This window comes from Pseudomonas sp. NPDC079367, assembly GCF_044542195.1.
Classification (GTDB): Bacteria; Pseudomonadota; Gammaproteobacteria; order Pseudomonadales; family Pseudomonadaceae; genus Aquipseudomonas.
The window spans coordinates 1-112297 of record NZ_JBITTW010000005.1 but is presented as its reverse complement, the minus strand read 5'-3'; the positions used below and the strand labels follow the sequence as shown (position 1 = coordinate 112297).

The 112297-nt window shown below is 60.3% G+C and carries 105 protein-coding genes and 3 pseudogenes (1 of these 108 cut by a window edge); 47 read left to right on the top strand and 61 right to left on the bottom strand.

Going from position 1 to position 112297, the window contains the following annotated elements:
* Positions 1-587 carry the 5' portion of an ABC transporter ATP-binding protein gene (locus tag ACIGDJ_RS08795; protein ID WP_016770883.1) on the bottom strand. 97 nt of this gene lie to the left of the window's left edge, so the window shows 587 of its 684 coding nt (coding positions 1-587); the start codon lies at positions 585-587; its stop codon lies beyond the left edge, outside the window.
* A gap of 10 nt (positions 588-597) precedes the next feature.
* Between ACIGDJ_RS08795 and ACIGDJ_RS08790 the strand changes: the two genes are divergently transcribed.
* From ACIGDJ_RS08790 to ACIGDJ_RS08780, 3 genes are all read left to right on the top strand, one after another.
* Positions 598-1203, top strand: a complete 606-nt coding sequence (locus tag ACIGDJ_RS08790; protein WP_178081132.1) for an arylesterase — start codon at positions 598-600, stop codon at positions 1201-1203.
* A gap of 57 nt (positions 1204-1260) precedes the next feature.
* Positions 1261-1554 (top strand): hypothetical protein, encoded by a 294-nt coding sequence (locus ACIGDJ_RS08785; RefSeq protein ID WP_003226812.1) that lies wholly within the window; start codon positions 1261-1263, stop codon positions 1552-1554.
* Positions 1555-1659: 105 nt separating this feature from the next.
* Positions 1660-2628 carry a L,D-transpeptidase family protein gene (locus ACIGDJ_RS08780; protein ID WP_101155486.1) on the top strand — a complete coding sequence of 323 codons (969 nt, stop codon included), beginning with the start codon at positions 1660-1662 and terminating at the stop codon, positions 2626-2628.
* A gap of 130 nt (positions 2629-2758) precedes the next feature.
* On the opposite strand, the gene oprI is transcribed toward ACIGDJ_RS08780, so the two are convergent.
* The gene (gene oprI / locus ACIGDJ_RS08775) at positions 2759-3010 is read right to left on the bottom strand and encodes an outer membrane lipoprotei OprI (protein WP_003183784.1); all 252 of its coding nucleotides are present in this window, start codon (positions 3008-3010) and stop codon (positions 2759-2761) included.
* A gap of 639 nt (positions 3011-3649) precedes the next feature.
* On the opposite strand from oprI, the gene ACIGDJ_RS08770 reads away from it, so the two are divergent.
* Positions 3650-3931: a GNAT family N-acetyltransferase gene (locus ACIGDJ_RS08770; protein WP_016770879.1), complete on the top strand. Its 282-nt coding sequence runs from the start codon at positions 3650-3652 to the stop codon at positions 3929-3931.
* A 60-nt stretch (positions 3932-3991) separates the two neighbouring features.
* On the opposite strand, the gene ACIGDJ_RS08765 is transcribed toward ACIGDJ_RS08770, so the two are convergent.
* Together ACIGDJ_RS08765 and ACIGDJ_RS08760 are read right to left on the bottom strand one after the other, a co-directional pair.
* Entirely contained in the window at positions 3992-5068 is a 1077-nt protein-coding gene (locus ACIGDJ_RS08765; protein WP_397479184.1) for a 3-deoxy-7-phosphoheptulonate synthase, read from the bottom strand.
* A 129-nt stretch (positions 5069-5197) separates the two neighbouring features.
* Positions 5198-5641: a PilZ domain-containing protein gene (locus tag ACIGDJ_RS08760; RefSeq protein ID WP_101155490.1), complete on the bottom strand. Its 444-nt coding sequence runs from the start codon at positions 5639-5641 to the stop codon at positions 5198-5200.
* Here ACIGDJ_RS08760 and ACIGDJ_RS08755 point away from each other — a divergent pair.
* The 5 genes from ACIGDJ_RS08755 (at position 5640) to cysB (ending at position 9594) form a co-directional block, all read left to right on the top strand.
* Positions 5640-6026 (top strand): co-chaperone YbbN, encoded by a 387-nt coding sequence (locus ACIGDJ_RS08755; protein WP_101155492.1) that lies wholly within the window; start codon positions 5640-5642, stop codon positions 6024-6026. The genes ACIGDJ_RS08760 and ACIGDJ_RS08755 overlap by 2 nt on opposite strands.
* Positions 6023-6979: a putative 2-dehydropantoate 2-reductase gene (locus tag ACIGDJ_RS08750; protein ID WP_397479183.1), complete on the top strand. Its 957-nt coding sequence runs from the start codon at positions 6023-6025 to the stop codon at positions 6977-6979. The genes ACIGDJ_RS08755 and ACIGDJ_RS08750 overlap by 4 nt, the downstream gene beginning before the upstream one ends.
* A 20-nt stretch (positions 6980-6999) precedes the next feature.
* Complete coding sequence (locus tag ACIGDJ_RS08745) at positions 7000-7905, top strand: 5'-nucleotidase (protein WP_101155496.1); 906 nt, start codon at positions 7000-7002, stop codon at positions 7903-7905.
* 97 nt (positions 7906-8002) lie between these two features.
* Positions 8003-8506 carry a universal stress protein gene (locus ACIGDJ_RS08740; protein WP_016770874.1) on the top strand — a complete coding sequence of 168 codons (504 nt, stop codon included), beginning with the start codon at positions 8003-8005 and terminating at the stop codon, positions 8504-8506.
* Between the two features lie 113 nt (positions 8507-8619).
* Positions 8620-9594, top strand: coding sequence for an HTH-type transcriptional regulator CysB (gene cysB, locus ACIGDJ_RS08735; protein WP_016770873.1), 975 nt, complete (start codon positions 8620-8622; stop codon positions 9592-9594).
* Positions 9595-9603: 9 nt separating this feature from the next.
* On the opposite strand, the gene ACIGDJ_RS08730 is transcribed toward cysB, so the two are convergent.
* Positions 9604-10086, bottom strand: a complete 483-nt coding sequence (locus ACIGDJ_RS08730) for a GreA/GreB family elongation factor (RefSeq protein ID WP_101155500.1) — start codon at positions 10084-10086, stop codon at positions 9604-9606.
* Positions 10087-10088: 2 nt separating this feature from the next.
* Entirely contained in the window at positions 10089-10502 is a 414-nt protein-coding gene (locus ACIGDJ_RS08725) for a hypothetical protein (RefSeq protein ID WP_101155502.1), read from the bottom strand.
* Between the two features lie 125 nt (positions 10503-10627).
* Between ACIGDJ_RS08725 and earP the strand changes: the two genes are divergently transcribed.
* Both earP and ACIGDJ_RS08715 read left to right on the top strand, forming a co-directional pair.
* Positions 10628-11770 (top strand): elongation factor P maturation arginine rhamnosyltransferase EarP, encoded by a 1143-nt coding sequence (gene earP, locus ACIGDJ_RS08720; protein WP_101155504.1) that lies wholly within the window; start codon positions 10628-10630, stop codon positions 11768-11770.
* Positions 11771-11818: 48 nt separating this feature from the next.
* Positions 11819-12387 (top strand): annotated as a pseudogene (locus tag ACIGDJ_RS08715) (elongation factor P).
* Between the two features lie 81 nt (positions 12388-12468).
* On the opposite strand, the gene ACIGDJ_RS08710 reads toward ACIGDJ_RS08715, so the two are convergent.
* From ACIGDJ_RS08710 to ACIGDJ_RS08695, 4 genes are all read right to left on the bottom strand, one after another.
* On the bottom strand, positions 12469-13479 hold the full coding sequence (locus ACIGDJ_RS08710) for an alpha/beta hydrolase (RefSeq protein ID WP_397479181.1): 1011 nt from the start codon (positions 13477-13479) through the stop codon (positions 12469-12471).
* Between the two features lie 36 nt (positions 13480-13515).
* On the bottom strand, positions 13516-13935 hold the full coding sequence (locus tag ACIGDJ_RS08705; protein ID WP_007940002.1) for an organic hydroperoxide resistance protein: 420 nt from the start codon (positions 13933-13935) through the stop codon (positions 13516-13518).
* 327 nt (positions 13936-14262) lie between these two features.
* The gene (locus ACIGDJ_RS08700; protein ID WP_073472431.1) at positions 14263-14718 is read right to left on the bottom strand and encodes a MarR family winged helix-turn-helix transcriptional regulator; all 456 of its coding nucleotides are present in this window, start codon (positions 14716-14718) and stop codon (positions 14263-14265) included.
* 76 nt (positions 14719-14794) lie between these two features.
* A complete protein-coding gene (locus ACIGDJ_RS08695) occupies positions 14795-15751 on the bottom strand; it encodes a LysR substrate-binding domain-containing protein (protein ID WP_101155512.1) in 957 nt (318 codons plus the stop codon).
* A 112-nt stretch (positions 15752-15863) separates the two neighbouring features.
* Between ACIGDJ_RS08695 and ACIGDJ_RS08690 the strand changes: the two genes are divergently transcribed.
* The gene (locus ACIGDJ_RS08690; RefSeq protein ID WP_371918359.1) at positions 15864-16610 is read left to right on the top strand and encodes a sulfite exporter TauE/SafE family protein; all 747 of its coding nucleotides are present in this window, start codon (positions 15864-15866) and stop codon (positions 16608-16610) included.
* Here ACIGDJ_RS08690 and ACIGDJ_RS08685 read toward each other — a convergent pair.
* Positions 16600-17454 (bottom strand): LysR substrate-binding domain-containing protein, encoded by an 855-nt coding sequence (locus ACIGDJ_RS08685; RefSeq protein WP_178081135.1) that lies wholly within the window; start codon positions 17452-17454, stop codon positions 16600-16602. The two genes, ACIGDJ_RS08690 and ACIGDJ_RS08685, sit on opposite strands and share 11 nt — an antisense overlap.
* Positions 17455-17551: 97 nt before the next feature.
* On the opposite strand from ACIGDJ_RS08685, the gene ACIGDJ_RS08680 reads away from it, so the two are divergent.
* The gene (locus tag ACIGDJ_RS08680) at positions 17552-17773 is read left to right on the top strand and encodes a DUF1127 domain-containing protein (RefSeq protein WP_101155518.1); all 222 of its coding nucleotides are present in this window, start codon (positions 17552-17554) and stop codon (positions 17771-17773) included.
* Positions 17774-17837: 64 nt separating this feature from the next.
* Positions 17838-19073, top strand: coding sequence for a winged helix-turn-helix domain-containing protein (locus ACIGDJ_RS08675; RefSeq protein WP_101155520.1), 1236 nt, complete (start codon positions 17838-17840; stop codon positions 19071-19073).
* Between the two features lie 84 nt (positions 19074-19157).
* Here the strand turns inward: ACIGDJ_RS08675 and ACIGDJ_RS08670 are convergent, their stop codons facing one another.
* Positions 19158-20504 (bottom strand): class II 3-deoxy-7-phosphoheptulonate synthase, encoded by a 1347-nt coding sequence (locus ACIGDJ_RS08670; RefSeq protein WP_397479180.1) that lies wholly within the window; start codon positions 20502-20504, stop codon positions 19158-19160.
* Positions 20505-20656: 152 nt separating this feature from the next.
* Here ACIGDJ_RS08670 and ACIGDJ_RS08665 point away from each other — a divergent pair, with 152 nt between their 5' ends.
* Positions 20657-21412, top strand: a complete 756-nt coding sequence (locus ACIGDJ_RS08665) for a spermidine synthase (RefSeq protein ID WP_397479179.1) — start codon at positions 20657-20659, stop codon at positions 21410-21412.
* 114 nt (positions 21413-21526) lie between these two features.
* Here the strand turns inward: ACIGDJ_RS08665 and ACIGDJ_RS08660 are convergent, their stop codons facing one another.
* Complete coding sequence (locus ACIGDJ_RS08660; RefSeq protein WP_397479178.1) at positions 21527-22318, bottom strand: crotonase/enoyl-CoA hydratase family protein; 792 nt, start codon at positions 22316-22318, stop codon at positions 21527-21529.
* A gap of 419 nt (positions 22319-22737) precedes the next feature.
* Between ACIGDJ_RS08660 and ACIGDJ_RS08655 the strand changes: the two genes are divergently transcribed.
* Positions 22738-24411 carry a DEAD/DEAH box helicase gene (locus tag ACIGDJ_RS08655; protein WP_042607879.1) on the top strand — a complete coding sequence of 558 codons (1674 nt, stop codon included), beginning with the start codon at positions 22738-22740 and terminating at the stop codon, positions 24409-24411.
* Between the two features lie 115 nt (positions 24412-24526).
* Here the strand turns inward: ACIGDJ_RS08655 and ACIGDJ_RS08650 are convergent, their stop codons facing one another.
* Positions 24527-25294: a DODA-type extradiol aromatic ring-opening family dioxygenase gene (locus ACIGDJ_RS08650; protein ID WP_397479289.1), complete on the bottom strand. Its 768-nt coding sequence runs from the start codon at positions 25292-25294 to the stop codon at positions 24527-24529.
* Positions 25295-25398: 104 nt separating this feature from the next.
* On the opposite strand from ACIGDJ_RS08650, the gene ACIGDJ_RS08645 reads away from it, so the two are divergent.
* The gene (locus tag ACIGDJ_RS08645) at positions 25399-26055 is read left to right on the top strand and encodes a thiopurine S-methyltransferase (protein ID WP_397479288.1); all 657 of its coding nucleotides are present in this window, start codon (positions 25399-25401) and stop codon (positions 26053-26055) included.
* 192 nt (positions 26056-26247) lie between these two features.
* Here the strand turns inward: ACIGDJ_RS08645 and htpX are convergent, their stop codons facing one another.
* Entirely contained in the window at positions 26248-27135 is an 888-nt protein-coding gene (htpX, locus tag ACIGDJ_RS08640) for a protease HtpX (RefSeq protein WP_007908619.1), read from the bottom strand.
* A gap of 304 nt (positions 27136-27439) precedes the next feature.
* Entirely contained in the window at positions 27440-28651 is a 1212-nt protein-coding gene (locus ACIGDJ_RS08635; RefSeq protein ID WP_312999921.1) for a pyridoxal phosphate-dependent aminotransferase, read from the bottom strand.
* Positions 28652-28875: 224 nt separating this feature from the next.
* On the opposite strand from ACIGDJ_RS08635, the gene msrB reads away from it, so the two are divergent.
* The 3 genes from msrB (at position 28876) to ACIGDJ_RS08620 (ending at position 30316) form a co-directional block, all read left to right on the top strand.
* The gene (gene msrB, locus ACIGDJ_RS08630) at positions 28876-29271 is read left to right on the top strand and encodes a peptide-methionine (R)-S-oxide reductase MsrB (RefSeq protein ID WP_101155662.1); all 396 of its coding nucleotides are present in this window, start codon (positions 28876-28878) and stop codon (positions 29269-29271) included.
* A gap of 104 nt (positions 29272-29375) precedes the next feature.
* Positions 29376-29861, top strand: a complete 486-nt coding sequence (locus tag ACIGDJ_RS08625) for a glutathione peroxidase (RefSeq protein WP_312999923.1) — start codon at positions 29376-29378, stop codon at positions 29859-29861.
* Positions 29858-30316, top strand: a complete 459-nt coding sequence (locus ACIGDJ_RS08620) for a MarR family winged helix-turn-helix transcriptional regulator (protein ID WP_397479287.1) — start codon at positions 29858-29860, stop codon at positions 30314-30316. The genes ACIGDJ_RS08625 and ACIGDJ_RS08620 overlap by 4 nt, the downstream gene beginning before the upstream one ends.
* On the opposite strand, the gene ACIGDJ_RS08615 is transcribed toward ACIGDJ_RS08620, so the two are convergent.
* Positions 30300-32621: a response regulator gene (locus tag ACIGDJ_RS08615; RefSeq protein ID WP_101155538.1), complete on the bottom strand. Its 2322-nt coding sequence runs from the start codon at positions 32619-32621 to the stop codon at positions 30300-30302. The genes ACIGDJ_RS08620 and ACIGDJ_RS08615 overlap by 17 nt on opposite strands.
* Before the next feature lie 165 nt (positions 32622-32786).
* On the opposite strand from ACIGDJ_RS08615, the gene ACIGDJ_RS08610 reads away from it, so the two are divergent.
* Positions 32787-33677, top strand: coding sequence for an ATP-binding protein (locus tag ACIGDJ_RS08610; RefSeq protein WP_101155540.1), 891 nt, complete (start codon positions 32787-32789; stop codon positions 33675-33677).
* Positions 33674-34156, top strand: a complete 483-nt coding sequence (locus tag ACIGDJ_RS08605) for a GAF domain-containing protein (RefSeq protein ID WP_101155542.1) — start codon at positions 33674-33676, stop codon at positions 34154-34156. Before ACIGDJ_RS08610 ends, ACIGDJ_RS08605 begins: the two co-directional genes overlap by 4 nt.
* On the opposite strand, the gene ACIGDJ_RS08600 is transcribed toward ACIGDJ_RS08605, so the two are convergent.
* The 8 genes from ACIGDJ_RS08600 to ACIGDJ_RS08565 form a co-directional block, all read right to left on the bottom strand.
* Positions 34157-37099, bottom strand: coding sequence for an HD domain-containing phosphohydrolase (locus ACIGDJ_RS08600; protein ID WP_397479286.1), 2943 nt, complete (start codon positions 37097-37099; stop codon positions 34157-34159).
* Between the two features lie 48 nt (positions 37100-37147).
* Entirely contained in the window at positions 37148-40783 is a 3636-nt protein-coding gene (locus ACIGDJ_RS08595) for a transporter substrate-binding domain-containing protein (protein ID WP_397479285.1), read from the bottom strand.
* Positions 40784-40791: 8 nt separating this feature from the next.
* Positions 40792-41418 carry a response regulator transcription factor gene (locus ACIGDJ_RS08590; RefSeq protein ID WP_101155548.1) on the bottom strand — a complete coding sequence of 209 codons (627 nt, stop codon included), beginning with the start codon at positions 41416-41418 and terminating at the stop codon, positions 40792-40794.
* 381 nt (positions 41419-41799) lie between these two features.
* Positions 41800-43128 carry a deoxyguanosinetriphosphate triphosphohydrolase gene (locus ACIGDJ_RS08585; protein WP_101155550.1) on the bottom strand — a complete coding sequence of 443 codons (1329 nt, stop codon included), beginning with the start codon at positions 43126-43128 and terminating at the stop codon, positions 41800-41802.
* A gap of 69 nt (positions 43129-43197) precedes the next feature.
* Positions 43198-44361: an EAL domain-containing protein gene (locus tag ACIGDJ_RS08580; protein WP_397479284.1), complete on the bottom strand. Its 1164-nt coding sequence runs from the start codon at positions 44359-44361 to the stop codon at positions 43198-43200.
* 120 nt (positions 44362-44481) lie between these two features.
* Positions 44482-44820: a hypothetical protein gene (locus ACIGDJ_RS08575; RefSeq protein WP_101155554.1), complete on the bottom strand. Its 339-nt coding sequence runs from the start codon at positions 44818-44820 to the stop codon at positions 44482-44484.
* Positions 44817-45203: a phage holin family protein gene (locus ACIGDJ_RS08570; RefSeq protein WP_101155556.1), complete on the bottom strand. Its 387-nt coding sequence runs from the start codon at positions 45201-45203 to the stop codon at positions 44817-44819. The genes ACIGDJ_RS08575 and ACIGDJ_RS08570 overlap by 4 nt, the downstream gene beginning before the upstream one ends.
* Positions 45204-45205: 2 nt before the next feature.
* Positions 45206-45520: a YqjD family protein gene (locus ACIGDJ_RS08565; RefSeq protein ID WP_101155558.1), complete on the bottom strand. Its 315-nt coding sequence runs from the start codon at positions 45518-45520 to the stop codon at positions 45206-45208.
* A 304-nt stretch (positions 45521-45824) separates the two neighbouring features.
* Between ACIGDJ_RS08565 and ACIGDJ_RS08560 the strand changes: the two genes are divergently transcribed.
* Positions 45825-47033 carry an ammonium transporter gene (locus ACIGDJ_RS08560; protein WP_101155560.1) on the top strand — a complete coding sequence of 403 codons (1209 nt, stop codon included), beginning with the start codon at positions 45825-45827 and terminating at the stop codon, positions 47031-47033.
* Here the strand turns inward: ACIGDJ_RS08560 and ACIGDJ_RS08555 are convergent.
* Positions 47030-48742 carry a monovalent cation:proton antiporter-2 (CPA2) family protein gene (locus tag ACIGDJ_RS08555; RefSeq protein ID WP_101155562.1) on the bottom strand — a complete coding sequence of 571 codons (1713 nt, stop codon included), beginning with the start codon at positions 48740-48742 and terminating at the stop codon, positions 47030-47032. The genes ACIGDJ_RS08560 and ACIGDJ_RS08555 overlap by 4 nt on opposite strands.
* 198 nt (positions 48743-48940) lie before the next feature.
* Here ACIGDJ_RS08555 and ACIGDJ_RS08550 point away from each other — a divergent pair, with 198 nt between their 5' ends.
* The 3 genes from ACIGDJ_RS08550 (at position 48941) to ACIGDJ_RS08540 (ending at position 50570) form a co-directional block, all read left to right on the top strand.
* Positions 48941-49177, top strand: a complete 237-nt coding sequence (locus ACIGDJ_RS08550) for a glutaredoxin family protein (RefSeq protein WP_101155664.1) — start codon at positions 48941-48943, stop codon at positions 49175-49177.
* Positions 49178-49291: 114 nt separating this feature from the next.
* A complete protein-coding gene (locus ACIGDJ_RS08545) occupies positions 49292-49609 on the top strand; it encodes a hypothetical protein (protein ID WP_016770837.1) in 318 nt (105 codons plus the stop codon).
* A 70-nt stretch (positions 49610-49679) separates the two neighbouring features.
* On the top strand, positions 49680-50570 hold the full coding sequence (locus tag ACIGDJ_RS08540) for a pseudouridine synthase (protein WP_397479283.1): 891 nt from the start codon (positions 49680-49682) through the stop codon (positions 50568-50570).
* 82 nt (positions 50571-50652) lie between these two features.
* Here the strand turns inward: ACIGDJ_RS08540 and ACIGDJ_RS08535 are convergent, their stop codons facing one another.
* Together ACIGDJ_RS08535 and mobA are read right to left on the bottom strand one after the other, a co-directional pair.
* Entirely contained in the window at positions 50653-50874 is a 222-nt protein-coding gene (locus ACIGDJ_RS08535; protein ID WP_016770600.1) for a YgdI/YgdR family lipoprotein, read from the bottom strand.
* 78 nt (positions 50875-50952) lie between these two features.
* Positions 50953-51555: a molybdenum cofactor guanylyltransferase MobA gene (gene mobA, locus ACIGDJ_RS08530; RefSeq protein WP_101155565.1), complete on the bottom strand. Its 603-nt coding sequence runs from the start codon at positions 51553-51555 to the stop codon at positions 50953-50955.
* Between the two features lie 80 nt (positions 51556-51635).
* Between mobA and moaB the strand changes: the two genes are divergently transcribed.
* Together moaB and glp are read left to right on the top strand one after the other, a co-directional pair.
* On the top strand, positions 51636-52175 hold the full coding sequence (gene moaB / locus ACIGDJ_RS08525; protein ID WP_016770598.1) for a molybdenum cofactor biosynthesis protein B: 540 nt from the start codon (positions 51636-51638) through the stop codon (positions 52173-52175).
* Positions 52159-53385: a gephyrin-like molybdotransferase Glp gene (glp, locus tag ACIGDJ_RS08520; protein WP_312999960.1), complete on the top strand. Its 1227-nt coding sequence runs from the start codon at positions 52159-52161 to the stop codon at positions 53383-53385. Before moaB ends, glp begins: the two co-directional genes overlap by 17 nt.
* A 58-nt stretch (positions 53386-53443) precedes the next feature.
* On the opposite strand, the gene ACIGDJ_RS08515 is transcribed toward glp, so the two are convergent.
* Positions 53444-53752, bottom strand: coding sequence for a hypothetical protein (locus ACIGDJ_RS08515; RefSeq protein ID WP_397479282.1), 309 nt, complete (start codon positions 53750-53752; stop codon positions 53444-53446).
* A gap of 314 nt (positions 53753-54066) precedes the next feature.
* Between ACIGDJ_RS08515 and yegS the strand changes: the two genes are divergently transcribed.
* On the top strand, positions 54067-54984 hold the full coding sequence (yegS, locus tag ACIGDJ_RS08510; protein WP_397479281.1) for a lipid kinase YegS: 918 nt from the start codon (positions 54067-54069) through the stop codon (positions 54982-54984).
* On the opposite strand, the gene ACIGDJ_RS08505 is transcribed toward yegS, so the two are convergent.
* The 3 genes from ACIGDJ_RS08505 to ACIGDJ_RS08495 all read right to left on the bottom strand — a co-directional run bounded on the left by ACIGDJ_RS08505 (position 54968) and on the right by ACIGDJ_RS08495 (position 57448).
* The gene (locus ACIGDJ_RS08505; RefSeq protein ID WP_101155572.1) at positions 54968-55627 is read right to left on the bottom strand and encodes a response regulator transcription factor; all 660 of its coding nucleotides are present in this window, start codon (positions 55625-55627) and stop codon (positions 54968-54970) included. The genes yegS and ACIGDJ_RS08505 overlap by 17 nt on opposite strands.
* Positions 55624-56517, bottom strand: coding sequence for a sensor histidine kinase (locus ACIGDJ_RS08500; protein ID WP_101155574.1), 894 nt, complete (start codon positions 56515-56517; stop codon positions 55624-55626). Before ACIGDJ_RS08500 ends, ACIGDJ_RS08505 begins: the two co-directional genes overlap by 4 nt.
* Before the next feature lie 460 nt (positions 56518-56977).
* Entirely contained in the window at positions 56978-57448 is a 471-nt protein-coding gene (locus ACIGDJ_RS08495) for a hypothetical protein (protein WP_101155576.1), read from the bottom strand.
* A gap of 454 nt (positions 57449-57902) precedes the next feature.
* Here ACIGDJ_RS08495 and ACIGDJ_RS08490 point away from each other — a divergent pair, with 454 nt between their 5' ends.
* Together ACIGDJ_RS08490 and ACIGDJ_RS08485 are read left to right on the top strand one after the other, a co-directional pair.
* Positions 57903-58838 (top strand): chemotaxis protein CheV, encoded by a 936-nt coding sequence (locus ACIGDJ_RS08490; RefSeq protein ID WP_101155578.1) that lies wholly within the window; start codon positions 57903-57905, stop codon positions 58836-58838.
* Between the two features lie 78 nt (positions 58839-58916).
* Positions 58917-59723, top strand: coding sequence for an MOSC domain-containing protein (locus ACIGDJ_RS08485; protein WP_101155580.1), 807 nt, complete (start codon positions 58917-58919; stop codon positions 59721-59723).
* 72 nt (positions 59724-59795) lie between these two features.
* Here ACIGDJ_RS08485 and ACIGDJ_RS08480 read toward each other — a convergent pair whose 3' ends face one another.
* The 9 genes and pseudogenes from ACIGDJ_RS08480 to ACIGDJ_RS08440 form a co-directional block, all read right to left on the bottom strand.
* Positions 59796-60080, bottom strand: coding sequence for a pyrimidine/purine nucleoside phosphorylase (locus tag ACIGDJ_RS08480; protein WP_039759849.1), 285 nt, complete (start codon positions 60078-60080; stop codon positions 59796-59798).
* A 71-nt stretch (positions 60081-60151) separates the two neighbouring features.
* Complete coding sequence (locus ACIGDJ_RS08475) at positions 60152-60694, bottom strand: exonuclease domain-containing protein (RefSeq protein ID WP_101155582.1); 543 nt, start codon at positions 60692-60694, stop codon at positions 60152-60154.
* A 70-nt stretch (positions 60695-60764) separates the two neighbouring features.
* A pseudogene (locus tag ACIGDJ_RS08470) lies at positions 60765-61115 on the bottom strand (acetyl-CoA carboxylase biotin carboxyl carrier protein subunit); the annotation flags it as partial.
* 107 nt (positions 61116-61222) lie between these two features.
* A pseudogene (locus tag ACIGDJ_RS08465) lies at positions 61223-62726 on the bottom strand (acetyl/propionyl/methylcrotonyl-CoA carboxylase subunit alpha); the annotation flags it as partial.
* 201 nt (positions 62727-62927) lie between these two features.
* Positions 62928-63725 (bottom strand): enoyl-CoA hydratase/isomerase family protein, encoded by a 798-nt coding sequence (locus tag ACIGDJ_RS08460; RefSeq protein ID WP_101155586.1) that lies wholly within the window; start codon positions 63723-63725, stop codon positions 62928-62930.
* Positions 63722-64879: a citronellyl-CoA dehydrogenase gene (gene atuD, locus ACIGDJ_RS08455; RefSeq protein WP_101155589.1), complete on the bottom strand. Its 1158-nt coding sequence runs from the start codon at positions 64877-64879 to the stop codon at positions 63722-63724. The genes ACIGDJ_RS08460 and atuD overlap by 4 nt, the downstream gene beginning before the upstream one ends.
* Positions 64880-64909: 30 nt before the next feature.
* Positions 64910-66526, bottom strand: a complete 1617-nt coding sequence (locus ACIGDJ_RS08450; RefSeq protein ID WP_101155591.1) for an acyl-CoA carboxylase subunit beta — start codon at positions 66524-66526, stop codon at positions 64910-64912.
* 3 nt (positions 66527-66529) lie between these two features.
* Entirely contained in the window at positions 66530-67399 is an 870-nt protein-coding gene (locus ACIGDJ_RS08445) for an SDR family oxidoreductase (protein WP_397479280.1), read from the bottom strand.
* A gap of 12 nt (positions 67400-67411) precedes the next feature.
* Positions 67412-69196, bottom strand: coding sequence for an acyclic terpene utilization AtuA family protein (locus ACIGDJ_RS08440; RefSeq protein WP_397479279.1), 1785 nt, complete (start codon positions 69194-69196; stop codon positions 67412-67414).
* A gap of 184 nt (positions 69197-69380) precedes the next feature.
* Here ACIGDJ_RS08440 and ACIGDJ_RS08435 point away from each other — a divergent pair, with 184 nt between their 5' ends.
* The 3 genes from ACIGDJ_RS08435 to ACIGDJ_RS08425 all read left to right on the top strand — a co-directional run bounded on the left by ACIGDJ_RS08435 (position 69381) and on the right by ACIGDJ_RS08425 (position 71993).
* Positions 69381-70004, top strand: coding sequence for a TetR/AcrR family transcriptional regulator (locus ACIGDJ_RS08435; RefSeq protein ID WP_101155597.1), 624 nt, complete (start codon positions 69381-69383; stop codon positions 70002-70004).
* 92 nt (positions 70005-70096) lie between these two features.
* Positions 70097-70894 (top strand): substrate-binding periplasmic protein, encoded by a 798-nt coding sequence (locus tag ACIGDJ_RS08430; RefSeq protein WP_397479278.1) that lies wholly within the window; start codon positions 70097-70099, stop codon positions 70892-70894.
* An 85-nt stretch (positions 70895-70979) separates the two neighbouring features.
* On the top strand, positions 70980-71993 hold the full coding sequence (locus ACIGDJ_RS08425; protein ID WP_101155601.1) for a GNAT family N-acetyltransferase: 1014 nt from the start codon (positions 70980-70982) through the stop codon (positions 71991-71993).
* 130 nt (positions 71994-72123) lie between these two features.
* Here the strand turns inward: ACIGDJ_RS08425 and ACIGDJ_RS08420 are convergent, their stop codons facing one another.
* Positions 72124-72678 carry an RNA polymerase factor sigma-70 gene (locus tag ACIGDJ_RS08420; protein WP_101155603.1) on the bottom strand — a complete coding sequence of 185 codons (555 nt, stop codon included), beginning with the start codon at positions 72676-72678 and terminating at the stop codon, positions 72124-72126.
* A gap of 369 nt (positions 72679-73047) precedes the next feature.
* On the opposite strand from ACIGDJ_RS08420, the gene ACIGDJ_RS08415 reads away from it, so the two are divergent.
* Both ACIGDJ_RS08415 and ACIGDJ_RS08410 read left to right on the top strand, forming a co-directional pair.
* Positions 73048-86046: a non-ribosomal peptide synthetase gene (locus tag ACIGDJ_RS08415; protein WP_397479277.1), complete on the top strand. Its 12999-nt coding sequence runs from the start codon at positions 73048-73050 to the stop codon at positions 86044-86046.
* Positions 86047-86184: 138 nt separating this feature from the next.
* A complete protein-coding gene (locus tag ACIGDJ_RS08410) occupies positions 86185-87000 on the top strand; it encodes an alpha/beta fold hydrolase (RefSeq protein ID WP_313000011.1) in 816 nt (271 codons plus the stop codon).
* Positions 87001-87135: 135 nt separating this feature from the next.
* On the opposite strand, the gene dsbG is transcribed toward ACIGDJ_RS08410, so the two are convergent.
* The 5 genes from dsbG to ACIGDJ_RS08385 form a co-directional block, all read right to left on the bottom strand.
* Positions 87136-87906: a thiol:disulfide interchange protein DsbG gene (gene dsbG, locus ACIGDJ_RS08405; RefSeq protein ID WP_101155609.1), complete on the bottom strand. Its 771-nt coding sequence runs from the start codon at positions 87904-87906 to the stop codon at positions 87136-87138.
* Entirely contained in the window at positions 87882-88763 is an 882-nt protein-coding gene (locus ACIGDJ_RS08400) for a TlpA disulfide reductase family protein (protein ID WP_101155610.1), read from the bottom strand. The genes dsbG and ACIGDJ_RS08400 overlap by 25 nt, the downstream gene beginning before the upstream one ends.
* Positions 88763-90496 carry a protein-disulfide reductase DsbD gene (gene dsbD / locus ACIGDJ_RS08395; RefSeq protein ID WP_397479276.1) on the bottom strand — a complete coding sequence of 578 codons (1734 nt, stop codon included), beginning with the start codon at positions 90494-90496 and terminating at the stop codon, positions 88763-88765. Before dsbD ends, ACIGDJ_RS08400 begins: the two co-directional genes overlap by 1 nt.
* 97 nt (positions 90497-90593) lie before the next feature.
* A complete protein-coding gene (locus ACIGDJ_RS08390; RefSeq protein ID WP_397479275.1) occupies positions 90594-91286 on the bottom strand; it encodes a hypothetical protein in 693 nt (230 codons plus the stop codon).
* Between the two features lie 13 nt (positions 91287-91299).
* Complete coding sequence (locus ACIGDJ_RS08385; protein ID WP_313000024.1) at positions 91300-91485, bottom strand: hypothetical protein; 186 nt, start codon at positions 91483-91485, stop codon at positions 91300-91302.
* 54 nt (positions 91486-91539) lie between these two features.
* Between ACIGDJ_RS08385 and ACIGDJ_RS08380 the strand changes: the two genes are divergently transcribed.
* The 5 genes from ACIGDJ_RS08380 (at position 91540) to ACIGDJ_RS08360 (ending at position 96094) form a co-directional block, all read left to right on the top strand.
* Complete coding sequence (locus tag ACIGDJ_RS08380) at positions 91540-92220, top strand: response regulator (RefSeq protein ID WP_101155615.1); 681 nt, start codon at positions 91540-91542, stop codon at positions 92218-92220.
* Positions 92220-93542: an ATP-binding protein gene (locus tag ACIGDJ_RS08375; RefSeq protein ID WP_397479274.1), complete on the top strand. Its 1323-nt coding sequence runs from the start codon at positions 92220-92222 to the stop codon at positions 93540-93542. The genes ACIGDJ_RS08380 and ACIGDJ_RS08375 overlap by 1 nt, the downstream gene beginning before the upstream one ends.
* A gap of 203 nt (positions 93543-93745) precedes the next feature.
* Complete coding sequence (locus ACIGDJ_RS08370; protein WP_101155619.1) at positions 93746-94267, top strand: GNAT family N-acetyltransferase; 522 nt, start codon at positions 93746-93748, stop codon at positions 94265-94267.
* A gap of 106 nt (positions 94268-94373) precedes the next feature.
* Entirely contained in the window at positions 94374-95786 is a 1413-nt protein-coding gene (locus tag ACIGDJ_RS08365; protein WP_313000030.1) for an aspartate aminotransferase family protein, read from the top strand.
* An 83-nt stretch (positions 95787-95869) separates the two neighbouring features.
* On the top strand, positions 95870-96094 hold the full coding sequence (locus ACIGDJ_RS08360) for an MbtH family protein (protein ID WP_041478467.1): 225 nt from the start codon (positions 95870-95872) through the stop codon (positions 96092-96094).
* 127 nt (positions 96095-96221) lie between these two features.
* On the opposite strand, the gene ACIGDJ_RS08355 is transcribed toward ACIGDJ_RS08360, so the two are convergent.
* The 10 genes from ACIGDJ_RS08355 to soxR all read right to left on the bottom strand — a co-directional run bounded on the left by ACIGDJ_RS08355 (position 96222) and on the right by soxR (position 103721).
* The gene (locus tag ACIGDJ_RS08355) at positions 96222-97127 is read right to left on the bottom strand and encodes a metal ABC transporter solute-binding protein, Zn/Mn family (RefSeq protein ID WP_313000034.1); all 906 of its coding nucleotides are present in this window, start codon (positions 97125-97127) and stop codon (positions 96222-96224) included.
* Entirely contained in the window at positions 97128-98027 is a 900-nt protein-coding gene (locus tag ACIGDJ_RS08350) for a metal ABC transporter permease (protein ID WP_007917717.1), read from the bottom strand.
* Complete coding sequence (locus tag ACIGDJ_RS08345; protein WP_101155625.1) at positions 98027-98878, bottom strand: metal ABC transporter ATP-binding protein; 852 nt, start codon at positions 98876-98878, stop codon at positions 98027-98029. Before ACIGDJ_RS08345 ends, ACIGDJ_RS08350 begins: the two co-directional genes overlap by 1 nt.
* On the bottom strand, positions 98875-99804 hold the full coding sequence (locus ACIGDJ_RS08340) for a metal ABC transporter substrate-binding protein (RefSeq protein ID WP_101155627.1): 930 nt from the start codon (positions 99802-99804) through the stop codon (positions 98875-98877). The genes ACIGDJ_RS08345 and ACIGDJ_RS08340 overlap by 4 nt, the downstream gene beginning before the upstream one ends.
* 35 nt (positions 99805-99839) lie before the next feature.
* A complete protein-coding gene (locus ACIGDJ_RS08335; protein WP_397479273.1) occupies positions 99840-100415 on the bottom strand; it encodes a DUF6162 family protein in 576 nt (191 codons plus the stop codon).
* A complete protein-coding gene (locus ACIGDJ_RS08330; RefSeq protein WP_101155631.1) occupies positions 100412-100750 on the bottom strand; it encodes a hypothetical protein in 339 nt (112 codons plus the stop codon). Before ACIGDJ_RS08330 ends, ACIGDJ_RS08335 begins: the two co-directional genes overlap by 4 nt.
* Positions 100747-101289 carry a hypothetical protein gene (locus ACIGDJ_RS08325; protein WP_041478472.1) on the bottom strand — a complete coding sequence of 181 codons (543 nt, stop codon included), beginning with the start codon at positions 101287-101289 and terminating at the stop codon, positions 100747-100749. The genes ACIGDJ_RS08330 and ACIGDJ_RS08325 overlap by 4 nt, the downstream gene beginning before the upstream one ends.
* Positions 101286-102485: a PepSY-associated TM helix domain-containing protein gene (locus ACIGDJ_RS08320; protein ID WP_397479272.1), complete on the bottom strand. Its 1200-nt coding sequence runs from the start codon at positions 102483-102485 to the stop codon at positions 101286-101288. The genes ACIGDJ_RS08325 and ACIGDJ_RS08320 overlap by 4 nt, the downstream gene beginning before the upstream one ends.
* 213 nt (positions 102486-102698) lie before the next feature.
* On the bottom strand, positions 102699-103157 hold the full coding sequence (locus ACIGDJ_RS08315; protein WP_397479271.1) for a VOC family protein: 459 nt from the start codon (positions 103155-103157) through the stop codon (positions 102699-102701).
* A gap of 111 nt (positions 103158-103268) precedes the next feature.
* Positions 103269-103721, bottom strand: a complete 453-nt coding sequence (gene soxR / locus ACIGDJ_RS08310) for a redox-sensitive transcriptional activator SoxR (protein WP_313000048.1) — start codon at positions 103719-103721, stop codon at positions 103269-103271.
* A gap of 93 nt (positions 103722-103814) precedes the next feature.
* Between soxR and ACIGDJ_RS08305 the strand changes: the two genes are divergently transcribed.
* The 5 genes from ACIGDJ_RS08305 to ACIGDJ_RS08285 all read left to right on the top strand — a co-directional run bounded on the left by ACIGDJ_RS08305 (position 103815) and on the right by ACIGDJ_RS08285 (position 108511).
* A complete protein-coding gene (locus ACIGDJ_RS08305) occupies positions 103815-104168 on the top strand; it encodes an antibiotic biosynthesis monooxygenase (RefSeq protein ID WP_101155639.1) in 354 nt (117 codons plus the stop codon).
* 111 nt (positions 104169-104279) lie between these two features.
* Positions 104280-104549: a hypothetical protein gene (locus ACIGDJ_RS08300; protein WP_101155641.1), complete on the top strand. Its 270-nt coding sequence runs from the start codon at positions 104280-104282 to the stop codon at positions 104547-104549.
* 101 nt (positions 104550-104650) lie between these two features.
* Positions 104651-105265: a LysE family translocator gene (locus ACIGDJ_RS08295; RefSeq protein WP_101155643.1), complete on the top strand. Its 615-nt coding sequence runs from the start codon at positions 104651-104653 to the stop codon at positions 105263-105265.
* Between the two features lie 205 nt (positions 105266-105470).
* On the top strand, positions 105471-106637 hold the full coding sequence (locus tag ACIGDJ_RS08290; RefSeq protein WP_101155645.1) for a cysteine desulfurase family protein: 1167 nt from the start codon (positions 105471-105473) through the stop codon (positions 106635-106637).
* Positions 106638-106702: 65 nt separating this feature from the next.
* Positions 106703-108511 (top strand): aminopeptidase P family protein, encoded by a 1809-nt coding sequence (locus ACIGDJ_RS08285; RefSeq protein ID WP_313000055.1) that lies wholly within the window; start codon positions 106703-106705, stop codon positions 108509-108511.
* 44 nt (positions 108512-108555) lie between these two features.
* Here the strand turns inward: ACIGDJ_RS08285 and ACIGDJ_RS08280 are convergent, their stop codons facing one another.
* A complete protein-coding gene (locus tag ACIGDJ_RS08280; RefSeq protein WP_101155649.1) occupies positions 108556-109152 on the bottom strand; it encodes a 2-hydroxychromene-2-carboxylate isomerase in 597 nt (198 codons plus the stop codon).
* A gap of 40 nt (positions 109153-109192) precedes the next feature.
* The gene (locus ACIGDJ_RS08275; RefSeq protein WP_101155651.1) at positions 109193-109921 is read right to left on the bottom strand and encodes an SDR family oxidoreductase; all 729 of its coding nucleotides are present in this window, start codon (positions 109919-109921) and stop codon (positions 109193-109195) included.
* A gap of 91 nt (positions 109922-110012) precedes the next feature.
* Between ACIGDJ_RS08275 and ACIGDJ_RS08270 the strand changes: the two genes are divergently transcribed.
* Complete coding sequence (locus ACIGDJ_RS08270; RefSeq protein WP_397479270.1) at positions 110013-110582, top strand: TetR/AcrR family transcriptional regulator; 570 nt, start codon at positions 110013-110015, stop codon at positions 110580-110582.
* Here ACIGDJ_RS08270 and ACIGDJ_RS08265 read toward each other — a convergent pair whose 3' ends face one another.
* Both ACIGDJ_RS08265 and rhtA read right to left on the bottom strand, forming a co-directional pair.
* Positions 110583-110864 carry a hypothetical protein gene (locus tag ACIGDJ_RS08265; RefSeq protein ID WP_041478482.1) on the bottom strand — a complete coding sequence of 94 codons (282 nt, stop codon included), beginning with the start codon at positions 110862-110864 and terminating at the stop codon, positions 110583-110585.
* A gap of 168 nt (positions 110865-111032) precedes the next feature.
* Entirely contained in the window at positions 111033-111920 is an 888-nt protein-coding gene (rhtA, locus tag ACIGDJ_RS08260; RefSeq protein ID WP_101155655.1) for a threonine/homoserine exporter RhtA, read from the bottom strand.
* Positions 111921-112297 lie beyond the last annotated feature (377 nt).

The window sequence follows — 112297 nt, the reverse complement described above, 5'->3', positions numbered from 1 at the left end:
GTGGTGCCGCGTTCCTTGTTCAACTCGAACAGCAAGTCGCTGATGCGCTCGCCGGTGTGGCTGTCGAGGTTACCGGTCGGCTCGTCGGCGAACAGCACGTCCGGTTCGGCGGCGAAGGCGCGGGCGATGGCTACACGCTGCTGTTCACCGCCAGAGAGCTGGCGCGGCGAGTGGGTCAGGCGCTGGCCGAGGCCGACGCGCTGGAGCAATTGCGTGGCGCGCTCGCGGGCATCTTTGCGGCCATCGAGCTCGAGCGGCAGCATGACGTTTTCCAGCGCATTGAGGCTGTCGAGCAACTGGAACGACTGGAAGACAAAACCGACGTGCTCGGCGCGGATTCGTGCGCGCTGGTCTTCGTCGAGATTGCTCAGGCCTTGGCCGGCGAGGGTGACTTCGCCGCTGCTCGGCAGGTCGAGGCCGGCGAGCAGGCCGAGGAGGGTGGATTTGCCGGAACCGGACGCGCCGACGATGGCCAGGCTGTCGCCCTTGTTCAGTTCCAGGCTGAGTTCGTGCAGGATAGTCAGTTCACCTTCCGCGCTAGGGACCACTTTGCTGAGGTTCTTCGCGGTGAGAATGCTTGCGCCCATGGAGAATCCGATGCGTGTATGGTTTTTGAGTGCTGGCCTGGCCTTGATGTGCATGGCCCAGAACGCAGCGGCGGGTACTGTCCTGATCGTTGGCGATAGTATCAGCGCCGGTTTCGGCCTGGATACCCGTCTGGGGTGGGTGTCGCTGCTCGAGCAGCGGCTCAAACAAGAGGGTTTCGACGACAAAGTGGTCAACGCCTCGATCAGTGGTGACACCAGCGCTGGAGGCCAGGCGCGCCTGCCTGCGCTGCTTGCAGAGCACAAGCCTGCGCTGGTGATCCTCGAACTGGGTGGCAACGATGGCCTGCGCGGGATGCCGCCAACGCAATTGCAACAAAATCTTGCTTCGATGATCGACAGCTCGCGGCAGAACGGCGCCAAGGTGCTGCTGCTCGGCATGCAGTTGCCGCCCAATTATGGCAAGCGTTACACCGATTCGTTCGCCGAGGTTTACGGCAAGCTCGCCGAAGAGAAAAACATCCCGCTGGTGCCGTTTTTTCTCGAAGGTGTCGGCGGCCATCCGGACCTGATGCAGGCCGACGGTCTGCACCCGGCCGCCGGGGCTCAGGGCAAGTTGCTGGAAAATGTCTGGCCGACGCTGAAACCGCTGTTATGAGGCTTTTCTAGTGACAGGCTTTCGGCTAATGTGGCGCCCCCTAATTTGGAGCCCCCGATGCCGCGTCCTGCCTGGTCCCTGTTTGCCTACCAACTGATCGAGCCTGACGAGCAGCTGGACCTCTTCGCCTGCCAGGAAGTGCGGGTGCATCTGGTGACGCGTCAGCTGGAACTGGGTGGCTCGGCCGATCGCACCCTGTGTGGCAGCTTGTTGCCGGCGCAACCGCGCTGGTCGAGCGTGGATCGCCGGGTGTTTCAGGACCAGCGCCTGTGCTCGCTGTGCCGCGCGATACTTGAATCGCAGAAACGCGGTACGTCGCCGATCTGGCCCGAGCTGCGATTCGAACTTTAAGATCAAAAGGCGCGACACGGTCTATCGGCGTCTCTCCCGAATCCCCAAGCCGCGGTGTACAATCGCGCCCTTATACCCTTGATGATCATGCGAAGGATTTTCCGGATGTTGCCGCGCTTTCCTGCCGTCACCCGCTGCCTGACACTTGCCGCCCTGTGTGTGGCCGGTCCCGTTGCTGCATTGGAGCTTCCTCTGCCACCACCCGGCGAAGACATCGTCGGCCAGGTGCAGGTGATCAAAGCCAAGTACGAAGACACCTTCGCTGACTTGGGCACCACCTACGATCTGGGCTATTCGGAAATGGTCGCGGCCAACCCGGGCATCGATGCCTGGCTGCCGGGCGCCGGCACCGAGATCGTCCTGCCAACGCGTTTCATCCTGCCACCGGGGCCGCGTGAAGGCATCGTCATCAACCTCGCCGAATACCGCCTCTATTACTACCCCAAAGGCCGCGACGTTGTTTACACCTTCCCGCTGGGTATCGGCCGCGAAGGCTGGGGCTCGCCGATCGCGCACACCTCGATCATCGCCAAGACACCGAACCCTACCTGGACACCTCCGGCCTCGATCAAGGCCGAACACGCCGCTGACGGTGATCCGCTGCCGAATGTAGTACCGGCCGGTCCTGACAACCCGCTGGGGCCGTTCAAGTTCACCCTCGGCACGCCGGGCTACCTGATCCACGGTTCGAACAAGAAGTTCGGCATCGGCATGCGCACCAGCCACGGCTGCTTCCGCATGTTCAACAACAACGTGCTGGAAATGGCCGGCATGGTCCCGGTGGGCACCTCGGTGCGCATCATCAACGACCCGTACAAGTTCGGGCGCAGTGGCGGCAAGGTCTATCTTGAAGCGCACACGCCGCTCGATGACAAGGGCAATCCGTCGGTGGTCGACAAGCACACGGCGGTGATCAACGCGATGCTCAAGCGTGAAGACATCACCAGCAACCTGCGCATGAACTGGGATGTGGTGCGTGATGTGGTCGCGGCCGAAGACGGTCTGCCGGTAGAGATCGCCGTGCCGAATACCTCGGCGCCGATGGTCAGCAGTGCACCGATCGATCTGCAGTAACAAGCGTTGAATGAAAAACCCGCCGAGGCGTGCAGCGCCGGCGGGTTTTTTATTGCCTGGAGACAAATGCCGGGCACAAAAAAGCCGATCCGGAAAACCGGATCGGCTCGATAACAATCCCGAGGGATTATTACTTGCGGCTAGCTTTTTCCAGCATGCGCAGAGCACGCTCGTTAGCTTCGTCAGCAGTCTGTTGTGCTTTTTGAGCAGCAGCCAGAGCTTCATCAGCTTTACGGTAAGCTTCGTCTGCACGAGCCTGGGAGCGAGCAGCTGCGTCTTCAGTAGCGGTCAGACGTGCTTCGGTTTCTTTCGATGCGCTGCTGCAACCGGTAGCCAGAACTGCGGCCAGAGCCAGAGCAGAGAATTTCAGAACGTTGTTCATCGTGTTCCCCTTCAAGGACTTTCAAATTAAGTGGCTGTCTCCTCACGATTGAGGAAATAGCCGGCGTACATACTACCCATTACTTGTAGTAAGTAAACTGACGTAGCGCAAGAAGCAAAAAAAATTGTAGGCGTTGATTCTTTTTCGAGCAACTTTTAACTGCGCTGTATAAAAAATATCCAGCTGCAAGCCCCGGCGTGAGCGACTCAAACGGAAAAAGTTCCCACGCTTGGCTGCTGTTTTTGCGACTTTAGGTAAAGTCTTTCTAAATGAATTCGTCCACACTTTTGTTCAGGTTCTGCGAAGCGCTTCGCGTATCTTTGTTGATGCTCAGGTGACTTTAAAAAAGGTTGCACGTCTTAAGTCTCAACATTCCGGCAATGTTCAGGCAAACGGCACGCGAAGAGCGTCTTGCGGCCCAACCTGCGAGCATCGAAGTCCTTGTGCACAAACCGTCCGATGACGAGCGTACCTTGAGCATTTGCGCCAATGGTGCCTACTATTCAGCAGGTGTCAGGTTGCGCGAGATCGGTGTGGCTCTTCTCGGTGTCCATCAGGCACGGGGTGGCGTAGATGTTCCTTCGCCGGGAAAACATCGGTAAGGTAGGGGTCACAATTCAAGACCCGCGAGGAGTAGTGATGAGCGAGGCGTTGTCCATCCACCATGACCAGGCTGGTCATCAATTCGAGACCACTGTGGACGGTCATCGTGCTTACCTGACCTACATGGATCTGGGCAAGCAGACCCTGGATATCTATCGCACCTTCGTGCCCAACGCCCTGCGTGGCCGTGGCATTGCCGCAGCGTTGACTGAACGCGCGCTGCAATACGCCGAAGAAATGGGCTATACGGTGATTCCGTCCTGCTCGTACGTTGAGCGCTATATGGAACGCCATCAGCGCCGCGCCGCCAAAATCTGAACCGTACACACAAAAACGCCGGACACTGTCCGGCGTTTTTTTATGCCTGCAGAACGCAGCTTACGTGCGTTGACGTTTCGGCAACACGTCCTTGAGCTTGGCGTGCATGCTGCGCAAGGTGTTTTCGGTAGCGGACCAATCGATGCAGGCATCGGTGATCGACACGCCATATTGCAGGTCGGCGAGGTCTTTTGGAATCGCCTGGCAGCCCCAGTTCAAGTGGCTTTCAACCATCAGGCCGATGATTGAATGGTTGCCTTCGAGGATCTGGTTGGCGACGTTCTCCATGACCAGCGGTTGCAGGGCCGGGTCCTTGTTGGAGTTGGCGTGGCTGCAGTCGACCATGATGTTCGGCTTGATCTTCGCCTTGTTCAGCGCCTGCTCGCAGAGGGCGACGCTGACCGAATCATAGTTCGGCTTGCCGTTACCGCCGCGCAGCACCACGTGACCGTAGGCATTACCTTTGGTGGTGACGATCGACACGCCACCCTCCTGGTTGATACCGAGGAAGCGGTGCGGGCTCGACACTGACTGCAGGGCGTTGATCGCCACGGTCAGGCCGCCATCCGTGCCGTTCTTGAAGCCGACGGCCGAAGACAGGCCGGAAGCCATTTCGCGGTGAGTCTGCGATTCGGTGGTGCGCGCGCCGATGGCCGACCAGCTGATCAGATCCTGCAGATACTGCGGGGAGATCGGGTCAAGGGCTTCGGTGGCGGTTGGCAGGCCTTTTTCAGCCAGATCCAGCAGCAACTGACGACCGATATGCAGGCCGTCCTGAATCTTGAACGAGTCGTCCAGGTACGGATCGTTGATCAGGCCTTTCCAGCCGACGGTGGTACGCGGCTTCTCGAAGTACACGCGCATGACCAGATACAAGGTATCGGAGACTTCCTCAGCCAGCACCTTGAGACGATCGGCATATTCGTGGGCAGCCTTGATGTCGTGGATCGAACACGGGCCGATCACGACGAACAGACGGTGGTCGGTGCCATCGAGAATATTGCGAATGACTTCGCGGCCCTTGGTGACGGTGCGCAGGGCGGCGTCGCTCAGGGGGATATCACGCTTGAGCTGATCGGGAGTGATCAGGGTCTCGTTAGAGGCGACGTTTAGGTCGTTGATCGGTAAATCAGCCATCGTTTACTCGTCAGGTCACGGGTGCCGGCCGCCAGCGATCCCCGCGCGGCGGAGCACAGCAGATTTAGCGCGTCGGGGGAGCCGAACCTTAGCGCGTCAGACGCGGCTCGACAATGGGCAAACCGTGCTTTAGTCCAGCGCTGGCTGCGCAAAAGCGTTGCGCAGGTTGTCATGGGAGAACTCTTCGGCGTGATCCTCGACCCATTGCAGGGCCAGCGCCTGAATATCCTGCAGGTCATCGTGGCTGTCCTGCATGCGCCAATAGCGTTCGATCTGGCACACCTGCTCACCCATTCGCGCGCTGAACAGGGTCTGTTCGTCAGTGAAAGCGATGCCCACCAGATAGCCCTTTTTACGCCGCAGACACCAGGCAACATAGCCCGGACAACAGAAGTCGGCATTCAACGTCGGCATGCGCACTTGCAGCGCAGTACCGTGGCGCCAGGCGCGGTGGTAATTGCAAGCGATGCCGCCGAGGCTGATAGTGTGCAACTGTTGTCTGGAAATGCATTCAGGCTTGAGCAACGTCAATTCAACCGGCACTTCGTCCGGATGAGGAATGAAACGTCCCATGAGCACAGACTCCCTGTGTCGGCCATCTGACATTGTTTCTCCCAGTATAGTGGTCGAATCCGAGCTGACCGACTTCGACGCCGACCAGCGGTTGCTGGCGATGCGCGGGGTTTCCCTGGTGATTTTCACCAGCGTCGGCTGCGCCAGTTGTCGTTATGCCCGCGAGGTCTTGCCGGGCATGCCGCTGGCGCTCGACCGGCTGTGCTGGATCGACGCCGGCGACAATGGCGGCCTTGTCGAGCGTTATCAGGTGTTTCATTTGCCGGCGCTGTTTGTGGTGCGCGACGGCGAGTTCTTTGGCGCGGTGCACGCTCGTCTGACAGTTGATGAACTTGATCAGGCAGTGGCACAGGCGCTGGGTCGAATTGCAGAGGAGTTGCCATGAGCGAGACAGTTAGCAAACCGGTGGTGGGGATTATCGGTACCGGTGCAATCGGTGGGTTTTACGGGGTGATGCTGACGCGCGCCGGTTTCGATGTGCACTTCTTGTTGCGCAGCGAATTCTCGGCGGTGGCTGAACGAGGCTTGCAGATCAACAGTGCGGTGCACGGCTCGATGACACTTAATCCGGCCAATGCCTATTGCGCCGCCGAAGACATGCCGCGCTGTGACTGGCTGCTGGTCGGCACGAAGTCCACCAGCAACGCCGATCTGGCGCCGGCGATCATGCAGGCCGCCCAACCCGACGCAAAAGTGCTGTTGCTGCAGAACGGTCTGGATGTCGAAGACAGCTTGCGGCCGCTGTTGCCCGATTCGCTGCATCTGCTCGGCGGTCTGTGCCTGATCTGCGTGCACCGCGAAGGTCCGGGGCAGATTACCCATCAGGCACTTGGTGCGGTGAACGTCGGTTATCACAGCGGTCCGGCTATCGATGAAGTGGCGCGCATGGCGATTGTCGAGGAGGGCGCCGGGCTGTTTCGCGCCGCCGGCGTCGATTCTCAGGCAATGAGCAATCTGCATCAGGCGCGCTGGCAGAAACTGGTGTGGAATATCCCTTATAACGGACTTTCAGTGCTGCTCGGCGCAGGTACTGAAGCGCTGATGAAAGATGTCGACAGCCGCTTGTCGATTCAAGCGTTGATGGCCGAAGTGGTGCAGGGCGCCAAGGCGTGCGGCTACGAGATCCCGCCCGGCTATGCCGAGTACCTGTTCACCATGACGGAAAAAATGCCCGATTACTGGCCGAGCATGTACCACGACTTTTCACACAAGCGCCCGCTGGAGCTGGAGGCGATCTACGCCCGCCCACTGGCGGCGGCAAAAGCGGCAGGCTGCGAATTGCCGCGTATCGAGGCGTTGTATCGCCATTTGGGCTTTATCGACCGACGCAATATTTGAGTCGCAGGCTTGGGGGCAGCATGGCCAATAACATCGATGACAAACTGGTGCTGGCGATTTCCTCGCGCGCCTTGTTCGACCTGAGCGAAAGCCACAAGGTCTACCTGTCGAGCGGCGTCGAAGCCTATCGGCAGTATCAGATCGAGCACGAGGACGAAATTCTCGCGCCGGGCGATGCGTTCCCGCTGGTGGAAAAACTCCTGAGTCTTAACAGTCGTCTCGGCCGCGCGCGGGTCGAGGTGATTCTGGTTTCGCGTAACAGTGCTGACACCGGGCTGCGCGTGTTCAACTCGATTCATCATTATGGTCTGGCGATTTCTCGTGCGGCGTTCGTCGGTGGGCGCAGTCCGTATCCTTATCTGAAAGCGTTTGGCTGCGACCTGTTTCTCTCGACCCACGCCGAAGACGTGCGCGCGGCGCTGGACGCCGGGTTCGCTGCTGCAACGATTCTCTCCGGTGGCGCCAGTCGCGCAGCCAGCGACGAATTGCGCATTGCCTTCGACGGTGACGCAGTGATTTTTTCCGACGAGTCGGAGCGCGTCTATCAGTCTGGAGGGCTGGAAGCGTTCCAGGCCAAGGAACGCGAATCGGCACGCGAGCCGTTGCGCGGCGGGCCGTTCAAGGGCTTTCTGGCAGCGCTCAATCTGTTGCAGCGCGAGTTTCCCGAGGATGATTGCCCGATCCGCACGGCGCTGGTGACCGCGCGTTCGGCGCCGGCCCATGAGCGGGTGATTCGTACGTTGCGGGAATGGGATATTCGTCTCGATGAGTCGCTGTTTCTCGGTGGCCTGACCAAATCGGCGTTCCTCGAAGCGTTCGCCGCCGACGTGTTCTTCGATGACCAGACCGGCCATTGCGAGCTGGCTCGCGAAGTGGTCGCCACCGGCCACGTGCCCCATGGCATCAGCAACGAACCATTGATCTAGAGCCTTTTCATTCAGGACGTTGCGTCGCACGTCGTACTCGCCAAGGCACTGCTAAGCTGAATCAATCTCCGCCATCGTTGGCTCGCGAGGAGGCCCCATGATTCGCTCAATGCTGTATGCCACCGACCTCGGTCTGTACGCACCGTTCGTGATGCAGCATGCCCTGGCATTGGCGCGCACCTTCAATGCCGATCTGTATGTAGTGCACGCGGTGGAACCGATGGGCCTGTTCGCCGAGTCGGTGCTGCAGAGCTATCTCGATGAACAGGCATTGAACGAATTCCATAGTCAGGGTCTGAAAACAGTCATCGCCAATATCGAACAACGGGTGCTTGACAGCTTTCGCGAAGAACTGGGAGACGACGGCGAACAGGATCTGCAGCGCATTCGCGCAGTGCGCGTGCTGCAGGGCGATCCGTCGCAGGTGATTCTCGATCAGGTGCACAAGCTCTCGGTCGATCTGTTGATCGTCGGCAGTCACAGCCACGGTGTCGGCGCAGAAACGCCGTTGGGGCGCACGGCGGCGCGGGTGCTGCAACTGGCCAAAGTTCCGGTGTATCTGGTGCCACTGATGGAGCGCCGGCGGCGGGAAGATCGCTGAAGCAGGAATAATGGCGTTTTGATAAAAAAGTTCTAGATTTATTCTTCAAACCATTAATATAGTTATATACCGTCGCTGATGCCCGTGGCGTCTACCTGCTTTGAGGGATTGATATGAAGCTTCAACAATTGCGCTACATCTGGGAAGTGGCGCACCACGACCTCAACGTTTCCGCTACCGCCCAAAGCCTGTACACCTCGCAACCGGGCATCAGTAAGCAGATCCGCCTGCTGGAAGACGAACTGGGCGTCGAAGTCTTCGCCCGCAGCGGCAAGCACCTGACCCGCGTCACCCCGGCTGGCGAGCGCATCATCACCACCGCTGGCGAGATCCTGCGCAAGGTCGAAAGCATCAAGCAGATTGCCCAGGAATTCTCCAATGAGAAAAAAGGCACCCTGTCGATCGCCACTACGCACACCCAGGCCCGTTATGCGCTGCCACCGGTGATCAGCAATTTCATCAAGCAATACCCGGATGTGGCCCTGCACATGCATCAGGGCTCGCCGATGCAGATCGCCGAAATGGCCGCTGACGGCACCGTCGATTTCGCCATTGCCACTGAAGCGCTGGAGCTGTTCGGCGATCTGGTGATGATGCCGTGCTACCGCTGGAACCGCTGCGTGGTCGTACCCCACGGCCACCCGCTGACCAAGTTGCCGAAGCTGACCCTCGAAGCCCTGGCCGAATACCCGATTGTCACTTATGTGTTCGGTTTTACCGGGCGTTCCAAGCTCGACGAAGCCTTCAGCCATCGTGGCCTGACGCCGAAAGTGGTGTTCACCGCTGCTGACGCCGACGTGATCAAAACCTACGTGCGTCTGGGTCTGGGCGTAGGCATCGTGGCTAAGATGGCCGTCGATACCAAGCTCGATAACGATCTGGTGGTGCTGGATGCCAGCGAGCTGTTCGAGTCGAGCATCACCAAGATCGGTTTCCGTCGTGGCACTTTCCTGCGTGGCTTCATGTGCGACTTCATCGAGAAATTCGCCCCGCACCTGACCCGCGAAGTCATGGCCAAGGCTATTCAATGCCACAACAAGCAAGAGCTGGAAGAGCTGTTCGACGGCGTCGAACTGCCCGTTCACTAAGCACCCGCTTCAGAGCACCTCGGTGACAGCAAACTGTTGCCGGGTGCCCGCCACCAGAATCTCCACCTCATCACCCTCGAACTTGCCCAGCAGGCTTTTGCCCAGTGGCGAGCGGGGGGTGATGACGGTGATCGGCTGACCCACCAATTCGATTTTCAGGCCCGCCGCGTCCGGCGCCAGAAACAGCCATTGCTCACGGCCCTTTTCATCTTCCAGGCCGAGCAGGGCGCCGACTTCGATGCCGCGATTTTCATCGTAGGCACGCAACGTCAGGTTCTGGCACAGCGCCAGTGAATGACGGATCTCCTCAACCCGCTTCGCCTGACCCGCCGCCAGATACGACGCCTCCAGCCCCAGCGTGTCGTATTTGTTTTCGGCGATGTTTTCTTCGTGGGTCGCGGTTTCGTAAGCGGTTTGCGCGGCGCGCTCGGCGATGTCGAGGTCGATGCGCAGCTTGTCGAGAATCAATTGGTGGACGCTGTGTTTGTTCATGATCAATCGCAGAATTGCAAAACGTTGGCGCGGCTCTTTTCGGTCGGCGCGGTCTGGTCCTGTTGCAGCCAGAACTGGCATTTGGGGTTCGACGCATTGCGCGAGTTGGCGCGCGCCTGATCCAGTCGAGCCTGCTGTTCATTCTTGCGCAGGTTTTCTTCGTACTGCTGGAACATCGGCGTTGCTGGCGGCGCAATGTCCGGCTGTGGCTCGACGGCTGCTGGCGGCTTGGCCAATTGCTGCACCGCTTGCGCGACGGGCGCCAGTTGCTCGGGGAAGATGAAGCGCGAAAGCAGCCAGCAGGTCAGCGCAATGGCGAGGAAACCCAGCCACAGGCCGAGCGCAATGCTGCCGGTCAGCTGCAGCGCGCTAAGCTGAACAGGCAAGGGACGACGCGGATTCGGGCGGTAGGGCATGGCGGCCTCCTGGCGGATGGTTACGGGCAAGCGGCGATTGTCGCACGAAGATTAATCGCCGTCGGCTCTTCTGCACGAAGGCATTTATGCGGACAATCGAGGTTTTTTGCCAACGGGAGAAAGGCATGGCTGAAGCGAAACCCCGCTGGGATATTTTTTGTACCGTGGTCGATAACTTCGGCGACATCGGCGTGACCTGGCGTCTGGCCCGGCAACTGGTGGCCGAACATGCCTTGCCGGTGCGTCTGTGGGTGGATGACCTGCGCGCATTCGAGCGCATCTGCCCGCAGATCGACATCAATCTTGCACAGCAGTGGCAACAGGGTGTCGAGGTGCGTCAGTGGCCGAGCGAATGGCGGCACGCCGACGCTGCCGATGTCGTCATCGCCGCCTTCGCCTGTCAGTTGCCCGCTGACTACATGGACAGCATGGCCGCACGGCAGACACAGCCGCTGTGGCTCAACCTCGATTATCTCAGCGCCGAAGACTGGGTCACCGGCTGTCACGGCTTGCCGTCGGTGAAATACAAATCGGTGCAAAAATTCTTCTTTTTCCCAGGCTTCAAGCCGGGCACCGGTGGCCTGCTACGTGAGCGCGGACTGCTCGAACAGCGTCGGCAGTTTCAGCGGGATGGGTCGGCGCAGCGACATTTCCTGCAAGGCTTGGGCATCGATCCCGCGTCCGACGCGCAATTAATCTCCCTGTTTGCTTATGAAAATGCCGGGCTGGCCAGTTGGCTGGATGTGCTGGCGGCTGACCCGCAACGCACCCACCTGCTGGTGCCGGAAGGGCGGATTCTGGGCGATGTGGCGCGCTGGCTGGGTGCGGAATTTCTGCCGGTGGGCGCGATTCATGTGCGCGATTCACTGACCGTGCAAGTACTGCCGTTCGTCCGTCAGGACCAATATGATCAGCTGCTGTGGTGCTGCGATTTCAACGCAGTGCGTGGCGAGGACTCATTCGTGCGCGCGCAATGGGCCGGGCGGCCAATGCTCTGGCACATTTATCAGCAGGACGACGATATCCATCTGGACAAGCTCGATGCTTTTCTTGCGCTCTATACTCACGGCCTTTCGCCCGCTGCGGCGCAGGCGATGAACGGTCTGTGGCGAGCGTGGAGCGCCGGGCAACCAATCGGCGAGCACTGGCTGGCGGTGCGAAATCATTGGCCTGAGCTTGAGGAAAACGCGCAAGCATGGTGTCTGGAACAGGCCTTGCAGGCCGATCTTGCCACGGCGCTGGTACAGTTTTATGTAAATTGGATATGATACGCGGCCTAGATTTTTGTAAATCCCATCCAAATTCGGATATTCGCAATGAAAACTGGTAAAGAACTCAAACCCGGTACCGTGATCCGTATCGACAACGATCCTTGGCTGGTCAGACAGCTGAATTCACCAAGTCGCGCCGTAACAGCGCGATCATGAAGACCAAGCTGAAGAACCTGCTGACCGGTTACAAGACCGAAACCGTTTACGGTGCGGACGACAAACTGGACGACGTGATCCTGGATCGTAAAGAAGCCACCCTGTCGTTCATCAGCGGTGACACTTACACGTTCATGGACACCACTGACTACACCATGTACGAACTGAACGCTGACGACATCGAAGCCGTTCTGCCGTTCGTTGAAGAAGGCATGACCGACGTCTGCGAAGCCGTATTCTTCGAAGGCCGTCTGGTTTCCGTAGAGCTGCCGACCACCATCGTGCGTCAGGTTGACTACACCGAAGGCTCCGCTCGCGGTGACACTTCCGGCAAGGTAATGAAGCCTGCCAAACTGAAGAACGGTACCGAACTGTCGGTTGCCGACTTCATCGAAATCGGCGACATGATCGAGATCGATACCCGCGAAGGCGGTTCCTACAAAGGCCGTGCGAAATAAGCACTGCTTTTTGCGCAAAGAAAAAACCCGACCATTGAGTCGGGTTTTTTTATGCCTGTTGCAAACACCCGGATGGGGTATTTATTTCAGGTGTTCCTTGAGCTCTTGCGCAGCCTGCAACATCGCCGAACGCACCGCCGGAACCTGGCTGACCACATTAAGCAAACCGTAATCGTGGATCATGCCGTTGTAACGCACCGACGTCACCGGCACGCCGGCTTCGTCGAGTTTGCGTGCATAAGCTTCGCCTTCATCACGCAACACGTCGGCACTGGCAGTCTGTACCAGTGCAGGCGGCAGGCCTTTGAGTTGCGCGGTGGTGGCGCGCAGCGGCGAGGCGTAGATCTCGTTGCGCTGTTTGGCGTCGGTGGTGTAGTTGTCCCAGAACCACTTCATCATGTTGCGAGTGAGGAAGTGCCCTTCGGCGTACTGGTCGTACGAACCGGTGTCGAAGTTGGCATCGGTCACCGGCCACAGCAGCACCTGGAATTTGATTGCCGGGGTGCCTTTGTCCTTGGCCATCAGCGCAACCACTGCGGCCATGTTGCCGCCGACGCTGTTGCCGGCCACGGCCAGGCGCTTGCCGTCGACATTGATCTCTTTGCCGTGTTCCGCCACCCATTTGGTTGCGGCGTAGGCTTGGTTGATCGCCACCGGATAATGCGCTTCCGGCGAAGGGGTGTAATTGACAAACACCGCCGCCGCCCCCGAACCGACCACCAGATCGCGCACCAGACGTTCGTGAGTGGGGAAATCCCCCAGCACCCAGCCGCCGCCGTGGAAGAACATGAACACCGGCAGCTCACCCTTGACCCCGGCCGGCCGGACGATGGTCAGGCTCAGCGGTTGACCATCGACCTGCACGGTCTTCTCGCTGACATCGGCTTTTGGCAGCGTCAACTTGACCCCGGACTGCGCGCCGACCAGCACGGCGCGGGCATCCTTGGGCGACAGCTGCTCAATCGGCTTGCCGCTGCCTGAATTCAGCGCATCGAGGAATGCCTGGGTGTTGTGTTCGACATCACCGGCGAAAGCGCTGTGTACCGACAGGGCGAGAAGGGTACCGGTCAAGACTTTGCTGAAAGTGTTCATGTTCAATTTCCTTGTTCGGGCCGGGGGCTTGTGTGATTACACGGTGACGTGCAGACGGACATCGACGTTGCCACGGGTGGCGTTGGAGTACGGGCAGACCTGGTGAGCGGCGTCGACCAGCGACTGCGCGTCGGCTTGTTCCAGGCCCGGCAGGCTGATGTGCAAGTCGATGTCCAGACCGAAACCGCCAGGGATCTGACCGATGCCGACATGAGCGGTAATCGAAGCGTCGTCAGGAATCTTGCGCTTGGTCTGGCTGGCGACGAATTTCAGTGCGCCGATGAAGCAGGCCGAGTAACCGGCAGCGAACAGTTGCTCAGGGTTGGTCGCCGCACCGCCAGCACCGCCGAGTTCTTTCGGGGTGGCCAGTTTGACGTCGAGTACGTTGTCGCTGGAGATCGCACGACCGTCACGGCCGCCAGTGGAAGTTGCGATTGCGGTGTAGAGAGTTTGCATGGTGTGAGCCTCATCGGTGGTGTTGTAGTGCGCTAATTGTTTGCGCGCTAAGTAGGTGTGAAGAGAATTTATAGCGCTAATGTTTAGCGCGCAGGATAAATTTACAGAAAAAGTGGCGTTTGGCTCAAAGGCGAGGCATGAGAGAGGGTCGTAAGGCTTGATCTAGAGCGTTTGGCGGGGGGAGTACCGTGGCGAAAAATATTTGTTGGCGCTGGACTCAGTGTGGGAGCGGGCGTGCTCGCGAAGGCGTCCTGTCAGCCAACGCTCGCTCTGACTGATCAATCGCTTTCGCGCCCAAGCCCGCTCCAACAGGGAATGTGGCAGGGCTTAATTCAGGCTGTCTTGCAGATGCCCTCGCAGCGCTTGCAGCTCGGCCTGCAACTTCTGCAAACGTTCGAGGGTGAAGCCACTCGCCCCAAGAATGCACTGCGGCACGGTTTGCGCCTTGTCGCGCAGGGCTCGGCCCGCTGCAGTCAGTTCGACGATCACTACGCGTTCATCTTCGCGGCTGCGGGTACGGCTGAGCAGGCCTTCGGCCTCCAGGCGTTTGAGCAACGGCGTCAGCGATCCGGGATCGGTCAGCAGGCGTGCGCTGATTTCTCCGACGGTCAAGCCATCTTTCTCCCACAGCACCATCATCGCCAGATACTGCGGATAGGTCAGGCCCAGCGCCTGCAACAGCGGCTTGTAGACCTTGGTCATCATTAGCGAAGTCGAGTGCAGGGCGAAGCACGCCTGATTATCGAGCAGAAGGTCGTCGCAGTTGTCGCGTTCGCAAGTCATTGTCAAAGCCTTGATCGTTGATCGTTTTTTAATCTAGCGCTCGAATCTTTAATGCGCCAGATAAATATGCCCGACGTCAGTGCCGGGCGAATTGCCGCTGCAATGCCAGATCCCACGGCGGCACCGGGCTGAAACGGGTTTTCAGATATTCCAGCAACAAACGACTGCGCGAATGAATCTGCTGTTCCATGCGCAGCGCGTAAATACCGGTGGACTCCGGTGGCGGCAGGCCATTTTCGCAGAACAACGGCACCAGCTCCCCTCGCAGCAGGTATTCGCTGGCCAGCCAGGTCGGCAGGTGTGCGACGCCCAGACCCGCCGCCGCGCCACACGCAAGCGCTTCGGCATTGTTGGCGCTCAGGCGCACGCGGGATGGCCGGTGCAGTTGCATTTGCCCGTCCACTTCGAATTTCCAGGCAAAGGGCGGCGCAAGGCCTTCCCAGTCGAGCCCGTCGTGGTCACTCAACTGCGCCGGATGCTCGGGCACGCCGCGCTGCTTGAGGTAGTCAGGGCTGGCGCAGGCGACGCGTACCATGCTCGCCAATGGCGTGGCGACCAGGCGCGAGTCAGCCAACTGCCCCGTACGCAACACCAGATCGACTTTGCCCAGACTGGTGCCGGCCATGTCGCTGAAGCTGTCGATCAGATGCATCTGCACATCCAGTCCCGGGTACAGCAGGAGAAAATCGGCAATTACCGGCGCCAGATGCCGCCTCCCGAAGGCTGCAGGCGCATCGATGCGGATCAGTCCTTCCGGCGCGCTGCTTAATGAAACGGCTTCGGCACGTGCCAGTTGCAACTCGGCGATGATCCGCCGCGCCCGTTCGGCAAACGCCAGACCGGCCGACGTCGGCAGGACCGCGTGGGTACTGCGCACGAACAGCTGACTGCCGACGGCACTTTCCAGGCTGTCGATGCGCCGGGCCACGGCGGAAGGGGTCAGCGGATGGCGGCGTGACGCGGCTGAGAAACTGCCACTCTCCAGTACATCGAGAAACAGGCCGAGCTGATCGGTCAATTGATTGGGATTCATGAGAAAACACGCTTGTGCAGGATCGGCAAAGCCATTGTGCGTTGCTGTGCGTTTCCCCGCTAGGCGCGAGTGCGTAGCATTGGCCGCCTGTCGTTAGAGGATTACCGTTGTGATGGATTTTCTGTTGTACCTGTTGTTCGGCGCTGCCCTTGGCACCTTGGGCGGGATCTTTGGCATCGGCGGTGGCTTGATTGCGATTCCTTTGCTCGGCGTTTGGTTCGGCCTCGATCAGCAGATCGCCCAAGGCACGGCGCTGGTGATGGTGGTGCCCAACGTGATGCTGGCGCTGTGGCGTTATCACCAGCGCAATCGCATCGAGTTGCGCCATGCGCTGCCGCTGGCGGTGATGGGTTTTTGCTTCGCCTGGCTCGGCTCGATCTGGGCGGTGGGCATCGATGCGCAAACCATGCGCATCGGGTTTGTCGCCTTTCTGGTGGCGCTGTCGGCGTACAACCTGCTGAAAATGTTCGGCCCGCGGCCAGCACCGACCGCCCAAATGCGCCATTCGTGGCCATGGCTGGGCGTGCTCGGCGCGGCGTCAGGAACCATGGGCGGCTTGTTCGGCGTGGGGGGCGCAGTGGTCGCCACGCCGGTGCTGACCAGCCTGTTCGGCACTACCCAAGTGGTCGCTCAGGGCTTGTCCCTGGCGCTGGCCCTGCCGAGTACCGGCGTGACGCTGGTGACTTATGCGGTACACCACGAAGTCGACTGGATGATCGGCTTGCCGCTGGCGCTTGGCGGTCTGGCCAGCATCAGTTGGGGCGTGAAAGTTGCCCACGCGATGCCGGAAAAACTCCTGCGTGGGCTGTTCTGCGGCTTCCTCGTGCTGTGTGCGGTGATGCTCGCGTTTAAAGTTTGAAGCCCTCGACGATGTGCTCGGCCAGGCATTCAGTGATCGGCGACGGGTTGTTCAGGTTGCGGATCAGCATGATGCTGGCCTCGGGCAGCAACGGCAGGTCTTCGGCGGTGCCAAGAATGCGCATGTCCGGAGTGATCAGGCTCTCCAGTTGCGCGGTGATCGCCAGCCCCGCGCTGACCACGGCCATCAGCGCCGACAGGCTGCTGCTGTTGTAGGCGATGCGGTAATCGCGGCCCATCGCGTCCAGCGCATTGCACGCCCACAAGCGGCAGAAGCAGTCGCTGTTGAACATCGCCAGGGGCAACGGCGTCTGCTCGTGGGCACTGAAATTCTGCGCCTCGGCCCACACAAAGCGCTCCTTGCGCAGCAACTGGCCGATCTCGTTGCCCGGTTCACGGGTGACGATCGACAAGTCCAGATCGGTGCGCTGCAGCAACTGTTTGCTCGACTCGCAATGCACTTCGATCTGGATCAGCGGATAAAACTGCGCAAACCGCGACAGGATCCCCGGCAGAAAGCGCATCACATAATCATCCGGCGTGCCGATGCGCACGGTGCCGACCATGTGCGGCTCACGCAAGGTATTGAACACCTCACTGTGCAGTTTGAGAATGCGCCGCGCATAGCCGAGCAATACCTGGCCTTCAGCGGTCAGTCGCACCTGACGGCCATCGCGCTCGAACAACTGGCGCTGTAACACGTCTTCTTCCAGGCGTTTCATCTGCATGCTCACCGCCGACTGGGTGCGGTTGACCATCTCGCCGGCACGGGTGAAACCACCCTGATCGGCGATCGCCACGAAGGTACGCAGGACATCGGTATCGATACTGGGGTAGGCGGACAATTGATGAATCTCCGTGATGCATGCCATCAGAAACATTCGTTGGATTGATCTTAGCGCCGGGACGAGACTTGAGCCATCCACAAAAGGAGGCAAGACGATGAAAGGTCAAAGAGAGTATGTGAACGAAGAACAGCTGTCGGGCCACGGCCATATCGTGTCCGATCTGCTGCACAAATTCAGTCGTTGGTACGAACTGCACCGTGAACGGGAAATGCTCGCCGGTTTGAGCGATGAGGCGCTGAAGGACATCGGCATCAGCCGCGCCGATGTCGAACATGAAACCGTGCGGCCGTTCTGGGACGACCCGATGCATAAATGATGAGGCTATTGCTACACAAACCCCTTTCAGGTGAGGTAGGTTGCGAGCAGACATGGAGGAATAAATGCCCGCGACAGTGTCCTTTTCCCTCAAACAGGCGCGACGTCTGGCGCTGGCTGCCCAAGGGTTCAACGGGCGCCAGCCGCCAACCGTTACCGCCAACCATCTCAACCGGCTGATCGAACGGCTGGGCCTGCTGCAAATCGATTCCGTCAATGCCGTGGTGCGCTCGCACTACCTGCCGCTTTTTTCCCGTCTCGGTTCCTATTCTTTCGACTTGCTCGACCAGGCTGCCTGGAGTTCGGGGCGCCGGCGCACGTTGTTCGAATACTGGGGCCATGAAGCTTCGTTGTTGCCGCTGTCGATGTATCCGTTGCTGGGCTGGCGCATGCAGCGGGCCAGACGCGGCGAGGGCATCTATCAGCAATTGGCGAAGTTCGGTCGCGAACAGCGAGAGACGATTCGCCGCGTGCTGGCATCGGTCGAACAGCAGGGCGCCTTGGGCGCCGGCAGTCTGTCGACTCGCGAAGACAAGGCTGGGCCGTGGTGGGACTGGAGTGCGGAAAAGCTTGCGCTGGAATGGTTGTTCGCTGCCGGTGAAGTGACCGTGGCCGGGCGACGCGGGTTTGAGCGTTTGTACGATTTACCGGAGCGGGTGATACCCGCGGCGATCCTGCAGCAGCCGATGCCGGATGAGGCCGAGGCGCAACGCGGCCTGTTGCTGCATGCGGCGGGGGCATTGGGCGTCGGCACGGAAAAAGACCTGCGCGATTATTTCCGCTTGAGCCCGGCGGATGCGCGGCCGCGTCTGGCTGAACTGGTCGAGGCGGGGCAGTTGCAGATGTGCGAAGTCGGCGATTGGCGGCAGATCGCTTATTGCCTGCCGGAGCCCAAAGTGCCGCGCAGGGTTACTGCCAGTGCGCTGTTGTCGCCGTTCGACTCGTTGATCTGGGAACGCAGCCGCACCGAGCGGCTGTTCGATTTCCGCTATCGCCTGGAGATTTACACACCGCAGCCCAAGCGGGTTTACGGCTATTACGTGCTGCCGTTTTTGCACAACGAACGGATCGCCGCGCGAGTCGATCTGCGCGGCGAGCGAGCGGCGGGGCAGTTGGCGGTGCATGCGGTGCACGAGGAAGAAGCCGGGCTGGACGAGGAGGGCATGCTGGCGCTGGCCGCGAACCTGCAGCGGATGGCGCAGTGGCTCGGAATGGCCCGGGTGCAGTTGAATTGTCAGCGCGAGAGTGCGGCTCGGCTGAGGCTGGCATTGGCGCAAGTGGATGGCGCCGGCACCCTGTAGGCGCTGCCGAAGGCTGCGATCTTTTGATCTTGTTTTGAAGATCAAAAGATCGCCGCCTTCGGCAGCTCCTACACGGGGTGCGGTCTAGCGCCGGACCTGCTTCAACGTTTCGGCAATCAAAAACGCCAATTCCAGCGACTGGTCAGCATTCATCCGTGGGTCGCAGTGGGTGTGATAGCGATCGGATAAGCCATCCTCGGTAATCGGCCGTGCGCCGCCGATGCACTCGGTGACGTTCTGTCCGGTCATCTCGATGTGAATGCCGCCGGCATAGCTGCCTTCCGCTTCGTGCACTTGGAAGAACTGCTTCACTTCACCAAGGATCTGCGCAAAGTCGCGGGTCTTGTAGCCGCTGCTGGCCTTGATGGTGTTGCCGTGCATCGGATCGCAGCTCCAGAGAACTTGTTTGCCTTCACGCTGCACCGCGCGGATCAGCGCCGGCAAGTGATCGCCGACCTTGTTCGCACCCATCCGCGCAATCAGGTTCAAGCGGCCAGGATCGTTGTCCGGGTTGAGCACGTCGATCAGGCGAATCAGGTCATCGGGGTTCATGCTCGGGCCGACCTTGACGCCGATCGGGTTGTTCACCCCGCGCAAGAATTCGACATGCGCGCCGTCGAGCTGGCGGGTGCGGTCGCCGATCCACAGCATGTGCGCCGAGCAATCGTAGTAATCGTTGGTCAGGCTGTCGCGGCGCACGAAGGCTTCTTCGTAGTTCAGCAGCAACGCTTCGTGGGCGGTGAAGAAACTGGTTTCGCGCAGTTGCGGCGAGCTGTCCATGCCGCAGGCGCGCATGAACGCCAGGGTTTCATCGATACGATCAGCGAGGTGGCTGTACTTTTCGGCCAGCGCCGAGTTGGCGATGAAATCCAGATTCCATTTGTGCACCTGATGCAGGTCGGCAAAACCGCCCTGAGCAAAGGCGCGCAGCAGGTTCAGGGTCGCGGTGGACTGGTGATAAGACTGCAGCAAACGCTCCGGATCCGGCACGCGGCTCTTTTCATCGAAGCCGATGCCGTTGACGATGTCGCCGCGATAGGCAGGCAGCGTCACGCCGGCAATGGTTTCGTCATTGGCCGAACGCGGCTTGGCGAACTGGCCGGCCATGCGCCCGACCTTGATCACCGGGCAGCCGGCGGCAAAGGTCATGACGATCGCCATTTGCAGCAACACTTTGAAGGTGTCGCGGATCTTCGCGGCGGAAAATTCGGCGAAGCTTTCCGCGCAATCGCCGCCCTGCAACAGGAACGCGCGGCCCTGCGTGACTTCGGCAAACTGCCGGCGCAGCTCGCGCGCTTCGCCGGCGAACACCAGCGGCGGATAGCTGGCCAGGGTCTGCTCGACCTGGTGCAGGTGGGCAGCGTCGGGGTATTGCGGTTGTTGCTGGATCGGCAGGGCGCGCCAGCTGTCAGGGCTCCACGGTTGGCTCATCACGGTCTCGAAGTTTGATACGCAGGGGAGCGCCATGTTAGCAGCAATTAGTGCGTGACCTGTTCCCGCCCCATCGCCGACAATCGCCGCTTTGCCACGGCACCACAGCGGTGCCATCGCGTCACCGCGCCCGGTGACCATCAGGAGACAAAATGACTGAGGAGCGCGTCGAGCATCTGCTCGCCGAAGTACAGGATGAGTTCGGCGTGATTCGCGTGCTGGAAGTGGCCGATTACCGCTTTCTCGAGTTCGGCGATGCGATCGAGCAGAGCTGCGTGTTCACTGCCGACCCGAGCTGGCTGGAGTACGACTACACCCGCGCCATGTTGATTGGCGCGCTGTGCCACGAGCAGCCGGAGAGCGCGCTGTTTCTCGGTTTGGGTGCTGGCACGCTGACCCAGGCTTGTCTCAGGTTTCTGCCACTGGAAGACGTCGAGGCCATTGAATTGCGTCCGGATGTGCCGCGCCTGGCCATTGAATACCTGGGCCTGGACGATGACCCGCGGCTGTACATTCGGGTTGGTGATGCGCTGGAGTTGCTGCCGACGGCAGAGCCGGCGGATCTGATTTTCGTCGACCTCTATACTGATTTCGGTCCCGGTGTCGGGCATCTGGCCTGGAGCTTTCTCGGCGATTGTCAAAAGCGCCTGAATCCGGGCGGCTGGCTGGTGATCAACCAGTGGGCCACCGATGACGGCAAGCCGTTGGGCGCGGCGTTGTTGCGCGGGCTCTATCACCGGCATTACTGGGAGCTGCCGGTGAAGGAGGGCAATGTGATTCTGATTGTCCCGGCGGATCTCGATCAGGCGCTGGACATGCAGGCGCTGACGCGAAGGGCCGAAGCGCTGGCGCCGCAGTTGGGGTATTCGTTGCAGTCGTTGATCAACTGTATTCGGCCAGCAACCTGAGTGGCGATTCGTTCACTGTAGGAGCTGCCGAAGGCTGCGATCTTTTGATTCTGATCTTAAAAAAAACAAGATCAAAAGATCGCAGCCTTCGGCAGCTCCTACAGGGGGGCACTGTCAGATGCCTTTGAATATCCCAGGTCGCCGCTCCACCAACGATCGCACCCCCTCCCTGGCATCTTCAGTGGCGAGCAGTTTCTTTACCAACGCCGGTAACGCCTGAGCCGCCGCCATCTCCCCCTCATAGCGCGCCTGTCGCGCCGACAGCAATGTCGCCTGCACTCCGAGCGGCGCCTGCCGGGCAATCCGCTCTGCCAGCTCGATCGCCCTTGGCATCAAGTCTTCACTGGCCATCACTTCCTGCACCAGTCCCAGATGCAACGCATCGTGGGCATCGAACTCATCGCCGGTGAGCAACCAGCGCATCGCATTACCCCAACCGGCGATCTGTTGAAAGCGTAAAGTCGCCCCGCCAAATGGAAAGACCCCACGCTGCACTTCCATCTGCGCGAAGCGGGTATTGCTCGCACACAGGTTGATATCCGCCGCCAGCATCAGCTCGATGCCAATGGTCAGGCAGTAACCCTGAGCGGCGACAATCACCGGTTTGCTCACCCGTGGCCCGACGAATACGCCCCACGGATTGCAACCGCCGGTCGGAACCTGCCAGCCTTCGGCCAACGCCGCGCTGGCATTGACCAGATCGAGCCCGCTGGTGAAATGCTCGCCGTGGCCAAACACCACGGCCACCCGCGCCTCGTTGTCGGCCTCGAACTCGCCGTAGGCCAGGCTCAGGTCGTCGAGCAGGTCGAGATCGAAGGCGTTGCGCTTGGCCGCCCGATCAAGGCCGATCAGGTGCACGTGACCACGACGTTCTCGGCTGACGCGGCCGGCGCAGGGCTGATTCATGGCTAAATCCTCAAGCGGGAAGGGCGGGTGCGCGGCGCTTTGCCGCAGGTCGGTGAACCGTTTAAGCGTCATCGCCCGCAGGGCCGGGCCTTTGCAAAATAGACCGTTGCGCGATTATCCGCAAAACCCCGTTACACGGCGGTGACACACGGATAAGGGCCACAAAAAAAGCTCCCTTTTCGGGCGAAATCCGGTATAGTGCGCGCCGGCCTTTAACCGGGCCGCGTTTAGGTAGCGCATTTCCCGAAGTCAGCTTCGGCTGCACGTCCGCATTGCGGGCTCTTCCTTGACGATTCATCTTCATTCATTCGTTTTCGCAAATCCCCGCCGACAAAGCTGCCAGGGCGACTCTTGAGTCTCAACACGGCATGCGCAGCTTTGGAGCATGGGTCTTTGCGGATGCACTTAGTGGCAGACCCATGACCCAGGAAACCGGCGGATTCGCCGCTTTTAATCTCAACCCGAATATTCTTGCAGCCGTCGCAGCGACCGGCTACGAAGAGCCTTCGGCGATTCAGCAGCAATCGATCCCGATCATCATGGCCGGCCAGGACATGATTGGCCAGGCGCAAACCGGTACCGGTAAAACCGCCGCGTTCGCACTGCCTATTCTGCACCGCATCGATCCTGCCAAGCGCGAACCGCAAGCCCTGATCCTGGCGCCGACCCGAGAGTTGGCGCTGCAAGTAGCAACCGCTTTTGAAACCTACGCCAAGCAAATGCCAGGCGTTACCGTCGTGGCTGTTTACGGCGGCGCGCCGATGGGCCCGCAACTCAAGGCAATCCGTAATGGCGCACAGATCGTTGTCGCCACCCCGGGTCGTCTGTGCGACCACCTGCGCCGCGATGAGAAAGTCCTGTCGACCGTTAACCATCTGGTTCTCGACGAAGCTGACGAAATGTTGAAGCTGGGCTTCATGGATGACCTGGAAGTCATCTTCAAGGCTCTGCCAGCGACCCGTCAGACCGTATTGTTCTCGGCGACCCTGCCGCAGTCGATCCGCGCCATTGCCGAACGCCACCTGCGCGATCCGCAACACGTGAAGATCCAGACCAAGACCCAGACCGTCACCGCGATCGAACAGGCTCACCTGTTGGTTCACGCTGACCAGAAAACCTCGGCCGTGCTCAGCCTGCTGGAAGTCGAAGACTTCGACGCCCTGATCATGTTCGTACGCACCAAGCAAGCGACCCTGGACCTGGCCAGCGCCCTCGACGCCAAAGGCTACAAAGCCGCCGCGTTGAACGGTGACATCGCCCAGAACCAGCGTGAGCGTGTTATCGACTCGCTCAAGGATGGCCGTCTGGACATCGTTGTCGCGACCGACGTTGCTGCCCGTGGTCTTGACGTTCCGCGCATCACTCACGTGTTCAACGTTGACATGCCGTACGACCCAGAGTCCTACGTACACCGTATCGGCCGTACCGGCCGTGCCGGTCGCGAAGGTCGTGCACTGCTGCTGGTGACTCCACGTGAGCGCCGTATGCTGCAAGTGATCGAGCGCGTAACCGGTCAGAAAGTTGCCGAAGTACGCCTGCCAGACGCTCAAGCCGTTCTCGATGCACGCATCAAGAAACTGACCAACAGCTTGTCGCCGCTGGTCGCTGATGCCGAGTCGACTCACGGTGAGCTGCTCGACCGTCTGACCGCCGACATCGGTTGCACCCCGCGCGCCCTGGCTGCTGCGTTGCTGCGCAAGGCCACCAACGGTCAAGCGCTGAACCTGGCGGCGATCGAGAAGGAACGTCCACTGGTGCCGAACAACGCACCGCGTGGCGACCGTCCTGAGCGTTCCGGTGATCGTCCGGACCGCGGTGATCGCGAGCGTCGCGCGCCAATGCCTTTGGGCGAAGGTCGTGCTCGTTGCCGTACCGCGCTGGGTGCGCGTGACGGTATCGCTGCGAAAAACCTGCTGGGCGCCATCCTCAACGAAGGCGGTCTGGCCCGTGAAGCGATCGGTCGCATCCAGGTGCGTGACAGCTTCAGCCTCGTCGAACTGCCGGAAGAAGGTCTGGAAAAACTCCTGACTAAACTGAAGGACACCCGCGTGGCCGGTAAGCAGCTCAAACTGCGTCGCTACCGCGAAGATTGATCCGCCCTTGGGCTGATTGATCGCAGATAAAAAATCCCCGACTGGTTCGGGGATTTTTTTTGCCTGTTCATCGGGCTGCATAAACCCTATGGCAGCTGGCTTGCCAGCGATAACGTCAGCCGAAACGATAAATATCCATACCTAGCGCGCCCATCGTGAAACCCTGATGCGCCACGTTCAACTCACCGCCCGCACCCCGGGCAAAATACAACGGCAACAAATGCTCATCGCTCGGGTGGCTACGCACGGCATGCGGCGCCTGCTGGCGATAGTCATGCAGCGCCGTCTCATCGTCAGCGGCCAGCTTGTCGATCATCCAGTCACGAAACTCACGTGCCCACGGTTCAATGCTTTCCGGGCCGGCATGCCAGTCCAGCTCGCGCAGGTTGTGAGTGATGCTGCCGGAGCCAATCAACAGAACGGCTTGTTCACGCAGGCTCGCCAGCGCACGGCCAACCCGTGTCTGCAGCGCCGGCCCGCCGCGACTTGGCAGCGAGACTTGCACCACCGCAATATCCGCCTGCGGATACATCAGTGACAGTGGCACCCACACGCCATGATCGAACGGTCGTTGCGGATCGAGCCGCGCTGACAGGTCATTGGCGTTCAGCATTTGAGCCACTTCAGCGGCCAACGGCGGATTGCCCGGTGCCGGGTACTGAACCTCAAACAGCGCACGGGGGAATCCGCCGAAGTCGTGCCAGGTTTCCGGGCGCGGGTGGCTGCTAACCAGCAACTCGTGGCTTTCCCAATGCGCCGAGACGATGACGATGGCTTTGGGGCGCGGCAGTTCAGCGGCCAGTCGCGCCAGTGCCGGGCCGCTGGCGCCGGGTTCCAGCGCAAGCATCGGTGAGCCGTGGGAGATAAACAGGCTGGGCAACATGGACGGGCTCCTGAGCGATTATGATGAGCCATCTTCAGCCAGATCATCGATCTGAATCTAATATAAGTTCCTGCGGTTTTTCATCGGTTTTTCGGGAGTGATCCATGCAGCCTGAGTTTTGGTACAAGAAATGGGATTCGAACCAGATCGGCTTTCATCAGCCCGACGCCAATCCGTATTTGCAGCGTTACTGGCCAGAGCTGGCGATTGCAGCGTCTGCGCGGGTGTTGGTGCCGCTGTGTGGGAAAAGTCTGGACTTGTTGTGGCTGGCCGGGCAGGGGCATTCGGTGCTCGGGGTAGAGCTGTCAGTGAAAGCCGTCGAGGACTTTTTCAGTGAGCATCGGCTTGACCCGCGAATCAGCGAGAAGGGCGCTTTCAAGGTGTATCGCAGCGATACCGTCGAGTTGTGGTGCGGAGATTTCTTTGCGCTGACGGCGGAGGATGTTGCCGGTTGCACGGCGTTGTATGACCGCGCCGCGTTGATTGCCTTGCCGGACGCGATGCGCCAGCGATATGCGGCGCATCTGCAGCAGTTGCTGGGGCACGGAATGCAGGGGCTGCTGATCACTCTGGATTACGATCAGACGCAGATCCCGGGGCCGCCATTTGCAGTGGAGAATGATGAAGTACAGCGGTTGCTGGGCCAGGGTTGGCAGGTGGATAGGCTGGAAGAGCGGGATATTCTGGCTGAAAGCCCCAAGTTTGTGCAGGGCGGGGCTAAGTGGTTGGTGGAGCGGGTTTATCGGGTTTCTTCCCGATAGTTTTAAGTTAACTGTTCCGGCGTCTTCGGGAGCAAGGCCCTCCCACAGGGCTCATGTCGTTTCATGGATTATTTGTAAAACGCGATCGTTGTGGGAAGTGGCTTGCTCCCGAAGATGCCCGCCCAGCCGCCCTATCTTTAACAGACGAAAAAGCCCGCATCACTGCGGGCCTTTTCATGATCACCGGTTGAATCAACCGCGACGACGCAATGCGTCGATACGCTCTTCCAGTGGCGGGTGGCTCATGAACATGCGGGCGAAGCCCTGTTTGATGCCACCGTTGATGCCGAAGGCGTTCAGGGTGTCGGGCATGTGCACCGGCAGGCCCTGTTCGGCACGCAGACGTTGCAGAGCGCCAATCATCGCGCTGGTACCGGCCAGTCGGGCACCGGCCTCGTCGGCACGGAATTCGCGCTTGCGCGAGAACCACATGACGATTGCGCTGGCGAGGATGCCCAGCACCAGTTCGGCGAAGATGGTCGCCACGTAGTAGGCGATACCCTGGCCCTCTTCGTTCTTGAAGATCACCTTGTCGACGAAATTACCGATGATCCGGGCGAAGAACATCACAAAGGTGTTCACCACGCCCTGGATCAGCGCCAGGGTGACCATGTCACCGTTTGCCACGTGACCGATTTCGTGGGCCAGTACGGCTTTCACTTCATCGGGCGAGAAACGCTCGAGCAGGCCCTGGCTGACCGCGACCAGCGCGTCGTTCTTGTTCCAGCCGGTAGCGAAGGCATTCGCTTCGTAGGCCGGGAAGATCCCGACTTCAGGCATCTTGATCCCGGCTTCGCGGGACAGTTGCTCGACCGTTTGCAGCAGCCATTGCTCATGACGGGTGCGTGGCTGGCTGATGATTTGCGTGCCGGTGCTCATCTTCGCCATCCACTTGGAGATGAACAGCGAGAACAGCGAGCCGGCGAAACCAAAGACCGCACAGAAAACCAGCAGTTGACTGAGGTCGAGATCGACCCCGTTGGCCGCCATGAACCCGTTGAAGCCGAACAGGCTCAGGGTGATGCTGGCTATCAGCACGACCGCAAGGTTAGTGGCCAAAAACAGCAGGATGCGCATCATGGTTGTAGAACTCTCCTCAAGCTAAAGATTTAGCGTACTGCGGGGTATATAAGGTGCGGCACCGGGCTATTCAACCGAGTGACTATTTCAAACTGTGTCCTACAGCAGTTTCGTGAGTGAAAAGGAAAATTCCCACCCGAGATTCCGATATGGATGACACACCCTTTCATCCCGCCATCATTAGGTCAGACATGCCTTCAAGGCTCGCTGTGAAAGTGTAGAAGGGCTGCAAAGGTGCGAAACAAAGATGTGTTGCTGAATCAGACAGTGCGCAACAGACAATCCGCTGCGCACTGCGGGCCCACTACTGACGGTAGGACTTGAGGAAGTTGCCGATGCGGCCTATGGCCATTTCCAGGTCATCGACGCGGGGCAAGGTGACTACACGGAAGTGATCGGGCCACGGCCAGTTGAACGCCGTGCCTTGCACCACCAGCAGCTTCTCGGAGAGCAGCAGGTCGAGGACAAATTTTTCGTCGTTGTGGATCGGACAGACCTTCGGGTCGATCTTCGGGAACGCATACAGCGCGCCCATCGGTTTGACGCAACTGACGCCGGGAATATCGTTGAGCAACTCCCATGTGCGGTTGCGCTGTTCCAGCAGACGGCCCTGCGGCAGCACCAGATCGTTGATGCTCTGGTAGCCGCCGAGTGCGGTCTGGATTGCGTGCTGGCTCGGCACGTTGGCGCACAGACGCATGTTGGCCAGCATGTCGATGCCTTCGATGTAGCTCTGCGCGTTGTGTTTCGGCCCGGAGATGGCGATCCAGCCGGAGCGGAAACCGGCCACGCGATAGGATTTCGACAGACCGTTGAAAGTCAGGCAGAGCAGGTCTGGCGCCAGCGAAGCAGTGCAGACATGCACGGCGTCGTCGTACAGAATCTTGTCGTAGATCTCATCGGAGAACACCACAAGATTATGTGCACGGGCGATTTCCAGCATGCCCAGCAGTACTTCTTTCGAATAGACCGCACCGGTCGGGTTGTTCGGGTTGATGATCACCATCGCCTTGGTGTTCGGAGTGATCCTGGCCTTGATGTCGGCCAGGTCCGGGAACCAGTCGGCGCCCTCGTCACACAGGTAATGCACGGCGTTACCGCCGGCGAGGCTGACGGCAGCCGTCCACAGCGGGTAATCCGGGGCCGGCACCAGCACTTCGTCGCCGTTGTTGAGCAGCGCCTGCAGCGACATTACGATCAGTTCGGAAACGCCGTTGCCCAGGTAGATGTCTTCGATGCCGACACCTTCGACCTGCTTCTGCTGGTAGTACTGCATCACCGCCTTGCGCGCGCTGAACAGGCCTTTGGAGTCGCTGTAGCCTTGCGCGGTCGGTAGATTGCGGATCACGTCCTGAAGGATTTCGTCCGGCGCTTCGAAACCAAACGGCGCCGGGTTGCCGATGTTCAGCTTGAGGATGCGCTGGCCTTCCTCTTCCAGTCGTTTGGCGTGCTTGAGCACCGGGCCGCGAATGTCGTAGCAGACGTTGGCGAGCTTGTTCGATTTGCTGAACTGCATGGCGATGTGATCCCGAAAATGAACGATCCAGGCGGCAAATGGACAACCGTACTGGGATTGCTGCGTCTTCGCACAGGCGGAGGTCTGACGCTTTTGCGCTCAGAATCCGTTTGAATGCGCCCTGTCTGGCTGCCAGACTGGCGCGTGACGAGGCGCAATCATACGTGCCGCCCGATCCGTGGAAAAGGTACAGATCGGGCTTTTTCAGCCGCTGAGGTGTGATGATGGAAAAGTTGCAGAAAACCCTTGAAGAGTGGAAGGCCATGCTCGACCCCGAGCAGTACAACGTCTGCCGTCTGAGTGCCACCGAGCGCCCGTTCTCGGGCAAATACAACGACACCAAAACTGACGGTGTCTATCACTGTGTCTGCTGCAACGAGCCGCTGTTCGATTCCCAGACCAAATTCGACTCCGGCTGCGGCTGGCCGAGCTTCTACGCGCCGATCGGCGAAAGTGCGATGACTGAAATCCGCGACACCAGCCACGGCATGATCCGCACCGAAGTGAAATGCGCGCGCTGTGATGCGCACTTGGGCCACGTGTTCCCGGATGGTCCGCCACCGACCGGCCTGCGTTATTGCATCAACTCGGTGTGCCTGAATCTTGAGCCGCGCGAATAATCGAAACAGGCGACATCACGTCGCCTTTTTAATTGGTTATTAGATTGCGCACAATTCAATTGCTCGTTATGTTTGCGCTTTCCTCACCATTGCGGAGCCGTCTCATGAGTGACAACTTGCTGAATATCCCCTGTACAACCATCAAGGGTGAGCAAAAAACCTTGGCCGATTTCGCCGGTAAAGCCGTGCTGGTGGTCAATACTGCGAGCAAGTGTGGCTTCACTCCGCAATACAAGGGCCTCGAACAACTCTGGCAGACCTACAAGGACCAGGGGCTGGTGGTGCTGGGTTTTCCCTGCAACCAGTTCGGCAAACAGGAACCGGGTAATGAAGGCGCCATCAGCGAGTTCTGCGAACTGAATTTCGGCGTCAGCTTCCCGTTGTTCAGGAAGATCGACGTCAACGGCGCCGATGCTCATCCGCTGTTCGTGCAGTTGAAGAAGCGCGCCCCGGGCGTGCTCGGCTCGCAGGGCATCAAGTGGAATTTCACCAAATTCCTGATCGGCAAAGACGGCCAGTTGGTCAAGCGTTTCGCCCCGACGACCAAGCCGCAGGACCTGAGCGCCGAGATCGAAGCGCTGCTGAAATGAGCGTGCCGGTTGATTCGCTGAGGCTCGACAGCCAGTTGTGCTTCAAGTTGTACGCAGCCTCGCGGGCGGTGATTCGTGCCTACAAGCCGATGCTTGATCAGTTGGGCCTGACCTACCCGCAGTATCTGGCGATGCTGGTGCTGTGGGAGTGGCAGGACGCGGCACCCGAGCAGCCGACCGTGAAAGCCTTGGGCGAGCGCCTGGCGCTGGACTCAGGGACTTTGACGCCATTGCTCAAGCGTCTGGAGCAGATCAGTCTGGTCCAGCGCCAGCGCTCGGCACGCGATGAACGTGAGGTGCATTTGAGCCTGACAGCTGCCGGACAAGCGTTGCGCGAGCAGGTCGGGCCGTTGAAGGCGCGCCTGCTCTGCGACAGCGGCGTCGATCTCGACCGGCTCAATGATTTACGCGCCGGCCTCGATCACTTGCTCGGGCAGATCAAAGTGCTGTCGTAGTCGGCATCCACTGATCCAGCAACGCCGCGAGTTCTTCACGGCGAAACGGTTTGGCCAGGTAGTCGCTCATGCCGGCGGCGCGGCAACGTTCGCGCTCTTCGGACATGGCATTGGCGGTCAGCGCGACAATCGGCAGATTCGGCCAGCGCCCGCTCTGACGAATCTGTCGACTGGCTTCATAGCCATCCATCACCGGCATGTTGCAATCCATCAGCACCAGATCGAAATCGGCAAACTCCAGTTGGTCCAGCGCCTCGGCGCCATGACCCGCTACGACCACATCGCAGCCAAGCTTGCCCAGCATGCCTTTGGCGACCAGTTGGTTGACCGGATTGTCCTCGACCAGCAGCACTTTGCCCCGACGCGCGGACGGCGAGGCGTCCGCTTGCGCTTCGCTGAGGGTGGCGACGTCCGGTTGCAGAATACGCCGCAGGTGCTGGTACAGCGCATTGCGCGCCAACGGCCGGGCCTGTTGCTGCAGGGGCGCAAGGGCGGCGGCTTCTTCGCTGGGCAGAAAACTGCCGTAAGCCGTCACCAGCAGGATCGGCGCAGTAATATTTGGACGCAGACCGAACAGGCACTCGGGGCAATCAGTGATCAGTACGTCAGGATTGAGGCCCAGCAGCGAATCATCAATGGTGCGCTGCGTGTATTCGAGGCCCCAGACCGGTAAAAGGCTTTTCAGTAATTCAGCCAGACCACTGCTCGCAGCAGTGATCGCGAGAACCTTGCCGCGTAACGGTGCCGGCGCCAGGGCGCGGGTGTGAATGGGCAATGGTAGTTCGGCGCAGAACTGGCTGCCGAAACCACTTTCAGAGCTGATGGTCAGACGGCCCTGCATCGCTTCGCAAAGATTATAGGTCAACGCCAGCCCCAGCCCGGTGCCGCCGTACTGACGAGTGATGCCAGCACCGGCCTGAGTGAACGGCTGGAAGATTTTCACCTGGGCTTCCTGGGCGATACCGATGCCGGTGTCGCAGACGTCGATGCGCACGCCATTTTTGTGCGCCGACAGACGCACATCGACCCGACCGAAGCGGGTGAATTTCAGCGCATTGGACAGCAGGTTACTGACGATCTGCCGCACTCGGGTCGGGTCGCCCAGCACGAGTGCCGGGAAGTGCGGCTCGATCAGACAGGTCAACTCGACGCTCGGCGCGGCATTCTGCGACAGCAGGTTGGCGGTGTCCTCGATCAGCGAACCAAGGTCGAACGGGATGTTTTCCAGCTCCAGTTGCCCGGCGTCGAATTTCGACAGGTCGAGAATGTCGTTGAGCAACTCCACCAGCACCTTGCCCGAGTCGTGGGCGATCGACAGTTGTTGCTGCTGCTCGGCGTTCAACGGGCCATCCAGCGACAGCGCGATCATTCCCAGCAAACCGTTGAGCGGCGTGCGGATTTCATGGCTCATGTTGGCCAGGAAGGCCGAACGCGCCTCGGCCATGTCCAGTGCAGTGCGGCGCGCCGCTTCCAGTTCTTCGTTGGATTGACTCAGGCGGGTATTGATTGCCTTGAGTTCGGCGGTACGCGCCGAGACGATGTCTTCAAGCTGCGCAAGGTATTCGGTCAGGCGGTTTTCCGCTGTGCGCCGTTGCTGGATTTCGGTGGCGATATTCTCGAATTGCTGATTGGCAACTTTGACCAGTACGCCGATTTCATCGTTGCCGTGCCCGGCGGGACACTCGAGCGTGGTTGGCTCGGCGCTGCGTGGATCGCGGCCGCTGAGTTCACGGATGACTCGCACCAGTGGCTTGGTCAGCATCACGTAGAACAGCGCCAGCAGAATCCCGGTCAGCAGCAGGCTGCGAGCAAAACCGTTGAGCAGGGTGACTTCCGCGCGGCGCAAAAAGCGACTGCCAAAAGCATAGGTGTCGACTTCCAGTTTCAGCACGCCGAGGGATTCGTTGGGCAGGTGATCGAGGTACAGACGGTCTTCAAAATGACGCTTGGCGCCGAACAGGAAGTCGCTGATCAGCCGATAGTTGCTTTGCAACTCCGGGCGTTTGACGTTGGCCAGCACGGTATCGTTGTTGTCGATCAGTTGCGCCGCGATGATCGCGGGCGAGCGCAGCAGGCCCAGAGTGAGTTCCTGCGCCAGTTCGGCGTCGATGTTGTAGGCAATGCGCGAGGCCGGATTGTGGCTGATTTCGAGTAGCGCGAGGATTTCCCGGTTGATGGAAGCGTCTTCGCTGGCATAATCGATGCCGATCTGCAGCAGACTGAGCAGGGTGCCCAGAATGAACCCGACCAGCACGGTAAGCCTGGCTTGCTTGTAAGACAGCCGGTGGGTGAATTTGATATCCATGGGTTGTTGAACCACTTCCGTTTCCCTTCGCTGCTCAAGCATAGTCGATCATGTATGGATACCGAGGTTCCCGAATCGCCTTGTAACAAGGCTTGGTCGGGCAATTCTATCTGTGCAGGGTCGCTGGATCGTCATCATCACTGTGAAAGTGCCCGAGGAGAAGACGTGGATTCCCGATTGAATGCTTTTCTTGAACGCGCCGAGTCGGTTCTGGCGCGAATCGAACCACTGTTGCCGGCCCCGCGCCCCGTCATTGACTGGAATACTTGTCTGGCGGCGCGCTGGCAGCGTGACGGGCGCAGCGGCTACCTGTTGCCGCTGGAAGTCAGCCTTGACATGCGTCTGTCCGACCTGATCGGTGTCGACCGTCAGTTGGAACAGCTTGGACGCAATACCCGACAATTTCTCGATGGCATGCCGGCCAACCACGCCTTGCTCTGGGGCTCGCGCGGTACAGGCAAATCCTCGCTGGTGCGTGCGTTGCTCGCCGAGCATGCCGGCGCCGGCCTGCGCCTGATCGAGATAGAGCGCGATCACTTGGCTGACCTGCCACGCGTGGTCGAGCAAGTCGCCAAATTGCCGCAACGTTTCGTGTTGTTCTGCGATGACCTGTCGTTCGAATCCGGCGAAGGCGACTACCGCGTGCTGAAAAGCGTGCTCGACGGTTCGCTTGAGCAGGCCCCCGACAACGTCTTGCTGTACGCCACTTCCAACCGTCGCCACCTGGTGCCGGAAAAGGAAAGCGACAATGAAAACTGGAAGCGCGTTGACGGCGAGCTGCACCCGAGCGAAGCAGTGGAAGACAAGATCGCCTTGTCGGACCGTTTCGGTCTGTGGCTGTCGTTCTACCCGTTTACCCAGGAACATTTTCTCAACGTCGTCGAACACTGGATCGGCCAGTTGGCCGCCAAGGCCGGCCTGAGCTGGCAGCGCGACGAAGCACTGGACATCCTCGCCGTGCGCTGGGCCACCGGCCGCGGTAATCGCAACGGACGTTGCGCGTATCAATTCGCCCGCTACTGGGTGGGACTGAAATTGCTGGAGCACAAGGCATGATTGATTTGCAACACAGCGGCCAGGGCCTCGAAGGCTACGGCATGTTGGCCGCGCAACTGGAATCGCTGCTGGCGGACGAGCGCGATTTCATCGCTAATGCCGCGCAGTTTTCCGCGTTCCTGTTCAACCAGCTCGATGATTTGAACTGGGCCGGTTTCTATCTCAATCGCAACGAAGAACTGGTGCTCGGCCCGTTTCAAGGCCAGATCGCTTGCGTGCGCATTCCGTTCGGGCGTGGCGTATGTGGCGCCGCTGCTGCCAGTCTGCAGACCCAGCGCGTCGAGGATGTGCATGCCTTCCCCGGCCACATTGCCTGCGACAGCGCTTCGAACAGCGAACTGGTGGTGCCCCTGGTCAAGGACGGTCGCCTGATCGGCGTGCTCGATCTCGACAGCCCGAAACTGGCGCGTTTCGGTGCCGAAGATCAGACCGGCATCGAGCAATTGGCAGCGATTTTCCTTCGCCTGACCGACTGCTGATCAGCCGCCGAGGCCAGCCTTGTGCAACAGGCTGGCCGTATCCACGCTGTCGATTTGCGCGGGATCGAGAAACCGCGTCGCGTACTGCATGTACACCCCCTCGTTGATGAACAGGCCGAACAGGGGCGCATCAATGTGCGCTTCCCGGCACATGGTCGCCATGATGCCCAACGCCTCGCTCAACGATTTGGCTTTCTTGTAGGGGCGATCGGCGGCGGTCAGCGCTTCGAAAATATCGGCAATCGCCATCATCCTTGCCGGCAGGCTCATCTCCTCGCGTTTCAGTCGTTTCGGGTACCCGGTGCCGTCCATTTTTTCGTGATGTCCACCAGCGATCTCGGCAATGCTGTCGAGGTGGCCGGGGAAGGGCAGGTGGCTGAGCATCATGATCGTCTGCACCATGTGATGGTTGATGATGTAGCGCTCTTCGCGGGTCAGCGTGCCACGTGCAATCTTCAGGTTGTACAGCTCGCCGCGGTTGTACTTGTAGGCGGGCACATCGAGTTTGAAGCCCCAGGGATTGTCCTCCGGGATCAGCTCGTTCTGGTCGCGCTCGATCAGGTGCTCGGGTTTGTCGCTCAGCAGTCTTTCGCTGACTGGCAGAGTCGGCGCCGGTGTTTTTGCCTGGCGACGGTTTTCTTCCCACGACACACCGAGGCGATCGTCGAGTGTGCGCAGCCAGGTGCGCTTCGCGACTTGGTCAAGGCGTTGCAGATCGGTCTCGGCCATGGCCTCGCCACCGAGATTGCAACGGGCAACGAAGGCGAAGTCGTCGTCGAGCATCTGTAGCTCGCTATCACGCGCGCGGGCCAGCGCAGCCTCATCCGCACCGCTCGCCAGTGTCTGCCAGTAGCTGATCCACACGTCACGCTTGAGCACTTCGAAGCGGGTGCGGATCTCATGGATGCGGTCGTTGATGGTCTCGAGCTTGGTAGCTTTGTCGACCACATACTCGGGCGTCGTGATCTTGCCGCAGTCGTGCAGCCACGCGGCGATGTGCAGGGCCTCCCACTCATCTTCACTGGGTTGATAGGCGCTGAACGTCGGCTCTTCGCTGGCGGCAGCGGCCTGGGCGAGCATCAGCGTCAGCTCCGGTACCCGCTGACAATGACCGCCGGTATACGGACTCTTGGAGTCGATCGCACTGGCGAGCAATTGAATGAAGGCATCGAGCAGTTGCTTCTGCCGAGCCTGCAGACGCTGGCTTTCGATGCTGACTGCCGCCGCACCGGACACCGCCTGCAGAAAGGCGATACGGTCGGGCCGCACCTTTTCCAGATCGCTCGGCGCGCCGCTGTCATTGACCAGCAGAACCAGCAGGCCGATGGTTTCGTCATGCTGGTTGTGCAGGCGGATACCGATCAGGTGGATGCGCGGTGATTCCATGGCCAGCAGGATTTTCTGCAGGTCGCCCGCCTGATCGAAGCCCAGATGGCTGACTGTACTGTTGGCGCTGGCCAGTTGTTCAAACCACGCCGGCGCGGTTTCATGCAGCTCACGTCCCTGAATGTCGAACGCCTCCAGCGCCTGCGGCACGCCATCGATCACCAGCCCATAGGGCTCCATGCGCGCACCATCAGCTTCACGCAGATAGATCAGACCGGCCTGCGCCTGAGCGATCTGCACGGTTTCGAACAGCACGCGTTCGAGCAGCGGAGCAAAACGCGTTTCGGCGCACAGGCTGTCGGTGATGCGGAAGAAACTTCCCAGCGTCTCTTTCATCCGCGCCATTGACAGGCTCAATTGATCGACCTCCAGCACGGGAGAGCGTCGGGTCAGCGGGAAGTTGAAATCGAAACTGCGAATGGCGTCGGCTTCCTTGACCAGGCCAAGCAGCGGTTTGACCAGAATTCGCGAAATCACCCAGCCCAGGGGCAGGCACAGCAACAGGATGGCCAGGGTAATCAGCGCGCCCTGCCAACGCATGCGAAATGCATCCACCAGCAACTCGTCTTCAGGCACCAGCAGCGCCAGTTGCAAACCCTTAGGCCCGCCTTCCTCAATGCGGGTGCGTGCGACGATCCATTGCCGATCGTTGACCTGCAGACGCTTGCCGATATCTTTGGAGGTGAGCAATGCGTTCAGCTCTGGGCTGAGATCGGCCGCTCTGGCCAGCCGCGCGCTGCGGTCATCAACGATCAGGCGATTGCTGTCAAGGTAGGCCACGGCATTGCCGTCGGTGTCGTACAAGGCGATTTCCGTCGAAGGCGTTACCCGGTGCTTGCCCAGGGCGGTGGAGAGCGAAGCGAGGGTCAGATCGGCGCCAATCACGGCGTTCTCGCCGCTGCGTCGCGCCAGCGTGGTGCCGACATTGTGAGTGGAGAAAAACAGGTAAGGTTCGGTGGTGATCTGCCCGGCCTGTTGCAGAGCATCGCTGAACCATTTGCGGCCGCGCGGATCGTAGGGCTCCTCTGGATGATCGCGGCGGCTGAGCAGCGTCAGCGCCAGATCAAAGAACATCGACTGCGAGCGTACGGCACCCTGCGGGTCGTGTTCGATGCTCCAGACTTGATAGGCCGCCGCTTCCGGCGCCTGAACCTGTACTTTGAGGGCCGGGGTGCGCAGTGCCCGCACCATGAAAAAATCGCCATTGGCATAACCCAGATACAGCGAAGCCAACGCCGGGTTGTCGACCAATGACTGGCTGAACGGCTTGAGCAAGGGCAGGCGATGTTCAAGTTCGGCAGACTGGGCCGCCGGGGTGTCTGCCAGCAGGCTCAACAGGTGGCGGATCGGCTGATAGGTCGCCTGCAGGTCATCACGCACATCCTGTTCGATGCGATCGAACAGCGTCTCGCTGCTCGACAGGATGATTTGCGTGGTCTGGTGATAATTGAACAGGCCCAGCACCACGCCTGTGAGCAATAAGAGAAAGGTGAACATGACGCTGATGTGCACGTGCAGCGGCAACCGGCGTTGCTCGGGGCGCAGTGGGCTTTGCATTGCAGGCTCTCCAGAATGTTTAACTCACTGCTCAGCGCCCAAGCATAGTCAAGACTCGCTCACTGTGCCTTGATCGGTCAGCGCCAGTTGCTGCTGCAGGGCCTGCTCCAGTTCGAGCATTGCCTGGCTGGTTGCCGCCCAACGGCGGGCAATCTCCTGTGATGCGAGCACTTGCTGGCAAGCTTGCTCAAGGGCATCGCAACATTCGATCAACCGAGAAGCCTGCGCGATGCGTGCCGCGCCCTTGATCTTGTGCGCGACCACGGCCAATGCTTCGCGATCATCTTCGGGCGACAGAGTGATCAGTTCATCGCGGTCCAGGCGGCTGCTCCTGAGCAGTTCCACCAGCATGCGTCGGGTTTGCGCGGGATTGTTGCCGGTCAGCAGGCTCAGACTCTGCAGGTCGAACACTGCGGGAGAGGCCGGCGTGATGCCATCGATCCACTGCGCGAGCAAGGTCAGGCTTAACGGCTTGAACAGGCAGTCATTCATGCCGGCGAGTTTGCAGCGCCGGACTTCTTCGGGCTGGGCATTGGCGGTGAAACCCAGCACGGTGCACGGCGGGCGGCGGTTTTGCAGTTCAAGCTGGCGAATCCCGCGAGTCATTTCATAGCCGTTCATCATGGGCATGTTGCAGTCGACGATCACCAGATCGAAATGATCGGCCTTCCAACGCTCAAGGCCGCTGCAGCCGTCCTCGGCAACGCTGAACCGATGGCCGAGAAATTCGAGCTGCTGGCACATCAGCAGGCGGTTGGCGGGGTGGTCGTCGACAACGAGTATGTGTAACGGCGTTGTCGCGGGCTTGATCAACGGTTCGCTTTTGGGTGGATTCGCCTTTGCCGGCTGGCTGTCCAGTGGCAGCGAGACGCAGACCTGAGTACCGATGCCGGGCTGGCTGCTCAACTGCAGTTGTCCGCCCATCATTTCGCACAGGTTGCGACTGATGACCAGTCCCAGCCCGGCGCCATTTTTCGCCTGGCGGCTGCCGTTTTCCGCCTGCGAGAAAGGTTCGAACAGGCGCTGTTGATCTTCAGCGCTGATGCCTGCGCCACTGTCCTGCACGGTCAACTGCATCAACGCTCGTCCAGAGCCGTCTGCCGAGATCAGTTCGAGGGTGATCCTCACGTGGCCATATTCGGTGAACTTGATTGCATTGCTGACCAGATTCGACAGCACCTGCTTGAAACGCAGCGGATCCAGATGCACGTCCACGGCCGGGTTTGGCGGGTTGAAAACCACTTGCAAAGCGAGGTTTTTCTGCCGGGCAAGGCCGTCGAAGATGCGCGCAACGGACGTCACCGTATCCACCAGATTGATCCATTCCGGGCACAGGCTCAGGCGACCCGATTCGATGCGAGCGATGTCGAGAATATCGCCGATCAGGCCCAGCAGATCCTTGGCCGAATGATAGGCCGTGTCGATTGAGGCGCGATCCGGATGCCGCGGTTCAATGCGTCTGAGGGTCAGTTCGAGCATGCCGATCACGGCGTTCATCGGAGTACGGATTTCGTGGCTCATCGTCGCCAGAAAGGTGCTCTTGGCCCGGTTCGCCTCGTCGGCCTGCTCCTTCGCCGCGCGCAGTTCTTCAAACAACTGACGGCGCTCACTGATGTCGACCCAGCCGCCGATGATCCCCTGAACGGCGCCGCTGGAGTCGCGATAGGGAAGAATCCAGTGATAGATGGTCAATCGCCGGTTGCCGATGTGCAGGGGCCGATCGAGTACCAAGGGTGTGCCTTCGGCGATGACTCTCTGGTAATCGGCCTGGAAAGCCTGAGCTTCGAAGACATTGCTCAGCGTGCCCTGTATGACATCTTTGCCAATGATGTCCTCGCGCTTGGCGTTGAATGCTTCCAGATAACTGTCATTGCAACTTTGCAGCAGGCCCTGTCGATCCCGTACGTAGATCGGGTGCGGCGTGCCGTTGACGAGCGAACGCATGAATTCCAGTTGATCGTTCAGCGCGCGCTCGGCGGCCTGGCGCTGTTTGATCTGATGGCGCATGTAAGCGTTCCAGGTCAGTAACAGAATCAGGATCAGGCCGGCGGCGGCAATGACCTGATAGAACAGGCGCTGGTAGTTTTGCCAGATGTTTTGTGACGCCGTGGAATACCCGCGCCAGCGGCCGTTGATCACTCCGAGCTCCTCGGGAGCGATGCTCAGCAGTGCCTTGTTGATGATCGAGGCCAGCTCGGTGTTGTCACGTGCGGTCGCCAGCGAGAAGGCCGCCTGACTGGTGCCAATCGTGGTGGTGATTTGCAATGGCTGATCAAAGATGCGCGATGAAATGAAGTAGTTGGCGATCACCAGGGAATTGACGGCCCCGTCGACATGGTTACCGGCAAGCATCGACACGGCGCTGAAAGTATCGGGCGTTTCGATCAGTTCGATGCGCGGGAAATTCTCGTGCAAGTAAGCGACCAATGGATTGCCTTTGGCGATCGCCAGTCGCTTGCCTTTGAGTTGAGCCAGGTTGGTCGGCCCATCGGCGCTTTTGCGCGTCAGCAGCACATAGGAATTTTCCAGGTAGGGACGGCTGAAACTCAGGGTTTTCTCTCGTTCAGCGCTTGGCAGCAGCGCAGCGATCAGGTCGGCTTTGTGGTTGTCGATCTGCCTGATCATTTCCGCATCGTTGCGACTGCGCTGAATCTCGAAACGCAGGCCCGTACGCAAGCGGATCAGTTCGAGCAGATCGGCGCTGATGCCGCGAAAGCTTCCCGCGCTGTCGAAGAACGTCAGCGGCGCATAGGCCTCGTTGACCACCACGCTGACGATGGGATGGCGCTTGAGCCACGTCTGTTCGCGTTCGGTCAGTTGCAGTTTTTTATCAGTGAGCAACATGTCGCTGCCAGCGCTCCAGCGCTTGGCGATGTCGTCGCGCTGGCCGCTTGGCACCGCATTGAGCACGGCGTCGATGATGCCCAGCAATTGCGGATTGCTGTGCCGGACGGCAAAGCTGAAGCCTTGCGCTTCCTGTTTGCCGAAATTGGCCATGCGCACATTGTTCAGATAACCCTTGTTGATCATGTAGTGGGTGGAAAGGGTGTCGCCGAGAAATACATCGGCCTGATCGAAGGCGACGGCGTTGATGGCGTTCTGATAAGAGGGATAGCAGGTGATCAGTGCCTTGGGATACAGCGCTTTGATCTCAGGCAGCGGCAGGTAGTGATAAACCATGCTCAGGCGCAGGCCGGCCAGACCTTCGGTCAGAGAGCGGGTTTCATCCTCGCGAGTCACCAATACCGGCTGATCGACCGCGTAAGGACTGGAGAGGGCAAGATTGGCGTTCCCTGCTTCGTAGCCGTTGGCTGTGCCAAGCAGGTCGATCTGCCCATCGACCAAGGCGCGAATCGCTGCTTCGCGAGAGGGAAAGCGTTGTACCCTGATCGGCAAACCGCTGACCTTGCCGATGATGCCTGCGTAGTCGGCTGTCAGTCCTTCATATTCCTTGCCACTGGCGGTCATGTCGAAGGGCGGGTAGTCAGGTGCGGAAGTGCCCAATACCAATTCGCTGCGATCCTGCAGCCACTGCCGTTGCGATGGTTGCAGAGTCACTGCAATGTTTTCACTTGCCGACCGGCTGAGCAGGGCGTAATCCGACGGCGAGCCTGGCGCGGCATTGGCGCTCAGGCACAGAGCTGCGCTCAAGGCAATCAAGTAGTCCTTTAAACGGCTGGGCATGCGGAATCTCACACGAGTGCGTTGCGTTTGGCCATCTCGATAAGTTCTACAAGTGATCTGACCTTGAGCTTTTGCATCAGGCGCTTTTTGTAGGTGCTTACGGTCTTGTTACTGAGAAACATACCCTGGGCAATTTCCTTGTTGGTGCGGCCCTGAGCAAATAACTGCAATACCATCAGTTCGCGATCATTAACGGATTTGAACAGTTCAAGTTCTGCGTATCGGATGTCGTCATTGCGCACCGGATTGAGCGCCTGACTGGGAAAATAGTTGTAGCCGGATAATACCGCCTTGATTGCGCTGACCAGCTCGCTCAAGTCTTCCTGCTTGCAGACATACCCCGATGCACCGGACTGCATGCAGCGAATACCGAACAGCGTGGGGCACTGCGCGGTCAGAATCAGAATCTTGAAGTTTGAACCCATGGTGTTGAAGCGCGCCAGTACTTCGAGGCCGTCCAGCTTGGGGATGCTGACATCGAGAATGACCAGGTCAGGCATGCATTCACGCACCATCTGCATGGCATCGACACCGTTATCAGTCTCGCCGACGACCTTGTAGCCTTCATGTTCCAGGAGCATTCGCACGGCGAGGCGGATCACCGGATGATCGTCCACGATAAAAACGGAGTTCATAAATAGAGTCCCATGCAAGCATGAATAAAGCGCGCACCTTAGCTCAGATGAATGAGCACTCGCATGGACTGGTAGTGTCGCGACTACGTTATCGGATTAATCCTACGCGTAATAAGGAAATGGACTACGTTGAAATTAGGTTTGACGTAAGGAAGCACGGGTATGCAATAGACAGCAGACAGAAATTATTCGAAGACCAATCTTGAACACCGATTATTTGCTGGCGTTTAAATGATGTTTATTTCTGCTGGTTATTTTCTCGGATTGTAGAGTTCAGGGCAGTGTTATCTGAACAGTTAGAAGAGCGCGTTATAACGTTCGGGGCGAGGAAACCGCAGGATATCCGGCCGGCCTGACGACGGCCGGCTGAATTCGGGGAGCTCAATGACTCGAGCGCCCGGTCATTTCCAATGCCATGTCACTTGCGTAACTGTCGGTCATGCCGGCGATGAAATCGATCATGCGCAGAAACGAGCTGTGCAGCGAGCCCTGTGGATCCGGCGCGTTGTTGCCGAGCAGGTCGAGAATGCGCCGGCTCTTGAACGACGGGGTACGGCCGTTGTGCTGTTCCAGCGCGGCGCCGCAGAACGAATTGAGCAGGATCTCCAGCGTCGTGTAAGCGCCGATTTCATGCAGCGTCTTGCGTTTGTCCTGGAAAATTTTCTTGCGCGCGATGTCCTTGGCGTTCAACACGCAACGTTTCGCCGGCCCGTGCATGTGTTCGACCAGATCGCCGTGCAGGGTGCCGGCAAGGAGGGCATCCTGCTGTTCGACAAACGCCCGCGCTGCTGCGTTGGTCAGGTGCTCGATGGCTTTGCCGCGCAGGATCGCGAGCTTGCGCCGGCGGGAATCCTGCGGGCCGAGCTGGCGATAGGTTTCCGGCAAGTCGTCACCGACCAGACCGAGCAGCAGCGACTCGACTTCGGCGTAGTCGAGCAGCTCCATTTCCAGACCGTCTTCCAGATCGATCAGGGCGTAGCAGATGTCGTCGGCCGCCTCCATCAAATAGACCAGTGGATGGCGTGCCCAGCGCTGGTCTTCAAGCTGCGGCAGGCCGAGCTTGTGCGCAATCTGTTCGAGCAGCGGCAGTTCGCTCTGATAACAACCGAATTTATGTTTCTTGTAGCCGAGGGAGTCAGCATGGCGCGCAGTCCACGGGTACTTCAGATAGGTTCCCAGCGTCGCGTAGGTCAGGCGCGTGCCGCCATCGAACTGGTGATATTCCAGCTGCGTCAGCACTCGAAAACCTTGAGCATTGCCCTCGAAATTCAGAAAGTCACCGCGCTCGGCCTCGCTCATGCCGTCCAGCCAGCCGCGCCCGGCCGCTTGTTGAAACCAATGGCGGATGGCGTCTTCGCCGGAATGGCCAAACGGCGGGTTGCCGATGTCGTGAGCCAGGCAGGCCGATTGCACCACCATGCCCAGGTCGGCGGGGTCGCACCAGTCTGGCAGCGCGTTGCGCAAGGTTTCACCGACACGCATGCCCAGAGAGCGGCCGACGCAGCTGACTTCCAGCGAGTGGGTCAGGCGGGTGTGAATGTGATCGTTGCTGGTGACCGGGTGCACTTGGGTCTTGCGCCCGAGGCGGCGGAATGCGCCGGAGAAAATGATGCGGTCATGGTCTTTGTGAAACGGGCTGCGGCCGAGTTCTTGCGGGCTGTGCAGCGGCTTGCCGAGACGTTCGCGGTTGAGCAGGGTAGGCCAATCCAAGGCTGGTTCTCTCCGTCTGGTGACTGATCGCCCTAGCTTCCCGGTTCGGCCCCGTGCCTGCAAGCAGAACTACAGGCCCGCCGCATCGATATCGATCAACAACAGCCGTTCGCCGTTATCGAAGAACTGCCCGGCAGTCAGGCAATACTGGTTACTGGTGGCGTCGCGGTAGGTGCTCGACAGGGTCAGGCGGCGTTCTTCCCAGCCTTCAGCGAGCAGATGATAAAAGTAAGGTCGCCACGACCAGTTGTGCCCCAAGTAGCTATCATCGGCGAACCAGCCGTCCTGACGCCATTCCAGGTTGGGGGTCAGTTGCGTGCCATGGCGGTCGCACTGATAAAAACGCAGCAGCCACGGAAACAACTGCAAATGTGGCAATGCGCTGAGCGGTGCGCGGGCCTGCGCCCACTGCTGCAGGATCGCCATCAGCTCGCTGAGCTGCTGACGCATTTGCATCAGCCGTCCTCGCTCGCCGAGCTTCTGCATCACATAGCGCTGCCGCAACTGAGCGAAACGCTCGACGAAAGCATCCGTAGCGAAGAACTCTTCCTGCGCCCGGGCGAAGAGAAAACCTTGCACGTAGCGCGAGCCGCACTCCAGCGCGAAATTCAGCTGCGCTTCGGTTTCAACGCCTTCAGCGATGATCCAGCAGCCGGTTTTCTCGGCCATCTGCGCAAGCGCTTTGACCACATCGCTGCTCGGCCCGCCCAGAGCCGCTGCCTGGAACAGACGCATGTCGAGCTTGAGAATGTCCGGTTGCAGGGCCAGCACCCGATCCAGCTGTGAGTAGCCGGCGCCGAAATCGTCGATGGCGATTCTCGCTCCCGCGTCGCGGTAGCGCGTGACCACGTGCGCCAAGCGTTCGCTGTTACCGCCTAACTCAGTGATCTCGAACACAATCCGCTGCGGATCAACCTGGTGTCGCGCCAACTGCTTGAGACTGGGCAAGGCCTGGTCGACGCGCAGGCGGCTGATCCAGCGAGGTGACATGTTCAGACTGAGAAACCACTCCGCCGGAGCTTCATACAGGCGGCTAAGGGCATTATCGCGGATCTGCCGATCAAGCCGGCGCAAGGCGGTGGCCGAGGTGCGTGGATCGGCGAACAACGCCCCGACCGAGGTTAGTTGACCATCGCTCTGGCGCAAGCGGCCGAGTGCTTCAACGCCTGCAATACGTCCGGTGGCGGTATCGATGAAAGGCTGAAAGCAGGCGAGCGGTTGCCCGTCGATCACGGCAAATCCTTAATCTTGTTTTTCGGTTGGCCGCGTCCGCCGGATAGGCACGCGGGATTGAATCTCCCGATAAGGAGATTCATCCCGGCGCTATTGCAAGAATGTAGCCAGAGGGACGGTTCAGCGTTTACCCGAGCTGTGCATGACCACTCTGATCAGCGGCACAAGCGTCGTGCCCAGGCGCAACAGTCGAGTCAGACCGCCACCGCCGGTGCGTTTCGAGCCTTTGCCAGTAAGGAAACCCAGCAGCGTTACGGCCGCCACGCCCCACAATGGCGCATGCTTGAGGCCGAAACCGTCCTGGACGTTCTGCTTCATGCCGCGCATGCGCTGCAAGGGTTGCAAGACCTGCGCGGTTTCGTGGCGGATTTCCTGTCGGTGCATTTCCATGCGCAGGCGGATCAGTGCCTTGCGCATTTCCCGACGGGAGCTGTTGTGCGGAAGTTCAGGCAGGCTCATGGCAGCAGGCGCTCCCGGTCGTTGGCCAGCTCTTCAAGCGTGCCGTGGAAAGGCGAGGACTCATCGAAAATCGCCGCTTTGAGGCGCAGGCCGCAGAAGATCGACGCCAGCGTATAGAAAACGCAGAGGCCGATGATCGCTGCCAGGCGATAGGTGTCCCAGAAGATGATCATCACCAGCGTCGACAGACCTACCAGCAACAGCAGGGCAAACACCAGCGCCAGGCCGGCGAACAGCAGCAGGCTGACGGTGCGTGATTTCTGCTCCTGCAATTCGATGCCGAACAGCTCGACATGACTGTGCAGCAGGCCCAGAACGGCAGCGCCGAGGCGACGCGTGGAGGAGGCGGTGCCCTCAGTCGGGCCGGATTCTGCGATCGACATGATCAGCGCCGAGTTGCCAGCAGGCCAATCAGAAAGCCGACGCCGGCCGCGATGCCCACCGACTGCCATGGGTTGGCCGACACATAGTCTTCAGTAGCGGTGACGGCCGCCTGGCCGCGCTCGCGCAGTGTGTCTTCAGTCACTTTCAAGGTTTCCCGGGCGCGCAGCAGGCTGTCGTGAATCTGGGCACGCAGCTCATCTGCCTGATCGCCAGCGAGGGTCTTGGTGTGTTCGAGCAGGCGTTCTGTGTCGCTAACCAGAGTCTGGAAGTCGTTCATCAGGATTTCTTGAGCAGTCTTTGCCTTGATGCTGGCCATTGATGGATCTCCGTAGGTGGCTTTGAAGCGTTCGAGTATGAGCCTTGCGTGAAGGTTCAGTGCAAATGCCTGGTACAACTTTTGCTGTGTCGTGGTGCGTTGCTCGGTATACGTGCGCTGTTGCCGGGCGTCCCGGCAGAAAACTCTAATTCATTTACTCGCGATTCGTGACCGGACATCGAACTGTGCGCCAAATCAGTTCATCGACTCTGCCGTTGAATGACTGCCGGGTTCCTCATTTGGTGCAAGACAGGCCGGCATGAACTGCTTTGGTGCCCTTTTAGGCTTTCAGGTCTGCCTCCACATGGAAAATCTGCAAACTGCTGTAGACACGCTGGTTCACAGCTCCAACACGTTGTTCATTCTGATTGGCGCGGTGATGGTGCTGGCGATGCACGCCGGTTTCGCCTTTCTGGAAGTCGGCACGGTCCGACAGAAGAACCAGGTCAACGCACTGTCGAAAATCCTCAGCGATTTCGCTGTCTCGACCCTGGCGTATTTCTTTATAGGCTATTGGATCTCCTATGGCGTCACCTTCATGCAACCGGCTTCGGTGCTCGCTGCCGATCATGGTTATGGACTGGTGAAGTTTTTCTTCCTGCTGACCTTCGCTGCGGCGATCCCGGCAATCATTTCCGGCGGCATTGCCGAGCGTGCGCGTTTCGTCCCGCAATTGTGTGCGACGGCGCTGATCGTGGCGTTTATCTACCCGTTCTTCGAGGGCCTGGTCTGGAACGGCAACTTCGGTTTGCAAAGCTGGCTGGCGGAGCAGTTTGGCGCCACGTTCCATGACTTCGCCGGCTCGGTGGTGGTGCATGCCATGGGCGGATGGCTGGCACTGGCCGCAGTGTTGTTGCTCGGGCCGCGCAATGGTCGTTATCGCGATGGGCGTCTGGTCGCGTTCGCGCCGTCGAGCATTCCATTTCTGGCATTGGGCTCGTGGATCCTGATTGTCGGCTGGTTTGGCTTCAACGTGATGAGCGCGCAGACGCTGCAAGGTGTCAGTGGCCTGGTCGCGGTCAACTCGCTGATGGCCATGGTCGGCGGCACCGTCGCCGCGTTGATCGTCGGGCGCAATGACCCGGGCTTCCTGCACAATGGCCCGTTGGCCGGTCTGGTGGCGATTTGTGCAGGGTCCGATCTGATGCATCCGGTCGGCGCGCTGGTGACTGGCGCAATGGCTGGAGCCCTGTTTGTCTGGTGCTTTACCGCTGCCCAGGTCAAATGGCGCATCGACGATGTGCTGGGTGTCTGGCCGTTGCATGGCTTGTGTGGCGTGTGGGGCGCAATTGCCTGCGGCATCTTTGGCCAGACCGCTTTGGGTGGCCTGGGCGGGGTCAGCCTGATCAGCCAGATGATCGGCACTGCGCTCGGCGTCGTGGTGGCGCTGATCGGCGGCTTCGTCGTCTACGGCGCGATCAAGGTTCTGCATGGACTGCGCCTGAGTCAGGAACAAGAGTATTACGGCGCCGACCTGTCGCTGCACAAGATCGGCGCGGTGAGTCAGGACTAGATTTCCTCATCACTGGCTCCGGGGTAGAAACCATGGAGCAGGCGATAGCGATCAATGCGCACCTGATCGACTTTCTCCTGCACCTGATGCGCGGGCAGGCCAAGCATGATCAGCGCGTGTGAAGCGAGCATCAGGCTCGATTCAAGGAGCTCCGGCACCACCTCGGTGGCGCCGGCAGCTCTGAGCTCTGCCGATTGGCTGTCGTCACGCGTGCGCACCAGAATGGGCACCTGTTGATTGAGTCGGCGGGCTTCACGAAGAATACGCAACGCCACATCACTTTGATCCACGGCAATCACCAGCAGCCTGGCGCGCAACAGGCCAACGGCAGTCAGCAGATCGCCACGCGCCGAGTCGCCGTAATGCACGTCGCTTTCCGCGGACGCGGCTTCCTGTACCCGCACCGGGTCGTTGTCCAGCGCAACATAGGCTTGGCCCGCGTTGCCCATGAAGCGCCCGATGGACTGGCCGACGCGACCATAGCCGCAGATCACCACATGTTGGTCGAGATCGGCGTTGAGGGCGCTGATCTGCTCGATCTGCGCCTCCTCATTGGGCTTGCGGTGCAGCGCAGCGGCAATGCGCGGCGCCGCGCGAAGCAGCAGCGGCGTGAGCAGCATCGAACAGAACGTCGCCGCGAGCAGCAGTGCCCCCGGTTCGGCCGGCAGCAGGCTGTTCTGCTGCATCTGCGCCATCAAGGCAAAACAGAACTCGCCGCCCTGGGCCAGGGCCAGACCGCTGCGCCATGCGGTTTCACTGTCACTGCCGCGCCACTTCACCAGCAGCGCCACCACGATGCCTTTGATCAGCATCAGGCCGAGGGTCAAGGCGACGATCATCAGACTGTGACTGACAAACAATTGCAGGTCGATCAGCATGCCAATGCTGACGAAGAACACTCCGAGCAGGATGTCGCGGAACGGCCGGATGTCGGCTTCGATCTGGTGCCGGTAGTGGCTTTCACCGAGCAACATGCCGGCGAGGAAAGCGCCGAGTGCAGGCGACAGGCCCAACAAGTGCGTGAGCCAAGCGGTAAGCAACACGATCACCAGCGCCAGCAGGACGAACAGCTCCGCCGAGCGCGAGGCCGCCACTTCATGAAACAGCCGTGGCAGCAACCAGCGACTGGCGAGCAGCAGGCCGAAGAACAGCACCACGGTTTTGCCCAGGGTCAAAGGCAAGGCCCAATACCAGGCCTGCTCGCTGGTACCGGCGAACACTGGCACCAGCGTCAGCAGCAATACCGCCACCACGTCCTGAAACAGCAGCACGCCGACCGCGTTCTGGCCGTGGCTGCTGAACACTTCACCGAGACTGCCCAGCTCCTTGGTCACAATCGCCGTGGATGACAGTGATAAACCGGCACCGAGCAACAACGCCGGCATGAGCGGCATGCCCAGCCCCATCAACAGTGTGCCGAGCAACGCTGTGCTGATCAGTACTTGCTGACTGCCCAGGCGAAACACCACCTGACGCAACGCAATCATTTTCGACAGGGAAAACTCCAGGCCCAGCGAAAAAAGCAGAAATACCACGCCCAGTTCGGCGACATCGGGCAGGTGTTCGCTCTCGTTGACCCAATCGAATGCGTTCGGCCCGACCAGCAATCCCACGCACAGGTAACCCAGCACCGGCGGCAGTCGCAGGCGCCGGAACAGAGCAATCACCACCAGGGACGAGGCGAGGATGATCAACAGATTTGCAAACACGGGACACTCCGCTGTCAGGGCGTTGGCCTCTGAAGCGTAGAGGCAAAAAGTCCGCGAGGATGACGCAATTGCAATTTGCGCCGAATGATTTGCGTCAGGATTTTGCGTCGAAAGGGTGGCGGCCTTCGGGCGGCGGTGGGTCGACGAGGATTCGGGGGCGTCCTAGAATGGGCCCACTTGTTTTCCGGTAACGCCATCATGCCTCCTGAATGTCAGCTGTTCGGCACCCTCGGGTGTCATCTGTGTGAAGTCGCCGAAGCCGAGCTGATGCCCTTCGTCGAGCATGGTCTGCTGGTTGAACTGGTGGACATCGCCGAAGATCAATCGCGGTTCGAAAAGTACAGTTTGCGCATTCCGGTACTACGCCGGGTCGACACTGGCGCAGAGCTGGATTGGCCTTTCAGTGCAGACGAGATCGTGGCGTTTTTACGCTGACGCGAATCTGTCGCCGTTATTCCGCTGGTCGCAGCAACCCATCGTTGCGTTGGCACGCGCTGGCTTCTTCGGTTACTGTATGTCCATACAGCAATCGAGTCAGAGGGATGAACCGTGGTCAATGTCGAACAGTTGAAGAGCAGCGTTAACCGGATGTCGGTCGACGTGGTGCGCGAGGCCGTCCTCGAATTGCGCCTGGACGGGCTGGTCACGGAAGGCAAGACGCCGTTCAACAAACTGCATTTCAATACCTGCTTTGCCGAAATCGAAGCCTTGTTTCAGCGCGCCGGTTACCACAAGCAACTGGATGTGGTCGGTTATCAGGGCCTGTTGTACGCGTTGTACGATCCGGGGCGCTGGGAGGCGGTCGATGTCTTGCGCTGGCTGAAAGAGTTCACCGAAGCGGCGGCGCTGAAATCGATTCCGGCTTGATGAAACTGCGCTAGGTGGCTGTGCCTCGGTGTTGGATAATGCCGCCCTGCACTGAGGATTTCCGTTTCTTATGTCCACATCCGGTTTTAACGCTGCGCAAAATCAGGCCAGCACGCTCTACTTGCCGCCCGGTTCCTGGCTGACGGTATTCGATTGCTTGTGCGAGCACTTCAGGGCCATCGGCCGTGACCAGTGGCTCGACCGGATTGCTCGGGGCCGTGTACTGGATGCACAAGGCCAGCCGATTACGCTGGACTTGCCGTACAAGGAAGGTCTGCGCATTCATTACTTTCGTGAAGTACCGGACGAAAAACCGATCCCGGTGGTCGAGTCGATTCTCTACGCTGACGAACATCTGGTGGTGGCCGACAAACCTCACTTTCTACCCGTGACCCCGGCCGGTGAGTACGTCGAACAAACCCTGCTGCGGCGGCTGATTCGCCGGCTGGACAATCCGCATCTGGTACCACTGCACCGGATCGATAGGCACACCGCCGGACTGGTGATCTTTTCCGCCAATCCGCAAACCCGCTCGGCCTATCAGTCATTGTTTCCGACCCGGCAGATCGACAAGCGCTACGAAGCGATTGCCCCGGAGCTGCCTGAGCTGAATTTCCCGTTGGTGCACAAGAGCCGGCTGGTCGATGGCGAGCCGTTCTTCCGCATGCAGGAAGGGCCGGGCGCGAGCAATACCGAAACGGCGGTTGAGGTACGCGAGAAAAACGGCGACCTGTGGCGCTACGGCCTGTTTCCGGTGACCGGCAAGAAGCATCAGTTGCGTGTGCACATGACGGCGTTGGGCGCGAGTATCTGCAACGATCCGTTTTATCCGACTGTGTTGAAGGATGTCGTGGACGACTACGCCAATCCCTTGAAGCTGCTTGCGCAAGGCCTGCGGTTTGTTGACCCGGTGACGGGTGAGTTACGGGAGTTCGAAAGCCGGATCACCTTGCAATGGTGATAACCGTTGTACGTTTGCTGCGCGCATGAAAAAGCCCGCATGGCAATGCGGGCTTTTCTGTATCCGGTAACGACCCGGAGCCTTACAGCTCTTTGACGGTACGAACCTGATCCTTGTTGATGCGGGTCTCTTTGCCGTCCAGCTGCTGGAACTCGTAGAAGCCCGAATCATCATCGTATTTCGGGGTGTCGACGGCCTGGATTTCGCGACCGTCATTCAAGGTGATCACTGTCGGCGAGGAGCAACCGGCGAGGGTTGCCAAGCCCAGTGCGAGCATGAAAGTGGCGAGGGTCCGTTGAGTCATGAGTGTGTCTCCGAATGGGAAATCTTCTGGTTACTGAGCTTGAGACGTAAACAAGGCGTGAGAGTTCCTTGGATGGTGTCAGTCTGACACAGTGTTGTGCAGATGTAACAATTCCGGCGTATTGAGGTTGGCCAGTCGCGGATCGTTGTCAGGGCATTGCAATGCGACGGCGCCGAGACTGCGCATCACCCGACCCGGGCTGCGTTCACCGGCATGCCAGGCCGCTTCGAATGCCGGCAACAGCGCCACAGGTATCACGCACAGCAGCGGTTCCCAATGCTCGCCATGGCGCAGCATTAAAGGTTTTTCACGTTGCTGATCGGCAGTCATCAGCATGTCTTCCAGCAAGGCCTTGTCTATTCGCGGCACATCACACGGTAACACCAGCAAATGTCCATGGCGCGCCGCTTTCAGCCCTGCACGAATACCGGCCAGCGGGCCCGGAAAGTCTCCTTCGTCATCCATCACCAACTGATCGGCAAACGTGGCATAACGCTCGCGATTGCGGTTGCAGGAAATAATGAGATCGTCGGTCAGCAGCCGCACCTTGCGCTGTAAATGCGCGATCAAAGGCTCGCCCAGCCACTCGATAAGCCCCTTGTCCTGACCGCCCATGCGTTGGCCGCGCCCACCGGCCAGAAGCAGGACTGAGCACGGCGGCAATTGGCTGTTCGGGGACATGACGACTCTCCAGAGGGCGGCGGAAAAATGAGCCGCTGTGATATAACACCGGGCTGTTTCCCCTACAACTGGAAGAGCCTATGAAAGCCAAGGCTGATGTACCTTTCGTGCCGCTCAATATTGCGGTGCTGACTGTCAGCGACACTCGCACCCTGGAAACCGACACCTCCGGCCAGGTCTTCGTCGATCGCTTGATCGCGGCCGGCCACGCGCTGGCCGAGCGCGTTCTGCTCAAAGATGATCTGTATAAAATTCGCGCGCAAGTCGCCAACTGGATTGCAGACGATGTGGTTCAGGTCGTACTGATCACCGGCGGTACCGGCTTCACCGGGCGTGACAGCACGCCGGAAGCGGTGGCGTGTCTGCTCGACAAACAGGTCGACGGATTTGGCGAACTGTTCCGCCAGATTTCCGTGGCCGATATTGGCACTTCGACCGTGCAGTCCCGTGCCTTGGCAGGTCTGGCCAACGGTACGCTGGTGTGCTGCCTGCCGGGTTCGACCAATGCGGTGCGCACCGGATGGGATGGCATCCTCGCTGAGCAACTGGACGCCCGTCATCGTCCGTGCAACTTCGTCACCCATCTGAAGCAGGCGGCGCCTTGTGAATCCCGTGGGTAAGCCAGGCAAGACCGGCAGCTTGCTGCCCGTCGAAGCGGCGCTCGAGCGGTTGCTCGACATGGCCGATGCGTCACGCATTGTCGAGTGCGAGCACTTGCCGCTGGCTCAAGTCGAAGGGCGCGTGCTGGCTGAAGATCTGATCTCGACTCTGGATCTGCCGCCGTGGCCGAACAGTGCCATGGACGGCTACGCCCTGAACCTGGCGGATTGGCAGGGCGAGCCGCTGCCGGTCAGTCAAACAGTGTTCGCCGGACAGTCTCCGCAGCCGTTGGAGTCGGGCACTTGCGCTCGCATCTTCACCGGTGCACCGCTGCCGCCGGGCGCCGACTGTGTAGAGATGCAGGAAAACGTCGACGTTCAGCCCGACGGGCCAGTGCGCTTTCTCGAACCTTTGAAAGCCGGGCAGAACATTCGACCGCAAGGCCAGGAAACCACAATCGGTGAAATGGTTCTGCAGGCAGGCACCCGATTGGGACCGATTGAGCAGGGCCTGGCTGCTTCGCTTGGCTGCGCCGGCCTCAACGTCGTGCGCAAGCCGCGCGTGGCAGTATTGTCCACCGGAGACGAGCTGGTCGAACCCGGTCAGGCATTGGGGCCCGGGCAAATCTACAACAGCAACCGGGTGCTTTTGTGCAGCTGGCTGCAGCGTCTGGGTTGTGAAGTCATTGATGGCGGAATTCTTCCTGACGATCTGCCCACCACTCGGGCGCGCCTGGGCGAGCTGCAAGATGTCGATCTGATTCTCTCTACCGGCGGTGTCTCGGTGGGTGAAGCGGACTTCCTCGGCATTGCCCTGCGTGAAGAAGGCGAGTTGGCCCTGTGGAAGCTGGCCATCAAGCCGGGCAAGCCTTTGACGTTCGGCCATTTCCGCAACGTGCCGGTGATTGGTTTGCCCGGCAATCCCGCCTCGACGCTGGTGACGTTCGCATTGTTGGCGCGGCCCTATCTGTTACGCCGCTTGGGTGTGCAAAACGTCGAGCCGCTCAAGTTTGCAGTGCCTGCGGGCTTTGGCTGGCCGGTGGCCGGAAATCGTCGCGAATATTTACGCGGACGTCTGGAGCAAGGGCGAGCAATCATTTATCGCAACCAGAGCTCGGGTGTGCTGCTTAGCGCGGCTTGGGCGGATGGACTGGTGGAGGTTCGAGAGGGGCGCACGTTGAGCGAGGGTGATGAAGTAAGCTTCATTGCGCTCAGTGAGCTTCTCGGGTAACCGTCTTGCCCATGCACGCGTCGGCTGGCAAGCACGGCGCGTGCAACGATTAATTCGGTCAGTTGCTGATCAGTGTCACCAATTGATCGAATCGGCTGTTGGCAACCCATCCCAGCAGGGCCAGGATGACAGCGGTTGCACCCGCCGAATACGCCAGACGATGTTTGATCGTCCGCACGTCATTGATCATTTCGTCCATGTCGCGACGCATGTATTTGAAGTGGGTTTCCAGCTCGCTGACACGGGGTTCCATATCAGACTCTCCAGTGTTCTTGGCGCTGTTGCAAAAGTCAGGTTTCTTGCTCGCGCGACTTTCGGCGAGAGCGGCGACCGGGCTCACCGGTGCCTTGGTTTCATGGTTGTGCATGGAAGTATTCGCCTATCGTAACAACTGTACGTTTGCTGGTTTTTCCAATGCGCGATTCATGAAAATGAATCGAGGGGTATCCGTTCATTACCGGCACATCCTTGTGTTATTGGGTTGAAGGTTGATGCTGCCGGCACACGGTGACCCAAGGGACGGGCGTGGTCAATTAAGCCGATTCCTCTTGTTACGTAAGAAAAAATACCGCTGTGCAGGACGCTGGCTGTTGAAAGAGGAATAAATTGCCGACCCCGTGGCTTTTTCGAAGCGCGAAGTGGTCAAGATGTTTCAACCGATTCAATTCTTGGAGTGACGTTATGAGTGAACGCCGGGCACTGCTGATTTTGCATGGCAAACAGGCACTCAACGAGGATGTTCGCGCGGCTGTCGAGGCCAAGCGTGAGCAAGGCTGGGAGCTTGCTGTGCGTGTGACCTGGGAGGCCGGGGACGCCCAGCGTCTGGTAGCGGAAGCGTTGGCAGCGGGCTACAGCAAGATCATTGCCGGCGGCGGCGACGGTACCTTGCGTGATATCGCCGAAGCGCTGGCTCAGCATCCACAGAAAGCCAGTCTTGTCTTGCTACCGCTCGGCACTGCCAACGATTTTTCCCGCGCCGCCGGTATTTCTCTGGAGCCGGCGCAGGCTCTCGATTTGCTGGATGTCGAGCCTTCGGCTATCGATCTGGGCGAAGTTGGCGGGCAGATTTTCCTGAACATGGCGACGGGCGGATTCGGCAGTCAGGTCACCGCCAATACTTCGGAAGACCTGAAAAAGGTCTTGGGCGGCGCCGCTTATCTGTTTACCGGCCTGACTCGGTTCAGCGAGCTGCATGCCGCTTATGGCGAGTTGCAGGGGCCGGACTTTCATTGGCAGGGTGAGCTGCTGGCGCTGGGCATCGGTAACGGACGGCAGGCGGGTGGCGGCCATGTGTTGTGCCCTGAGGCCCGAGTCAACGACGGTTTGCTCGACATCAGCATTCTGCCGGCACCGCAGGAACTGGTCGGCACGCTGAAGAACCTGCTGAGCGAGGGTTTCGGTCTTGAAAACATGTTTGTGCGAGCGCGGTTGCCGTGGGTCGAGATCAAGGTTGCCGAAGGGCTGAGCATCAATCTCGACGGCGAGCCGCTGGAAGGCGACAGTCTGCGGTTCGTTGCTAAACCTGCAGCGTTGCAGGTGCATTTGCCAAAGGATTCGCCGTTATTGGGCCAGCAACCGTCAATCAGTCATCAAGGCTGATGATCTGTTCGCGGACGGCGAACAGCACCAGACCCGCCACGTCGTAGATTTGCAGGCGCTTCATGATCTGTGCACGGTGGGTTTCAACGGTCTTGACGCTCAAACCCAGACCATTGGCAATTTCGCGGGTCGATTTGCCGCGCACGATCAGTCGGAGAATTTCCAGCTGGCGTGCGGTCAGGTTGTGCGAATCGGCGATGTCTGGCTGGCTTTTCTGATTTCGGGTCAATGCCTGATTGATCACCGTATGAGCAATGGCGGGGCTCAGGTAGCGTTCGTTGTTGCGCAGGGCTTCGAGCGCGTGCTCGAGCTCGGTGGCCGTGGTGTCCTTGAGCAGATACCCGTGGGCACCCGACTCGAGTGCCTGCATGATCAGCGCCGGATCGGTGTGCATCGACAGGATCAGCACTTTGCTCTGCGGGCGCACACGCTTGAGGCGTTGCAGCGCTTCCAGACCTCCCGTCTCTTTCATCGAGATGTCCAGCAATACGATGTCTGGGCTCAAATGCTCGACCATCTCAAGCAATTGCGAACCATCACTGGCTTCGCCGATTACCGCATAACCGGGAATATCCAGTACCAGAGCGCGCACGCCGGCTCTGATCAGCGAGTGGTCATCCACCAGAAGTAAGTTACAAGTCAACGCATAACCTTATTTGTACTGGCCCGTTCGAGTGCCCGAGGCGCCCAAGGGAATAGTGCTTCGATTCGAGTGCCTTTGCCCGGCTCGCTGACGACATTCAACGTGCCGCCCAGTTGTTCGATACGCTCGGCCATTCCGGCCATGCCGCGTTGACCTTCCCTCGCCGGGTCGGCCGCCGGGGCGAAGCCAAGGCCGTCATCACTGATCAACAGCGTAAGACCTTGCGGCAATCGCTGTACCCGAATCAACAGGTTTTTCGCCTGCGCGTGTCGCAGGATGTTGGTTACGGCTTCCTGAGTAATGCGAAACGCCGCGACGGCCATTTCTTCGGGGATGCCGTTGAGCCGTTGCTGGCAGTCGAGACTCCAATTGACCGAGGTGTTGGCCAGCGTCTTGAGCAAATGTGCGCGCAGGCTGGCTTCAAGGCCCAGACTGGTCAATTGGCGCGGATTGAGAATGGCCGAGACGTCGCGCACTTTGGTCAGGGTTTCATCCAGCGTGTCGCAAAGCACCGTGCATTGTTCCTGGAGTTCTACCGGCAGACGGCGTTTGAGCCAGTCACTTTGCAGCTTGGCGGCGGTCAGCAACTGGCCGATATCGTCGTGCAATTCACGGCTGAGTCGATGGCGCTCGTTTTCCTGGACTTGCAGCAGACGGTCAGCCAGTTCCTGTGGCTGAAACTTGATCGACTTGCGCGACAAGCGATATTGGACCCAGACGCAGGCGGTAGCGGCGACGTCGATTGCCAGCAACCCCAGCGGTATGTGCGCGGAAAAAACATAGGCCAGCAAACTGCCAAGGGTCGCCAGAACACACAGCACAAGTGTGAAGCGCCGAGCGTTTTCCCGTGAGGGTGGCCATGTGATGAGTGACTTGAGGCTGGCGTACATAACGGATGGAGCCAATGGATGTTCACTGCGGGCAGACCGGCCAGCGAATGGCGGATCTCTGTTTGGAAAACTGTCAATTATGGTATTAATTCATGCCGCATTCGTTGAGCAATCAACGACTGCCAATAACATCGCTAATGAAACAATGAAGTCAGCTTGCCATTAAGCGGCAGGCAACTAACCGGCGGCATAATACCACTTAACATACCGTTGGTCGCGGTCGCTATATATGTCTGTTCGGTCAGGAAACAGCGGTTCGTGGACGCAAGTTCCATGTTGAAAAGTTGGAATTGTTGTATTCGGACGACTTCGATGTACCTCGAAGTGTCGCTGCGTGGGCACAGGGAAAACCCTGATAAAGGTGCCTGGAAATTAACCGGTGATCGGGCTGACTATTTGGCCCGGAGTGTCGCTGGTGGATACGCACTATTCAATTACGACAGTATCGCAGCCTCTTGCCTCACGCCTGGCGCGCCGTCAGAGAGGTAGGAAGCAAACGTTTGCTGATCATTTCAGGCTCCAGAGTGTCCTGACCCATCTGTGCCGCGAAGGCTTCGAGCAGGGCTGCCTGCTCGCTGCCATCAAGGCTCAGTTGTCCGGTTTTATGATCGACGAGTTCAAGCTGCCAGGCCATCAGGGTGAAACAGTCGCGCAAAGCATCGAGGGCCTGTTCGTGCAGGTCGACTCGATCCTGGGTCAAATTCAGCAGGCCATAGATGTGCAGGGAAAACTCGGAGATCGATTCCAGCGCCAAAGCTTCGGCCCGGGCGGCCAGCTTCAGCAGAGTGCCGAGCATACAGTCGATGGCATCCTTGTCATTGCTGATCAGTTGCAGATGGCTCAGGCACTCTTCGGACTTGGCGAGAAGCGTTTCGGCCTCAACCAGAAATTCGGGGAAGCGTTGCGCCCAGTCTTTACGGTCGATTGGCATGTTCATTTCCACCACGTCGGGTTGGGTGACGGATGGCCGAGTGTGGCGACGATCATGAATCGTCGGCAGATCGCGCCCGGCGGTGCAGGTGCACGGACCGAGGGATTCCAGAGGGTGAGTTGCCACTGAACTGCGATCGCACACAATAGCCTGACTCCGTTCATGCAATGAGAATGGCGTCACAGTAATGGCTATTGGAAATGGCGAATATCAGGTCGGGCCTGATTGATTCTAGGGGAATCCCTTAGGCGAAGGAACCTAACTGGCAAATCGAGGTCGTGCCGCAATGAATCTAGCAGATGAAATCAGGAATGCCAGTAAAGCATGATGTCAGTGTGACATCAATGGTCGTTTATGGCATTTTTAGCGGCGCGCTTTACAGCAATCAAGATTAGCTGAATGCAGCCGATAAACCCCCATAGTGAATTCATCAGAACAAGCCCAGGAGTCATTGATGGCCGGCATTCTCGACACGGTAGACCAACGCACGCAACTGGTGGGTGAGAATCGCCTGGAAATCCTCATGTTCCGTTTGGCCGGACGCCAGTTGTTCGCGATCAACGTGTTCAAGGTTCAGGAAGTGCTGCAACTGCCGAAGTTGACCCTGATGCCGCAGCGTCATCCATTTGTCTGCGGTGTGGTCAATCTGCGCGGCCAGACATTGCCGGTGATCGACCTGTCCCAGGCGATCGGCATGCGCCCACTGGTGCCGGGCCCGAACAGCACGATCATCGTCACCGAATACAACCGTTCGGTGCAGGCCTTTCTCGTCGGCGGGGTCGACCGCATCGTCAACATGAACTGGGAAGCCATTCTGCCGCCGCCGACCAGTGCCGGCCGTCAGCATTATCTGACCGCGATCAGCAAGGTCGACGATCAGTTGGTCGAGATCATCGACGTTGAAAAAGTCCTTGCCGAAATCGTCCCCTACAACGCCAAGGTCTCGCGCGAGAAGCTCGACGATCCGGTACTCGAACGCGCGCGTGGCCGCGAAGTGTTGCTGGTGGATGACTCCAACGTGGCGCTGTCGCAACTTCGCGATACCCTCGGCCAGCTCGGGGTGAAAATGCATATTGCCAGCGACGGTCTGAAAGCCTTGAACATGCTCAAGGCCTGGGCCGAAACCGGCGTCAACATGACTGACAAATTGCTGATGATCTTCACCGATGCGGAAATGCCGGAAATGGACGGTTATCGCCTGACCACGGAAATCCGCAACGACCCACGCCTGCGTGGCCTGTACGTTGTATTGCACACGTCGTTATCGGGGAGTTTCAACGACTCGATGGTGAAAAAGGTCGGTTGCGACAACTTCCTCTCCAAGTTCCAGCCGGACAAGCTGGTCGATGTGGTGCGCCAGCGGCTGATGCTCGACGCCGTGCCGGCCTGACAGACTGGTTTCTGTCCACACTTTGATTCCACGCCGCCGCTCGTATAGGGTGGCGTTTTTTCATCAAGGAAGCTGGCCATGCTGCGTCTGAGCGCGCTTTACCGTTACCCGCTGAAATCCGGCAAGGGCGAAATGCTGCAAAGCATCGAGCTGGACAAGCTGGGGCTGGCGGGCGACCGACGCTGGATGTTGGTGGACGAGGCCAGCGGGCGCTTTCTGACCCAGCGTGCCGAAGCGAAGATGAGTCAGTTGTCGGCGTTGTGGAACGCCAGCGGCGGTCTGAGCCTGAGCGCTCCCGAGCACGGGTCCATCGAGGTCGCGCTACCGGCTGCGGACGCAGAGCTGCGCGGCGTAACCATTTGGCGTGACACGCTTCGGGTGCCGGACGCCGGTGCTGAAGCGGCGCGTTTTGTCAGCGACTTCCTCGGCAAGCCGACACGCCTGGTGCAAATGCCACTGGATCGGGCACGCACCACGCAGTCGGGTTTCGGCAAGGACGATGATCAAGTGGCCTTCGCGGACGGTTATCCGCTGTTGCTGATCGGCGAAGCCTCGCGGCTGGCCCTCTCGCAGACAGTTGGGCGTGCGCTCGAGATGCTGCGCTTCCGCCCGAATCTGGTTATCGAAGGCAGCGCGCCTTACGCCGAGGACAACTGGAAACGTATTCGCATCGGCGACATCGAGTTTCGCGTGGTCAAGCCGTGCGCGCGTTGCATCATGACGACCGTCGACCCGCAAACCGGTGAGCGCAGTGCTGACCGTGAACCGTTCGCGACCTTGCAGAAACACCGCTCTACCGCCGATGGCGCGATGTTCGGGCAGAATCTGGTCAATGACGGTAACGGTCGCCTGGAAGTCGGCATGCCGGTGGAAATCCTCGAATAGGTTGTCGCTGAAATGAAAAATGCCCGTGTCTTTTGGACACGGGCATTTTTTTGCGCTTGGAAAGCGGCGGGATCAGCCGCGGTATTCGCACAGATACGCAGTATCGACGGCGACTTTCAGTTGGAACTTGCTATTGGCCGGCACGTTGAACTGGCTGCCGGCGGCGAAGGTTTCCCAGTCGCTGCTGTCTGGCAGTTTGACGCTCAGCGCGCCGGACACCACGTGCATGATCTCGCGCTGGCTGGTGCCGAATTCGTATTCGCCCGGGGCCATGACGCCAATGGTCGCCGGACCTTCAGCGGTGCCGAAGGCGATCGACTTCACGGTGCCGTCGAAGTACTCGTTGACTTTAAACATGGGCGGATTCCTCGAAAAGGGCTTAAAAGGGGGCGGCCAGTATGCACAAGGCTTTTCGTGTCGTCACGCGCCTATAGCGGCAGGACCAATGGCAACAACCGTGCGGTATTGCGCGCATCTTCCAGCGCTCGATGTTGCTGCCCGAAAAACTGCATGCCCGCCAGTTGCAACGCGCCGTTGAGCCCCAACGGTCGCTCCAGGCGCCGGGCCTTGGCGAAGCGCTGTTTGAGGTTCATGTGCGGGACTTTGCTCAGGCCACTGTCGATGTTCAGGCGCTGCCATTCCTGCAGCAATTGCTGGCGATCGTAACCGCCCCAGCTGGCCCAGCCCTCAAGACGTGTCTGATGCTGCGCCAGCCAGCGCTCGAAGGCCGGCCAGACTTCGCTCAGCGGTTGCGCCGAATCGATATTGGCCTGGGTGATGTGCGTCAGTTGCCTACAGAACGGCGTGAGCAAGGGACGGCGGGTCGGTTTTACGAAGCGCTGGAAGTGATCCTGCTCGCGCCCGGCGCGATCGACCAGCGTCGCCCCGATCTCGATAATTTCCATTTCGGTGACCGGCCAGCCACCCTCGTCTGTGGTGGCTTCCAGATCTATGACCAGCCAGTGGGGCATCGCAGGGTTCCTGATTTTCGCGTTCTGATTTATCAGAGCGTAGTCAAACCCCGCGTTTGTGTCCGGGCGACTACTCGACCTGCAACAGAACCTGACGATTTTTTACCTGATCGCCGACCTTCACTTGCACCCGTTTGAGCACGCCATCGATGCCGGCTTTGAGCGGGTGCTCCATTTTCATTGCCTCCAGCACCACCAGTAACTGACCCTTGCTGACGGTACTGCCTTCGCTGACCAGCACCTCGACAATCGCACCGTCCATCGGTGCTTTCAGGGTGCCGGAGGCGACGCTGGTCTGACTACCGATCTGCGCATGAGTTCGATCATCCAGGCGCAGGCTGCCAGGATGGGTGAACAGCCACAGCTGCCCATCGCGTAGATGGTAGGCATGGCGCTGGCGCAGACCGTCGATTTCCAGAGTCACCGACTGTGCAGTGTGCTCAATGATGCTCACCGTCAATGTGCGCTCACCCGACTGCACCACAATGTTGCCCGATCTGTGCGCCAGCACCGACAGCGTCCAGTCCTGCTCGTCATTGCCGAGTCGATAGTGCAACGGCGCGCTGGCGTTGTTGCGCCAGCCGTTCAGCGGCGGTCGGTGGTGCAGGGCGCTGGCCTGATAGAACAACACCACGGCAATCGCCAGTTGCTCGGTCGTCGGCACATACGTGTTAAGACAGGCGTGGCTGGAAAAATATTGCTGGATGAAAGCGGTGCTGAAATCGCCACTGATGAACTGCGGATGTTGCAGCAGGCCTTCGAGCAAGCGTTGATTGCACTGCACACCCAGCAGCACGGTGTCCTGCACCGCGCGCAATAACTTGCGCCGCGCCTCTTCGCGGGTGGCGCCGTGAGCGATCAGTTTGCCCAGCATCGGGTCGTAGAACGGGCTGACCGACTGACCTTCAAGCAGCCCGTGATCGATTCGCGCACCGTGCCCCAGCGCAGGTTGCCATGCCGCAATTGGGCCGGTCTGCGGAAGAAAGCCCGCAGCGGGATCTTCAGCGTAGAGGCGCACTTCCATGGCGTGACCGTCAAGGCGGATCTGCTCCTGCGTCAGCGGTAGCGGCTGGCCTTCGGCAACCAGCAGCTGCCATGCAACCAGGTCCAGGCCGGTGATCATTTCCGTCACCGGGTGTTCGACCTGCAGACGGGTGTTCATCTCAAGAAAGTAGAACTGCCCGCGCGCGTCGAGCAGAAATTCCACGGTGCCGGCGCCGACATAATCCACCGCGCGCCCGGCCTTGAGCGCCGCTTCGCCCATGGCCTGGCGCAGCTCGGCGGTCATCACCGGGCAGGGTGCTTCTTCGATGACTTTCTGATGGCGGCGCTGGATCGAGCAATCGCGTTCGCCGAGGTAGACCAGATTGCCCTGCTGGTCGCCGAACAGCTGTACTTCGACATGGCGTGGCTCGACCAACGCTTGCTCGAGAATCAACTCGTCACTGCCAAAACCGTTCAATGCTTCGGACCGGGCGGTGCGCAGTTGCGCGGGCAGATCACTGGCGTCGTGGACCAGACGCATGCCACGTCCGCCACCACCGGCGCTGGCCTTGATCATCAATGGATAACCGATGCGCTCGGCCTCGGCCAACAGGGTCGCGTCGTCCTGCGCTGCGCCCTGGTAACCGGCAACGCAGGGCACGCCGGCGTCGAGCATGGCGATTTTCGACAGGCGTTTGCTGCCCATCATTTCGATCGCTTCGACGCTGGGGCCGATGAAGATCAGCCCGGCTTCGGCGCAGGCACGGGCGAAATCGGCGTTTTCCGAGAGGAAGCCGTAGCCGGGGTGAATGGCGTCGGCACCGCTGCGGCGGGCGGCGTCGAGGATCGCTGCGATATTCAAGTAAGACTGCTGCACCGGCGCCGGGCCGATGTGCACGGCCTGATCGGCGAGTTGCACGTGCAGCGCATCGGCGTCGGCATCGCTGAATACTGCGACGGTGCGATAGCCCAGCGCCTGAGCGGTGCGCTGGATGCGGCATGCAATTTCACCGCGGTTGGCGATCAGGATTTTGTGAATGGCGGGCATGGTTGGTTTCCTGAAGTCTGGTGGCGTGTGTGATGGCCTCTTCGCGAGCAAGCCCGCTCCCACATTTGGAATGCATTTCAACCGGGCATTTGGGCGCTCCCGAGTCTTGGGCGGTGAATTTGATGGCCTCTTCGCGAGCAAGCCCGCTCCCACATTTGGAATGCATTTCAACCTGTGGGAGCGGGCTTGCTCGCGAAGCTTTTAGCTGACCCACCGAGGTTTGCGTTTCTGCATAAAAGCCATGGTGCCTTCAATCCCTTCCTTTCCAGTCACCGCCGCGCTGAACCACTGCGCCGCCTCATCAAGCAATTCATTCGAAGGCTGCCCGGCACTCGCCAGCAACAATTTTTTGGTCATCGCATTCGCTTCGGGTGCGCAGCGCAGCACCTGTTGCAAGACCTCATCCAGCCGTTCGGCCAGCGCCTGGGCATCCTGTTCGACGAAGTGCACCAGCCCCAATCGCTGCGCCTCAGTGCCATCGAAACGCGCGGCGGTCAGGGCCAGTCGGCGGGTTTCGGTCAGGCCGATCCGTTGCACCACAAACGGTGCGATTTGCGCCGGGATAAGGCCGAGGCTGGTTTCCGGCAAACCGAACTGCGCCTTGTGATCGGCCAAGGCGACATCGCTGACGCAGGCCAGGCCGAACCCGCCGCCGAGCACGGCGCCCTGCAATACGCAGATCAGCACTTGCGCAGTGTGCTGGGCTTGCTCCAGCAACGCGCCGAACGCCCGGTTCAACTCGTGATACGCGTCCGCGCCTTGAGCCCGGGCGTTGGCCATGTCCTTGATGTCGCCACCGGCGCAGAAATGTCCGCCGGCACCGCTGAGCACCAAGGCCCGCACAGTGCGGTCATCGCGAATCGCCGTCAGCACCGCGCGCAGTTCGGCGACCATTTGCAGGCTCATCGCGTTGCGGCTGTCGGGGCGGTTGAGGGTGATGTGCAGCACGCCGCCATGCAGTTCCAGCAACAGCGTCTGGCAATCGGGCAGGCTGCTCATTTCTTTTTCCCCGGCAGGATGCCCATCAGTTTGCAGATGATCCCCAGCATGATTTCGTCGGCACCGCCGCCAATCGATACCAGGCGCACATCGCGATAGGCGCGGGCCACCGGGTTGTCCCACATGAAGCCCATGCCGCCCCAATATTGCAGGCAGCTGTCGCTGACTTCACGGCCGAGGCGTCCGGCCTTGAGCTTGGCCATCGACGCCAGTCGCGTGACGTCCTGACCTTTGATGTACTGCTCGGTGGCCTGATAGACGAGCGCGCGCAGGCATTCGATTTCGGTCTGCAATTCGGCGAGGCGAAAGTGGATGACCTGGTTGTCGATCAGCGCGTTGCCGAAGGTCTTGCGCTCCTTGCAATACTCGATGGTGCTGTCGATGCAATATTCCAGACCCTTGATCATGTTCGCTGCGCCGAACAGACGTTCCTCCTGGAATTGCAGCATCTGCATCATGAACCCCGCGCCTTCATGACCGATGCGATTGCGCTGCGGCACCCGGACGTTATCAAAGAACACCTGCGCGGTTTCCGAGCTGCGCATGCCGAGCTTGTCCAGGTGCGAGCTGAGGCTGATTCCCGGGGTGTTCATCGGCACCATGATCAGCGACTTGTTGATGTGCGGCTTGTCGTCCGAGGTGTTGGCCAGCAGGCAGATGAAATCGGCGCTCGGCGAGTTGGTGATCCACATTTTGCTGCCGTTGATCACGTAGTCATCGCCGTCCTTGCGCGCTGTGGTTTTCAGCCCGGCGACATCGGAGCCGGCGCCGACTTCGGAGACGCCGATGCAGCCGACCTGTTCGCCAGAGATAGCCGGGCGCAGGAACTCTTCGCGCAATTGATCGGAGCCGAAGCGCGCCAGCGCCGGAGTGCACATGTCGGTCTGCACGCCGATCGACATCGGAATCCCGCCGCAATGAATGGTGCCGAACTCTTCGGCGGCGACGATCGAATAGCTGTAATCGAGGCCCATGCCACCGAATTTTTCCGGTTTGGAAATGCCCAGCAGGCCCAGCTCGCCCGCCTTGCGGAAAATGTCATGAATGGGAAAACGCCCGGCCTTTTCCCATTCTTCGACGTGCGGATTGATCTCGTGGGTGACGAATTGGCGGACGGTGCGGCGCAGGGCTTCGTGTTCCGGGGTGAAGATCATTGTTGTTGTTCTCCGTAGGATCCGTGGCGGTCAGAAGCGGCTGACGCCGAAGCTGTTGGGTTGCAGCGTGCGCATGTCGGCTTCGTGGCAGATATCCAGCAAGTAACCGAGCAGGGTGCGGGTGTCGCGCGGGTCGATCAGGCCGTCGTCCCAAAGGCTGGCGCTGCCGTACAGTGCGGTGGACTGGCTGTCGAGTTTCTGCGCGGTCATCTGCTCAAGCATGTCGAGCATTTTCGGGTCCGGCACCAGGCCGTCCTTGAGCTGTTTGGCTTCAGTGACGATGCGCAAGACCTTGCCGGCCTGTGCGCCGCCCATCACCGCCGTGCGGCTGTTGGGCCAGGCGAAGATGAAGCGCGGATCAAGCCCGCGCCCGCACATCGCGTAGTTGCCGGCGCCATAGGAACCGCCGACAACGATGGTCAGTTTAGGCACCCGTGCGTTGGCCACCGCTTGAATCAGTTTCGAGCCGTGCTTGATCACCCCTTGTTGTTCCGATTCGGTGCCAACCATGAAACCCGTGGTGTTATGAAAAAACAGCAGCGGCGTCTGGCTCTGGTCGCACAACTGGATGAACTGCGCCGCCTTGCTCGCACCTTGAGGAGTGATCGGGCCGTTGTTGCCGATGAAGCCGCAGGCGCGGCCCTGAATTTTCAATTGGCCGCAGAGGGTTTGCTGATCGAACTCGCCTTTGAATTCGAGAAAGTCCGACTCATCGGCAATCCGCGCGATGATTTCGCGCACGTCGTAGGGCTTCTTCGCATCGTGCGGAATCAGCCCCAGCAGTTCATCGATGGGGTAGAGCGGTTCTTTGAATTGCGGTTCCGGCAGCCATGGCAACTGCTCGTTCCATGGCAGCATGCGCATGATGTCGCGCACCTGGCGTATGCCGTCAGCGTCGTTTTCAGCCAGATATTCAGCGGTGCCGGCAACCTGCGCGTGCATTTCGGCGCCGCCGAGTTCTTCATCGGTAGCGACTTCGCCCGTCGCCGCTTTGAGCAATGGCGGGCCGGCGAGAAACAGCTTGGCCTTGCCGCGCACAACCACCATGTAATCCGACAACCCCGGTTGATAGGCGCCGCCCGCCGTGGCCGAGCCGTGCACCACGGTGATCTGCGGCAAACCCATTGCCGACATGCGCGCCTGATTGGCGAAACTGCGCGCGCCTTCGACAAAAATCTCCGCTGCGTAGTTGAGATTGGCGCCACCGCTTTCGGCGAGGGTGATCATCGGCAGTTTGTTTTCCCGAGCGATCTGTTGCAGGCGCAGGGATTTTTTCAGGCCGCTCGGCGAGATCGTGCCGCCCTTGATTGCGCTGTTGTTGGCGACCACCATCGCGCGGATGCCGCAAACGTAACCGATCCCGGCAATCAGCCCGCCACCGGCTGAGCTGCCGTCCTTGTCGTCGTGCAATTTATAGCCGGCGAGGCTGGCCAGTTCGAGGAACGGCGCGCCGGGATCGAGCAACAGGTTCAGGCGCTCGCGAGGCAACAGTTGCCCGCGTTGGCTGAATTTGTCTTTGGCTTCGGCGGCCTTGTCCAGCAGGTTCTGTTCGAGCTGTTGCACCTGCTCGATGGCGGCGAGCATGGCGGCGCGGTTGTGCGCGAACGCTTCACTGTGCGGATCGACTTGCGACTGAATCTGCGCCATGGCTTATTCCTTGTCCTTGAGTACGTCAGGCAAGTACGCCCGATGAAAGCCGTTGAACGATTCGCTATGGCTGGCCTTGTGCAGCGGCCAGGCCCGACTGCCAAGGCTGGCGGCGCCGTCGATTTTTACCGTGGTGCCGCTGATGAATGCCGCCGCCGGACTGAGCAGAAACACGATCGCTGCACTGACTTCCGATTCGGTGCCGATACGCTTGAGCGGCACATGCTCGCGCAAGGTCGGAATCACCGCTTTGAACGCGCCTTCATAAGTGTCCATGCCGCTGGAGGCGATCCAGCCTGGCGCCACGGCGTTGACCCGCACCCCGGCGTACCCCCACTCGAACGCGGCAGTCTTGGTGACGTTGTCCATGCCCGAACGCGCCGCGCCCGAGTGGCCCATGCCGGGCATGCCGCCCCACATGTCGGCGAGCATGTTGACGATGCTGCCGCCGTGTTTGCTCATCGACTGGTTGAACACTTCGCGAGCCATCAGGAAACCACCGACCAGATTGGTCCGCAGCACGGTTTCGAAACCTTTCTGATTGATCGAGGCCAAGGGCGACGGGTATTGGCCGCCGGCATTGTTGACCAGACCGTGGATCGGTCCGTGTTCGGCGATCAACTCCTTGACCAGTTGCTTGACCGCTTCTTCATCGCGGATATCGCAGGCCTTCCAGTGCGCGCAGCCGCCGTCCTCGGCGATCTCGGTGGCGACCTTTTCGAGCTTTTCCGGCTTGCGCCCGACCAGCAGCACATTGGCGCCAAGGGCCGCCAGTTCATGGGCGGTGCAGCGACCGATGCCGCTGCCGCCACCGGTGACAATCAGGTTCTGGCCGCTGAACAGATCGGCGTGAAAAATCGACGCGTAAGCCATGCACACCTTCCTCTAGTCGAGCTGTTCGGCGATGCTCTGCGGCACCGGGATCTGGATTTCCAATAGTTGCTGGGCGAAGGCTTTGCCCTGCGGGTCGATGCGCAGACTGGCGACGCCGCCACCGCCGAGGGCGTTTTCCAAGAGAAAATTGAGGCTGTGGGTGCCGGGCAAATACCAGCGTTCGACACGCCCGAGAAGCGGATCGAGGACGTGACGCATCCAGTCGACCACCACCGAGGTGGTCAGCGCCTCGGCAATCCACGGCAGGTAGTCGGGGTGACGCGGCATGACGCCGATGTTGCTGTGGTTGCCCTTGTCGCCGGAGCGCGCCACCGCCAGTTTCACCAACGGCACACTGGCATCGGCGTGGCCTGAAGGTTTCGGCGGTTGATGGGCGATCGGCAGATCTGCACTGTCGAGCGCCACTGGGTCGGGGAGGGCGCACGGATGACGTTCGCCTGCGATGTCGACTTGCAGGGCGCAGGCGCTTTTATCGACGAGGAACGAGAACAAGCGGATGACCGGGTACACGGTTGGACGTCCGCCGACGATGCCGGTCAAACCGGGCGCCATACCGGTCGCGGCCTGTGCGATCTCTTTGGAAAACAGCACCAGCGCGCGTTTGTCAGGATGGCGCACGGCGATTTTTATCACCACTTCACGGCTGTCGCGGCGTTGGCCGTGGGGGCCGTAGGTGGCTTCGCTGCCGAGCAATTCGACGTGGGTTTCGCTGTAGGGCGCCCAGCCGCGCAGGCTGAACATTTCGGCGGTCTTGTCGATGATTGCCTGACTGACCCGCCGCGCCTTGTCCACCGCGTCGATGCCGGCCATCAGGCAACTGGCGGTGCAGCGAAAACCGTCGGGGTAGGTGGCGCTGACCTTGTATTTGTCGCTGGGCGGCAGGCCTTTGGCACCGTGCACCTGCACGACGTTTTTGCCTTGTTGCTGAAGTTTGACCTGAGTGAAATCGCAGATCACGTCGGGTAACAGATAGGCCTGCGGATCGCCGATTTCGTAGAGCATCTGCTCGCCTACGGTCAGCGGGGTGACCAGGCCGCCGGAGTATTCGGGTTTGCTGACGAGGAACTGGCCATCGGCGCTGACCTCGACGATCGGAAAACCGATGTGCTCGTAATCCGGCACCTCGCGCCAGTCGGTGAAATTACCGCCAGTGCACTGCGCACCGCACTCGATGATGTGCCCGGCCAGCGCGGCCTGAGCGAGTTTGTCGTAGTCATGCCACGACCAGCCGAATTCGTGAACCAGCGCCGCACTGACCACGGCGCTGTCGACCACCCGACCGGTGATGACAATGTCGGCACCCAGGCGCAAGGCTTCGACAATCCCCGCCGCGCCGAGGTAGGCGTTGGTTGACACACACATACGCGGAAGCGGCGCGCCGCTGAACATTTCGCGTATATCGGTGGGGTTTTCGAGTTGGCCTTGCAGGTCATCGCCGAGCAACACGGCAATCTTCAGCTGGACCCCGGCCTGGTCGCAGGCTGCTTGCAGGGCCGCCGCGCAAGCCTGCGGATTGACCCCGCCGGCATTGCTGATCACGCGGATGTTCTGTTCGGCCAGATCGGGCAAGAGCGGCGCCAGCACTTCGATAAAGTCGCTGGCGAACCCGGCCTGCGGGTCTTTCAGACGTGCGCCGGCCATGAGCGACATGGTGATTTCGGCCAGGTAATCGAACACCAGATAGTCGAGGTTTCCCCCCTTCACCAGTTGGGCGGCAGCGGTAGAGGTATCGCCCCAGAAGGCACTGGCGCAGCCGATTCGCACGGTGGTTGGCATTTTTATCTCCGACTCAGGGACCTGCGACAGAAGTGTCTGGAGGCTACCAAGCAAGCGCTTGGTTTGTAAACAGGGGAAACATTCTTCTGCCCAAGCGCTTGCTTGGTGCCCGCGCGCGGCTTAAATTGCGCGCAACCCTGCGGTTACAGGGGGCAACACACTGATCGACTGTAGGAGAGAACGGGTGGACGAGCAAAAAGCCCTGCGGGTCATGCGCGAATTGGTCGAGCAAGGCCAGTTGACCGACCCGGACAGCGCCCGTGGCAAGCTGCTGCAAGTGGCAGCTCACCTGTTTCGCAACAAAGGCTACGAGCGCACTACCGTGCGCGATCTGGCCAGCGCTGTGGGCATTCAGTCGGGAAGTATTTTCCACCACTTCAAAAGCAAGGATGAAATTCTCCGCGCGGTGATGGAGGAAACCATCCGCTACAACACCGCATTGATGCGCGCGGCCCTGGCCGAGGCAAGCGAGGTGCGCGACAAGGTTCTGGCGCTGATTCGCTGCGAGTTGCAGTCGATCATGGGCGGCAGCGGCGAGGCAATGGCAGTGCTGGTTTACGAATGGCGCTCGTTGTCCGAAGACGGCCAGGCCAAAGTGCTCGCATTGCGTGACGTTTATGAAGACATCTGGCTGCAGGTGCTGGGCGAGGCCAAGGACGCCGGCTACATTCGCGGCGACGTTTTTATTACCCGACGTTTCCTGACCGGCGCACTGTCCTGGACTACCACTTGGTTCCGTGCTGGCGGCAGTTTGAGCCTGGAGCAACTCGCTGATGAAGCGCTGATTCTGGTTCTTGAAGCGCGTTGAACGGCTGTCTGTCCGGCCAGGAAACTGGCTAAGTCGGCGAAACCGCCTAGCTTGAATGCAATGATTGCTTTTTTTTCGGGGAGTGGGGTGTTTTGAAGTCTTCGCCAATTCGGACAGCCGCCGGGCTGATGCTCGCTGCGCTGGCTGCGTTATGGGTATTGCCCGCTCAGTCAGCGCAATGGGTCCGGGTCGGCGCCGCGCATTTCCCGCCCTATACGATTCGCCCGGAAAACGGCGCCGACACCGGCCTGTTGCCGCAATTGATCGAGGCCCTGAACCGCTCGCAGAGCGACTATCAGTTCGTCCTGGTGCCAACGTCGATCCCGCGTCGCTTCGGGGATTTCAAGCAGGGCCGGATCGACATGGCAATCTTCGAAAATCCTGAATGGGGCTGGAAGGACATTCCTCACCAGGATGTCGACATGGGCCTGGAAGACGCCGAAATTTTCGTCGCGCAACGCGAAGACGGCCGCCAGCAAAGCTATTTCTCCAGTCTTTCGGGCAAACGTCTGGCGCTGTTCAGCGGTTATCACTACGAATTCGCCAACTTCAACGCCGACCCGAAATACCTCGCGCACAACTTCAACGCCACGCTGACCTATTCCCACGACAGCAACCTGCTGATGGTGCTGCGCGGGCGCGCCGACATCGCCCTGGTGACGCGTTCCTATTTGTTCGATTATCTGCTGCGCAACGAAAAGATCCGCGATGCGCTTCTGGCCTCGCAGCGTACCGATCAGATCTATCACCACTACGCGATTCTGCGCCCAAGCGCTCCGATCACCGGCGAAGCTTTTGGCAATCTGTTGCAACGTCTGCGTGACAATGGCGAACTGCTGAAGATTTTCGAGCCATACAAAATTGCCGTAGTGCCGGTGCCTCATCACTGAAGCGCTGTTTTCGTCCCGCGCTTAAATTTCTCCTCCCGGCTCACGTCACTTCGTTGAACTGTCGACGATTACGTGAGCCCGACCCATGTCCAATCTGAATGACCTGACTGCCCTGGCTTTGCCCTCGGGCAGTCGATTGATCGCTGATGCTACCGAGAGCCGCTTGAGCCTGAGTCTGGACGGGCAGCCGTTGATTCGTCTGCGCCTGAACCGTGACGGCAAAGGCCCGATTCAGCTTGATGAGCGGTTTGCCCTGCCGCCCGGCCACGCCTTGTGGGCAGCCTGTTACTGGTTGTTTGCCCGTGACCCGGCGTGTCAGCAGCTGACCTGGCAACTCGATCAACCCCCCACCGAGGCGTTGCTCAGTGGTTTGCTGATCAACACCGACATTGCCGGTGAGTATCGCTGCGAGCGCACGCTGTTCTGGCAACTGCCACAACCGTGGCTTGGCTCTTCGCTGACCGGCAGCTATCCACAGCAAATGGTCATCAGCCAGGGCAAGCGCCATCCGCTGCGGCCGGTGAAGCCGCGCGGGGAAGTCTATCGGCGTTTCGATGCGCGGCTCGGCGCGTGGATTTCCTTGCGCACGCTGGAAATCGAGGAAGACCTGTCGCGCTTCAATCGCTGGCAGAACAGCCCGCGCGTGGCGAGCTTCTGGCAGGAGGAGGGTAGCCTCGAGCAGCATCGCGAATACCTCAACAAACTCGATGCCGATCCGCATACGCTGACCCTGATCGGTTGTTTTGACGATCAGCCGTTTGCCTATTTCGAAGCCTACTGGGCCAAGGAAGATCGCATCGCGCCGTTCTACGATGCCGGCGATTACGACCGAGGCATTCACATGCTGGTCGGCGAGGAAAGTCATCGCGGCCCGCACAAGGTGGCGAGTTGGTTATCGGCGCTGGTGCACTACCTGTTTCTCGACGATCCACGGACCCAGCGTGTGGTCGCTGAGCCACGTGCCGACAACGCGAAGATGATCGGGCATATGCACAACCAGTGCTTTCACTGCGAGAAGGAGTTCGATTTCCCGCACAAGCGCGCGGCGCTGATGATGCTGGGGCGGGAGCGGTTTTTTGATCGGTGCAAACTGGCCTGAGTTGACAGGCTGGGATCCGTTGCGGTCTCAAGTCCGCCTTCGCGAGCAAGCCCGCTCCCACAATGACCGGTCTACGCCGAACCAATGTGTGCGGGCTTGCTCGCGAATGGCTTGACGCGAAATCCGGATCCTAACGACGACCCGCGATCACCGCATCCCGCCGACTGCCCGAGACCTTGCGGCAGTGCACCAGCGCATCACGAATCATGAAGTTGACGAGGGTCGGCGATACGCCCAGTTCCTTGGCGATGTCCTTTTGCGGCACGCCGTGCAAGCGGTACATCTCGAAGGCGTAACGGGTGCGGCTGGGCAGCTCGGTCAGCGCATCGGCGATGTGTTCCAGGGTCGAGAAGTTGATGTGCGAAGTTTCCGGCGAAGCGCCCTGAATCACCACGTTCAAGCCTTCCTCTTCCGGGCCTGAGTATTTCTGTTCGAGCGCCTGCTTGCGGTAGTGATCGATGGCGAGGTTGCGCACGATCTGAAACAGGTAGCTCAGCTGAGCCTTGATCGACGACGTGATCGGCGGTGCCGATTGCAGTCTGAAAAACGCATCCTGAACCACATCTTCGGCACGGGAGCGGCAGCCGGTAATGCGGGCTGCAATCTTGACCAGAATCAGTCGATTGTCGACGAATGCCTGAAGTAGCGGTGAATCGCACCTGCTTGTGGATACTCGTTCCGTCATGGAAATCACCTTGCAGCCAGTAGGTTAGTGGGAGGGCCTGGGGAAGGGCGCCGTCCTACACATCGAGCGACAAATTATGTTGAATGATAATGATTGTCAAATGAGAAAGAGAAGTAGTGCCGCAGGTCGATGGGTTTTGCGAACTGCGACACGCCGCCGCACTCCGGCCTCGCTGAACGTCGAGCCTGCCGACTAATTATTTCAAGACGTCATCCGTTCTCATTGGTGAATGGTTCCGGGCGTAGAGCCCGGCCACAGCGCATTCCGATGCCTTGCGCGGTCGGCACAGACCGCGTCCTGCACGCCTTTGACCGGGCGTGTCGCAGTACCTCGATTCCACTTGCAAGCCGAATTCAGGCAGGAAACCTCATGACCGACGCGTTCGAACTCCCCAGCACCCTGGTCCATGCCCTCAAGCGTCGCGCGGCCCTGACGCCGGATCGACTGGCCTTGCGTTTTCTCGCCGAAAACGCCGATCAGGCTGTGGTGCTCAGCTATCGCGAACTGGACCAACGCGCGCGCACGATCGCCGCAGCGTTGCAGGCCGAGGCCGGTTTCGGTGAGCGCGCGGTGCTGCTGTTTCCCAGTGGCGCGGATTACGTCGCGGCGTTTTTCGGTTGCCTGTACGCCGGCATGATTGCGGTGCCGGCCTATCCACCGGAATCCGCGCGCCGTCACCATCAGGAGCGCTTGTTGTCGATCATCGCCGACGCCGAGCCCAAGCTGTTGCTGACCAGCGCAGACCTGCGCGATGCCTTGCAGCAAATCGAAAGCGCGCCGCCACTGTTGTGTGTCGACACCCTCGACAGCGCACTGGCCGAACACTGGGTCGAGCCGGCCCTGCCGCCCGAGCACATCGCCTTTTTGCAATACACCTCCGGCTCCACTGCGCTGCCCAAGGGCGTGCAGGTCAGCCATGGCAACCTGGTCGCCAATGAACGGCTGATCCGCCACGGTTTCGGCATCGACGTCAACCCGGACGACGTCATCGTCAGCTGGCTGCCGCTGTATCACGACATGGGTCTGATCGGCGGGCTGTTGCAGCCGATTTTCAGCGGCGTGCCGTGCATTCTGATGTCGCCGGCGTACTTCCTCGGCCGCCCTTTGCGCTGGCTGGAGGCAATCGCCGAGTACGGCGGCACCATCAGCGGCGGGCCGGATTTCGCCTATCGTTTGTGCAGCGAACGGGTCAGCGAATCAGCCCTCGAGCGCCTCGATCTGAGCCGTTGGCGGGTGGCCTATTCCGGCTCCGAACCGATCCGCCTCGATACCCTTGAACGCTTCGCCGAAAAATTCGCCGCTTGCGGGTTCAGTGAAAACAGCTTCATGGCCTCGTACGGTTTGGCCGAGGCGACCCTGTTTGTCGCTGGCACGCTGCGCGGCACCGGCATCCCGGCGCTGCGTGTGGACGATCAGGCGCTGGCGCAAAACCGCGCCGAGCCGGGCGACGGCAGCGCGATCATGAGCTGCGGCATTAGCCAGCCGGAACACGCGGTGCTGATCGTCGAGCCGAATACGCTGGCAGAACTGGCCGAAAACGCCGTCGGTGAAGTCTGGGCCGCCGGCCCGAGCATTGCCCACGGTTACTGGCGCAACCCCGAAGCCAGCGCCAAGACCTTCGTTCAGCATGCTGGCCGCACCTGGTTGCGCACCGGCGATCTGGGTTTTATTCGCGACGGCGAGTTGTTCGTCACCGGGCGCCTGAAAGACATGCTCATCGTTCGTGGTCACAACCTCTATCCGCAGGACATCGAGCAGACGATCGAGCGCGAAGTCGAAGTGGTGCGCAAGGGTCGTGTAGCGGCGTTCGCCGTCAATCACAGCGGTGAAGAGGGCATTGGCATCGCTGCGGAAATCAGCCGCAGCGTGCAGAAAATCCTCCCGCCGCAAGCGCTGATCAAAGCCATTCGCCAAGCTGTGGCCGAGGCGTATCAGGAGGCGCCAAGCGTGGTGGTGTTGCTCAATCCGGGCGCGTTGCCGAAAACCTCCAGCGGCAAACTGCAGCGCTCGGCGTGCCGTAATCGTCTGGCCGATGGCAGTCTCGACAGCTACGCGATGTTCCCTTCGATTACAGCCGAAACGAACAGCGCGACCAGCTGCCCTTCGGATCTCGAAACGGTGATCGGGACACTCTGGGCCGAGCAACTCAACGTCAAACAAATCAACGCCGACGATCACTTCTTCCTGCTCGGCGGCAACTCGATCGCCGCCACGCAAGTAGTTGCGCGGGTTCGCGAAGCACTCGGTGTCGAGCTGAGCCTGCGCCTGCTGTTCGAAGCGCCAACCCTGCGCGCCTTCGCCGCCGCTGTGGCGCAGCAACACGAGATTGGCGGCAGCGCCCAACAGGCAATCGGCACGTTATCGCGCAGCGAGCCGATGCCACAGTCGCTGGCACAAAACCGTTTGTGGATCACCTGGCAGCTCGACCCGCACAGCAGCGCCTATAACATTCCCGGTGGCCTGCGCCTGCGGGGCGAACTCGACGAAGACGCCTTGCGCAGCGCCTTCGAGCAACTGATCGAACGCCACGAATCCCTGCGTACACGTTTCTTCGAACGCGACGGCGTTGCATTGCAGCAAGTGCTCGCTGATGCCGAATTCAACCTGCAACTGATCGACATCAGCGACCTGCCAATGCCCGAGCGTGAAGCCCGCGCCGAGCAGATTCGCGAAGACCAGGCGCGCACTCGGTTCGATCTGGAAAAAGGCCCGTTGCTGTCCGTGACCCTGGTGCGCCTCGAGGATGAAGAGCATCAATTGCTGGTGACGATGCACCACATCATCGCCGACGGTTGGTCGCTGAATATTCTCCTCGACGAATTCTCGCGCCTCTACGCCGCAGCAAGCCAGGGTACGAAGGCGACACTGGCCGCGCTGCCCACGCAATACGCCGACTACGGCAACTGGCAGCGGCAATGGCTGGCGCAAGGCGAGGGCGAGCGGCAACTGGCGTACTGGAAAGCGCAACTGGGCGATGAGCATCCGACACTGGAACTGGCCACCGATCACCCGCGCTCGGCCAGACACAACCACAGCGCCGCACGCCACAGCGTGCGCTTGAGCGCGAAGCTCAGCGAGGCGATCCGCCAGACCGCACAGGCCCACGAAGCGACGTCGTTCATGCTCTTGCTTGCCGCGTTGCAAAGCCTGTTGCACCGCTACAGCGGTCAGCGCGACATTCGCATCGGCGTGCCCAACGCCAACCGTCCGCGCCTGGAAACCCAAGGCCTGATCGGTTTCTTCATCAACACCCAGGTGCTGCGTGCGCAAATCGATTCGCACCTGCCGTTTGCCGAGTTGCTGAGCCAGACGCGCCAGGCCGCACTCGGCGCCCAAGCCAATCAGGATCTGCCCTTCGAACAACTGCTCGAAGCTTTCCCGCAGGCCCGCGAGCAGGGCTTGTTCCAGATCATGTTCAACCATCAGCAGCGCGACCTTAATGCGCTCAAGCGCCTGCCGGGCTTGCTCGCCGAAGAACTGCCGTGGCACAGCCGCGAGGCCAAGTTCGATCTGCAATTGCACAGCGAAGAGGATCGCAACGGTCGTCTGAGCTTGGCGTTCGACTACGCCAGCGAACTGTTCGACGCCGCGACCATCGAGCGCCTGGCCGAGCATTTCCACAATCTGCTCAGCGAGGTCTGCGAACAGCCAAAGCAGGCCATCGGCGATCTGCGCTTGCTGACCGCCAGCGAGCAGAATCAGCAGAAGGACTGGAGCGTCGCTCCGTGCACCCCGGCGCAACAATGGCTGCCGGAACTGCTTGAGCAACAATTGCGCAAAAACCCGCAACGCACCGCGCTGGTGTGGGACGGCGGTAGTCTGGATTTTGCCGAGCTGCACGCGCAAGCCAACCGGCTCGCCCATTACCTGCGCGACAAAGGCGTGGGCCCGGACGTGTGCGTGGCAATCGCCGCCGAGCGTTCGCCGCAACTGCTGATCGGTCTGCTGGCGATCATCAAGGCTGGCGGCGCCTATGTGCCGCTCGATCCTGATTACCCGGCCGAGCGCCTCGCTTACATGCTCAGCGACAGCGGCGTCCAATTGCTCCTGACCCAGACTGAACTGCTCGAACGCTTGCCGGCCAGCGAAGGTGTCAGCGTGATCGCCATGGACGCGCTGCATCTGGACAAATGGCCCAGCCAGGCCCCGGGCCTGCATCTGCACGGCGACAACCTCGCCTACGTGATTTATACCTCGGGTTCCACCGGGCAACCGAAAGGCGTCGGCAACACCCACGCCGCGCTGGCCGAGCGCCTGCAATGGATGCAGAACACCTACGCCCTCAATGAGACCGACGTGCTGATGCAAAAAGCGCCGATCAGTTTCGACGTCTCGGTGTGGGAATGCTTCTGGCCGCTGATTACGGGCGCGCGTCTGCTGCTTGCTGGCCCCGGCGAGCACCGTGACCCGCATCGCATCGCGCAACTGGTTCAAGAACACGGCGTGACCACGCTGCACTTTGTCCCACCGCTGCTGGCGCTGTTCATCGACGAGCCGCTGAGTGCCGGATGCACCAGCCTGCGCCGAGTGTTTTCCGGCGGTGAAGCCTTGCCTGCCGAGCTGCGCAACCGCGTGCTGGCGCAATTGCCAGCGGTGCAATTGCACAACCGCTACGGCCCGACTGAAACCGCAATCAACGTGACCCATTGGCACTGCACAACTGCTGATGGCGAGCGCTCGCCGATTGGTCGGCCCCTGGGCAATGTGATCTGCCGCATCCTCAATGCCGATCTCAATCCAGTGCCGGCGGGCGTGGCGGGTGAGCTGTGCATCAGCGGCACCGGGCTGGCTCGCGGTTACCTTGGTCGTGCGGCGCTGACCGCTGAGCGCTTCGTCGTCGATCCGCTGGGTGAGCAGGGCGCCCGTTTGTACCGCACGGGTGACCGTGCGCGCTGGTCGTCCGATGGCGTGATCGAATACCTCGGCCGTCTCGATCAACAGGTCAAGCTGCGCGGCTTTCGCGTCGAGCCGGAAGAAATCCAGGCGCGCCTGCTCGCTCAGGATGGCGTCGCCCAAGCCGCAGTGTTAGTGCGCGAAACCGCTGCCGGTGCGCAACTGATCGGCTATTTCACCGCCACCGATGCTGATGAACAAGCCGACGAACAGGTCGCTCGCCTGAAAGCCGCCCTGGCCGCCGAGCTGCCGGAATATATGGTTCCGGCGCAACTGCTGCGCCTCGACGCGATGCCCCTGAGTCCCAGCGGCAAACTCGACCGCCGCGCCTTGCCCGAGCCGCAATGGCAAGTACGTGAACACATCGAACCGGTCAGCGCACTGCAACAACAGATCGCTGCGATCTGGCGCGAAGTCCTCGGCCTGAAGCAGGTTGGCCTGGGCGACGATTTCTTCGCCCTCGGCGGTCATTCGCTGCTGGCCACGCAAATCATTTCGCGCACGCGCCAGGCCTGTGACGTCGAGTTGCCCCTGCGCACCTTGTTCGAGCACAGCGAGCTTGGCGATTACGCCGAACAGATCCGCCTGATCCAGGCCAGCGGCCGCACCAATCAACAGCTGCCGATCGGCACAGTCGACCGCAGCCAGGCGGTGCCGCTGTCCTATTCGCAGCAGCGCATGTGGTTCCTCTGGCAGATGGAACCGGACAGTCCGGCGTACAACGTCGGCGGCATGGCGCGCTTGCGCGGCGTGCTGCATGTCGAACATTTCGAGGCCGCGTTGCAGGCGCTGATCCTGCGTCACGAAACCCTGCGCACGACATTCCCAAGTGTCGGCGGCGTCGCCCGCCAGCAGGTGCATGCCGAAACCGGCGTGCGCATGGGCTGGAAGGATTTCTCCAGCCTGCCGGCGCAACTGAGCGAGCAACAAGTGCAACAACTGGCTGACGCAGAAGCACACCAGCCGTTCGATCTGGAAACCGGCCCGCTGCTGCGCGCCTGTCTGGTCAAGACTGCCGAGCACGAGCATTACTTCGTCCTGACCCTGCACCATATCGTCACCGAAGGCTGGGCGATGGACATCTTTGCCCGTGAACTCAGTGCGCTGTACGAAGCGTTCGTCGATGAGCGCCAATCACCGCTCGAGCCGCTGCCGGTGCAATACCTCGACTACAGCGTCTGGCAGCGCCAGTGGCTGGAGTCCGGCGAGCGCCAGCGCCAGCTCGATTACTGGACCGCGCAACTCGGTCGTGAACATCCGCTGTTGGAGTTGCCCGGCGACCGTCCGCGTCCGCCGGTGCAGAGCCATCAGGGCGAGCTGTTCCGGTTCGATCTGAGCGACGAACTGGCCGCGCGGGTGCGGGCGTTCAATGCGCAGAACGGTCTGACGTTGTTCATGACCATGACCGCCGCGCTCGCTACGTTGCTTTACCGCTACAGCGGCCAGACCGACCTGCGCATCGGCGCACCGGTGGCCAACCGGATCCGCCCGGAAAGCGAAGGGCTGATCGGCGCATTCCTCAATACCCAGGTGCTGCGTTGCCAGCTTGACGGGCAGATGTCGGTCGGCGAGTTGTTCGAGCAGGTGCGCCATACGGTGATCGAAGGCCAGTCGCATCAGGATCTGCCGTTCGATCATTTGGTCGAAGCCTTGCAACCGCCGCGCAGCGCCGCGTACAACCCGCTGTTCCAGGTGATGTGCAACGTGCAGCGCTGGGAATTCCAGCAAAGCCGCATGCTCGCCGGCATGACCGTCGAGTACCTGGCCAACGATGCGCGGGCAACCAAGTTCGATCTCAACCTGGAAGTCACCGACCTCGACCATCGCCTCGGTTGCTGCCTGACCTACAGCACCGATCTGTTCGACGAACCGACCATCGAACGCATGGCCAGGCATTGGCGAAATCTGCTCGAAGCGTTGATCAGCGATCCGCAACAACGCCTCAGCGAATTGGTGCTTCTCGACAGATCTGAGCAACAGCACCTGCTCGACAGCCTTGGCGTCGAGCCGGGCGAGCATCGTCTCGACCAGTGCATCCATCACCTGTTCGCCGAACAGGCGCTGGCGCGCCAAGACGCGCCAGCGCTGACCTTCGCCGGGCAGACCTTGAGCTACGCCGAACTCGACGCTCGCGCCAATCGTCTGGCCTGGGCGCTGCGTGAGCGCGGGGTCGGCCCGCAAGTGCGGGTCGGTCTGGCGCTGGAGCGTTCGCTGGAAATGGTCATCGGCCTGCTGGCGATTCTCAAGGCTGGCGGCGCCTATGTGCCGCTGGATCCGGAGTACCCGCTCGACCGTTTGCATTACATGATCGAAGACAGCCGCATCGGTCTGCTGCTCAGCGATCGGGCGATGTTCGAAGCCCTCGGCGAGTTGCCTTCAAGCGTGGCGCGCTGGTGTCTGGAAGATGACAGCGCAGCGTTGGCCGACTACCCGGCGAGCGAGTTGCCGTTTATCAGCCTGCCGCAGCATCAGGCCTACCTGATCTACACCTCGGGCTCGACCGGCAAACCGAAAGGCGTGGTGGTTTCCCACGGCGAAATCGCCATGCACTGCCAAGCCGTGATCGAGCGTTTCGGCATGCGCCCGGACGACTGCGAACTGCACTTCTACTCGATCAACTTCGACGCTGCCACCGAGCGTCTGCTGGTGCCGTTGCTCAGCGGCGCGCAAGTGGTGCTGCGGGCACAAGGGCAGTGGGACGCGGAAGAAATCTGCGGCTTGATTCGTGCGCATCGCATCAACGTCCTCGGCTTCACGCCGAGCTATGGCAGCCAATTAGCGCAGTTCCTCGCTACACACAATGAAATCCTGCCGGTGCGCATGATCATCACCGGCGGCGAAGCGCTGACCGGCGAACATCTGCAGCGCATCCGCGCAGCGTTCCATCCGGCGCAGTTCTTCAACGCCTACGGCCCGACCGAAACCGTGGTCATGCCGTTGGCCAGTCTGGCGCCGCAGGTACTGGAAGAGGGCGCCGGCAGTGTGCCGATCGGCAGCGTGATCGGGGCGCGAGTCGCCTACATTCTCGACGCCGATCTGGCCTTGGTGCCACAAGGGGCGACCGGTGAGTTGTTCGTTGGCGGCGCCGGTCTGGCCCAGGCCTATCACGACCGCCCGGGCATTACCGCCGAGCGGTTTGTCGCTGACCCGTTTGCCGCTGACGGCGGACGTATGTACCGCACCGGTGACCTGGTGCGCCAGCGTGCCGATGGTCTGGTCGAGTATCTGGGGCGGATCGACCATCAAGTGAAAATCCGTGGCTTCCGCATCGAACTGGGCGAAATCGAAACGCGCCTGCTCGATCACCCTGCGATCCGCGAAGCGGTGGTGCTGGCGCTGGATGCGCCGAGTGGCAAGCAGTTGGTGGGTTACCTCGTTACAGAGGTCGCCGAACAGAGCGAAGCGCAACAAGCTGAACTGCGCGAAGCACTGAAGTCGCACCTCAAGGCGCAACTGCCGGACTACATGGTGCCGACCCACCTGATGCTGCTGGCAAGCATGCCGCTGACCGCCAACGGCAAACTTGACCGCCGCGCCTTGCCAGCGCCGGACCCGGAGCTCAATCGTCAGGACTATGTCGCGCCAGAGAACGAGCTGGAGCAGGCCCTGGCGCAGATCTGGTGTGAAGTGCTCAACGTTAAACAAGTCGGCCTCAACGACAACTTCTTCGAACTCGGCGGTGATTCGATTCTGTCGATTCAAGTGGTCAGCCGCGCGCGTCAGCAGGGCATTCACTTCAGCCCGCGCGATTTGTTCCAGCATCAGACGGTGCAGACGCTCGCCGCAGTGGCCAGCCGCACGCAGCAAGTGACTGCCGAGCAAGGTCTGGTGGATGGGGCATCGCGCCTGACGCCGATCCAGCATTGGTTCTTCGGTACGGACATTCCCCAGCGTCAGCACTGGAATCAGGCGCTGTTGCTGGAGCCGACCATGCGCCTTGAACCGCAAAGTCTGCAGCAAGCATTGCGGGCAGTGATCGAGCAGCACGACGCCTTGCGTCTGCGTTTCAGCGAAGTCGATAAAGCGTGGCAGGCAACGCACCAGGCGCTGACGGATGAAGAACTTCTCTGGCAGTTCAGCGTCGATTCGCTGGCCCCGTGCGAAGCCTTGTTCGCCGATGCACAACGCAGTCTGCATCTGCAGAACGGCCCACTGCTGCGCGCAGTGCTGGTCGACGTCGCCGGTGCACAGCAACGCCTGTTTATCGCCATCCACCACTTGGTGGTCGACGGTGTGTCGTGGCGCGTGTTGCTCGACGATCTGCAAACCGCCTATCGCCAACTCGACGCTGCGCAGCCGCTGAAACTGCCGACGAAAACCAGCGCCTTCAAGGACTGGGCCGCGCGTTTGCACGCTTATGCCGGCAGCGAATCGCTGCGTGAAGAATTGAGCTGGTGGCAGGCGCAACTGGCCGGGCCGAGCGCTGATCTGCCTTGCGAAAACCGGCAGGGCGGCAGGCAGCATCGGCATGCACAAACCGTCAGCGTGCGCCTCGACGCCGAGCGCACCCGCCAATTGCTGCAACAGGCGCCGAGTGCTTATCGCACCCACGTCAACGACCTGCTGCTGACCGCGCTGGCCCGTGTGTTGTGCCGCTGGAACGGACAGCCGTCGGCGTTGATTCAATTGGAAGGCCACGGCCGCGAAACCCTGTTCGACGAGATTGACCTGACCCGCACGGTTGGCTGGTTTACCAGCGCTTACCCGCTGCGCCTGACCCCGCACAACATCGAAGAGGCTGCCGGGCAGGGTGCTTCGATCAAGGCGATCAAGGAACAACTGCGCGCCGTGCCGCACAAAGGTCTCGGTTATGGCGTGCTGCGTTATCTGGCCGATGACGGCTGCCGCCAGTGCATGGCCGCGCTGCCACAGGCGCCGATCACCTTCAATTATCTCGGCCAGTTCGACCAGAGCTTCGGCAGCGATGCGCTGTTCCATCCTCTCGATGAAGCAGTCGGGGCCGCTCATGATCCGCAGGCGCCGTTGCCGAACGAGTTGAGCGTCGACGGTCAGGTGTATGGCGGGGAACTGCTACTGCGCTGGACTTTCAGTGCCGAGCGTTATGCGGTGCAGACGATCAATGATCTGGCCGATGCCTATCTCGGCGAGTTGTGCAGCCTGATCGAGCACTGCCTGCAGGACGGTGCCGGCGGCCTGACGCCGTCGGACTTCCCGCTGGCGAGACTGACTCAGGCACAACTCGATGCGCTGCCGGTGCCGGCCGCGCACATCGAAGATGTCTATCCGCTGACACCGATGCAGGAAGGCATGTTGCTGCACACCCTGCTCGAACCGGGCACCGGTCTGTACTACATGCAGGATCGTTATCGCATCAACAGCGAGCTCGATCCCGAGCGTTTCGCCCAGGCCTGGCAAGCGGTGGTCGCCCGTCATGAAGCGTTGCGCGCTTCGTTCTGCTGGAACGTTGGCGAAGACATGCTGCAAGTGATTCACACGCCGGGGCGTACGCCGATCGAGTACCTGGATTGGAGTGCCGTCGCCGAAACCGAGCAGGAACCGCAGCTGCAAGCGCTGCTGAAAAGCGAGCGCGAGGCCGGGTTCGATCTGCTCAATCAGGCGCCGTTCCACCTGCGCCTGATCAAGGTCGGCGCGGCGCGCTACTGGTTCATGATGAGTAACCACCACATCCTCATCGATGCCTGGTGCCGGTCGCTGCTGATGAACGATTTCTTCGAGATCTACACCGCCCTCGGCGAAGGTCGCGAAGCGCAGTTGAGCGTGCCGCCGCGTTATCGCGATTACATCGGCTGGCTGCAACGTCAGAGCCTGGCCGAGGCGCGACAGTGGTGGCGGCAGAATCTGCAAGGCTTCGAACGCACTACGCCGATCCCCAGCGACCGGCCGTTCCTGCGCGAACACGCTGGCGAAAGCGGCGGCATGATCGTCGGCGACCGCTACACCCGCCTCAATGCCGAGGACGGCGCCCGCCTGCGGGAACTGGCGCAGGCCCATCAACTGACCGTCAACACCTTCGCCCAGGCTGCGTGGGCTCTGGTGCTGCGGCGCCTGAGCGGCGACCGCGACGTGCTCTTCGGCGTCACAGTGGCCGGGCGTCCGGTGGAGATGCCGGAGATGCAGCGCACTGTCGGCCTGTTCATCAACAGTATTGCCCTGCGCGTGAAGATGCCTGCGGACGATCAGCGCAGCAGCGTGCGCCAATGGCTCAGCGCTTTGCTCGACAGCAACATGCAACTGCGCGAGTACGAATACCTGCCGCTGGTGAACATTCAGGAACAGAGCGAATTGCCCAAGGGCCAGCCGCTGTTCGACAGCCTCTTCGTGTTCGAAAACGCCCCGGTGGAAGTCTCGGTGCTCGACCGAGCGCAGAGTTTGAATGCCACTTCGGATTCCGGCCGCACCCATACCAACTTCCCGCTGACGGCGGTGTGCTACCCGGGCGATGACCTTGGCTTGCACCTGTCCTATGACCAGCGTTACTTCGACGAGGCGACGGTCGAGCGCATGCTCAGTGAGTTCAAGCGGCTGCTGCTGGCGCTGGTCGACGGCTTCCATGGCGACATGGCCGATTTGCCGCTGCTGGGCGACGAAGAACGCGACTTCCTGCTGCACGGTTGCAACCAGAGCGGCCACGACTGTCCGCTGGAGCAAAGCTACGTGGCGTTGTTCGAAGCGCAGGTCGCGGCGCATCCGCAGCGCATCGCCGCCAGTTGCCTCGATCAGCAATTGAGCTACGCCGAACTGAACCACAACGCCAACCGCCTCGGCCATGCCCTGGTCGCTGCCGGTGTGCGGATGGATCAACCGGTGGCGCTGCTGGCCGAGCGCAATCTCGACCTGCTCGGCATGATCATCGGCAGCTTCAAGGCCGGTGCCGGTTACCTGCCGCTGGACCCGGGGCTGCCGAGCCAGCGTCTGAGCCGCATTATCGAGCTCAGCCGCACGCCGTTGCTGGTGTGCAGCGCAGCTTGCCGCGAACAGGCGCAGACCTTGCTCGAGGCGTTTGGCTGTTCGAACCGTCCGCGCCTGCTGGTGTGGGAAGAGGTGCAGGCGTCGGCGACAGCGACGCATAATCCCGGCATTCACAGCGGCCCGGACAATCTCGCTTATGTGATCTACACGTCGGGTTCGACCGGTTTGCCAAAAGGCGTCATGGTCGAGCAGCGCGGCATGCTCAATAACCAATTGAGCAAACGCCCGTATCTCGACTTGAGCGAGGTCGATGTGATTGCACAGACCGCCTCGCAGAGCTTCGATATTTCCGTCTGGCAGTTCCTCGCCGCGCCGTTGTTCGGCGCGCGGGTCGATATCGTGCCGAATGCGATTGCCCACGATCCGCAAGGTTTGCTGGCGCATGTGCAGGCGCAGGGCATCACGGTGCTGGAAAGTGTGCCGTCGCTGATTCAGGGCATGCTCGCCGCCGAGCGACTGAGTCTCGACGGCTTGCGCTGGATGCTGCCGACCGGCGAAGCGATGCCGCCGGAGCTGGCCCATCAGTGGCTGCTGCGTTACCCGCAGATCGGCCTGGTCAATGCTTACGGCCCGGCGGAATGTTCCGATGACGTGGCGTTCTACCGCGTCGACCTGGCCTCGACGCGTGGCAGTTATTTGCCGATCGGCACGCCGACCGACAACAACTTGCTCTATCTGCTCGATGGCGCGCTGGATCTGGTGCCGCTGGGCGCGGTGGGTGAATTGTGCGTGGCTGGCATCGGTGTCGGTCGCGGCTACGTCAGCGATCCGCTGCGCACCGCGCCGGTGTTTGTGCCGAACCCGTTCGGCGCGCCGGGCGAGCGTTTGTATCGCACCGGTGACCTGGCGCGGCGCCGCACTGATGGTGTGCTGGAATACGTCGGCCGGGTCGATCATCAGGTGAAGATTCGCGGTTACCGCATCGAAATCGGTGAAATCGAAGCGCGTCTGCACGAACAACCGCAAGTACGTGACGCGGCGGTTGGCGTGCAAGAGGGCGTCAACGGCAAGCACCTGGTCGGTTATCTGGTCGCCGCCGATGCAGCGCTCAATCCGGCCGAACGCCTGGAGCAGATCAAGCAACGCCTGCGCGCCGAACTGCCGGAATACATGGTGCCGCTGCACTGGCTGTGGCTGGAGCAAATGCCGCTCAATGCCAACGGCAAACTCGACCGCAAAGCCTTGCCGGCGCTGGAGATCGGTCAGTTGCAGAGCGAGGACTATCTGGCCCCGCGCAACGAGCTGGAGCAGACCCTGGCTGATATCTGGGCCCAGGTGCTCAAGGTCGACAAGGTCGGCGTGCGCGACAACTTTTTCGAACTGGGCGGGCATTCGCTACTGGCAACGCAGATTGCATCGCGAGTGCAGAAAACCCTGCAACGCAATGTGCCGCTGCGCGCGATGTTCGAGTGCAGTACGGTGGCGGAACTGGCCGAGTACATTGATGGACTGGCGGCCAGCGATATGACTGAGGAGAAGGTGGATCGGTTGAATGATCTGATGGCGCAGCTGGAGGGGCTTTAGTTCTTCGGCGTTTGGGCCGGCGATGGCGTCCGAGAATTCAACACAAATCAACCGGTACGTGACTGTACATTTCCGGGCTTGACGATCAACAACCGGCAGCTCAGTCTGCCGGTTCTCTTTTTCTCCCGGAGGTGGTCGATGGCCTTTTTCACGGTTGACGGACAAGCGCTGCACTACATTGATCAAGGCACTGGCCCGGCCGTGTTGCTCGCAGGCAGTTATCTCTGGGATCAGGCGATGTGGGCGCCGCAGATCGCCGCGCTGACCCCGCACTATCGCGTCATCGCGCTGGATCTGTGGGGGCATGGCGAGTCCGGCAAGTTACCCGAAGGCACCACATCGCTGGATGACATCGCCCGTCAGGCGCAGGCCTTGCTTGATCATCTGGACATCGACCGCGTCACTCTGGTCGGGCTGTCGGTCGGCGGCATGTGGGGCGCGCGCCTGGCACTGTCCGCAGCGCAACGTTTGAACGGTCTGGTGCTGATGGACACCTACGTCGGCGTCGAGCCGGAACCGACCCGGCAGTATTACTTCTCGCTGTTCAAGCAGATCGAAGACACCGGCACCCTCTCTGAACAACTGCTCGACATCGTCGTGCCAATCTTCTTCCGCCCGGGCATCGACCCGCAGTCGCCGCTGTATCAGCAATTGCGCGCAAAACTGCAAGGCTATTCGCCCGAGCGTCTGCGCGAAAGCATCGTGCCGATGGGGCGCATCACTTTTGGTCGTGACGACTTGTTGCCACGCCTGGCCGAGCTGGACGCGGCTGCGACGCTGGTGCTCTGCGGCGATCAGGACAAACCACGGCCACCGTCGGAAGCCCGGGAAATGGCTGAATTGATTGGTTGCCCGTGTGTGCTGGTGCCAGATGCGGGGCATATCTCCAATCTGGAGAACCCCGAATTCGTCACTGAGGCGCTGCTAGCGTTTCTGGCCGAGCGAAACCGCTAGAACGGGTGAAGTTCATTCGCGAGCAAGTCTGCTCCCACAGGGTTTCACTTGTTCACATATTTCGTGCTCATCACAACACTTTGTGGGAGCGGGCTTGCCCGCGATGAGGCAGGGTCAGGCGATAAAGAATCGGCTTTATTTCGGCCCGAGAATCTTCACCAGCTTGTCCGGCGAAGGCGCGCCTTGCTGTTGTTGCAATTCGCCTTTGTCGTCCAGGTAGAAAATGGCCGGGGTGGCCTGCAGTTCCAGGTCTTCCATCAACTGCATGTTGGCCGCGAGTTTGGTTTGCACGGCGACCGGAATGTCTTTCAGAGCCTTGAGCGCGCTGCCCTTGCCGGCCTTTTCGTGATCCTCCAGCGCTTTGGCCGGATCTTTTGCCGCCAGCAGCGCGGCTGATTTGCCCGGGCTGTCTTCGCGGATGATGCCGACCATGATGTGGCGCAACTGCACCTTGCCGGCCTTGACCCATGGCCGCGCCTGTTCCCAGAACATGTTGCAATACGGGCAGTTCGGGTCGCTGAACAGGTACACCGTGCGCGGCGCATCCTTGTTGCCATCCTGAATCCAGTTGCTCGCCTCGAACTTGGCCCAGACTTCCTTGGACATCGGCGCATAGACCAGTTTCTGCAACGGCTCGCTACTCAGATCCTTGCCGTCGGCGTCGTACAGATTACCAACCACGACGTGCTTGCCGTCCGGAGTCAGGTAGAGCGCCATGCCGCGATTCTGGTATTGCGCAGCGTACCCGCGCAGGCCGTCGGGGGCGTCGAACTGGCCGACAATTTTTGCGCCTTTTGCTTCGATTTTTTTGATCGCCGCAGGCAGTTCTTCAGCAGCCTGCACTGACGGCAAGTGCAGCAGGGCAGTGCCCAGGGTCAGCGTCAGCAGGTGGCGGAGGCGGGGCATGGCAGTTTCCTTGCAGAGTTGGCCGGAGCAACGGCCTGATTCGGGCTAGAAGGTGAAGTGTCGAACGTTTCCAGCGCGCGCGCGAGGCTGGCATTCGACAGTTCACCGAGGTGACTGGTCAGCAAACGACCGTCCGGGCTATAGAACAGCGTAGTCGGTAACGCCATGGAACCCACGGCCTGACCGAGACGGCCGCTGCGGTCGAACAGCACGTTGTTCAGGCTCAGGCCCTGGGTTTCCAGGAACGTTGCCACGCTTTGCATGCTTTCGGCCTGATTGACGAACAAGAACGTCAGATCCGGACGCTGTTGTTGGGCGTTTTCCAGTACCGGCATTTCTCGCCGGCATGGCGGACACCAGGTCGCCCACAGGTTGATCACCAGCGGGCCGCCCTGATAGTCACGGAGCTTGATCCTTTCCCCGGCGGCGTTACGCAGGGAGATATCCGGCAGCCGCGTGCCTTGTTCATAAATATTCAGCGACAGCGTGGCGAGCAACCAGAACATCACGCCGCTGACCACACCGAAGCCCAACGGGCGACGCAGACCGGGGCGCCGCCAGCCGCGATACAACGCCGCCAGCAGCAGAACGATCACCCCGGGCCAGGCGAGAAAACCACCGTCGCGCAGATCGATGATCTGCCACGGGTCGTTGCGATAATGCGACCAGTACAGCGCGACAAACGCAATGCGCGCCGCGAGCATGCCCAGCAAGAAGAGGCTGAACAGCGCCGACTCGGGGTTATCGCCGCCGCGCTTGGCCACTCGCCAACCGACAAACGTCGCCAGCGCCAGAGCACTGATCAGCAGCAAGTGGTTAAGCGCGATGGCGAAGGTGCCGAGGGTGAGCGTCAGCATCAGTTGGCGTCTCGGGTAGTGGACCAGCGTTGCAGGAAGGTGTCGGCATCGACCTCGCCGGTGATGCGCTGGCTGCGGCGTTCTGCGCCGTCAGCGCCGATCCAGATGAACGTCGGCGGCCCCGGCACTTTATAACGACCGAGCAGCTCGCGACTGGCGGCGTTGTCGGCGGTCACATCCAGGCGCAGCAGGCGTACGTTGCTCAGCGCCTGCATGACCTTGGCCTCGCCGAACACCTTCTTTTCCATCACTTTGCACGACACACACCAGTCGGCGTAGTAATCGAGCAACACCCATTGGCCCTGAGCCCTGGCGGCGTCGAGTTCGCGTTGCAGCGTGGCTGGTTCATTGACCGTGGTGAAAGCGTCGTGACCACTTGGCGCTGCACCGGCAACACGGCCGGCGCTGTAAACCTGCAACGGCTGATACGGATCATCGCTGCCGCCAGCCGCACCGATCACTAGCAAGCTGCCCCACAAACCGAGCAAGAGGGACAGGGCGCCAAACATCTGCGCGACGCGGCCAAAACCTTCGGACTGTTTCCAGGCGCTGTAAGCCGCAATCAGCAGCAGCGCGCCACACAGGCCGAGCCACAACGACGGGGCCAGCACCGGACGCAGCATCAGCAATGCGGTTGCGAGAAAGAGGAAGCCGAATACACCTTTGAGCAGATTCATCCAGGCGCCGGGTTTCGGCAGGAAACGGTTGCCGACGGTGACCAGCAGTAACAGCGGCACACCGATGCCGATGCCCAGTGCAAACAGGATCAAACCGCCGTGCAAGGCGTTACCGCTTTGCGCGATGTACAACAGCGCACCGGCCAGTGGCGCGGTCATGCACGGCCCGACCAACAGACCGGACAATGCGCCCAGCACACCGGCGCCGATCAGGCTGCCGCCGCTGCGGCTGCGCGAAGCATGTTCAAGTCGATCACGCAGGGCCACCGGCAGTTGCAGCTCGAAGAAGCCGAACATCGGCAGTGCGAGCACCACGAAAATGGCGGCAAATGTGCCGAGTAACCACGGATTCTGCAACCACGCCTGCAGGTTCGCGCCGAGCAGCGCAGCAATCACGCCCATCGCCGCATACACCAGCGCCATGCAGATCACATAGCTGCTGGCCAAGGCAAAGCCGCGCCTTGGTGTGGCGCCACTGCCGACAATCATCCCGGCCAGAATCGGCAGCATCGGCAGCGAACATGGCGTGAATGCCAGCAGCAGGCCGAGTCCGAAAAACACCAACAGGCTCCAGCCCAGCGCCCGTTGTTGCAGGCTGCTGGCCAAGGCCTGGTCCGGCGCTTCAGCGCCTGTTGCTGCTGCGGCTTTGCCGCCCAGATCGATCACTCGGGTTTGCGGTGGATAGCACAGACCGGCATCGGCGCAGCCCTGATAACTGACTTTGATCTGCCCCTTTGCCGCCGCCGGGATTTTTACTTCCAGGCCTTGGCGGTAGACCGGCTGTTCGCCAAAGAACTCATCGCTGTGAGATTCGCCTTCAGGCAGTACCGGCTGCTGATCAGCGGCCAGCCCGTCGAACTTCAAGCGTTTCTGATACAGGTAGTAGCCGTCACTGATCTGCCAGAACAACTGGGTTTCTCCCGAGTCCAGACGCTCGGAGGTGAGTACGAATGCCTGGTCGACGGGTAAAAAGTCCGGCTTGGATTCGAACGGATTGTTTGCGGCCTGAGCCAGACCGGAAATGAGTAAAGCAAACAGAAGAAAAAAATGACGCATGGAGGAGCCTTGTCCCTGTGCAAGTGGGGTACAGGATGGGCGGCGGCGATTAACCGATAATTAACCCTATCCTACTAGCCCCACCAGGATCGGCCAATCAGTCGCGCAGCAGGCCGGGCCAATTATCCTCATTGATTGTTCTGGGGCCGGAAACCAGTCGGTCGGATTGAATGTTGTAGGTCAAATATTGATTGTTGGTGAGGAAGATGTACCAGTAGCTGTCCGCGAATGTCCGGTCATTCTGTGCTGCTGTGATGATTCGGTCTTCATAGGGTTTCAGCGCGCCCAGTTGATATTCGCCAAACCGGTTGCGGGTAAGGGTTCTGGCTCTGTAGTTGAACGATAGATAGTGTCCGTCATCAAGAATAAAGCGGAACAGGAAAGGGTGGCCGGTAAGTTGAAACCAAGTGCCGGCGATGATCCTGTCAAAATACGGAAGGATCGGTTTCCAGACAGAGTCGGTAACCTTGTAGAACGCAGCAACCTTATCGTTATCCTGGTCATATTTGCACACCATCGGGGTTGTGCCCTGATAGAAGAACAACCAGGCGATGTCCTCGTCACTTGCGGTATTCCAGCCGAACGAAGTGGTAGTCAAGCCGAAGCGCAGGTCTTTTGTATAGGGGTCGAAAGTGTCCCAACTACCTGCGGTGGAGGCTGGGTAATTGGCTGATACGCTATTGTTTCCCAGATCAAAGCGCGAATAAGTGTCGGTATTCTTGAAGAAGAAATAAATCCGATCGGGGCCGGAGCGCCAGTCTATGGCGACGAAGTTGTTCAGGTTGCTCACGTTTTAAGTCCATTTAAATGCGGATTGAAAGTTGCAGGCCGAAGCTAAATGAAGTCATCTTTTCGATAAAGTCCGCAATTGTTTCCGGATGGGTAACCCGAACCACAAGAGTTTTGGCCCTCTGCCTCGCATCCGCCACCGATACGCGATAATTCGCTATGTTCGCCTGCAGCTTTGCGAACTCGATATGTACCGCCATAATTGCGCCTTAATCCTCGGCTGTTTCACTCGCGTTTTTGTCCACGGAGCCCCCATGCACGTACTGGTTTGCGAAGACGATGAGCTGATCGCCAGTGGCATCGTCGCCGGGCTCACGGCGCAGGGCCTGACCGTCGAGCACGTCAACACGGCATCAAAGGCGCGGGCGATGCTCAAGGTCGCCGAGTTCGACGTGATGGTGCTCGATCTCGGTCTGCCTGACGAAGACGGCCTCAAGCTGCTGCAGCAACTGCGCAATCACGGTCTGGAAATTCCGGTGTTGATTCTCACTGCTCGCGATTCAGTGACTGATCGTGTCGACGGTTTGCAGGCTGGCGCAGACGACTACCTGCTCAAGCCTTTTGACCTGCGCGAACTGTTTGCTCGCCTGCAAACCTTGTTGCGTCGAGTCGCCGGACGCAGCGTCAATCTGATCGAACATGGCCCGCTCACCTACGACCCAAGCAGCCGGGAAACCCGACTGGCCGGGCAACCGGTGGACTTGTCGCGGCGTGAGCAGTCACTCTTGCAGGCGTTGCTGCACAATCGTGGCCGGGTGCTGTCCACCGAGCAGTTGAAGGACAGCGTCTACGGCTTTAACGATGAGTTGGAAAGCAACGCGCTGAACGTGCATATCCACCATCTGCGCAGCAAGCTCGGCAAGGGCATCGTCGAAACCGTGCGCGGTCTGGGCTATCGGCTCGGGCCCGCCGACGGCGCAGAGCAAGGCAAGTGATGAGTCTGCGCCTGCGGCTGAGCCTGACGCTCGGCGCCGCGTTCGCGCTGATCTGGGCGTTGGCGGCGGCCTGGATGCTCAGCGATTTGCGCAATCAGATGATGTTCTCTCTCGACCAGCGTCTGGTTGCCTCGGCGCGCATGGTCGCCGGGCTGCTCGAGCAATTGCCGACGCTGCCGAGCAAGGGCGAGGGCACGCACTTCAGTGCCGAACAGCTGAATATTCCCGGCGGTATGGCCTGTCAGGTCAGTTCGTTGCGCGGGGAAATCCTTGCCCGTAGCCACAACAATCCCGAACAAACGCTGGAAGCGGAAAAAATTGGCTTCCACGATCAGATGATCGACGGTGCGCCGTGGCGTAGTTTCACTCTGGCTCGCGGCGATGTGCGCATCACTACGGCAGATCGGCAGATCGAGCGTGAAGCCTTGAACATGTCGATTCTGCTCGCCGCTTCGGTACCAGTCGGCGTGGCCTTGCTCGGCTGTTTGTGCCTGCTGTGGCTGGGCATCGGTCAGGGCCTTGCACCACTGAATCGCCTGCGCGAAGCACTGATGCGGCGCAATGCCGATTCTCTTGAACCGTTGCAGTTGCAGGCATTTCCCAGCGAGTTGAAGCCGTTGCTGGAAACCCAGAACCAGTTGTTCCAGCGCATCGGCAAGACCATCGAGCGTGAACGTCGCCTGACCGGTGACGCCGCGCACGAATTGCGCAGTCCGCTGACGGCCATCAAGACCCACCTGCAAGTCGCACGCATGACCGATGGCAATGCCCGCGATCAGTCGCTGGCGCGCGCCGAGGAGGGCGCCGATCGCCTGCACCGCACCCTTGAACAGTTACTGTTGCTGGCGCGGGTCGAAGGCAGTCTGTCGTTCGATGACGGCTCGCAGTGCAGCGCCGAGCAGGTGGCCAGACTGGCGATTCAGGACGCCACGGGCGGTGAACGGCTGCGGATCAAACTGCATGTGCCGGATGACCTGCCTGCCGCTCCGGTGCAAATGCCTGCGGTGCTGGCAATTGCTGCGCTGCGCAACCTGCTCGATAACGCCTTGCGCCATACGCCTGAAGATTGTGCGGTCGAGGTCAATCTTGAAAGCATTGGCGCTCGCGTGCGTTTTGTCGTGCGCGATCATGGCCCGGGCATTGCGCCGGATGACATACAGCATCTGACTCAGCGGTTCTGGCGCAACGGTCAGAGCACCGGCTGCGGGCTGGGTCTGGCGATTGTCCAGGCGATTGTCCAGCGCTGTGATTGTGCCCTGCATTTCGACAGCCGCGCGGATGGCTTGCGGGTCGAACTGACCTTGCCGTTGCAACCTCTCTGACCGCACCGCCCTGCGCAGGAGCTGCCGAAGGCTGCGATCTTTTGATTTTGCTTCAAGATCAAGATCAAAAAATCGCAGCCTTCGGCAGCTCCTACAGGATTGCTGTTCCGGCACATCAAATGTAACTTCTCGGCGTTCGCTATCCGCCAGGGTCGGGGCTAAGGTCAACCCAGCTTTGACTCAATGGATTGAGGGAACTGCGCATGGAAGCACCCGTCTGCATACGTCCGGCCACACTGGCCGACGCCGGCATTATCAACCGCATCGTCGAACGCTCGATCCGCGTCGGATGTGCACTCGATCACCGCAATGATTCGTCGATCGTCAGCGACTGGGTCAATCAGTCCACCATCGATGTCATCAGTGGCCGGCTCGCCGCTCCACACATTTGTCTCTGCGTCGCTTTGCTTGAAGACAAACCTGTGGGTGTCGGCATGGCCGAGGCAAGTGGCGATATCTTGCTGTGTCACGTCCAGCCGGAGTCCTTCCGCCGAGGCGTCGGCCGGGCGCTGATGCAGAATCTTGAGGGCTGGTTGCGGATTCGCGGGGTGCAGCATGTGCACCTCAACAGCACCCGCACCGCTGCGGCGTTCTATCGGCATCTGGGGTATCAACAAGCAGCGCCACCCGTCACCTCCTGCGGCTTGCAGACCTTGCTGCTGCACAAGCCGTTGCCAGCCCCCACCGGACAACTCGATCAAGGGTGTAAATCCTTTCCTCGCTGAAGCGTTTCCAGAACAGGAAAACCTGCAAGTGCGCCCCGCGACCGGAACGCGCACCTGTCGGTGTGCTGTTCTGGTCATTATCCATAGCGAATTGAGGGGTCGAGAGATGTCAGTCGCCACCAGCCTTATCGAAGCGTCGTCGGCCCGGGTCGCCTCGGCGCCGGCGGAAACGTTATATGAATTCAACGAATCACCCCTGCTGACGCGTCAGAGCCGGCAGGAGTCCAATGCGCGCAGCTATCCGCGCCGTATCCCGCTGGCGCTCAAACGTGCCAAGGGCTTGTATGTCGAGGACGTTGAGGGGCGTACGTTCATCGATTGCCTGGCTGGGGCCGGCACGCTGGCGCTGGGGCATAACCATCCGGTCGTGATCGAAGCGATCCAGCAGGTTCTCGCGGACGAGTTGCCGCTGCACACCCTCGACCTGACCACGCCGGTCAAAGATCGATTCGTCCAGGACCTGTTCGGCCTGCTGCCGACGGAACTGGCGGCGCAGGCGAAAATTCAGTTTTGCGGCCCGACCGGTACCGACGCGGTGGAGGCAGCGCTGAAACTGGTGCGCACTGCCACTGGCCGCAGCACCGTGCTGTCCTTTTCCGGTGGCTATCACGGCATGAGCCAAGGTGCGTTGAGCCTGATGGGCAGCCTGGGGCCGAAAAAACCGCTGGGTGCCTTGCTCAGCAGTGGCGTGCAGTTCATGCCGTTTCCCTACGATTACCGTTGCCCGTTTGGCCTCGGTGGCGCGGCTGGAGTCAAAGCCAACCTGAGTTATCTGGAAAACCTGCTCAACGACCCCGAGGCGGGCGTGCAATTGCCGGCGGCGGTAATTGTCGAGGCGGTGCAGGGCGAGGGCGGGGTGATACCGGCGGATGTCGAGTGGTTGCGCGGCTTGCGCCGGATCACCGAAAAGGCTGGTGTAGCGCTGATCGTCGATGAGATTCAAAGCGGATTCGCCCGTACCGGAAAGATGTTTGCCTTTGAACATGCGGGCATCGTTCCGGATGTGGTGGTGCTCTCCAAGGCCATCGGCGGCAGTCTGCCGCTGGCGGTGGTGGTTTACCGCGACTGGCTCGACACCTGGCAACCGGGCGCCCATGCCGGCACGTTCCGTGGCAATCAAATGGCCATGGCCGCCGGTTCAGCGGTGATGCGCTATCTCGTGGAGCACAAGGTTTGCGAGCACGCCGCCGCCATGGGTGATCGACTCAGTGAACATCTGCAAATCCTGCAACGCGACTTCCCGCAACTGGGCGATATCCGTGGGCGCGGCTTGATGCTTGGCGTCGAACTGGTTGACCCGAATGGTGCGCCTGATGCGCTTGGTCATCCGCCGGCCTTTGGGCGTCTGGCGCCACTGGTGCAGCGTGAATGCCTCAAGCGTGGCCTGATTCTGGAGCTGGGCGGCCGCCATGGCGCCGTTGTGCGCTTCCTGCCGCCGCTGGTGATTACCGCAGCGGAAATCGACCGGGTGGCCGAGATCTTCGGTCGCGCATTGGCCGCTGCCACCGCCGCGCTGTAAATTTCTTCACGCGGCGAACGTTCTTTCTACATACCCCGGCTGCATCCGTTGTGCAGCCGACCTTACAACGATGGAGAACCAGCATGACGTCAGTATTCGACCGCGAGGACATCCTCTTTCAGGTCGTGGTCAACCACGAAGAGCAATACTCGATCTGGCCCGATTACAAAGCCGTACCAGAAGGCTGGCGCACCGTGGGCAAGAGCGGCTTGAAGAAGGAATGCCTGGCCTACATCGAAGAAGTCTGGACCGACATGCGCCCGTTGAGCCTGCGCCAGAAGATGGATGCGCAAGTCGCGGCGCAATAAGCGACCGCGCAAAAAACCCGCTGAACCAGTGATGGTCAGCGGGTTTTTTCATGTCCTGGATTTTTATTTTCTGCAAACCCTCATCGTTGGCTTGCCTGCGATGAACGATGACTCGGCATCAGCCTGACTACGCTCCGCTCAACCCCTTGAGCAACAGATCCACATTAGCCTCCAGCTCCGCCAGCGGATCCCCCGCATCGGTACTCAACACCACCAGTCGGCTACCGGATTCAGCAATCGCCGCTTTCACTGGCTCCGCTGGCTGACGATGGTGCAGCACTACCGCCACATCGTTGTCCTTGAGCGTCGCTGTCAGCTTTTTCAAATCTTCCGACGTCCACTCGGCATCGGGCCGCGCGTCCTGTCCGGCCAGTTCAAGATTAAGGCTGCCAATCAGATAGCCGAAGTGATCGCTCAGACTCAACACACTCAGATTGTCCGCCTCGGCCAGACGCGCTTCGGTGTCGGCGCTGAGTTTCAGCAAACGCTGTTTCAGCGCCGCCAGGTTGGCCTCGATCGCAGGCTTGGCGCTTGGTGCCAGGCGCACCAGATCGGCGGCCATCACGTCAGCCATGCGCCCCATGTTGTTACTCGCCAGCCATGGCTGGCTGTTCAAGCCATCCACCTGCAGGCCCGGTTGCACGGCGATACCGGGCAGGGCGCCGTCGACCGGACGGGCAGCGTCGACTTCGACGATACGAATATTGCTGCGCCGCGCGAAAGGGTACAGCGGGTCATCCGCCCACAGCGATCGCAGACCGATCACCGCGTCCGCGTCAGTGGCCAGTTTGCTCAGCGCCGGCGCCCCACGGCCGCTGAAATACGCGGTCTGGCGGCTGCCGGGCAGGTTGGCCGGGGCTGCGCGTTCAAGGTCAACATCGGTGCCCTTGAGCAGCGCTTCGCCCAATCCATAAGTGATCGGCAACGAGGCCAGCACGCGCAAGGGTTTCGCACTTTCAGCAGCCAGAGACGGAGTGCAGACCACGCCACACAGGGCCATGGCCAGAGTCAGGTTACGCAGTGAAAAAGCCATTTATCCAAGGTTCCCTTTCAGGCTGGGGACGACGCCGCGCGCAATGGCGGCGAGGGCAAAAGCGATGCCGGCGACGAGAATGATCGCGGCGCCGGACGGAATCGGCAGGTCGAACACGATTGGTGCAAGAATCCCGCATAGCGTGCTCACGGTGGCAATCAGCACCGAACACCAGAAAAATCCTTTGAGTGACTGACTGAGCAAACGCGCCGCCGCCGCCGGGATCACCAGCAAGGCACCGACCAGAATCGCGCCGATCACCTTGACCGCCGCGACAGTGATCAGCGTCACCAGAATCACGAACAGGTAATCCAGCGTCTTGACCGCTACGCCACGCACCGCCGCCAGTTGCGGGTTGAAACTGGCGAGCATGATGCGGTTGTACAGCGGCAGGGCGAGGGCCATGACCAGTGAACCGACGATGGCCAGGACCGCCAGATCATTGCCGTTGACGGTCAGCACCGAACCGAACAGCACGTTTTCCAGAATGTGCACATTGATCTTGCCGGCGAGAATCAGCAGCAAGCTCGCGCCCAAGGCGAGCGATACCGAGAGAAACACGCCGATCAGCGTATCCGGTGCCAGCCCGGTGCGGTTGCGCAGGTAATTGAGCAGGATGCCGAACAGCAGGCAGTAACCGAACAGACTGCCGTATGGGCCGGTATAGGGTTCGCCGAGCAGAATACCGATGGCCACACCGGTCAACGCGGCATGGCCGACCGCTTCGGAAAAGAACGCAAAGCGCTTGACCACCACCAGCGTGCCGAGCCCGCCCAGCACCGGGCCGATCAGCAGGCCGGCAAGCAGGGCATTGACGACAAAGCCGTAGGCCAGCGCTTCGGGCAGATAACCGGAAGATGCCCAGCCCTGGACCATCAGACGAAAGGCTTCGTAGCTCATCAGACAGCGCTCCGTGGATGGGTGGAAAACAGTGTCAGCAGACGTTCCGGCGTCAGCGCCTGTTGCGGTGTGGCATCGAACAGCACGCGGCGGTTGAGACCGGTAACCCGATCGGCCAGCCGACCCACCGCTTCCAGATCATGCTCGATCCACAGCACGGTGATGCCCGCTGCGCGCCAGTCAGTCAGCAGGCGTTCGAACACCTGAATCCCTGCCTCATCGAGGGCTGACATAGGTTCGTCGAGCACCAGCAATTGCGGCGCCGGAATCAGGCCCTGCGCGAGCAGGACCCGCTGGCGCTCACCGCCGGACAGCGCGCCCATGCGCCGCTTGCGCTTGTCCTGCATGCCGACGCGCTCCAGCGCCTCGCCGATGGCGCCGGCGTAGTGTTTGCTCAAACCGAGAAAGGCCGGGCGGCGCTGGCACATGGCGGCCATGAAATCGTCGACGGTCATCGGCAGGCCGCGATCGAACTCCAGCGCCTGCGGGACGTAACCGGTGGTGCCGGGCTCGCCAGGCCAGCGCAGGCTGAGCTGGCCCTGATGCGGCATCTGCCCGAGCAGGGTTTTGATCAGCGAGCTCTTGCCACCGCCGTTGGGGCCGACCAGCGCATGCACGCTGCCGGGCTGCACCTGGAAGCTGACATTGTCGAGAATCGTCGTGCGCCCCAAGGTCAGGCTGATAGCCGCAAACTCCAGCGCCGGCCCGTTTTTCCCCTGTGGGGGCGAGCTTGCTTGCGAATGCGGTGTGTCATTCAGCGAAGATGTTGGCTGATCCGGTACCTTCGCGAGCAAGCTCGCTCCCACAGGGTTCTCTGCGTGATCGGCGGGGAGGGTTTGTTTCGACGTCATGCCCCGGACTCCTGAATCGCCCGAACCACGGTGTTGAGGTTGCCGGTCATTTCCTTTTCGTACTTGTCGGCGGTGTATTCGCCATAGGAAATGTGCGACAGCGGATAGAGCTTCACCCCGGATTCGCGCTGGATGGTGTCGACATAGCTGGAAGGGAAATCCATCTCGGAGAAGATCACTTTCACGTCGAGTTCACGCAACTGATCGATGGTTTTCTTCAACTGACTAGGGCTTGGTTCGATGCCGTGAGCAGGCTCGACCACAGCTGTCACTTCCAGGCCGAATTCGCGCAACAGATAGTCGTAAGCCGCATGCACCGTGGCCACGCGCAGTTCGGCGTTCGGTGCCTGGGTCAGTTTGGCCAGAGCATCGGCGCGCATCTGCCGCAGGCGTTTGCCATAGGCGCGGGCGTTCTGGGTGTAGGTCTTGGCGTTGTCCGGGTCGAGTTTGCCCAACTCGCGGGCGATGTTGTTGACCTGGGCGATGGAGGCGCTGATCGACAGGAACGTGTGCGGGTTGACCACTTTGCCAGCGCCGCGCGCAGCGACACCGGTGGCTGCGAGCAATGGCACGTTTTCGTTGGCTTCGATGGTTTTGACATTGGGTGTTTCGCTGGCGGCGATCATTCGGTCGGCGAAGTCGTCATGGCCGACGCCGTTGAGCACGATCACGTCCAGTCCGCTGATGCGCTTGATGTCTTCGGCGCGCGGCTCGTAGGCGTGCGGGTTGAAGCCGGCAGGAATCAGTGGCACCACTTCGGCCTTGTCGCCGACGATATTGGCTACATAGCTGTAATACGGATGCAGGGTGATGCCGATACGCAGGCGTTTGCCTGGCTCGGCACCGGCCAGCGGGCTCAGCAGGCAGGCGCACAGGCCAAGCAGAAACAGGCGTAACAATGGACGGCGAGGCGATGAAATGGACATGGGCAAGCAGTCTTCTCTCGGATAAAGGCGAGGAATCAATGGCGATGTTCGCGGGTAACCCCGGCATCGAATTGCGCGACGATCTGTTTCCAGCCAGCGGCAGACAGCGCGGCGTCGGACAGATCCACCGCCGGCGGGGGATCGGCGCTGCGGTTCAGCCAGATGTCCGGCGCCGCGTTGGCGTCGGCACCGACACGCATCAGAAACGAGCCGGCGACATCAGGCGTCGCGCTACGGCCGAAATAGGCGTTGTCGGCGAGCATCTGCCATGCGTGACCACCACGGCTGACCGAACTGGCGTCCTGCGCGAACGGCGCGAAACCTTCTTCGGCCAGCACCTGTGGCGTCGGCAGGGCTTGTTGCTCTTCGCGCAGCAGACGGATTTCGTCGAGGGTCACCCGCAGGTCGGCATAGATGCCTTGCTCGGCGGCGCTGAGGTCGCGGCGGGCGTCGTACTGGTTGCTGGCCACCGGCTCCGGTTCATGGGAAACCCCGCGCCACGCCACCACCGAGCCGGCGACCGCGAGGATCACCAGGCACAACAGCAGCACATTGAGGGTTTCATGACCGGCGCCGGCCGGGCGTACCACTTGAGTTGTCGGGGTACTCATGGGGCTTCGATATCCGCCTGGTCGATTTCCACTACGTGGCCTGGGCCGGCGTCGAACAGCACATAGAATTCACTGCCGGGCTTTTTAAAGGTCAGCGTCGAGTCGTCGCCCAGTTTGCCCGGCACGAGAATGGTTTCGTCGTAGCCGATCACATCGAGGGTCACGCCCGGCGCGCCGCTGCCGTCGGAAAAACCGCCGGTGCATTTGATCTGTTCGGCATCGATGGCTTTGCATTCGCACATCGGGTTGTGCGCCAGGGCGCTGGCACTGAAACCGGCGCTCAGCAGCAGCGCAGCGCTGGCGAGCAAACGGGTATGAAGGGGTGAGCGAGTCATGGTTTGGCTCCTTGTTTGTTCAGCCACGCAACCGTGGCGGGGGAGGCTTGGCTCAGGGGAATCGCGGCCTGGTGCATGCTGCCGTCCCAGCCTTCCATGGTGATCCACAGCTCGGCGTCAGGTTTGGTCTTCGCCGGGATCGGCATTTGCGTGCCCATGCGATAAGGCGTACCGAAGAAGATCGTGCCAGCGGCGCGCAGACTGCGCGGCTTGCCGATGCGCAGGTAAGTGGCCTTGACCTGTTCGACACAGCTGTCACAGACAGCGGCAGTGAAGTCCTTCATGTAACCGGCCGGTCCGCTCAAGTGCGGCGCCTCTTCGCGTAACTCCGCCAGACGCAGGCTCCACGGACCGACCTGAACGGTGCCTATTTCCCGTTGACCCAAGCCACTGTCGCCGCGAAACAGCGAAGCATCGGCAAAGTATTTCGGCATGAAGCCCAGCGGAATCAGCAACAGCAGAACATTGATGTGGAAGCGCCACTTGTGCCAGAAACGCGACAGGCGCGACGGCGGTGTGACCGAAATGGCTTTGTTCACAGGCTGGCCTCCGAAGGTTCACGGCGCAGCGCCGGTTGCGCGGTGACGCGGTTTTTCTTGTCCTCGCGTTTCAGCGCATTGGCGGTGGCCAGTGCGGTGCGCTTGGTCCAGATGAGCAGGCCGCTGAGGATCATCATGCTCAGCAACAGACCGAAGAAGAACCAGATCAACTTGATCCAGATCCCACCGAAGTCGCCGGTGTGCAGCGGGCGCATGGATTCGGTGACGAATTCCAGCGAGGACCGATCGGACAGCAACCGTGAGGAGGCCATTTCGCCGTTGTACGGGTTGAGAGTCGCGGTCTGGTACATCAGCGGATACCAGCCACGGCCGCTGACGCTCATGTGCGAGTAGGCGTTGCCCGGCAGGTTGACGTAGCTGGCTTCCAGCCCGGGAATCTTCTGCTGGGCGATTTCGATGGCGCGGTCCAGGCTGATGCGCGGCGGCGGGGTGCCAGCGGCCGAAATCGGCACGCTTTCGCGGGACATCGCCGGAATGATCGGCTCGCTGGAAATGGAAATCTGGTTATCGAAAAGGAAAGCCTTGATCAGGAACCAGATGCCGGTGATGGAAATTACCGCGATGAACCAGATCGACCAGATGCCGCACAGACGATGGAAGTCGCCCCAGAAGATCCGCGCGCCATGGCGCACGCGCAGGGTCGGGCGCAGAAAACCTTTCCAGAAGCGTTTGTAGACCACCAGCCCGGTAATCAGCGAGACCAGCATCGGCACGCCGAGCAACGACACCAGATACCAGCCCCAACTGTAGCCATTGGTGAACGGTACCAGCCACCAGCCATGCAGGGCGCGGGTAAAGGCCTTGAAATCGAAGGCCGGCGCGGCGCCCTGGATGACCCCGGTGTACGGATTGACGTAGACCGTCAATGAGCGACCGTCGGGGTAGCTGACTTCGACGTCGAGGGCGAAGTGCGACTCGTCCGGGCGGTTGATGCTCTGCACCAGGGTTTGCGGTTCGGCCTGTTTGATCGCCGCGAGGATCTGGTCGTAGCTCAGTCGCGGCGCATCGTCCGACGGCTGACTGGCGCGCATTTGCGGGTTGGCCAGCCAGACAATTTCCTGGCTGACCACCGCCAGCGTGCCGGTGACGCAGACGATCAACACAAAGCACCAGATCGGCAACGCCAGCCAGCTATGCACCAGGAACCACAGTTTGGAACGGGATTTCTTCGACATGATTGCGCGTCTTGATTGCGGTGGAAGGGGCCGGGCTACGGGCTTCGCAGCACGGAACTCCCCGGGAGGCCGTTCGTGGCTTTTGCCTACGCGAACGGCCTGCATTCCTATAAGACGGATGAGCGAAGAAAATCCCGAAAGCGGATATGAAAGCAAATGTTTCGCAATTACATCGGCGAGGTGTTTTTGCCAGCCGATCCAGGGCACAAGTGCTCAGCTTTGGCTGAACATTTCCATGGCGCGTTGGCGAATCTGCTCTTCGCTCAGATCCTCCTTGTGCGTGGCGAGAAACCACAGATGCCCGAACGGGTCTCTCAGTGTCCCGCTGCGGTCACCGTAAAACTGGTCTTTGACCTCCGATACGCTTTGCGCCCCGGCATCCAGCGCCTGTTGGAATGACTGGTCGACATCGGTGACATACAGGTGCAAGCCGATCGACACCGCCTGCTCAGGATTGCTCAGCGGACCTTGATCGCAAGGCGTGCCGAGCATGATCGCGCTGTCACCAATGCGCAGCTCGGCATGGCCGATATTGCCGTCGGGCATGGTCAGGCGCATGACTTCGCTGGCATTGAAGGCTTTCCTGTAGAACTCAATGGCCTCGGCGGCCTGTTGGATGCCCAGGTACGGGGTAATGCTGTGATACCCCTCAGGAATGGGTTTGACGCTCATGACGTTCTCCCTGTTTTTGTTTTCAACAGATGTGGTTGCTCCGGATCTGCCCGGAGCAATCACTATAGAACCGTCCCTGCAGCGCAGATTTTCCGCCGACGAGCAGCGTTATCACTCCTCGCCAAAGTGCGGGCCTGGCCCTTGGTCACCGAGCGCGTCGCCTTTATTGCGCAATGGACACGCCTCCATCGACAGGCAACCGCAGCCGATGCACCCGGTGAGCTGATCGCGCATTAGCGTCAGTTGCCTGATTCGTTCGTCGAGCTCGCGCTGCCATTGTTCAGACAACATCTTCCAGTCGGCGGCCGTTGGCGCTCGATCCTGCGGCAGGATCTTCAGCGCTTCGCCGATTTCCGCCAGCGGTATCCCCAGCCGTTGCGCGACTTTGATCAACGCCACCCGGCGCAGCACGGCACGCGGATAACGGCGCTGGTTGCCAGCGTTGCGTTCACTCTTGATCAAACCCTTGGCTTCATAAAAGTGCAGCGCCGTGACCGCGACGCCGCTGCGCGCCGCAACGTCCCCAACAGTGAGAGGCTTGTGCACCTGGTCTTTGCTGATCATGCTGAAAATGCTCTTGACCTTGACTTAACTGGAGGTTTTACCCTGCAGCTCTTCGGGTCGCAAGGCTCGCTTCAAGATGAGTGGGGGTTTTCCATGAGCAATCGCAGCTTTACCCAATTGATCGAATTCGAAATCGAACCCCGTCAGCAAGCGGCGCTGATCTCGGCATTGGCGACGCAGACCGAGCGTCTGGCGCAGCGTTACGACGGATTTCTCAGCGCCAGCGTGCAGGCCAGCGACGACGGCCGTCGCGTGTTGAGCTTTTTGCAATGGCAAAGCCGCGAAGCGGGAGAGGCGGCGTTTCACACTTTCGAAAGCGGTGAGCAGGATTTCTGGCAACTGATCCGCACCCATCGGGCGAAAACAGTGACCTTCAATTCGTTCCAGGTGCACAGCAGCATTGCCCGCAGCCACGACGATGCGCTGCATTGCCGTTTGCCGGGTTAGCCGTTGTTAGCGCAAACCTGATAGCCACTATTGAGAGCGTTGATTTCTGCGCGAGCGTGCCCGGGCGTAGCCTTTCTCCATCGACCCCACATTGCTCGCCAGGACGCTCCCATGAACCGTTTTCTGACTGTTTCGCTGATGCTCGCTGTTTCCGTTCTTGCTGGCTGTGCCAGCCATGTTTCGCCAGAGCTGCGCCCTTACACCGCTGAAGAATCCCGCGAACTGGCGCTGGAAGCGCTGAACCGCAGCGGTTTGTCGTTCGACGAATACCATGCGAAGAAAGCCCAGTTGCTCGGCCAGCCGCAGAAGACGTTCGGCTTCGACCAACAAGGCGAGATGAGTGCCGAACGTGCCATACAGCTGCACGGTCGTCCAAGCTGACAGCAAACTGTACTGCTTGAAGTTTTTCCTAACTGTCCGTGGGTTTGCCGGGCGGCGTGGGATAGGGTCAACACCTGAATGACCCTGGATGGACTGCCTCGATGAATCTCTCGCTTGATCTGCTGTTGGGCTTTGCCCTGTTTGCCCTTGTCACCTCGATCACACCGGGGCCGAACAACACCATGTTGCTGGCGTCCGGGGTCAATTTCGGTTTCAACCGCACCATTCCACACATGCTCGGCATCAGCTGCGGCTTCTTTCTGCTGGTGGTGGCGGTGGGCTTTGGTCTTGGCGCGGTGTTTCAGGCCTATCCGATTCTTTACACGGTGCTGCGTTATGTCGGCGCGGCGTATTTGTTGTACCTGGCGTGGAAGATCGCTCATTGCGGCCCGGTCGGCGACAGTGCCATCGGCGAGGCTAAACCGATCAGCTATCTGGGCGCCGCAGCGTTCCAGTGGGTCAATCCCAAGGCGTGGATCATGGCCATCGGTGCCATCAGCACGTATACGCCGATGCAGGGTTACTTTTACAACGTTGTGATCATCGCGGCGGTATTCGCCATCATCAACCTCCCAAGTGTTGGCCTGTGGGCGGCATGCGGCACGCTGTTGCGCAATGTGCTCAAAGAGCCGCGCTGGTTGCGCGTGTTCAATTGGGGGATGGCGGCGTTGCTGGTGATCTCGCTGTATCCGTTACTGCTCGAAAGCTTTCACTGACGCATTGCTTCAATCGCCGGCCCGATGCCTGTTAAGCTCGGTTTCAGGAGCGTTCCTACGCACTTTTAAATGAAGCCCTACTTCTTTAACGGCATCCGATCAGGTATTGATGACGCTCTCGAACCCATGCACAGCTCACGAGGCTATGCATGGTCATTTGCAGACACGAGCCTCCTGATCCCGGAACACGCTCTGCGAGTCCTTTATGAACACACGTCCGTTGTATTTCGATTACGCCGCCACCACCCCGGTGGACGAGCGGGTCATCCAGGTGATGATCGAATGTCTGGGTTTTCACGGTAACTTCGGTAACCCGGCGTCCAGTTCCCACGCTTTCGGCCAGCAGGCCCGGCAGACGGTCGAGCAGGCACGTCGGCAAGTCGCCGATCTGGTCGGCGCGCAACCTGAGCAGATCGTCTGGACCTCCGGTGCGACCGAGTCCAACAACCTCGCGCTCAAAGGCGTTGCCCAGGCCCGTGGCATCTCGGGCGGCCATATCATTACCAGCCAGATCGAACACAAGGCCATCCTCGATACTGCCCGGCAATTGCAGGATTCAGGCATTGCCGTGACTTATCTGGTGCCGGACGCCGAAGGCTTGATCACCCCGCAAGCGGTCAGCGAAGCGATGCGTGACGACACCTTTCTGGTGTCGCTGATGCTCGTCAATAACGAGCTGGGTACGCTCAACGATGTCGAGGCGATTGGCGAAGTGGTGCGCAGTCGGCGGGCGTTGTTTCATGTCGATGCCGCGCAGGGCGCTGGCAAGGTCGCAATCGATCTGAGCCGCTGGCCGGTGGATCTGATGTCGTTTTCCGCACATAAACTCTACGGCCCCAAGGGCATCGGCGCCTTGTATGTCGGCCCGCACGCGCAGCAACGCTTGCATGCGCAGATCCACGGCGGCGGTCACGAAGGTGGCCTGCGCTCCGGAACCCTGGCGACTCATCAGATTGCGGGGATGGGCGCTGCTTTCGCTTTGGCCGTCGACGCATTCGATGAAGAGAAAAAGTCCATCATCGCTTTGCGCGAACGCTTGCTTGAACAGCTTTTGAAGTTGCCCGGCGTGCGCCTCAACGGCAGTGCCTCGCAACGTATTCCGCACACCCTGAGCCTGACCTTCAGCGAAGGCGATTTCAACAGCGCCGCGTTGAGCCATTCGATCGCATTTTCTGCGACTTCCGCGTGTAATTCCGCGAGCAATGCGCCGTCCCACGTGCTGTTGGCGTTGGGGCACGATGCGCGACTGGCAGGGCGCACCATTCGCTTGAGCCTCGGGCGGTTTACCACCGTCGAGGACGTCGAAAGGGCCGTCGAAATGATTACTACCGCCTGCGCCAGTGCCCCGGCATTCTGGGCGACAGGGCTTTAAACAGACGCTTTCCATGGCCGAGAAGGCTGCGAACAATAATGATGACGCGATTAGCAGGAGACATGATGAGTTCCCACACCTTGACCGAAGGATCGGTGCCTCAGCGCTTGGCGCATACCCGTGAGCTGATGCGCCGCGAAGGCATCCATGCGCTGCTGGTGCCGTCCGCCGACCCGCATCTGTCGGAATACCTGCCGGGTTACTGGCAGGGCCGGCAATGGCTGTCGGGTTTCCACGGTTCGGTCGGTACGCTGATCGTCACTGCTGATTTCGCTGGGGTCTGGGCCGACAGCCGTTACTGGGAGCAGGCGACCAAGGAACTGGCCGGCAGCGGCATCGAACTGGTCAAGCTGCAACCGGGGCAGCCGAGCCCGCTCGACTGGCTAGCCGAGCAAACCCCCGAGGGCGGTGTGGTGGCGGTCGATGGCGCGGTAATGGCTGTGGCTTCAGCGCGCACGCTGAGCAGCAAACTCGAAGCACGCGGCGCTCGCCTTCGCACCGATATCGATTTGTTGCAGGAAATCTGGCGTGATCGTCCAAGCCTGCCTAACGCGCCGATCTATCAGCATCTGCCGCCGCAAGCGACCGTCAGCCGTGGCGAGAAGCTCGCTAAATTGCGCCAGACCTTGCAAGAGCGTGGCGCCGACTGGCATTTCATCGCCACCCTGGATGACATCGCCTGGCTGTTCAACCTGCGCGGCGGTGATGTTTCGTTCAATCCGGTGTTCGTATCGTTTGCCCTGATCAATCAACAGCAGGCGACGCTGTTCGTGGCGCTGAGCAAGGTCGATGCCGATCTGCGCGCCGTGCTTGAACAGGATGGCGTGACCCTGCGGGACTACAGCGAAGTAGCCGATGCGTTGCGTGCTGTACCAAGTGGCGCGAGCCTGCTGGTCGATCCGGCGCGAGTGACTACAGGTTTGCTGGATAATCTGGACAGTGGCGTAAAACTGGTCGAAGGCTTGAACCCGACCACGTTGGCCAAATCGCAGAAAAGCGAGGCCGACGCCCAGCACATCCGTAAAGCGATGGAGCAGGATGGCGCGGCGTTGTGCGAGTTTTTCGCCTGGCTGGAATCGGCATGGGGGCGCGAGCGCATCACCGAACTGACCATCGACGAGAAACTCACCGCTGCCCGTGAGCGTCGTCCCGATTACGTTTCGCTGAGCTTCAACACCATCGCCGCGTTCAACGCCAACGGTGCGATGCCGCACTATCACGCTACCGAAGAAGAGCATGCGCTGATCGAGGGTGATGGTCTGTTGCTCATCGATTCCGGTGGTCAATACCTCGGCGGGACCACAGACATCACGCGCATGGTCCCGGTGGGGACGCCGACGCAAGAGCAAAAGCAGGATTGCACGCGCGTGTTGAAAGGCGTGATTGCCTTGTCGAGGGCACGATTCCCCAAAGGCATTCTGTCACCGCTGCTCGACGCCATCGCCCGCGCGCCGATCTGGGCTGACAACGTCGACTACGGGCACGGCACTGGTCATGGCGTGGGTTATTTCCTCAACGTGCATGAGGGGCCGCAGGTGATTGCCTATCAGGCTGCACCAGCGCCGCAAACGGCTATGCAGCCGGGGATGATCACTTCGATCGAACCCGGCACTTATCGTCCAGGCCGCTGGGGTGTGCGCATCGAGAACCTGGCGATGAACCGCGAGGCCGGCAGCAGCGAATTCGGCGAGTTCCTCGAGTTTGAAACCCTGACGCTGTGCCCGATCGATACCCGTTGTCTGATTGCAGAGCTTTTGACGCAAGAAGAGAAGCAGTGGCTGAACGACTATCACCGCGAAGTGCATGAGCGTCTGAGCCCATTGCTTGAGGGGGCGGCGCTGAGCTGGCTGAACGAGCGCACTGCGGCCATTTGATCGACTTGCCCAAGGCACTGCTCACAGTGCCTTGGGGCTTGGCTTCAATCCTGGCGCAATGCCTCTTCTACGAAGTCGAGTCGATCCTGACCGAAGAACAACTGATCGCCAATGAACATGCTGGGGGCACCGAAAACGCCGCGCTTGATGGCTGTCTCGGTGTTTTCCTTGAGGGCGGCTTTGACTGACTCATCGTTGGTCAGCGCCATTATCTCTCGGGGATCGAAGCCGTTTTCAGTCAGCACCCCGGCGATGGTTTGCGGGTCGTTGAGGTTACGGCCGTCCACCCAAAGCGCCCTGAACAGGCAGTCGACGAACTCCCCGAAACGCTGCGGCTGGTACAACTGCATGCCAGTGACGGCACGCATCAACATCAGCGTGTTGATCGGAAAGTGCGGATTGAATCTGAGCTGGACGCCGTAGCGCCTGGCGAAGCGATCGAGGTCCTGGAACATGTAGCGACCCTTGGCCGGAATGACTGCTGGCGAAGCGTTGCCGGTGGCTTTGAACACACCACCCAACAACATCGGGATGTAGACCAATTCACTCTGGGTTTCGGCGCAGATTTTCGGTAGCTGGGTGTGCGCCAGATAGGTAGTGGGGCTGCCGAGGTCGAAAAAGAACTCCACGGTTTTCGTCATGATCAAGTTGCTCTTATTGTTGTAATCAGGAGGGGAGGGCTTACCAGCGTTCATTCCATGGGCGCAGGTCCAGTTCGAAGGTCCACGCATCCCGTGGCTGACTGTGCAGATACCAGTAATTTTCAGCGATGTGCTCTGGATTGAGAATGCCGTCCTGGTCCCTGGTTGCGTATTTTTCGGGAAAGCTGTTGCGAATGAAATCGGTGTCGATCGCACCATCAACCACAACATGGGCAACGTGGATGTTCATCGGCCCCAGTTCCCTGGCCATGCTTTGCGCCAGTGCGCGGATGCCATGTTTGGCTCCGGCAAAAGCGGCGAATCCTGCAGCACCGCGCAGTCCGGCAGTGGCTCCGGTAAACAGAATCGTGCCGCGCTGACGGGTCACCATACGCTTGGCCACTTCACGGGCGTTAAGGAAACCTGAGAAGCAGGCCATTTCCCAAATCTTGAAATATTTGCGCGCGGTTTCTTCGAGAATACTGCACGGCACGTTGGCGCCGATGTTGAAGACAAAGGCCTCGATAGGACCAACGCGGGCCTCGATGTCTTCGATGAGAGCGATGACGTCTTCTTCCTTGCGCGCATCGCAGGCAAAACCATGAGCCTCACCGCCCTCAGCGATGATTGCGTCAACCAATGGCTGCAGTTTGTCGGCGCTGCGCCGGGTCACGCAGGCAATGAATCCTTCACTGGCAAAACGCTTGGCAATCGCCCCGCCCGTGGCGTCGCCTGCCCCAACAACCAGCACGACCTTCTTGTTATTCATGGGTGAATCCCTTTGGGTTAACGATCGTTTAGTTAACGAACGTTATGCTAGGATTCGGACAGCGTCAAGGCGATCTATTTCGGGAGAGGGCATGCGTTATTCAGCTGGACACAAATCGGAAACCCGCGAAAGGCTGCTGCAAAGCAGCGCGCTGTCGGCAAAGAAATCGGGGTTTTCCACGGTGGGCGTGGATGGCCTGATGAAAGCCATCGGTTTGAGTGGGGCCGCGTTCTACAGCCACTTTTCCTCCAAGGATGCCTTGTTCGCTGCCATCGTCGAGCGAGAGCTGAGTGAGAGTCTTGAGCGCCTTGGTGGGCAGGGCGGTGCAGATCGGCAGCGGCTGGAGCGTTGTCTGAAGCAGTACCTGAGCATGGCCCACGTCGAGCAACCTGAGGTCGGTTGCGCGCTGCCGTCATTGGGCGCGGAGATTGCCCGTGCCGATGTGCAGGTGCGTGAGCAGGCTGAAGAATGGATTTGCCGCCTTCAGCAGGGCTGGGCTGAGATACTGGAAAGCGAGAGTCTGGCCTGGTCGGTGCTGTCGCAATGCGTGGGTGCATTGGTGGTCGCGCGAATGCTGGCAACACCGGACGTGCAGCGTACGGTGTTGCGCTCGAGCCATGAGGAAATTACGCGTCAGCTCACTTCGCCACGAGCCGAGTAGTTATTTGCAGATGACGATCATGCTGCGGCTGGTATAACCGGCGGGGTTCAAGCCGAACGGATAATCGCCTGGTTCTTCCACAGCATCGCCGGATTTGGCGATCACCTTGTAACCCTTGGGAGCGCAGGAGTTGGCGGCGCTGGTGTAGCACTTGTCCCATGAGGATGAAAGTCCGGAACAATTGATATGCAGCCCTTTCTTGCCGCGCTTGACCTGCGTTTCCGAGGTCGCTGCGCAACTTGCGATCGCCAGCAAGGCGATCATTAGCAAAATTCGTTTCATTACCATCCTTAATAGCGGCCGCGAGTCTGTTGCTCGGGTCTGCCTGTATTCGCTCGCGTTTTCAGCGTTGTGCCGTCCTTTGCGAAAAAATCCATGCTTGGCGATGGGTTACGGGGATAAACATGGCCTAAATAAGCGCCAATTACCAGACCCACTTCTTATTACGCTTCAGTCGGCAGCGACAGCAGGCTTTGCACCGCTGCCCATGGTCATCGTCGCACCCACGGAAGCCAGGATAATGCACAGGATGGCCAGCCATTGTGACAGGGAAAGGTATTCCTGAAGAAAAAGCAGTCCTGATAGCGCGCCGAACGCTGGTTCGATACTCATTAAAGTGCCGAAGGTGCGTGCGGGCATTCGAGTGAGGGCCACCATTTCCAGGGTGTAGGGCAGGGCGGTAGACAGAATGGCGACTCCGATAGCGACGGGAATCAGTGATGGTGTGAGCAGCGCAGCGCCGGCATGAATGATGCCGATCGGCGCCACGAACAGCGCGGCGATCATCACGCCCAATGCTGCAGTGGTCACACCGTTGTCGGCGCCGGCCTTCTGTCCAAACAAAATGTATAGCGCCCAGCAGACTCCGGCCCCCAGCGCATAACCCGCGCCGACCAGATCGATCCCTGCAGTGGTGACGCCGGTTGGGATCAATAAAAGCAAGCCGGCTGCAGCAAGCGCGATCCAGACAAAATCGATGGCGCGGCGGGAGGCATATATAGCTACGGCCAGAGGGCCGGTGAATTCCAGCGCAACGGCGATGCCCAGTGGCACTGTCCGCAATGACATATAGAAGAGGAAATTCATCCCGCCCAAAGCCATTCCATAGACGATCACCGTACGCAGGGACTTGGCGGTCAGCTTTGCACGCCATGGGCGAAGCAACAGCAGCATGATCACACTAGCGAAGATCAGGCGAAGGGTGGTGGTCCCTTGTGCTCCGATAATCGGGAACATGCTTTTGGCCAGAGAGGCGCCTGACTGGATGGATGCCATGGCTATCATGAGCAGGCCAACCGGGAACAAACTGGAGGCAAGGGAGCGGGGTTGGTCATTCATTACAGGGCAGCATCCAAATAAAAGCAAAAGTGTTGTTATGGTAGTGGGCAATATACTGCGCACTGGAGAGAGTCGCGTCTATATATAGGAGACGTTTTTGTTGATTTGAAAGAAAAGCGAAATTAACGGTTGACGGCAGATTCCAGAGGTCTATAATTCGCCCCACTTCCGGCGCAGTCGAAACGGAAAACTCCTTGAGATTCAAAGAGTTACGCAGTTTTCGGCAGCGACTTGCTTCAGATCATCGAAGCCTGGAAGGAGTTGAAAGAGCGCTGGTGTGTAGCTCTTTTAACGGTTCGATCTTCTCGGTCGAAAGCGGAGAAAAAGAGGTGTTGACAGCAGCGATTAACGCTGTAGAATTCGCCTCCCGCTAACGA

Coding starts and splice junctions, on each gene's coding strand:
- ACIGDJ_RS08790 (WP_178081132.1), top strand. CDS start 598: ATGCGTGTATGGTTTTTGAGTGCTGGCCTGGCCTTGATGTGCATGGCC.
- ACIGDJ_RS08785 (WP_003226812.1), top strand. CDS start 1,261: ATGCCGCGTCCTGCCTGGTCCCTGTTTGCCTACCAACTGATCGAGCCT.
- ACIGDJ_RS08780 (WP_101155486.1), top strand. CDS start 1,660: ATGTTGCCGCGCTTTCCTGCCGTCACCCGCTGCCTGACACTTGCCGCC.
- oprI (WP_003183784.1), bottom strand. CDS start 3,010: ATGAACAACGTTCTGAAATTCTCTGCTCTGGCTCTGGCCGCAGTTCTG.
- ACIGDJ_RS08770 (WP_016770879.1), top strand. CDS start 3,650: ATGAGCGAGGCGTTGTCCATCCACCATGACCAGGCTGGTCATCAATTC.
- ACIGDJ_RS08765 (WP_397479184.1), bottom strand. CDS start 5,068: ATGGCTGATTTACCGATCAACGACCTAAACGTCGCCTCTAACGAGACC.
- ACIGDJ_RS08755 (WP_101155492.1), top strand. CDS start 5,640: ATGAGCACAGACTCCCTGTGTCGGCCATCTGACATTGTTTCTCCCAGT.
- ACIGDJ_RS08760 (WP_101155490.1), bottom strand. CDS start 5,641: ATGGGACGTTTCATTCCTCATCCGGACGAAGTGCCGGTTGAATTGACG.
- ACIGDJ_RS08750 (WP_397479183.1), top strand. CDS start 6,023: ATGAGCGAGACAGTTAGCAAACCGGTGGTGGGGATTATCGGTACCGGT.
- ACIGDJ_RS08745 (WP_101155496.1), top strand. CDS start 7,000: ATGGCCAATAACATCGATGACAAACTGGTGCTGGCGATTTCCTCGCGC.
- ACIGDJ_RS08740 (WP_016770874.1), top strand. CDS start 8,003: ATGATTCGCTCAATGCTGTATGCCACCGACCTCGGTCTGTACGCACCG.
- cysB (WP_016770873.1), top strand. CDS start 8,620: ATGAAGCTTCAACAATTGCGCTACATCTGGGAAGTGGCGCACCACGAC.
- ACIGDJ_RS08730 (WP_101155500.1), bottom strand. CDS start 10,086: ATGAACAAACACAGCGTCCACCAATTGATTCTCGACAAGCTGCGCATC.
- ACIGDJ_RS08725 (WP_101155502.1), bottom strand. CDS start 10,502: ATGCCCTACCGCCCGAATCCGCGTCGTCCCTTGCCTGTTCAGCTTAGC.
- earP (WP_101155504.1), top strand. CDS start 10,628: ATGGCTGAAGCGAAACCCCGCTGGGATATTTTTTGTACCGTGGTCGAT.
- ACIGDJ_RS08710 (WP_397479181.1), bottom strand. CDS start 13,479: ATGAACACTTTCAGCAAAGTCTTGACCGGTACCCTTCTCGCCCTGTCG.
- ACIGDJ_RS08705 (WP_007940002.1), bottom strand. CDS start 13,935: ATGCAAACTCTCTACACCGCAATCGCAACTTCCACTGGCGGCCGTGAC.
- ACIGDJ_RS08700 (WP_073472431.1), bottom strand. CDS start 14,718: ATGACTTGCGAACGCGACAACTGCGACGACCTTCTGCTCGATAATCAG.
- ACIGDJ_RS08695 (WP_101155512.1), bottom strand. CDS start 15,751: ATGAATCCCAATCAATTGACCGATCAGCTCGGCCTGTTTCTCGATGTA.
- ACIGDJ_RS08690 (WP_371918359.1), top strand. CDS start 15,864: ATGGATTTTCTGTTGTACCTGTTGTTCGGCGCTGCCCTTGGCACCTTG.
- ACIGDJ_RS08680 (WP_101155518.1), top strand. CDS start 17,552: ATGAAAGGTCAAAGAGAGTATGTGAACGAAGAACAGCTGTCGGGCCAC.
- ACIGDJ_RS08675 (WP_101155520.1), top strand. CDS start 17,838: ATGCCCGCGACAGTGTCCTTTTCCCTCAAACAGGCGCGACGTCTGGCG.
- ACIGDJ_RS08670 (WP_397479180.1), bottom strand. CDS start 20,504: ATGAGCCAACCGTGGAGCCCTGACAGCTGGCGCGCCCTGCCGATCCAG.
- ACIGDJ_RS08665 (WP_397479179.1), top strand. CDS start 20,657: ATGACTGAGGAGCGCGTCGAGCATCTGCTCGCCGAAGTACAGGATGAG.
- ACIGDJ_RS08660 (WP_397479178.1), bottom strand. CDS start 22,318: ATGAATCAGCCCTGCGCCGGCCGCGTCAGCCGAGAACGTCGTGGTCAC.
- ACIGDJ_RS08655 (WP_042607879.1), top strand. CDS start 22,738: ATGACCCAGGAAACCGGCGGATTCGCCGCTTTTAATCTCAACCCGAAT.
- ACIGDJ_RS08650 (WP_397479289.1), bottom strand. CDS start 25,294: ATGTTGCCCAGCCTGTTTATCTCCCACGGCTCACCGATGCTTGCGCTG.
- ACIGDJ_RS08645 (WP_397479288.1), top strand. CDS start 25,399: ATGCAGCCTGAGTTTTGGTACAAGAAATGGGATTCGAACCAGATCGGC.
- htpX (WP_007908619.1), bottom strand. CDS start 27,135: ATGATGCGCATCCTGCTGTTTTTGGCCACTAACCTTGCGGTCGTGCTG.
- ACIGDJ_RS08635 (WP_312999921.1), bottom strand. CDS start 28,651: ATGCAGTTCAGCAAATCGAACAAGCTCGCCAACGTCTGCTACGACATT.
- msrB (WP_101155662.1), top strand. CDS start 28,876: ATGGAAAAGTTGCAGAAAACCCTTGAAGAGTGGAAGGCCATGCTCGAC.
- ACIGDJ_RS08625 (WP_312999923.1), top strand. CDS start 29,376: ATGAGTGACAACTTGCTGAATATCCCCTGTACAACCATCAAGGGTGAG.
- ACIGDJ_RS08620 (WP_397479287.1), top strand. CDS start 29,858: ATGAGCGTGCCGGTTGATTCGCTGAGGCTCGACAGCCAGTTGTGCTTC.
- ACIGDJ_RS08615 (WP_101155538.1), bottom strand. CDS start 32,621: ATGGATATCAAATTCACCCACCGGCTGTCTTACAAGCAAGCCAGGCTT.
- ACIGDJ_RS08605 (WP_101155542.1), top strand. CDS start 33,674: ATGATTGATTTGCAACACAGCGGCCAGGGCCTCGAAGGCTACGGCATG.
- ACIGDJ_RS08600 (WP_397479286.1), bottom strand. CDS start 37,099: ATGCAAAGCCCACTGCGCCCCGAGCAACGCCGGTTGCCGCTGCACGTG.
- ACIGDJ_RS08595 (WP_397479285.1), bottom strand. CDS start 40,783: ATGCCCAGCCGTTTAAAGGACTACTTGATTGCCTTGAGCGCAGCTCTG.
- ACIGDJ_RS08590 (WP_101155548.1), bottom strand. CDS start 41,418: ATGAACTCCGTTTTTATCGTGGACGATCATCCGGTGATCCGCCTCGCC.
- ACIGDJ_RS08575 (WP_101155554.1), bottom strand. CDS start 44,820: ATGAGCCTGCCTGAACTTCCGCACAACAGCTCCCGTCGGGAAATGCGC.
- ACIGDJ_RS08570 (WP_101155556.1), bottom strand. CDS start 45,203: ATGTCGATCGCAGAATCCGGCCCGACTGAGGGCACCGCCTCCTCCACG.
- ACIGDJ_RS08565 (WP_101155558.1), bottom strand. CDS start 45,520: ATGGCCAGCATCAAGGCAAAGACTGCTCAAGAAATCCTGATGAACGAC.
- ACIGDJ_RS08560 (WP_101155560.1), top strand. CDS start 45,825: ATGGAAAATCTGCAAACTGCTGTAGACACGCTGGTTCACAGCTCCAAC.
- ACIGDJ_RS08550 (WP_101155664.1), top strand. CDS start 48,941: ATGCCTCCTGAATGTCAGCTGTTCGGCACCCTCGGGTGTCATCTGTGT.
- ACIGDJ_RS08540 (WP_397479283.1), top strand. CDS start 49,680: ATGTCCACATCCGGTTTTAACGCTGCGCAAAATCAGGCCAGCACGCTC.
- ACIGDJ_RS08535 (WP_016770600.1), bottom strand. CDS start 50,874: ATGACTCAACGGACCCTCGCCACTTTCATGCTCGCACTGGGCTTGGCA.
- mobA (WP_101155565.1), bottom strand. CDS start 51,555: ATGTCCCCGAACAGCCAATTGCCGCCGTGCTCAGTCCTGCTTCTGGCC.
- moaB (WP_016770598.1), top strand. CDS start 51,636: ATGAAAGCCAAGGCTGATGTACCTTTCGTGCCGCTCAATATTGCGGTG.
- ACIGDJ_RS08515 (WP_397479282.1), bottom strand. CDS start 53,752: ATGCACAACCATGAAACCAAGGCACCGGTGAGCCCGGTCGCCGCTCTC.
- yegS (WP_397479281.1), top strand. CDS start 54,067: ATGAGTGAACGCCGGGCACTGCTGATTTTGCATGGCAAACAGGCACTC.
- ACIGDJ_RS08500 (WP_101155574.1), bottom strand. CDS start 56,517: ATGTACGCCAGCCTCAAGTCACTCATCACATGGCCACCCTCACGGGAA.
- ACIGDJ_RS08495 (WP_101155576.1), bottom strand. CDS start 57,448: ATGCCAATCGACCGTAAAGACTGGGCGCAACGCTTCCCCGAATTTCTG.
- ACIGDJ_RS08490 (WP_101155578.1), top strand. CDS start 57,903: ATGGCCGGCATTCTCGACACGGTAGACCAACGCACGCAACTGGTGGGT.
- ACIGDJ_RS08485 (WP_101155580.1), top strand. CDS start 58,917: ATGCTGCGTCTGAGCGCGCTTTACCGTTACCCGCTGAAATCCGGCAAG.
- ACIGDJ_RS08480 (WP_039759849.1), bottom strand. CDS start 60,080: ATGTTTAAAGTCAACGAGTACTTCGACGGCACCGTGAAGTCGATCGCC.
- ACIGDJ_RS08475 (WP_101155582.1), bottom strand. CDS start 60,694: ATGCCCCACTGGCTGGTCATAGATCTGGAAGCCACCACAGACGAGGGT.
- ACIGDJ_RS08460 (WP_101155586.1), bottom strand. CDS start 63,725: ATGAGCAGCCTGCCCGATTGCCAGACGCTGTTGCTGGAACTGCATGGC.
- atuD (WP_101155589.1), bottom strand. CDS start 64,879: ATGATCTTCACCCCGGAACACGAAGCCCTGCGCCGCACCGTCCGCCAA.
- ACIGDJ_RS08450 (WP_101155591.1), bottom strand. CDS start 66,526: ATGGCGCAGATTCAGTCGCAAGTCGATCCGCACAGTGAAGCGTTCGCG.
- ACIGDJ_RS08445 (WP_397479280.1), bottom strand. CDS start 67,399: ATGGCTTACGCGTCGATTTTTCACGCCGATCTGTTCAGCGGCCAGAAC.
- ACIGDJ_RS08440 (WP_397479279.1), bottom strand. CDS start 69,196: ATGCCAACCACCGTGCGAATCGGCTGCGCCAGTGCCTTCTGGGGCGAT.
- ACIGDJ_RS08425 (WP_101155601.1), top strand. CDS start 70,980: ATGTCCAATCTGAATGACCTGACTGCCCTGGCTTTGCCCTCGGGCAGT.
- ACIGDJ_RS08420 (WP_101155603.1), bottom strand. CDS start 72,678: ATGACGGAACGAGTATCCACAAGCAGGTGCGATTCACCGCTACTTCAG.
- ACIGDJ_RS08415 (WP_397479277.1), top strand. CDS start 73,048: ATGACCGACGCGTTCGAACTCCCCAGCACCCTGGTCCATGCCCTCAAG.
- ACIGDJ_RS08410 (WP_313000011.1), top strand. CDS start 86,185: ATGGCCTTTTTCACGGTTGACGGACAAGCGCTGCACTACATTGATCAA.
- dsbG (WP_101155609.1), bottom strand. CDS start 87,906: ATGCCCCGCCTCCGCCACCTGCTGACGCTGACCCTGGGCACTGCCCTG.
- ACIGDJ_RS08400 (WP_101155610.1), bottom strand. CDS start 88,763: ATGCTGACGCTCACCCTCGGCACCTTCGCCATCGCGCTTAACCACTTG.
- dsbD (WP_397479276.1), bottom strand. CDS start 90,496: ATGCGTCATTTTTTTCTTCTGTTTGCTTTACTCATTTCCGGTCTGGCT.
- ACIGDJ_RS08385 (WP_313000024.1), bottom strand. CDS start 91,485: ATGGCGGTACATATCGAGTTCGCAAAGCTGCAGGCGAACATAGCGAAT.
- ACIGDJ_RS08380 (WP_101155615.1), top strand. CDS start 91,540: ATGCACGTACTGGTTTGCGAAGACGATGAGCTGATCGCCAGTGGCATC.
- ACIGDJ_RS08375 (WP_397479274.1), top strand. CDS start 92,220: ATGAGTCTGCGCCTGCGGCTGAGCCTGACGCTCGGCGCCGCGTTCGCG.
- ACIGDJ_RS08370 (WP_101155619.1), top strand. CDS start 93,746: ATGGAAGCACCCGTCTGCATACGTCCGGCCACACTGGCCGACGCCGGC.
- ACIGDJ_RS08365 (WP_313000030.1), top strand. CDS start 94,374: ATGTCAGTCGCCACCAGCCTTATCGAAGCGTCGTCGGCCCGGGTCGCC.
- ACIGDJ_RS08360 (WP_041478467.1), top strand. CDS start 95,870: ATGACGTCAGTATTCGACCGCGAGGACATCCTCTTTCAGGTCGTGGTC.
- ACIGDJ_RS08355 (WP_313000034.1), bottom strand. CDS start 97,127: ATGGCTTTTTCACTGCGTAACCTGACTCTGGCCATGGCCCTGTGTGGC.
- ACIGDJ_RS08350 (WP_007917717.1), bottom strand. CDS start 98,027: ATGAGCTACGAAGCCTTTCGTCTGATGGTCCAGGGCTGGGCATCTTCC.
- ACIGDJ_RS08345 (WP_101155625.1), bottom strand. CDS start 98,878: ATGACGTCGAAACAAACCCTCCCCGCCGATCACGCAGAGAACCCTGTG.
- ACIGDJ_RS08340 (WP_101155627.1), bottom strand. CDS start 99,804: ATGTCCATTTCATCGCCTCGCCGTCCATTGTTACGCCTGTTTCTGCTT.
- ACIGDJ_RS08335 (WP_397479273.1), bottom strand. CDS start 100,415: ATGAGTACCCCGACAACTCAAGTGGTACGCCCGGCCGGCGCCGGTCAT.
- ACIGDJ_RS08330 (WP_101155631.1), bottom strand. CDS start 100,750: ATGACTCGCTCACCCCTTCATACCCGTTTGCTCGCCAGCGCTGCGCTG.
- ACIGDJ_RS08320 (WP_397479272.1), bottom strand. CDS start 102,485: ATGTCGAAGAAATCCCGTTCCAAACTGTGGTTCCTGGTGCATAGCTGG.
- ACIGDJ_RS08315 (WP_397479271.1), bottom strand. CDS start 103,157: ATGAGCGTCAAACCCATTCCTGAGGGGTATCACAGCATTACCCCGTAC.
- soxR (WP_313000048.1), bottom strand. CDS start 103,721: ATGATCAGCAAAGACCAGGTGCACAAGCCTCTCACTGTTGGGGACGTT.
- ACIGDJ_RS08305 (WP_101155639.1), top strand. CDS start 103,815: ATGAGCAATCGCAGCTTTACCCAATTGATCGAATTCGAAATCGAACCC.
- ACIGDJ_RS08300 (WP_101155641.1), top strand. CDS start 104,280: ATGAACCGTTTTCTGACTGTTTCGCTGATGCTCGCTGTTTCCGTTCTT.
- ACIGDJ_RS08295 (WP_101155643.1), top strand. CDS start 104,651: ATGAATCTCTCGCTTGATCTGCTGTTGGGCTTTGCCCTGTTTGCCCTT.
- ACIGDJ_RS08290 (WP_101155645.1), top strand. CDS start 105,471: ATGAACACACGTCCGTTGTATTTCGATTACGCCGCCACCACCCCGGTG.
- ACIGDJ_RS08285 (WP_313000055.1), top strand. CDS start 106,703: ATGAGTTCCCACACCTTGACCGAAGGATCGGTGCCTCAGCGCTTGGCG.
- ACIGDJ_RS08280 (WP_101155649.1), bottom strand. CDS start 109,152: ATGACGAAAACCGTGGAGTTCTTTTTCGACCTCGGCAGCCCCACTACC.
- ACIGDJ_RS08275 (WP_101155651.1), bottom strand. CDS start 109,921: ATGAATAACAAGAAGGTCGTGCTGGTTGTTGGGGCAGGCGACGCCACG.
- ACIGDJ_RS08270 (WP_397479270.1), top strand. CDS start 110,013: ATGCGTTATTCAGCTGGACACAAATCGGAAACCCGCGAAAGGCTGCTG.
- ACIGDJ_RS08265 (WP_041478482.1), bottom strand. CDS start 110,864: ATGAAACGAATTTTGCTAATGATCGCCTTGCTGGCGATCGCAAGTTGC.
- rhtA (WP_101155655.1), bottom strand. CDS start 111,920: ATGAATGACCAACCCCGCTCCCTTGCCTCCAGTTTGTTCCCGGTTGGC.